The following is a 112456-nucleotide window of genomic DNA, read 5'->3' as shown; positions in this document are numbered from 1 at the left end:
CCCGGCCTGCTCGGCGCGTTTGGCGTGATGTTCGACGACATCTTCGCGGCCTTCTACACCCTGCTCGTGTTCGCGCTCTGGCGCTCGCTCTGAGCGGGCATCGCATCGTCTAATAAGGATTCGCCGATATGTCCGTCAGTCGCCTGCTTGACCAGCTCGCCATCCAGGCCGGTTCCGTCCTTGCGGAACATTCGCTGATGCTTGCCACGGCGGAATCGTGCACCGGCGGCCTCGTCGCGGCCGCGATCACCGATGTGGCCGGGTCGTCCGGCTGGTTCGAGCGCGGCTTCGTCACGTATTCCAACGAAGCCAAGTCCACGATGCTGGGGGTGCCGGCGAAGCTGATCCGCGATCATGGCGCGGTCAGCGAGGAAGTGGCCCACGCCATGGCCGAGGGCGCGCTGCTGAATAGCCGCGCGCAGGTGTCGCTGGCGATTACCGGCGTGGCCGGCCCGGGCGGCGGCACTGCCGACAAGCCAGTCGGCATGGTCTGCTTTGGCTGGAGCAACCGCGTCACCACGCTGACCGGGACGCAGCGGTTCAAGGGCGATCGCGCCCAGATCCGCCGCCAGGCCGCCGAGCACGCCATGCGCGGCCTGCTCGAACTGATCCGGAACGAGCAGTAAGCTGCCCGTTTCGGCCGCTCTCACGGTTTATCCGTGACGATAACGGTTGATGGTCTCGCGCGTCTGCAACGCCACATTTCGGGCGGCCTTGGCGAAGTCCTTGTCACGGCTCGCGTACAGGATGGCGCGCGAAGAATTGATCATCATGCCGGTGCCGTCGGCGGTACGGCCGGCCTTCACGGTCGCCTCGATGTCCCCGCCCTGCGCGCCGATGCCCGGAATCAGCAGCGGCATATCGCCCACGATCTGGCGCACCTTGGCGATCTCATTGGGGAACGTCGCCCCCACCACCAGCCCCATCTGCCCGTTGGTGTTCCAGCGTTCGCGCGCGGCTTCGGCCACGACCTGGTAGAGCGGCTTGCCATCGACCTGCAGGAACTGCACGTCCGAACCGCCCGGGTTCGAGGTCCGGCACAGCACGATCACCCCACGGCCCGGATAGGCAAGGTAGGGCGACATCGAATCGAACCCCATGTACGGGCTGACCGTGACCGCATCGGCGCGGTAGCGCTCGAACGCCTCCAGGGCGTAGTGCTCGGCCGTGGAGCCGATGTCGCCACGCTTGGCGTCCAGGATCACCGGAATCCCCGGGTGGGCATCGTGGATGTACTCGATCAGTTGCTCGAGCTGGTCCTCGGCGCGCTGCGAATGGAAATAGGCGATCTGCGGCTTGAAGGCGCAGACCAGGTCGGCCGTGGCGTCGACGATCTCGCGGCAGAACGAGAAGATCGCGCCGCCCGTGCTGGTCAGGGACAGCGGCAGCTTGGCCGGGTCCGGATCGAGTCCGACGCACAGCAGGGAATCGTTACGCTGCCATGCGGCGGACAGCTGCTCGGTGAAAGTCATGGGATGCTCGATATGGGTAAGGCCCCGGGGGCCGGACGTTATCCAAGGATAACGCGGCGGCGCGCCCGCTGGTTGTCGCAGGGCGCCGCCAGCGCGGTCCGGCGCACGATATATGGCGTTGGCGCAATTTTACCCGTTGCGTGCTATCGTTTTCGGGTTTTGCGCTTCCGCTTAATAAGAGCGACCCCCACCACGTCGCCAAATCCCGTCTCGCCTCCCATGTCCCTTGATCGCCGCGGTCTCGTCCTGCTCATCATCCTCACACTCGCCTGGGGCATCAACTGGCCCATCATGAAAGTGGGCGTGGCCCATTTCCCGGCCATGGGCTTCCGGCTGCTCTGCATGGCCGGCGGGCTGGTGGCGCTGGGGCTGGCGCTTAAGCTGCGCGGGGAGTCCCTCCACGTGCCGCGCGCCAGCTGGCCGATGGTGATCAAGCTGGCCATCCCGAACATGGTGATCTGGCACCTGTTCGCGATCTGCGCGGTCAAGATGCTGTCCTCGGGCCGCGCGGCCATCCTCGGCTACACCATGCCGATCTGGGCCGTGGTCTGGGGGCTGGTGCTGTTCCGGGACCGCATCGCCCTGTCCGCCTGGGTCGGCATTGCCTGCGCGCTGGCCGGCACGGTGCTGCTGCTCTCGGGCGAGATCGCCGCGCTCACCGGCAGCCCGGCCGGCACCCTGCTGATGCTGGTGGCGGCAGCCGGCTGGGGGCTGGGCACCCAGTTGATGAAGCGGACCCAGGTGGATATTCCCATCGGCGCACTCACCTTCTGGATGCTGGCCATCACCCTGCCCTTCCTTGGCCTCGGCACGCTGCTGCTCGAGTCGGGCTGGCGCATGCCCACCGCCGTGGAATGGGGCGCCATCGCCTACAACGCGGTGGTGGTCTTTGCCTACTGCCACCTGGTCTGGTTCGCGCTGGCGCGCAGCCTGCCGCCGGTGGTGTCCAGCCTGTCGATCATGTTCATCCCCGTGGTGGGCGTCTTCTCGGGCATGTGGCTGCTCGGCGAGACGCCGCACTGGCAGGACTACGCGGCCATCTTGCTGATGTTCGCGGCGCTGTCTTCGGTGATGCTGGCCCCGCTGCTGCGCCGCCGCCTCTGAGCCGGCCCATAAGCCAGGCTGTAAGCCAAACGTAGGCCGGCGTTCGCCGCGCGCAACGGGCGCCGCGCGGGATGAGATTTCGCTTAACAAGCCCCCCCGCGTTGGATTACACTCGCGGCCATCAGAATCCCGGAGAAAGTACGTGGGCAGTAGCATCGGGTGTTCGAGTTGCCGCGGTCGTGCCGCGACATCGTCGGATGCCATGTCACTGCGGGCTGCGTAACGACGATCCGCGGGGCCCTGCCCTTGCTTATCGCCGTCCTTGCCCGCAGACACCTGCGGGTGAGTGTCTTTCCGTTTCCCCCCGCGGCCGTCGCCCTGACTGCCGTGTCGCGCTTCGGAGCTTCCCTCTCCCGGCCAGCCAGCCAAACCCAGGCAAACGCCATCGCCTTGCCCGCGCGCCGCTTTGTTGCGGCCGCCCGCAGCGCGATCACGCTTGCCCGTGGCCGCGCCATGGTCACCCGGCTGGCTTGCCTTGCCTGCGCCTGTCTTCGATGCATCGACAACCGCGCCATCAGTAACAAGGAACCCAGGGATGATCAACCTGTTCGTCCTGCAGAAAGGCCGGCTTGCCCAGGAGCAGGTCGACGAGCGCAATGAGCTGCTGCAGCACAAGCCCATCTGGATCGACGTCGTCAGCCCCGACGACGAGGAACTGGCATGGATCAAGGAAGCCTATAACGTCGTCCTGCCCGAACTCGAGGACCTCGGTGACCTGGAGGCGTCCGCCCGGTATTTCGAGGGCGAGGACGAGAACATCCACATCCGCACCGATTTCCTGCTGGCCGAGGACGAGGCGTCGCGCAACGTGCGCGTGGCCTTTGTGCTCACGCGCGACGTGCTGTTTTCCATCCACGACGAGGATCTGCCGGTGTTCCGGCTGGTGCGCCTGCGCGCGCGCATGCGGCCGGGTTCGGTGCGCAACGCCAAGGACGTGCTGATGGACCTGTACGCCACCGACGCCGAGTACTCCGCCGACTCGATCGAGGAAATCTACGAGCGGCTGGAGGAAGCCAGCCGGCGGGTGCTGGCCGAGAACGTGACCGATGCCGCCGCCGCCGACGTGCTGGAAACCATCGCCCGCGAGGAAGACTTGAACGGCCGCATCCGCCGCAACGTCATGGATACGCGCCGCGCGGTGTCGTTCCTGATGCGCAGCCAGCTGCTGTCCGCCGAGCAGCAGGACGAAGCCCGCCAGATCCTGCGCGACATCGATTCCATCGAGAACCACACCGCGTTCCTGTTCGACAAGATCAACTTCCTGATGGACGCGACGGTCGGTTTCATCAACATCAACCAGAACAAGATCATCAAGCTGTTCTCGGTGGTGTCGGTGGCGCTGATGCCACCGACGCTGATCGCGAGCATCTACGGCATGAACTTCAAGCTGATGCCGGAGCTGGACTGGGCTGCCGGCTACCCGTGGGCCATCGCGCTGATGGCCGTGTCGGCGGCGATTCCGCTGATCTACTTCCGCCGCAAGGGCTGGCTGAGCTGAGGGCGGCACCAGCGCCCATTGCCGGACAGCCTAGTCCGGCAGCGTGGCCGCGCCCATGCGGCGGGCGATGATCGACGCCTTGACGCGGAAATTGACGTGCACGTTGGCGCAGTATGTCTTCTTGTCGAAGCATTTCGGCGCCGGCAGCGCCGCCGCGAGCCGGGCGGCCTGCCCCACGCCGAGCTTGGCCGCCGAGGTGTGGAAGTAGTGCTGCGCGGCGGCTTCGGCCCCGAAGACGCCCTCGCCCCACTCCACCGAATTCAGATAAATCTCAAAGATCCGCTGCTTGTCGAGCCAGAACTCGAGCATCCACGTGATGGCCAGCTCCTGGCCCTTGCGCAGGTAGTGCTGCTCGGGCGCCAGGAACAGGTTCTTGGCCAGCTGCTGCGTGATGGTCGACCCGCCGCGCACGATGCGCCCGCGCTGCTTGTTGCGCTCCCAGGCGGTCAGCATCGCGTCGAGGTCGTAGCCGGGATGATTGACGAAATCCGCGTCCTCGCTGGCGATGACCGCACGCTTCAGGTGCCGCGAGATGTCGTCGTAGCGCACCCACTCGCGCTCGACCCCGCAACTCCAGAAATTCACGCCGCAGAGACGCCAGCGCTCGGCGCGCAGGAAGGTCGTGGACGACGGGTTCACGACCTGCCACGCGGCAATCTGGAGGAAGAAGTACAGCTGCATCGCCAGCACGCCCGCCACCAGGCAGCCGGCCAGATAGCCGAGCCAGCGCAGCGGATTGGCCGCGCTGCCGGCGCGCGCCGGCGATCGGGAGGAGGTCCGCTGGCGCGCCAAGCCGGGTGGCCTCAGCGGGCGGCTTCGGCCTGGAGCCCGGCTCGCAATTCAGCGAAAACAGGGACGGTGTTGGGCCGCACGCCGCGCCAGTTGTAGAACGCCTCGGCGGCCTGCTCCACGAGCATGCCCAGGCCGTCGCTGGTGCGCGCGCCGCACTGGGCGGCGTAGGCCAGGAACACAGTCGGCCGGGCGCCGTACATCATGTCGTAGGCCAGCACGCCCTCGCCCAGCAGGTATTCGGGCACGGGCGGCACTTCGCCCTGGAGGCTGCTCGACGAAGCGTTGATCACCACGTCGCAGCGCTCCTCCTCGCTCAGGGCGGACAGCGCGTCGAGCCCGCCGCCCCACAGTTCCACGTTGTACTGGTCGGCGGCCTCGACGAATTCCTCGAGCATGTCGCTCGCCCGGGAAGCGGTGCGATTGGCCACCACGATCCGCGCCGGACGACACTCGATCAGCGGCAGCATCGCCCCCATGGCCGCGCCACCGGCGCCGAGCAGCAAGATGCGCTTGTCTTCCAGCAGCACGTCCAGGTTGTCCTGGATGTCACGGACCAGACCCACGCCGTCGGTGTTGTCGCCATGGATCAGGCCGTCCTCGATCCACATCGTGTTGACCGCGCCCGCGGCCTCGGCGCGCGGGGTCAGGCGGTCCGCCAGGTCGTACGCTTCCAGCTTGAACGGGGTGGTCACGTTGAAGCCGTGGCCACCTTCGGCCAGGAAACGGCGCACCGTGTCGGCGAAGGCGCCGAGCGGCGCTTCGAGGCGGTCGTACTGCACGGCCTCGCCGGTCTGGCGTGCGAAGGCGGCGTGGATGGCCGGCGAGCGGCTGTGCGAAACAGGGTTGCCCACCACCACGTAGCGGTCTGGCTGCACGGGCGGGTTAGGCTGGGAAGTCGGGTCTGTGGTCATCAACGGGGTTGCAGGCGGACGTCGAGCCCGCTCCGCGTGAACTTGAACGTGGAAATGACTTCCAGGATGTCCTGGCGCTGTTGCATTTCCGGGGTAAAGGCGCCGAACGGCGCGGCGGCGCGCACGATGGCCACGGCCTGGCGGTCCAGCGCGGGGTCGCCCGAACTCTTGGCCACGTCGATGGCCTCGACGTTGTAGCCGTCGCGGTTATAGCCGAGCTTGCCGAGCCGGTTGACGTTGATCACCAGGATCAGCTGGCCGTACAGCGGCTTGCCGTTGCGCTGGGGGAAATCGCTCGTGCCGCGCGTCTCGATCTTGCGGCGCAGGCGGTCGTAATACTGGGCGTAGTCCACGCCCTGGGCGCTGGTCGCGGTCAGCTGCATGCGCTTGGGGCGCTTGGCGTACTGCTCCAGGTTGCGGCCGATCTCGGCCTCCAGTCGCGCCATCTCGGTCACGGAGGTGCGGTCGTCCTGGCCGCGCGTGGGGGCCGGCTGCTGCTGTTCGCCCGGCTTCACGGGCTGGCTGCGCACGCTCGGCGCGGCCTCGCGCGATTGCGTCATCAGCCGGCGCTGCTCTTCTTCCAGTTGCTCGATGCGGCGCTGCGTCAGCCGCATCAAATCGCCATCCTTGGACTCGGTCTGCGCCGGCAGCGGCGTGGTGGCGCGCTGGGCGTCGTGGTCGCCGCCGCCGTCCAGGTTCGCCTGGGCCAGCACCGTCGGGTCGCGCGGCCGCTCGGCGGACTTGGAATTGACCAGCACCACGTCAAGCTGCGGGTCGGCCCGCTTGATCTCGAAGACCTCGGGCGCGGCAATCCGCACCATCAGGAGCAGCGCGTGAATGACCACCGACACGGCCAGCGCCTTGGCCAGCGTGCCGCTGGAATGCCACCACTGCAGGGGATGGCGGGGAGCAACAAGAACGGCGTTCACGATGGCAGCGGGCGGGAGCGTCCGGAAAGGGCAGACAGTGAAGACGAAGGGCGGCCACCCCACCGCAGGCGGGGTTGGCCGGATCAGACTTCGATTGTAAGGGAGCGGATTGCTTTTCCGAAGGGGTCAGGCCGCCGGGCCGGCCCCGGTGTCGCGTGGCGCCGACGCCTCGTCGTCCGCAGCGGGCGCTTCGCCCTCCCCGGCCGGGGCTTCCTGGCCATCCGGGTCAGCCCCCGGCGCACCCTCGGCAGCCGCTTGCGCCGCATCCTCCGCCGCCGCCTCGGCAGCGGCCTCGGCCGACACCTCCGCCGCTTCCTCGTCGGTCTCCAGTTCCTCCTCGGGAACCTCGCCCTCGCCGGCAAAGACCTCAAGCACGCGGCACGACACTTCCAGCGAAATCTCGTCCGTCGAGGCCACTTCCAGCAGCACCTGGGTACCCCGGGCCGCCTGCGCCAGTTCCGGCACGCGCGTCACCAGCGGAATCTCGGTAAAGCGCACCGCGCCTTCCTTGAGCACGGTCGCCATCAGCTTCTCGCGGCCTTCCTGGGCCAGCCAGCGCAGGCACCAGTAGCGTTCCATGGTGGACTGGTGCTCGGCATACGCCGCATAGGTGCCTTCGAAGTCCGCCACGGCGGCCAGCAGGTCGGCATCCTTGGGCTTGAACGGCGCCACCAGCTTGGCCGTGACGCCATGCTGCGCCACCGCCAGGATCTGCCACTGGTTCACCAGATCGACGTAGCGGCGCAGCGGCGAGGTGCTCCACGCGTACTGCGCCACGCCCAGCCCCTCGTGCGGCGCCGGGTAGGTCTGCATCCGCGTGCGGTGCATGCCCCACGCCTTCTGGGTGCGATAGATGCCCGGCACGCCGTGGTCGGCCAGCAGCTTGCCCCACGTGCTGTTGGCCAGAATCATCAGCTCGGCCACGATCTTGTCCAGCGGGGAGCCCCGGCGGCGCTGCTCGATGCGCACGCGCTCGGCGCCGCCTTCGAGTTGATCGATATAGAAGTTGTAGTCGGCCCGGTTGTGCGACTCCGGCCGCAACCCGCTGGCGAGGCGCGCGCGCTGGCGCTCGTCGTGCAGATGGTTGGCCAGGTGGAACAGGTGCGTCAGCGCGGCGCGGAACGGGTAGTCGCCGGTGCCGTTGGCCAGCGCGGCCTCGGTCACCACGTCCTCGAGCAGGTTGTGGCGCAGGTTGGCGGCAATCGGCACGCGCTCGGCGCGGGTCTCGCTGGCGGTGATGGCGATGCCGTCCGGCGTGTTAGGGTCCACCGTCACATACAGCGACAGCGCCGGGCAGGTGCGCCCTTCCTGGAGCGTGTAGCGCTCCACGATGGGGTCCGGCAGCATGGTGATCTTGTCGCCCGGGAAGTACACCGTGGACAGGCGCTGGCGCGCGATGGCGTCGAGCGCATCGCCACGCTTGATGCCCAGCGCCGGCGCGGCGATGTGGATGCCCACGCGCAGCTTGCCGCCGTCGAGTTCGGTGACGGACAGCGCATCGTCGATCTCGGTGGTCGTCACATCGTCGATCGAGAACGCCTGCACGTCGGCCAGCGGCAGGTCGCCGCCCGGCTCGGGCACGTCCACGTCCGGGAAGCCGGTGCCCTTCGGGAAGCATTCGGAGAGGAACTTGGCCTCGTGCAGCGCGCGCGGGCTGGACACGCCGCCCACGGCCACCATCAGCCGCATCGGCGTCATGCCGAGCGCCGTGCAGGCGGCGTCCATCGCCTTGAATTCGAGGCTGTTCTTGTCCGGCTTGAACAGCAGTTGCAGCACCTTGCCCCGGAACGCGTCCGGCAGCGTCAGCGCCTTGAGCTGATCTTCATAGCCGGCCTGCACCAGCGCCTGCTGCTTCTTGCGTTCGACGGCGGCCAGCGCGGCCTGCAGCTGGTCTTCCGGCGCGCGCAGGTAGCGGCCACGGCCCTTGCGGCGGAAATAGACCGGGTTGCCATGCAGCGCCATGGCCAGCGCGGCCTGCTGCACCGGGCCGGCATCTGCGCCGTAGTATTCGGCGGCCAACTCGGCAAAGCCGAATTCCTCGGCCGGCGCGCATTCCCAGAGGAAGTCGAGGTCGATGTCGGCGGTCAGGTCGCCGGTCTGCCGCACCATTTCGATTGCCGACGGCTGGGCAAACTGCAGCAGCACGTCGCGCGCCTTCACCTTGGTGCGCTTGCCTGCGGGCAATTCCACCTGGTAGGCCTCGCCCTGCTGGGCGAGCACGGTGCCGGCGCGAATTTCGCCGCCTTCTTCAAACAGCAACTGCATGGATCGGTACTTTCAGAAATGCCGGGCGCCGTCGCAGCGTGAGCGTGGGAGCGGGTTTCCGGGCAGAGTCGACGGACCGCCCGTGATGGATGGGCGCCGTGGGCCGCCATAAGGCAATGGTTCCGGCAGATGTGGCCGGTCGGACTCGGGATGATACCGCACCGCCGCCGGCGCGGGCCGTTGCAGCAGGTCCGGCAGGAAGACCTCGGTCACCAGCATGGCACCGCCGCCGCGCCGGAACACCGAGCGCCGCGCGGGCAGCATCGGCACATCCTGCATGGCCGGCACCACGCGGGCCAGGGCCTGCCGCAGCGGATGGTCCGGACGCAGCCGCGCGAACTGGAACGGCTCGCGCCGCACGCGCGGATCGACGAACAGCGCCCCGCCCAGCGGGCGCTCCCCCAGCCCGCGCAGGAACGGCCAGTCGCGCGGGGCATGATGCGGATCGACGATGGTATGAGCGAAGATAGCTGGCACATCGTCGCAGATGAGCAGCACTTCGCGCGTGATAGCCGGCACCGGGCGGATCAGGCCGATGGTCTGCCATTCATCGGCAAACGGCCGTTGGAGCGACTGGGCCAGCCGCTTCACTCGGAACTGCGCGGAAGCGGCCATCAGCCGGGCGGTGAGCGAGCCCTCGCCAATCACCCAGCGACGCAGGCTGAAGGGGATGTCGGCGTCGAACGGCAAATGCGCCCGCCACGCGCCGGTGCGCGGCGTCCGGTACAGCGCATCGCTCATGCCGGGTCCGGCCGGGAGGCAGAGGCAGGCAGCTTGCCGCCGGGGCCATAGCCGCAGAAGGCGAGCACGTCGTCCACGTAGTCTTCGAACTCGCTGATGCCGTGGTCGCTGCCTTCGATGATGCGGATATTGGCGCCCGGGCAGGCCTCGACCATCTCGCGGTAGTCGAGCACCTCGTCGCCCGTGGCAGCCAGCAGGTAGTAGCGCGCCGGTTTAGTGATCTGTTCGACACGCAGGTCGAGCAATTCCTGAAGGTGGCTACGCTCCACCACCACCGACCCGCCGCCGTGATAAAGCGGCTGCTCGCCCAGGTACTTCTCCAGATCGGTCCACGGATGGATCGCCGGATTGAGCAGCACCGCGCGGCAGCCATGGCGCTCGGCCAGCCAGCGCGCGTAGAAACCGCCCAGCGACGAACCGATGATGGCGATGTCCGTCTCGCCCCCGGCGCGGGCGCCCCGGATGGCGGCCTCGGCCTGGGCAATGGCCTGGGCCGGCGAGACATTGAGCGTGGGGCAGGCAAAGTACTTCTCCACGCCCCAGGCGCGCATCCGCTCCTGCACAAGCCGCGACTTGAACGATTGCGGCGAGGAGCGGAAACCGTGCAGATACAGCAGCATCGTCGGACCCTTGTCGATTCTTGATCAGGCGGCGAGCGCGTCGAGCAGCTTCTGATGCACGCCGCCGAATCCGCCATTGCTCATCACGAGCACATGGTCGCCGGGGCGGGCGGCGGCCGTGACAGCCGTGACCAGCTCGCCCAGGTCCTGATAAGCGGCGCCCTTGTCACCAAGTGGCGCCAACGCCTCACCGAGGTTCCAGCCCAGCGCGTCCTTGCCCGACGGCGCGCCGTAGCCGAACACGAGATCGGCGCCTTCCAGGCTGGCCGGCAATTGCGCGGCCATGACGCCGAGCTTCATCGTATTGGAGCGCGGCTCGAGCACCGCCAGGATGCGGGCGTTGCCCACCCGGCGGCGCAGGCCTTCGAGCGTGGTCTGGATGGCCGTGGGATGGTGGGCGAAGTCGTCATAGACCGTGATGCCGTTGGCCACGCCGCGCACTTCCATGCGGCGCTTGACGTTGGCGAAGCGGCCCAGCGACTCGATCGCCTGCGCCGGCGGCACACCCACGTGGCGGGCGGCGGCGATGGCGGCAATCGCGTTCACGCGGTTGTGGGTGCCTTGCAAGTCCCATACGACCGTGCCCTGCACCGCATCGCCGAACCAGACATCGAAGGCATCCTTGCCCGCCGGGGCCGGTGCCTGCGCGTCGCTCTCTTTCCAGTCGCCCACGCCAAACTGCTCCACCTCGCTCCAGCAGCCGCGCTCCAGCACACGTGCCAGCGCCGGCTCCACGCCGTTCACGAGAATGCGGCCCTGACCCGGCACGGTGCGCACCAGATGATGGAATTGCGTCTCGATGGCGGCAAGATCCGGGAAGATGTCGGCGTGATCGAACTCAAGGTTGTTCAGGATGGCCGTGCGGGGGCGGTAGTGGACGAACTTGCTGCGCTTGTCGAAGAAGGCGGTGTCGTATTCGTCTGCTTCGATGACGAAGTAGTCAGATGGCGTCAGTCGCGCGGAGATACCGAAATTCTGCGGCACGCCGCCGACCAGGAAGCCCGGGTTGTAGCCGGCGTCCTCGAGAATCCAGGACAACATCGACGTGGTGGTCGTCTTGCCGTGCGTACCGGCCACGGCCAGCACCCACTTGCCGTTGAGCACGTGCTCGCCCAGCCATTGCGGGCCGGAGACGTACGGCAGGTTGCGATCGAGAATGGCCTCCATCAACGGATTGCCGCGCGAGACCACGTTGCCGATCACGAACAGGTCCGGCTCCAGCGAGAGCTGCGACGGGTCGAAGCCTTCGATCAGGTCGATGCCCTGGGCTTCCAGTTGGGTGCTCATGGGCGGGTAGACGTTGGCGTCGCAGCCGGTCACGCGGTGACCCGCCTGCCGGGCGAGGACCGCAAGGCCGCCCATGAAAGTACCGCAGATGCCGAGGATGTGAATATGCATGGGATGCGTCGGGGGGGAGATGGCTTGCGCCCGGGCGCCGGGCGGGATAGCGGTCGATTGTACCCGAGCCCTCTGCCCTCACTGCGCACCTCGCCCGGCACCACGACCAAGCAAGCGGCGTATCATCGCGGCATGTCCAGACGCAACATCCCCGACCCGACCCGCGTACGCGAGGAAATCGCCCAGGCCGCGGCCCGCATGATCGCCGAGGACGGCGCCGACTACGCCACCGCCAAGCGCAAGGCCGCCAGGCAGTTGCTCGGCGACGTGCGCGTTGCCGGAGAATGGCTGCCTGATAACGACATGATCGAGGAGGAAGTCCGCGCGTACCAGGCACTATTCCACGCAGACAGCCAGCCACGCATCCTCGCGCTGCTGCGCCGGCTGGCCGTGCTGGCAATGGAGGATCTGGCCAGTTTCCGGCCCTATCTGGTCGGTGCGGTGCTCAACGGCACGGCCACCGAGCATTCCGATGTCTATCTGCAATGCTTCTGTGACAGTCCCAAGGATGTCGCCTTGCATCTGCTGAACGCCGGCGTGGACTTCGACACCAGCGAAAGCCGGCACTTCGCCGGCCGGGGTGACGTGGAGACGCTGAGCTTCCTGTGGCGCGGCCAATGGCCGGCGGCGCGCGAATGCCGCACGCTGGCTGGCGAGGTCCGCGCGGAACTCGGCGCGCCGGTCGGCATTCATATTGCGCTGTACGACGCCATTGACGAGCGCGGGGCCGTGCGGGCGGATGCCAGCGGGCGCGTCGCGCGTGCCGACCTGGCCGCCGTGCGCGCCCTGAGCACCGCCGAGCCCGCCGAACCGCCCGCGCCCTGATCCTCCAATCCCTCTATATATAGATACCGCCCGAGATGACCGCTTCCGCACCCGGCTCCACCCCCATCCGCCGCTCCCGCCTCGGCCTGTGGCTCGTCGTTGCCATCGTGGCTGCCGCTGGCGGCGCCATCGTCGGTCATTTCGCGCTATCTCCCAAGCCGGTGGCCGACCAGGCCGTCGAGACCTTCTTCCAGACCAGGCTGCCGGATCCCGCCGGGGCCGAGCTGGACCTGTCCAAACTGCGCGGCAAGACCCTGGTGGTGAACTTCTGGGCGCCGTGGTGCGGCCCGTGCGTGGAAGAAATGCCCGAACTGACAGCCTTGCATGGCGAATATGCCCAGCGCAACGTGGAATTCGTGGGCATCGGCATCGATTCGGCCAGCAACATCCAGCAGTTCCTCAAGAAGGTGCCCGTGGCCTATCCGCTGGCCGTGGCCGGCTTCGCAGGCACCGAGTTGTCGCGCAGTTTCGGCAACGCGCAGGGTGGCCTGCCCTATACGGTGGTCATCAATCCCGACGGATCGGTGAAATATCGCAAGATGGGCCGCGTGCACGCCGAGGAACTGCGCAAGGTGCTACCCGGCGCGTGAAATCGGGCTTCTGGGCCGAAACACGGCCCAACTGCCCGGGATCTCCGGCCAATGGGGTGATTTCCACCCCGATCTGACCGCCGGACCACCAAAATCCGTGAGAACACTCTGAAAAGCGTCCGCAACGCCACGTGGCCTTGTATCGCACGCTAGACAAATCCCTCTAAGCTACGGTAATCTCCGCGCAATTTCGTTGATCTGGTCGAGCTACCGTGTCTTCAACTCCCGCCGAAAACGGCGCCGCGCGCTACCGGAAGGTGCTGGTCCTGCATGGACCGAACCTCAATCTGCTGGGCACGCGCGAGCCGCAGACGTACGGGCACACGACGCTCGCCGACATCAACGATGCGCTGGCAAAACGCGCCGCCACGGCTGGCCTGGATCTTGATACGTTCCAGTCCAACCATGAAGGGGCGCTGGTGGATCGTATCCAGGCGGCACGCGGCGAGGGGGTGGACTTCATCCTCATCAACCCGGCGGCCTATACGCACACCAGCGTGGCGCTGCGCGATGCCCTGGCCGCCGTGGCGATCCCGTTCGTGGAAATACATCTGTCGAACGTGCATCGCCGCGAACCGTTCCGTCATCACTCGTATTTCTCGGATCAGGCCGTGGGCGTGATCTGCGGCCTGGGCTGGCAGGGTTACCTGCTGGCGCTGGAATACGTGCTGGGACAGACGGCGGCCCCGGGCAGTTGAAGGCTGCCCGCGCGCCGGCACAGCATCAGGAATGCCCGGACCCTGCCACGCGGCCAGCGCGGCAGACCAATCAATGACTCACCGCCGCCGTCTCCTTCCCGCGGGAGGAGACCGGACAACCCGATTCTGGAGGATAAGAAGATGGACCTGCGCAAGCTGAAGACGCTGATCGACCTGGTGGCCGAATCCGGCATCTCGGAACTGGAAGTCACCGAAGGTGACGGCAAGGTACGCATCGTCAAGGCGCCGCCCCAGGTGATCGCCGCCCCGATGGCCATGCCCCAGATGCAGGCCCTGCCGGGCGCTGCCCCCGTCGCCCCGATGGCGCCGGCCGCTGCCGCGCCGGAAGCCGCCCAGGTGCCGTCGGGCCACGTGGTGACCTCGCCGATGGTCGGCACGTTCTACCGGGCGCCGTCGCCGGGCGCCGCTCCGTTCGTGAACGTGGGCGACACCGTCAAGGAAGGCCAGACCGTCTGCATCATCGAGGCGATGAAGCTGCTCAACGAAATCGAGTGCGACAAGGCCGGCGTAATCAAGGAAATCCTGGTCGAGAACGGCCAGGCCGTGGAATACGGCCAACCGCTGTTCGTGATCGGCTGATGCCAGCCTGCCCGCCGCGCCCCCGTCGCCCGCGCCCCAGCGGCCCCGGCACGGGGACCGGGTCGGGCCTGCATCGCCCCTGCTCCCCCATGCTTGGCATGCTTCAGGCCGCCGCGTGGCGCCCTGCTTTGCAACACCGGCCCAGCGCCGGAGCCCGACTTGCCGGGCTGGCACCCGTTCTCGCAGAGAGAGACCATGTTTGAAAAAATTCTGATCGCGAACCGGGGCGAAATCGCCCTTCGCATCCAGCGCGCCTGCCGCGAGCTGGGTATCAAGACCGTGGTGGTGTACTCGGAAGCCGACAAGGAGGCCAAGTACGTCAAGCTGGCCGACGAGGCCGTCTGTATCGGCCCGGCGCCGTCCCCGCTGTCGTACCTGAACATGCCGGCCATCATCTCGGCCGCCGAAGTCACCGACGCCCAGGCCATCCACCCGGGCTACGGCTTCCTGTCCGAGAACGCCGACTTCGCCGAGCGCGTGGAGAAGTCGGGCTTCGTCTTCATCGGCCCGACCTCGGACAGCATCCGACTGATGGGCGACAAGGTGTCCGCCAAGCAGGCCATGATCAAGTCCGGCGTGCCGTGCGTGCCGGGCTCCGAAGGCGCCCTGCCCGACGACCCCAAGGAAATCCTGGCCACCGCGCGCCGTGTGGGCTATCCGGTCATCATCAAGGCCGCCGGCGGCGGCGGTGGCCGTGGCATGCGCGTGGTGCACACCGAGGCCGCGCTGATCAACGCCGTCAACATGACGCGCGAGGAAGCCGGCCGTGCCTTCGGCAACCCCGAGGTCTACATGGAGAAGTTCCTGGAGAATCCGCGCCACGTGGAAATCCAGATCCTGGCAGACCAGCATCGGCAAGCCATCTGGCTGGGCGAGCGCGACTGCTCGATGCAGCGCCGCCACCAAAAGGTGATCGAAGAGGCACCGGCCCCGCACATCCCGCGCCGCCTGATCGAGCGCATCGGCGACCGCTGCGCCGATGCCTGCAAGAAAATCGGCTACCGGGGCGCCGGCACGTTCGAGTTCCTGTACGAGAACAACGAGTTCTATTTCATCGAGATGAACACGCGCGTGCAGGTGGAGCACCCGGTCACCGAGATGATCACGGGCATCGACATCGTGCAGGAACAGATCCGCATCGCCTACGGCGAGAAGCTGCGCTTCCGCCAGAAGGACGTGCAGATCCAGGGCCACGCCATCGAATGCCGGATCAACGCCGAGGACCCGTTCAAGTTCACGCCGTCGCCGGGCCGCATCACCGCCTGGCACATGCCGGGTGGCCCCGGCGTGCGGGTAGACTCGCACGCGTATGATGGCTACTTCGTGCCGCCGAACTACGATTCGATGATCGGCAAGATCATCACGTACGGCGCCACGCGTGACCAGGCCATCGCCCGCATGCGCATCGCGCTGTCGGAGATGGTGGTGGACGGCATCCTGACCAATGTGCCGCTGCACCGCGAACTGATGCTCGATGCCAACTTCGTCGAAGGCGGCACCAGCATCCATTATCTTGAACACCGCCTGGCCCAGAAGGCCGTGGCCAAGGGCGAGAAGGCCTGAGGCCCCGCCTCGGCCGGCATCGTCGCAGCAAGGAATCACGTGGCTTTCCAGGAATGTGTGATCGAAATTGCGCAGGAGCAGGCCGAGGCCTGGTCCGACGCATTGTTCGACCTCGGCGCGCTGTCGGTTTCGGTGGAAGACGCCGATGCCGACACGCCCGATGAGCAGCCGCTGTTCGGCGAGCCCGGGCTCGAGCCGACGCGGCTGGCCTGGAACCGCTCGCGCGTGGTGGCCCTGTTCGACGACGAGACCGACCCGGCGCTCGTGGTGGCTGCGGCCGCCAACGCGCTGAACGTCGATCCGGTGCCGGACTACGTGCTGCGCGCGGTGGAAGACCAGGACTGGGTGCGCCTGACGCAATCGCAGTTCGCGCCGATCCGCATCGGCGAACGGATCTGGGTGGTGCCGTCCTGGCACGACGCCCCGGAGCCGGACGCCGTGGTGCTGGAGCTGGACCCCGGCCTGGCCTTCGGCACGGGCAGCCATCCGACCACGCGGCTGTGCATGCAGTGGCTCGAGCAGAACGTGCGGGCCGGCGAGACCGTGCTCGACTACGGCTGCGGCTCGGGCATCCTGGCCATCGTCGCCAAGAAGCTCGGTGCGGGCGATACGCTCGGCATCGACATCGATCCGAATGCCGTGGAGGCGTCGCGCTACAACGCCGAACGCAACCAGGTGGCGGCCACCTTCTCGCTGCCGGATTCCGTATCAGACGCCACCTACGATCTCGTGGTGGCCAATATCCTCTCCAATCCGCTCAAGCTGATGGCGGCCATGCTCAGTGCGCGCGTGCGCCCGGGCGGCCGGCTGATCCTCTCGGGCGTGCTGGAACGGCAGGCGGACGAAGTGGCCGCCGCCTACGCGCCCTGGCTGGCCATGTCGGTCTGGCGCAGCGAGGAAGGCTGGGTCTGCCTGCATGGCACCCGCGCCGAAGTCGCCAGCTCCCCCGCCAACCCTTCCTGATTCGGACACCATGGCTGCCGCCAAGCTTGTCACGCGTTGTCCGGCCTGCCGCACCGCGTTCCGGCTTGTGGCGGACCAGTTGCGTCTGCGCCAGGGCCTGGTCCGCTGCGGACAGTGCGATACCGTCTTCGACGCGCGCGAACACCTGATCGAAGTGCCGGTGCCGGCCACGGCGCCCACCTCGGCTGCCACGCCGACGCCTGCGTCGGTGCCCACGCCGGTGTCGCAGCCGGTACCATCCGCGGCCGGCCCGAGCGTGGCCGCCGCGCTGGCCCATGCCGAGCAGGCCCAGGCCAGCGCACGTGCCCATGCGCAACAAGCGCCGTTCGATCCGGGCTTCGATCCCGGCTATGACGTGCCGGCGCTGGATTCGCCGACGATGATGATGCCGGAGGCGGAGCAGGCGCCGGTACGGGAAGCGCCAGTGCCCGAGACGCCGCCGGCGCCGCAGCCGGAAGTGGAACTGGGACTGGCCCCGGAACCTGAGCGGGAAGCCGAGCCGGAACCGGAGGTTGCGCCGGAACCCAGACCCGAACCCGAACACGTGGCGGAAGTTGCGCCGGAGCCGGAGCCGGAGCCGGAGCCGGAGCCGGAGCCGGAACCCGAACCCGAACCCATGGAGGAAGCGGCAGCGCCCGCACCCTCGGCACCCTGGCCGACCCTCGATCATTCCGCCTTCGGCGATCCTGTGCCGGCGCCGTCGGCATCCGCCCCGGCCGTGCCGGCGCACTCGTCACTGGACCCCGCTGCGGCATTCGCTGCCGCTTCGGCCAGCCCGCCGCCGTCCGGCGCGTACAGCGCCAAGGCCGCGTGGCCCCCGGTAACGCCCTCAAGTCCACCCGCCAGCGCGCCCGCCAGTCCCACACTCGTGGCAGACGAGTCGCTGCCGCCGGCCAACCCCTTCCCGCATACCGAGCCGGTACGCAGCGCGAGCGAATACCTGCGCGCCGCCGACCCCACCGTGGCGCCGGCCGAGGAATTCGCGCGCGATAACGACGACGTTGCCGCATGGGCCAGTGCCGATGCGCTCGATACGTCGCGTGAAGGCACGCCGGATGCCATCGCACGCGAATCCACCACGCGCCACTGGATCCGCCGCGAAGTGCCGCCGGGCCCCGTCTTCGCCCCTGATTTCCTGCGCCACGCGCGCGACCGCGAACGTGCGCGCGCACCGCGCGCCAAGGTGGTCGTGCCGGTCAGCAGGCGCGTCTGGGTACGCATCGCCGTGGTGCTGCTGGCCATCGGCGCGCTGCTGCAGGGTGCCTATCTCGGCCGCAGCCAGCTGGCTGGCCGCGTGCCGGTGCTGCGCCCGCTGCTCGAGGCTGCCTGCGCGCCACTTGGCTGCGAGGTGCCGCCCTGGCGCGACCTCGAAGCACTGCGCATCGACAGCTCCCAGCTTCAGAAACAAGACGAAGCGACCGATGTTTACCAACTCGCCGTCACCATGCGTAACCAGGGCCGCGCCACCACCGCGCTGCCCGCGATCGAACTGGTGATGACCGACCTGCAAGACCAGCTGCTGCTGCGCCGCGTGCTGCAACCGGCCGAATACCTCGAGCCCGCGCAGCGCGCCTTCGCCACGCTGGGCCTGCGCGCGGGCAGCGAGCTGCCGGTTCGGGTACGATTCCGGACAGACCAGACAGCGGCCAACTACCGCGTGCTGATCTTCTACCCCTGATATCCAGCGCCCCGCCGCGCCGGCCCGGTCCGCACCGGGCGGCGCGGACGAACATCCCATCCCAGTACAGGAGTGACCATGAGCAATGTGACCCTCGGCGGCAACGCCATCGAAGTTGGCGGCAAGTTTCCCCAGGCAGGCGACAAGGCCCCCGACTTTTCCCTCGTGGGCAAGGACCTGAAGGATGTGAAGCTGGCCGACTTCGCCGGCAAGCGCAAGGTGCTGAACATCGTGCCGAGCCTGGATACGCCGGTGTGCCAGGCATCCGCGCGCAAGTTCAATGAAGCCGCCAGCACGCTGGACAACACCGTGGTGCTGACCATCTCGGCCGACCTGCCGTTCGCCATGGGCCGCTTCTGCACGGCCGAGGGCCTGGCCAACGTGGTGACGCTCTCGACCATGCGCGGCGCCGAGTTCAAGAACGCCTATGGCGTGGACATCAAGACCGGCCCGCTGGCCGGCGTGACCGCGCGTGCCGTGGTCGTGCTCGATGAAAACAACGCCGTGAAGTACAGCGAACTCGTGCCCGAGATCAAGCAGGAACCGAACTACGACGCCGCCCTGGCCGCGTTGAAGTAAGCTGCCGGAGGCATTCGGCATCACCGGTATCTGACAAGTACGAACGCCGCCCGTCTCTGCACGGGCGGCGTCTTTTTCAACCGTATCAACCGTATTCGATTGCGAGGAAGAATGGCCAGCCTGATCTGTGGCTCCGTTGCCTACGACACCATCATGACGTTCGACGGGCGCTTCCGCGAACACATCCTGCCGGACCAGATCCACATGCTGAACGTGTCGTTCCTGGTGCCGGGCATGCGGCGCGAGTTCGGCGGCTGCGCCGGCAACATCGCCTATACGCTCAAGATGCTCGGCGGCGAGCCGCTGGTCATGGGCACCGTGGGCGAGGACGCCGGCCCGTACCTGGATTACCTGCGCAACCTCGGCATCGTCACGGATCACATCCGCACGCTGCCGGAGACGTTCACCGCGCAGGCGATGATCACCACCGATCTCGACAACAACCAGATCACCGCCTTCCACCCGGGCGCGATGAGCCAGTCGCAGCTGAACAGCGTGCAGGACGCGCTGACGGGCGGCCGCCAGCCCGCCCTGGGTATCGTGGCGCCGGACAGCCGCGAGGGCATGCTGCACCACGCGCAGCAGTTCGCCGACGCCGGCATTCCGTTCATCTTTGATCTGGGTCAGGCCATGCCGCTGTTCAACGGCGAGGACCTGCGCCAGTTCATTGAACTCGCCAGCTACGTGACGGTCAATGACTACGAAGCGCAGGTCCTGCTGTCCCGCACGGCCTGGACCAGCGCCGAGGTTGCCGCCAAGGTCCGCGCGTTCATCGTGACGCACGGCGAGCGCGGCGCCAGCATCTTTGCCGATGGCCAGCAGTACGCCATTCCGGCCGTGCCCGCCGAACAGGTCGTCGACCCTACCGGCTGTGGCGACGCCTTCCGCGGCGGCCTGCTCTTCGGCATCGAAAACGGGTTGGACTGGGAAACCACCGGCCGCCTCGCCTCGCTCATGGGCTCGCTCAAGATCGCCCGCCAGGGGCCGCAGAACCACTGGCTCTCGCGCGAGGACATCGGCAACCGGTTCCAGTCCGCATTCGGGTACCGCTACGCGTAACCCGGACGCTGCCCGGCGCCGCGCCCACAAGGCGACGGCGTCCGGCCGGCCTCCGCGGACATCGCGGAGCGCGGGTCTTTACGGGAAGGAAGTCAATCATGAGAAACATCGTGCCGAACATCGTCCGCACCGGCGGCGTGGCCGTCCTGGTGGCGGCAAGCCTGGTCTCCGGCTGCGCCAGTTGGTCGAACTCCAACAGCGTCTACACCTCGGGCCAGGCCCAGCGTGAGCAGACCGTGCGCTACGGCGTGGTGGAGGGCGTGCGCGAGGTGCTGATCCAGGGCGGGCAGACCGGCGCAGGCACGCTGGCCGGCGGCGCCATCGGCGGCATCGCGGCGGGCAGCACCATCGGCGGCGGCAACGGCGCGATTGCGGCGGGCCTGCTAGGCGCGGTGATTGGAGGCCTGGCCGGCAGCGCGGCGGAGAACAAGATCCAGCAGCGTCGCGGCCTGGAGATCACCGTCCGGCTGGACAATGGCGAGATGCGCGCCATCACCCAGGAAGCCGACGAGGCGTTCCGACCCGGCGAGCGCGTGCGCCTGCTGTCCTCGGGCGGCGTGACGCGCGTGACCCACTGATCGCACCACGCACCCGGACCGGGCACACCGTGCCCGACCCCAACGCCGCGCGCCTCCGGGCCGCGGCGTTTTTCTTTGGGCGATAAAAAACCCGCCGGGCGAATGCCATCGGCGGGTCGGCAAGACAGCTGTCTTGCGGACCGGATACGGCGTATCCGGTCAGTGCGGCACGCGATGCGTGCCCTGGCGCTTCCCAGTTGTGATCGATCGCACGAGGCGAATCGATTACGGACGGGTACCCGTCGGGAACGGCCAGGCCGCAGCCGGGTTCAGCGCGGTCTTTGCAGCAGCAGCGGGTGCAACGGCAGGTGCCGCGGCAGGCTTGGCAGCAGGCGCCTTCTTGGCAGCCGGCTTCTTCGCAGCAGCCTTCTTGGCGGCCGGCTTCTTGGCAGCGGTCTTCTTGACAGCAGCCTTCTTGGCCGGTGCAGCCTTCTTGGCCGGAGCGGCCTTCTTGGCTACAGCCTTCTTGGCGGCCGGCTTCTTGGCGGCAACGGCCTTCTTGGCCGGGGCCTTCTTGGCGGCTACCTTCTTGACCGCGGCCTTCTTGGCCGGTGCTGCCTTCTTGGCAACTACCTTCTTGGCGGCAACCTTCTTGGTCGCGACCTTCTTGGCGGCTACCTTCTTCACAGCGGCCTTCTTTGCCGGTGCCTTCTTGGCGGCTACCTTCTTGGCAGCAACCTTCTTGGTTGCGACCTTCTTGGCAGCAGCCTTCTTGGCGGCCGGAGCAGCCTTCTTGGCGGCGACCTTCTTCACGACGGCCTTCTTGGCGGCCGGCTTGGCGGCTTTCTTAGCCGCCGGCTTTTTCTTTGCAGCAGTTGCCATGGATAACTCCTTCACTAGCGTGAAATATCGAATGACCTAGGATGGCGACCCGACCGACCCGAAGCGCGATACCGCGTGACTCCAGTCGAGCGAGCGATTCATCGGCGCACGGCACAGCTTCGGTCGCACGCTAATGAATTCGGTGGCAGGGATGCCGCGACACGCGGCGTTCAAGCGGCAGAGCAACGGACCCCCGCGGGCGGCAAAGCCAGCCTGCAGGCGGGTGTCCGGGGCGTGCCGCGCCCTGGAATATTCGATTGGCCCGCGCCGCCCGTTACGTCGGCGCACGACCAGGAAAGAGGAGATATCGGTCAGCAGGCCTGCGGTGCGGGCATGGCCTCGCGCACGGCAGACGGCAATCATTCGGGGGTAGCTCGCCCATCCCGTCACTGGGCTACAGGAGACTGCACGCGTTTTGAGAAGCCACATCGGCTTGGTCTGCGTCAAAGTTCTGGTGCTCCTCGGCCACCCGCATTCACTGCATCGAGTCATCGCCATCATCGTTGCTTCTGCTTGTTGCTTGTCGCTGCGATACGTCGATGCAATGAACTGAGACTCTTGTCAAGGCGAATCATAATTCGTTTGTTCGATGATGTTAAGAAAAAAGTGCAAAAAAACTTGCGTGCGCGAGCGAGTCGATCTACTTCGCTCGCGCATCGCGATGACAGCATCATCGACACGCTTGTTGATCTCGACTTCCACACGCCATCCGAAGTTCCTCCGCGAGGTCGATGCGCGTCGATTCGATGGCGCCGCGCGCTGTGTCGCAAGCCCTCGCGTGACACCTCGGCGCCCCCGCTCGCATGCCGTCGAAGCGTGCCGTGCACGCCGTCATCGCGCGCCGCCGCGCACCGCACGATCCACCGGAAAGCCGCATGCATGCTGGCTTTCGCGGCGAACGCATCGACCACGCGCGGTCTCTCGCCATGGCATGCCGGCAGCGCACGCGCACGTCGTGATGACCTCGCGCGGCAACGCGCCGGCGCTCGCTCGACACGCGTCGCGCGCATCGATGCGCGAGGTTCCAATGCCATCGCGTCGGACATGCGCCGACACCGGTGTGCGTCGATCCGACAGTTGCGCGAGTACGACGAAAGAGTGATGCGTCAGCGCAACGGTTTGTCACCGCGCGCGATGCGATGACGAGGTTTCGACACGCTTCGACACGTCATCGACACGCGCCGGCATCGTTCCCACATCGCGCCGGCAGCGCCTGACACCACCTCGCGACACACCCGATACAGCGTCGCGCCGCGCGCCTGCGGGGCAGCGCTGCGTGGTCAGAGAACGCAGCGGGCCGAGACGGGTATGCAAGGGGTGTCGATGGAATGTCAGGCCGCGGCCCGCACACCGCTGGACGCCCCCGGCGCTCCCCTTAGAGGAATGCTTCCACCCCGCCGTGCGGCGCCGCATGCTGCACGGCATAATCCCGCCAACCCCCGTACGGCGGTCGATTGCGGGCAACGGCGGCGTGCCGCTGGTGCGTACGCAAACGCGCAGCGGTGATTGCGGCGCGGCGCGTGCGCCAGTAGATTGGCGTCGCGACACCTTCGCACGATCCCGACACACTGAACCAGGAGACCCCCATGCGCATTTCCCTCCCACGCACGCTGCGGCACGCCACCGTGTTCGCGGCCGCCTTCGCCGCCAGCGCCGTCGCGCTCGCGCAGGCCACGCCAACTGGCACGTGGAAGACCATCGACGACGCCACCGGCAAGCCGCGCGGCGTGATCGAGATCAGCGAGAAGGACGGCATCTACAGCGGGCGCCTCGTGAAAAGCCTCGTCGAGACCGCCGAGAGCAAGCCCAAGGTCTGCGACAAGTGCACCGACGCCCGCAAGGACCAGCCGATCATCGGCATGACGCTGCTGACCGGCCTGCGTAAGACCGGCGACAACGAGTACACCGGCGGCGAGATCCTCGACCCCGAGACCGGCAAGCTCTACAAGTGCAAGATGGCGCTGGCGGACGACGGCAAGAAACTCAACGTGCGCGGCTTCATCGGCATCAGCCTGATCGGCCGCACGCAGACCTGGGAACGCGATCATTGACCGGTCATCGGTTCCTGCACACCGTCCTCGCCATCCTCGCCGTCACACTGTGCACGGCATGAATAGCGCCGCCGCCCACCCCGGGCGCCGGCCGCCCCGCCTCCCGCTGCGCTGACCCACCGTCAGGCGATTCACCGTCAGGCAATTGACAGCCACCTTCGGTACCATCGACGTTGGTACCCACCACAACAGATACCGGAGACAAGCATGCGTATCCCCATCCATGGCGGGGCGATGGCCCTCGCCCTTGCCACCGCCGCGCTGTGCGGCACCGCCCCGGCCCATGCCGCCGACGCCTGGCCCAACCACGTGATCAAGTTCGTCGTGCCATTCACGGCAGGCGGCGCCAACGACCTCGTCGCGCGGGCGGGCGCCGAAGCGGTAAGCAAGCGGATCGGCCAGCCCGTAGTGATCGAGAACCGGCCGGGCGCCGGCGGCGTGGTTGGCGCCGATTACGTGGCCAAGAGCAAGCCCGACGGCTACACCTTTTTGGTGGGCGCCGTGGGCACGGTCACCAACAGCCTGATTCGCACGAAGATGCCGTATGCGCCCGATGACCTCGTGCCGGTTGGGCTGATCGCCGTCAGCCCATCGGTCATCGTCGCGTCGCCGTCGCTGCCGGTGAACAACCTCAAGGATCTGATCGAGTACTCGAAGAAGCAGGGTGGCGCGCCGTTCGCCACCGCCGGCAGCGGCAGCACGCCCCACTTCGTCGAGGAGATGCTCAAGGAGAAAGGCGCGCAGTTGACCGTGGTGCCCTACAAGAGCGGCTCGGAGAGCATCACGGCGGTGATCGGCGGCCAGGTGGCGGCGACCTCGGAGGCCAGCGTGGTGGTATTGCCACAGATCAAGGCCGGCAAGCTCAAGGCGCTGGGCGCAACCTGGGACAAGCGCATGGCCGCCGCGCCCAACATCCCCACCACGGCCGAACAGGGCCTGCCCGAGGTACGGATCGGCCATTGGGCCGGCATCTTCGCACCGAAGGGCACGGATCCGGCGATCATCAAGCGGCTGAATGCGGAGTTGAGCGCTGGTATGCAGACGCAGGAAATCCGCGAGCGGCTGCTGCCGAACGGCATCGAGCCGGCGGGTGGCTCGGTGGAGAGCTTCGTCGCCTTCATCCAGTCCGAGCGCGATCGGCTTGGTCGCCTGGCGAAGAACGCGCACATGACCGCCGAGTAATGATTACAACGCTGTGATGACGCTGTGACGAGATAACGGCCCGCATCGACGGGCCGTTTTTCGTTTTTCTGCTATGCCAGCGAGGCCGGCACGGCTTACATCCGGTACCGCAGCGTGGCCACCACGCTGCGCGGCGCGCCGGGCATGTTCAGGTTCGGGCTCGAGCCATGCGCGGAGACGATGTAACCCTGGTTGAAGATGTTATACACATTCAACTGGGCTTCGAACGGCCCCCGACGGTACCAGGCCATCATGTCGGCCGTGACATAGCCGGGCAGCGTGACCGTGTTGGCCGGATCGGCCATGCGCGCGCCAACCAGGTTCAGGCCGCCGCCCACGCCAAAACCGTGCCCGAGCGACTTGGTCAGCCAGAGGTTGCCCGAGTGGCGCGGCGTCAGCGTGGCGCGCTTGCCCTCCAGCGCGGCGGTCGATTTCGTGACCGTGGCGTCCAGGTAGGCATAGCCGGCCAGCACCTTCCAGCCCTGCCCCAGTTCAGCGGCGCCGCTCAGTTCCACGCCGTCGGTGCGCTGCTCGCCAATCGGCATCAGGGCCGTGCCGGTGGCATTGGCCACCTTGATGTTGCTGCGCTCGAGCCGGAACACCGACACCGTGGTAGTGGCCTTGCCATCCAGGAAGTCGTACTTGGCGCCCACCTCGGTATTGTTGGTGGTCTCCGGCGCCAGCTCGGCGTTGTTGGCGGCCAGCGAGAAGTTCTCGCCCGACGGCTGGAACGACTTGCTCCACGACAGGTAGTACGACTGCACCTTCGAGGGCTGCCACACCAGGCCCGCGCGCGGGCTCCAGTTGTTGTCGGTACGCGCCAGGTTGGGCTGGCCCGGCCGGCGCTCGATGGTTTCCTGCTCGAAGCGGTCATAGCGCACGCCGACCAGCGCCTTCCAGTGCTCGGTCAGCGTCATCATGTCCTGCGTGTACAGGCCCAGCGTCTTGAAGATGCCGAGGTTGTTGGCCGATGGCGTACCGCCCACCCGCAGCGGCAGCACGGGCAGCACCGGGTTGAACAGGTTCACCGTGGCCACGTTGTTGCGCGAGTAGTTGACCAGGTCCTTGTTCTGCTGCCCGACTTCCACCCCGTAGAGCAACTCGTGCTGCATCCCGAAGAGCGTCGCCTTCTGCGTCAGGTCAGTCTGGTTGAACCAGCCGTGTTCTTCGCGATACACATTGGAACGGTTGAACGACACGGTCTGGGCCACCTCGTTGACCGTGCCGGACAGCGTGTTGTTGCGGTCGAGCGAGTAATGGTAGTAGCGCGTGGCGTTGCGGATCGACCAGTTTTCATTGAAGCGATGGTTGATCGTGGCCGTGCCCGAATACACGCGCGACTCCGAGGTATCCACATCGCGCGCATTGGCCGCGCCGTAGTAGGTGGAGGCCGGCACGTTCACCGGGCGGCCCCGGTACGCCGGGATGCCGAAGTCGGTGACGCGCTTGTCCTCGAGGTAATCGGCCTGCAGCAACACCGTGGTCTGCGGCGCGAGGCGCAATTCCAGCGATGGCGCGATCGCCGAGCGGCGCAGGAATTGCTGCGAGCGGTAGCTGTCGGCATCCTCCAGCGCGCCGGTCAGGCGGAACGCCGCCGCGCCGTTGCCGAACACCTTGCCGACGTCGAGTTCGGCCCGCTTGTCGGCCCAAGAGCCGTAGCTGAAGCTGAAGTCGGCCACGTCGATACCAGGCTTCTTGGTCACGCGGTTGATCAGGCCGCCCGACGAGCCCCGACCATACAGCACGGCGGCCGGGCCCTTGATGACTTCCACGCGGTCGACGTTGGAGAGGTCGCGGAAGTACAGCGCGTCGTCACGGATGCCGTCCACGAACTGGTCGGCGATGGCCGAGAAGCCACGGATCGACACCTGGTCGCGCTGGCCGTCGCCGGTGGAAAAGCTCACGCCCGGCACGTTCTTGAGCACGTCCTGCATTGAATTCGCACGCTGGTCCTGCATGACTTCGCTGGTGACCACGTTGACGGTCTGCGGAATGTCGCGCAGTGGCGCCTCGGTGCGCGTGGCGCTGACCGCGTTGGGCGGGTTGTAGCCGGCGCCCAGCTCCCGGCTCACGTCCGCCTTGACGGTGACCGCAGGCAGCTCCTGCGGCGCAGGCGCGGGGGTTTCCGACTGTGCGTGGGCGATGCCGCCGGGCAAGGCGTGGGCAGCGAACAGTGCGAGGACGGCAGTCCGCACGGCGTGTGGCGTTTGACTCATATTTCCCTGTAATGCGTTGTAATATTTTTACAAAATGCGACGCATTATCATTTACAGGGCAATGCGGGGTCAACGCATCACGCGAAGAATGTGCAAAGTCAGACATATTTGCGTCGCTTGCGACGCATTTGTACCGAATAGCAATGGCCCTCAGCCGAGTTGTTCGCTCAGCGCGAGGCGCGCTTCGCCGATGAATTCGCTCTCGCCGCGCCGCGCGGGCAGCAGGTAGAACTCGGCATCGGGCAGTGCCGGCAGGCGCCAGCGCGAGACGGCGGCGGCATCGAGCGGCGTTACGCCCGGCCCGATGGCCGACGCATTGAGGCATGACACGCCGAGCCCCGCCGCCAGCGCGAGGTGCAGCCCCGCTACGCCAGACGCCGAGTGGGCGATGTCAAACCCGCGCTTCCGGCGCATCAGCAGCTGCACCACGAACTGGTGCATCGAGCAGGTATCGGGCAGCAGCACCAGCGGCAGCGTGGGCTGCGGCGACTCGGCGATCTCCGGCGCGGCCACCCAGGCCAGCCCTTCCCGCCGCAGCAGCGTGCCAGCACGGTCGGCGCGCGCTGCACGGTCGGCACGCGTGGCGCGAATCAGCCGCATGCTGAGGCCGATGTCGAAGGTGTCCAGGTCCGCGGCGGCCTCGATCGCGGCGCTCTTCATCACCGTGACGTGCAGTTTCAGATACGGATAGCGGTCGCGCAGCCGGCGCAGCATGCCGGCGATCTCGCCCGGCCGGAAGTAATCGGTCACGGCAAGCCGCAGTTCGCCATCCAGGGTGCGGCCGCGCAGCTCCTGCATTGCCATGTCGTTCAGCGACAGGATGCGGCGCGCGTACTCCAGCAGCCGCGCGCCGGCCGGCGTAACCGCCGCGCCCCTCTTGCCGCGTGTGAGCAGCGGCACGCCGGCGCGCTCCTCCAGCTTGCGCAACTGCTCGCTGACCGACGATTGCGACAGAAACAGGCGCGGCGCCGCCGCCGAGAGGCTGCCACTGTCGGCCACCGTCACGAATGTCTTCAGTTGATCGGTCTCGAATCCTCGCATCACGCCTGCTCCCGTCCCTGGTCACACCCCACTATCTCGCATTTTTACGATTCGGTGTTACCGATGGATGGTATCGCATATTCCTGCTTTTCCGATGTGATGGCGACCACTACGATAGGTTCCACGACACCGATTTCCGGTTCGCACCATCCAGAACAAGGAGCCAGCCATGCCCCACATCAACCTCCAGATCTCCGGCCAGCCCGACGCCGAACTGACCCGCCGTGCCGCCGCCACCGTGGCCGAGCTGACCCAGCGCATCCTGCGCAAGGAAGAAAACGTGATCGCCGTCACGGTGGGCTACCTGCCGCGCGAGCAATGGATCATCGGCGGCAAGGCGCTGTCCGAGCGCAGCGACGGCCGCAACGCCTTCCAGCTTGATATCAGCGTGACCGACGAGACCAACACCAAGGCCGAGAAGGCGCAGTACCTGAAGGAGACGTTCGCCGCGCTGTCCGAGGTGATTGGCGATGTAAACAAGGTGTCGTATATCCACGTCATCGACGCCCGCGCAGCCGCCTACGGCTATGGCGGGCTGAGCCAGGAATATCGGCACCAGCACGGTTGAGAGGTCCGGGGGACCCCGAGCGGCCCCCTGCCGGGCGCCCACCTTGTGCCGGCCGGTATTGTTAACTAGTGTGATGGAGCGCGGCGTGGCCGGCACGCCGCCCCATCACACCGGAGCCAATCGATGAAGACCGTCACGCTGCCCGGCGGCGAGCGCGTGCCCGCGCTGGGCATGGGTACCTGGAATATCGGCGATCACCGCGACACGCGCGCCGAGGAGATCGCCACGCTTCGGCTCGGCCTGGACCTCGGGCTGCGGCTGATCGATACCGCTGAAATGTATGGCGAGGGGCTGTCCGAATCGCTGATCGGCGAGGCCATCGCGGGTCGGCGCGACGAGGTGTTTCTCGTCAGCAAGGTCTACCCGCACAACGCCAGCCGCGAGGGCGTGGTGGCCGCGTGCGAGCGCAGCCTGCGCCGGCTGGGCACCGATCGGCTCGACCTCTACCTGCTGCACTGGCGCGGCGGCGTGCCGCTCGAGGAGACCATGGCGGCGTTTCTGGCGCTGCGCGAAACCGGCAAGATCCGGCATTTCGGCGTCAGCAACCTCGACCTGGGCGATATGGAAGAACTGTGGGAGGTGCCGGGCGGCGACGAGGTGGCGGCGAACCAGCTGCTCTACAACCTGAGCCGGCGCGGCATCGAATTCGAGTTGTTGCCATGGCAGCGCGCGCACGGCGTGCCGGTCATGGCCTATTCCCCGATCGAGCAGGCCCGGCTGCTGCGCCATGCGGGGCTCCAGCGCTTTGCCAAGGCCCACGGGATGACGCCGGCCCAGGCGGCGCTGGCCTGGCTGCTGGCTTCGGACGACATCATCGCCATTCCCAAGACCGGCAGCCGCGACCGCCTGCGCGAGAACCTCGGCGCGCTGGCGCACCCGCTGACAGCAGAACAGCTTGCCGAACTCGACAAGCTGTTTCCGCCGCCGCGCCGGGCCGAGCCGCTGGCGATGCTCTGACTATATATATAGAGGGCGCGTGAATCTGGCCCGATCCGGCCGATCAGCGCTGGCCGGCCTTGTAGCGCTCCACCTCCACGTAGCGCGTCAGGTAGGTGCGCGCCTTCTCGCGGGTGTCGGTGGTCACGCGGTCCGCAGCCTGCCGGGCGCTGGTCTGGCCGTGCGCCGAGCTCATCTGGGCCGAGAGATAGGACTGGAAGGCGTCGTGCATCACGCCCAGTTGCGCCTTGCAGGCGTCGATGGCGCCGGCGGCCACGTCCTTCGAGGTGCCCTTCCCTTTCGCGCCGTCGTCGGCCTTGTCCTGCACGCATTCCATGTACCTGGCGCGTTCGGCCTGCCAGCCTGAGTTCAGCGTGGCGACTTCCTGCTTCTGGCTCGGGGTTTCCACGGAGGCCGGGGAGGCGCACGCCGCCAGCAGCACCACGGGCACGATCGAGCCCAGGGAAATAAAGGGAGAGAGGGGGGCGAATGTCTTTTTCATGCTCGACAGACCGCCCACACGGGCGGGCGGTTCCTAAAGTGCGCTGGCGCATTTGCAAGAAAGTATGTCAGACCGCGTGTCAGAGTCTCTCCTGCCCAGTGTCAGACAAAATCGCATTTGCCAATGTGCGCTTGACGCCTATGCTTTAGAGGCGGTTGCAACACACCACCCTCCTGGAGGAAATAATGAAACGTCGAACCTTCCTGTCCGCTGGCGGTGCCGGTCTTGTCACGGTTTCCGGTCTGTCCCTTGGCGCGCTCTCGCTCGCCGGCTGTACTACCACGGGTCCGGGTGACACGGGCGACAAGACCGCCAAACGGCGCGAAATTGACGCCGGCGCCACGGACACGCTGAATCGGCTGTATTCCACGGTCAAGGGGTCGCAGGATCTTGGCAACAAGGCACGCGGCATCCTGGTTTTCCCGAAACTGCTGTCGGCAGGCTTCGTCGTGGGCGGCGAGTATGGCGATGGGGTGCTGCGCTCCGGCGGCGCCAATCGCGGCTACTACCGTGCCATCTCGGGCTCCATCGGCTGGCAGATCGGCGCCCAGTCCAAGGCCTTCGTGCTGATGTTCCTGACCCAGGATTCGTACGACAAGTTCGTGCGCAGCAACGGCTGGCAGGTCGGGGCCGATGCCACCGTGGCCCTGGCCACGATCGGCGCCAACGGCCAGCTGGACACCAACACGGCCCAGCATCCGATTGTCGGCTTCGCCATGACCAACGCGGGCCTGATGGCCGGCCTGAGCCTCGAAGGCACCAAGATCTCGAAACTCGATATTTGAGATTGCAGCATGGCGCGCACTGACGCGGAGGGGCTGACCTTCGCGCCGTGCGCGCCTTTTTCTTGACCTCCCTGTTCGCGTCCCCATTCGCGTCCCCATTCGCGTCCCCATTCGCGTCCCATTTCCCGCCATTTCTCGGCACCGCCCGCTCAACCAGATAGAATTCGACCCTTTCCGTTCTCGTGGCCGAATTCTCATGTGGTTTAAGAATCTCCAGATTCATCGCTTCACCGCCCCGTGGACCCTCAGCGCCGAAGACGTAGAGGCCAGCCTGGCGAAACACGCCTTCTTCCCGGGCACCAGCCTGGAGCCGCAGACCCAGGGCTGGGCATCCCCACGCGACAACGGCCAGCTTGTGCACTGCGTCAACAAGCAGATGCTGCTGGTGCTCCGTACCGAAAAGAAGCTGCTGCCGGCCACCGTGGTGAATCAGGTGACCAAGGCGCGCGCCACCGAGCTGGAGGAGCAACAGGGCTTCAAGCCGGGCCGCAAGCAGCTCAAGGAACTGAAGGAACAGATCACCGAGGAACTGCTGCCGCGCGCCTTCAGCATCCGCCGCGATACCCGGGTCTGGATCGACCCCGTGAATGGCTGGCTGGCCATCGATGCCGCCGCCACGGCCAAGGCCGACGAAGTGCGCGGCATGCTGTTCAAGGCCATCGATCCGCTGCCGGTGACGGGCCTGCACGTGAACCAGTCGCCGGTGGCGGCCATGACCGAATGGCTGTCCACGGACACCGCGCCCGCCGGCTTCACCGTGGACCAGGAAATCGAGCTGCAATCGAGCGCCGAGTCCAAGGCCACGGTGCGTTACGTGCGCCATCCGCTCGACCCCGAGGATCTGCGCCGCCATATCGCCGCCGGCAAGCGCTGCACGCGGCTGGCCATGACCTGGAACGACCGCGTCTCCTTCGTGCTGACCGAGAACCTGGCGGTCAAGCGCGTGGCGCCGCTGGACGTGATCAAGGAGCAGGCCGACGGCACCCTGCATGACGAAGCCGAGCGCTTCGACGCCGATTTCGCGCTGATGGCGGGCGAGCTGGCCGGCCTGCTGGGCGACCTGACCGACGCGCTCGGCGGTGAGCGCAAGGCCGACGGCGGCGCCAACCAGCCCGAGGTGCGCAAGGCCGCCTGAAGGCCCATAAGACAGCCTGAAGCCAGCCTGGCGGGGTCTGGGGGCGGCCCGCCTGCCCCGGGCAGCGCTGGCCCTCACCCTCACGCCTCGCGCTCGTCCAGCGTCAGCACGATACGCCGCTCCTGCCGCCCCGCCCGCTCCCATGCCTCGGCCACCTCGGCCATCGGCATGGTTTCCAGGTCGAGGCGCAGGTCGCCATCCAGTGCGTACATGAGAATGTCCTCGACGTAGGCTTTCACGTAGTCCTCCGGTGGATAGCTGGCCGGCCCGTAGCCCATCAGCCTGAGTCGCGAGTCGCGCAGCGACTGGGCGGGCAGGACGATGTCGCCCCCGGGCCGCTCGGACACCGAGACCAGCCGCACGCCGCGGTCGTCGGGAGACGGCATGGTGTGGTCCGAGCGGGCCAGCGCAGCCGCCAGCAACTCCACCGGCTCCCCCCAGATATAGTCCAGAATCACGTCGATCCCCTCCTCCGCATAGGCCGAGAACGTGTGTTCGAGCGCGTTGCGCGGCATGCGCAGCTCGATCGTGGCATCCGCCTCCAGCGTGGCCAGTGCCTCCTGGCGGTGCCCGGCGGCGATGATCCGCTTGGCGCCGAGCAGCCGCGCCGCCTGGACCGCCATGCGCCCCGCCGCCGTGGTGGCGCCGAGCACCATCACCGTCTCGCCGGGCTCCAGTTCGGCGCGGTGCGCCAGCGGCAGCCACGCCAGCAGCGCCGGCCGCACCAGCGCCGCCGCGAACTCGCCCGGCAGGCCCTCGGGCAGCGGCACGACCCAGTCCGCCGGCGCGAACTCGGCCATGGCGCCGAACGGCCGCCGCGTGGTGCTGAAATAGACGCGCTCGCCACCGGCCGTATGGCCGACGCCATCCACCCCGCAGACCACCGGCAGCGTGAGCGGGCTGCTGGCATGCCTCCCGGCGGCCGCCTGCCGGTCGATTGCATGGATGGCGGCGGCGGCGACCCCCACCAGCCGCTCGCAGTGCGTGGTGTCGGGGTCGGGGAAGGACTCGAAGCGCGGAATATCGCCCAGGCGGTGCAGAACCACGGCTTGCATCGGAAAACTCCTAGTTGGAACGTCCATCGGACAGGGAAAGCGAACCTTTCTGTCGACGATGGTAGGGAGCATTCCGGCCCGGGTATGTGAGCCGATTCTGAAAAACGCGGCGGGCGGCCGCAAAACAAAACAGGCGACGCCCAATCGCGTCGCCTGCCTGTTTGTCTCGCCGGGATGTCAGCGCAGCTTCACCTCAATCCCAGGACAGCGCCCCACCGGTCTGGTACTCGATCACGCGCGTCTCGAAGAAGTTGCGCTCCTTCTTCAGGTCGATCATCTCGCTCATCCACGGGAACGGGTTTTCCTCGTTCGGGAACAGCTGCTCCAGGCCGATCTGCTGGCAGCGGCGGTTGCAGATGAAGCGCAGGTACGACTTGAACATCGGCGCGTTCAGGCCCAGCACGCCGCGCGGCATGGTGTCTTCCGCGTAGCGGTATTCCAGGTCCACGGCCTGCTTGAACAGCTCCGTGATCTCGGCCTTGAAGTCGGCCGTCCACAGGTGCGGGTTCTCGAGCTTGATCTGGTTGATCAGGTCGATGCCGAAGTTGCAGTGCAGCGACTCGTCGCGCAGGATGTACTGGTACTGCTCGGCGGCGCCGGTCATCTTGTTCTGGCGGCCCATCGCCAGGATCTGCGTGAAGCCCACGTAGAAGAACAGGCCTTCCATGATGCAGGCGAACACGATCAGGCTCTTGAGCAGCTTCTGGTCGTTCTCGGGCGTGCCGGTCTTGAACGACGGATCGGTCAGCGTGTCGATGAACGGGATCAGGAACTCGTCCTTGTCGCGGATCGACTTCACCTCGTGGTACGCGTTGAAGATCTCGGCCTCGTTCAGGCCCAGCGACTCCACGATGTACTGGTAGGCGTGCGTGTGGATGGCCTCCTCGAAGGCCTGGCGCAGCAGATACTGGCGGCATTCCGGCGCCGTGATCTGGCGGTAGGTGCCCAGCACGATGTTGTTCGCGGCCAGCGAGTCGGCCGTGACGAAGAAGCCCAGGTTGCGCTTGATGACGCGGCGCTCGTCCTCGGTCAGGCCGTTGGGGTCCTTCCACAGGGCGATGTCGCGCGACATGTTGATTTCCTGCGGCATCCAGTGGTTGGCGCAGCCGGCCAGGTACTTCTCCCACGCCCACTTGTACTTGAACGGCACCAGCTGGTTCACGTCGGTGGAGCCGTTGATCACGCGCTTGTCGGCGGCGTTCACGCGGCGCTCGCTCTGTACGGCGGCGGCGTTCGGGTTGTTGCCCAGGATGCCCGGCTGCGTGGCGGCCGGCGGCAGCGCGCCCTGCTCGTCAGCGGCGGCCAGGGTGGCAGGTTGCAGCGCGGGCTGCGGGGCAGCCTGCGGCTTGGCTTGAACGTCGTCGTCCCAGCTCAGCATGTTATTTCTCCGTTATTCGTGGATGGCTGGCGGTGGCCAGCACTGGCGCCCGCGTCATGGGGGCGCCGGCCCTCTCCCCCGGCCCCTCTCCCGCAAGCGGGCGAGGGGTGTAAACCGTTGGGGGGCTTGTTACGTCTTGCTTACTGGCAGGCTTCGCACTCGTCGAAGCCGGGGTCGCCCGGGCGCATGGTGCAGACCGCGCCTTCGGCTTCCGGCATGGCCGGGGCCGAGGCGGCGGCGGCTTCCAGCGCCGACACGCCACCGTCGCTGCCCGACGACACCGCGTTCAGCGAGCCGCGCGACACCGTGGACTTCTCCACGTGCGTGGCCGCCATCGTGCGCAGGTAGTACGTGGTCTTCAGGCCGCGCAGCCAGGCTTGCTTGTAGGTATCGTCCAGCTTCTTGCCCGACGCGCCAGCCATGTAGATGTTCAGCGACTGGGCCTGGTCGATCCACTTCTGGCGGCGGCTTGCGGCCTCCACCAGCCAGCTCGGCTCCACCTCGAAGGCCGTGGCGTAGATGTCGCGCAGGTCTTGCGGAATGCGGTCGATGCGGGCCAGCGAACCGTCGAAGTACTTCAGGTCCGCCACCATCACTTCGTCCCACAGGCCGCGCGCCTTGAGGTCGCGCACCAGGTAGTCGTTGACCACCGTGAATTCGCCCGAGAGGTTCGACTTCACGTACAGGTTCTGGAAGGTCGGTTCGATGCAGGCCGACACGCCGATGATGTTCGAAATGGTCGCGGTCGGGGCGATCGCGATGCAGTTCGAGTTACGCATGCCATGCTGCTTGATGCGGGCGCGCAGGCTGTCCCAGTCCATCGAGGAGGACATGTCCACCTCGAGGTAGCCGCCGCGCTCTTCGGCCAGCAGCTTGAGCGAGTCCTGCGGCAGGATGCCACGGTCCCACAGCGAACCCTCGTAGGTGCTGTAGCGGCCACGTTCCTGCGCCAGCTCGTTTGATGCCTCGTAGGCGTAGTAGCAGACCGCTTCCATCGACGTATCGGCGAACTTCACCGCGGCGTCGCTGGCGTACGGCGTGCGCAGCACGTGCAGGCAGTCCTGGAAGCCCATGATGCCCATGCCCACCGGGCGGTGGCGCAGGTTCGAATTGCGCGCCTTCTCCACCGCGTAGTAGTTGATGTCGATCACGTTGTCGAGCATGCGCATCGCGGTGCGGATGGTCTTCTGGAGCTTGGCGTGGTCGAGCACGTGGGTGCCGTCGGCCTGCTGCTTCAGGTGGGCCACCAGGTTCACCGAACCCAGGTTGCACACGGCGATTTCGCTCTCGTTCGTGTTCAGCGTGATTTCCGTGCACAGGTTGGAGCTGTGCACCACGCCCACGTGCTGCTGCGGGCTGCGGATGTTGCACGGGTCCTTGAACGTGATCCACGGATGGCCCGTCTCGAACAGCATGCCCAGCATCTTGCGCCAGAGCTGCACGGCCGGCACCTTCTTGAACAGCTTCAGTTCGCCGCTGGCGGCGCGGGCTTCATAGCCCAGGTAGGCCTGCTCGAACGCCTTGCCGACCTTGTCGTGCAGGTCCGGGCAGGTGGCGGGCGAGAACAGCGTCCATTCGGCGTTTTCCATCACGCGCTTCATGAACAGGTCCGGAATCCAGTTGGCCGTGTTCATGTCGTGGGTGCGGCGGCGGTCGTCGCCGGTGTTCTTGCGCAGCTCGAGGAATTCCTCGATGTCCAGGTGCCACGTCTCCAGGTAGGCGCAGACCGCGCCCTTGCGCTTGCCGCCCTGGTTCACGGCCACGGCCGTGTCGTTCACCACCTTCAGGAACGGCACCACGCCCTGGCTCTTGCCGTTGGTGCCCTTGATGTGGGAGCCCAACGCGCGCACGTTGGTCCAGTCGTTGCCCAGGCCGCCGGCGAACTTCGACAGCAGCGCGTTTTCCTTGAGGGCTTCGTAGATGCCTTCCAGGTCGTCCGACACCGTGGTCAGGTAGCACGACGAGAGCTGCGAGCGGCGCGTGCCCGAGTTGAACAGCGTGGGCGTGGACGACATGAAGTCGAACGACGACAGCAGCTGGTAGAACTCGATGGCGCGGGCTTCGCGGTCGCGCTCTTCCAGCGCCAGGCCCATGGCCACGCGCATAAAGAAGGCCTGCGGCATTTCGATGCGCTGCTCTTCGATATGCAGGAAGTAGCGGTCGTACAGCGTCTGCAGGCCGAGGTAGTTGAACTGGAAGTCGCGCGAGGCGTCCAGCGCGGCGCCCAGGCGGGCCAGGTCATACGTGGCCAGCTTCTCGTCCAGCAGCTCGGCGGCGATACCGCGTGCGATGAACTTCGGGAAGTACTCGGCGTAGCGCGAGGACATTTCGGCCTGCGTCACTTCGCCGCCGAGGATTTCCTTGCGGATCGTGTGCAGCAGGATGCGCGCGGTGACCTGGCTGTAGTCCGGGTCCTTCTCGATCAGGGTACGCGCGGCCAGGATGGCGGAGTCGTACACCTGCGTCAGCGGCACGCCGTCATACAGGTTCTTGAGCGTTTCCTTCAGGATCGGCTCGGCGCTCACGCCCTTGCCCAGGCCGCTGCAGGCGGTGTCGATCAGCTCGTGCAGCGCGGCCAGGTCCAGCACGCGGGTCACGCCGTTGTCGGTCACGTTGAACGCGACGCCCTGTTGCACGCGCGCCACGGTCTGCGCATTGGCCTGCGCGCGCTCCTGGGTGCGCTTCTCGCGATACAGCACGTAGGCGCGGGCCACTTCATGCTCGCCCGAGCGCATCAGCGCCAGTTCCACGTGGTCCTGCACGTCTTCGATATGGAAGGTGCCGCCGTTCGGGCGGCTGCGCAGCAGCGCGCGCACCACGTTCTGGGTGACCTGCTCCACCAGCTCGCGCACACGCGCGGAGGCAGCGCCCTGGCCGCCGTTGACGGCCAGGAAGGCCTTGGTCACGGCGACGGCAATCTTGTTCGGCTCGAACGCCACCACGGCCCCATTGCGGCGGATGAGCTTGTAGTCCTGATAGTTGGCGCTGGCAGCGGCGGGGGTCTGCTGCGACGTACCGGCGGCGCCGACAACGCCAGCCGATCCCGTGATTTGTTGTTCGTTCTGGGCCGTTTGCATGAGGTAACTCCTGTTTTAACCCTTGTAATGAAGTGACAAAGTCCCTAGCAAAATGCGCTTCAGAAGACACTCGACACCGGTTTTGCCGGGGCGAGAACCAAACTGCACAGGCGTTCATTCTGCTAGGGACTCTTGCGATACCGCCGGCCGCGTCACTACTGTGGCGCCGGCGTCGCAATCCGTTGCGGCGCTGGCTTCACACCTCGGCCGGTTCCCCGGTAGTACCACTAGATATAGTGGTCACTGCGAAAAACTGGGCTAAGTATAGTGAAACGAATCGGAAAGACCAGTCTTGACAAGTCCGCTGCCCCGCTGGGGACCGGGTGTGCGGCAGCGCCACATTCCCGCAAGCCGCGCTACGCCAAGGGATGGCGGCGGCCCGTGCGCCACCGCACAAATTTTCTAAAATTTTTTAATCGTGGCGAGTCGCCGATAGGCGGCCCAAGTGTGGGGATTTCACATCGCTGTCACGCCGGCGAATGCCTGAATATGAGGCATCGTGCACAAGGGGGTGGCGGTCAGGAACCCCGCCGATAAGGCAGCAGCGCTGGCGTCACATTGGCCAGTCTGGCGAAGCGGTCCCAGTCGAAATGGGGGCCGGGGTCGGTCTTGCGACCCGGGGCGATGTCGCTGTGGCCGGCGATGCCGGTGATCGGGTAGGTCGTGCGCAGGGCGGCGACGATGCGTGCGGCGGTCTCATACTGGCCCAGGGTGAAGGGCTGGTCGTCGGCGCCTTCGATCTCGATGCCGATGGAGAAGTCGTTACAGCGCTGGCGGCCGCAGTAGGCCGATTGGCCGGCGTGCCAGGCACGTCGCGTACACGCCACAAATTGCACCAGTTCGCCCTCGCGGGTGATCAGGAAATGGGCGGAGACGCGGACGTCGCGGATGGTCTCGAAGAACGGGTGGCGGGCGATGTCGAGCCGGTTCTGGAAGAAGGCCTCGATGTCGCCCGTGCCGAACTGGCCCGGCGGCAGGCTGATGTTGTGCAGCACCACCACGTCCACGGGCATGCCGTCGGGGCGGGCGTCGAAGTTGGGCGATGGCACGCGGCGCGCGGCCGGCACCCAGCCGTCAGCGCCGGGCAGCCAGTCTGCGGCCACGTCAGCCATCTCAGCCATTGCGGCCCTCGCCTTCCGCCATCGACTCGCTGTCGTCACGCCCTTCCCGGCCATCGCGCCCTTCGCGTTCGTCGCGGATCTCCAGTTGCTGGATGCGGTAGCGCAGCTGGCGGAAGTTCAAACCCAGTAGCGGCGCGGCCGTGGTGCGGTTGAAGCCGGTCTGGCGCAGCGCGCGCAGGATCAGCTCGCGCTCCAGGGCCTCGAGCCGGGCAGGCAGGTCGATCGGGAACGTGACGTCGCGCAGCGCATCGACCATCGGATCGATGGATGGCTGGGGCTGGGGCTGCGGCGGCGCTTCCGCTGTGGCACCACCCGCCGCTTCCGGCGCCGTCAGGCTGGCTGCCGACCATGCCGGGCTGCCCCAGGTCTCATAGCCGGTTGGCGCGGTCTCCGCCACAGGCGCGGGCGCGCCTTGCAGCGGGCTCGCGCGATCCACGCCGGCTTCGAGCGGACCGAGGTCCGCTACCTCGATCTCGTCCGATTCGGCGAAGGCGTAAGCGCGTTCCAGCAGGTTTTCGAGTTCCCGCACGTTGCCGGGGAAGCGGTATGCCGCCAGCCGCGCCAGCGCCGGGCCGGACAGGCGGCGCGGCCGCGCATCGCCATAGCGCACGGCCAGGTGTTCGAGGATGACCTGCGCCAGCACCGGAATGTCCTCGCCACGCTCGCGCAGCGTCGGCATGCGCAGCTCCAGCACGTTCAGCCGGTAGTACAGGTCCTGGCGGAACGAGCCGGCGGCGACCATCGCGGCCAGATCCTTGTGGCTCGCGCACATCACGCGCACGTCCACGGTGTCTTCCCGACTGGCGCCGATCTTGCGCACACGCCGCTCCTGCAACGCGCGCAGCAGCTTCACCTGCATGGTCAGCGGCAGGTCGGCCACCTCGTCCAGCAGCAGCGTGCCGCCGTGCGCGGCGTGGAAGAAACCGCCGCGCTCGGCATCGGCGCCCGTGAACGCGCCCTTCACGTAGCCGAAGAATTCCGACTCCATCAGCGTCTCGGGAATCGCCCCGCAGTTCACGGCCACGAACGGGTGCGCGGCGCGCGCGCTCACGGCATGGATGGCACGCGCCGCGCGCTCCTTGCCGCTGCCCGACTCACCGCTGATCACCACCGGCGCCATGCTGCGCGCCAGCCGCGACAGCGAGCGGCGCACCTCCTGCATGGCCGGGGACAGCCCCGGCAGCAGTCCGGCGGCGCGGTCGGCGGCTTCCGCCGCCTCGACAGCCTCGGCGCTGCGCGCGCCGCCCTCGGCGGGGTTACGCTGCTGGCGGCCCAGCGCGTTCAGGATCAGGGTGCGCAGCTGGTCGAGCGAGACCGGCTTGGCGATGTAGTCGAACGCGCCGGCCTTGAGCGCATCGACGGCATTGTCGGCGCTGCCGTAGGCGGTGATCACGGCCACCGGCGTGCGCTCGGGCGAAGCCGACAGCTGCCGCACGATCTCGATGCCCAGCCCGTCGCCCAGCCGCATGTCGGTCAGCACCAGGCTGTAGCGGCGCTCCGCCAGCCGCAGCCGCGCCTCGGCCAGCGAGCCGGCCATCACCACGTCGTGCCCCATGCGGCGCAGCGAGATGTCCAGCAGCTCGCGCAGGTCGGCCTCGTCGTCGATGACGAGTATCGGATCGGGAACGGGCGGTCTGGCGGACATGGCGTGGGGGTTGGGTTGCGGGGGCGGCGGATCAGGCCTGGGCGGCCTGGGCGGCCGGTACGACATCGGGCGTCTCGATCCGCATCGTCAGCACAAATGCCTTGGCCGGCAGTGTATCGCGAGCGCCGGGCCCGAGCAGCCCTGTGCGTTCCAGCAACGGTTCCAGCGCGATGGTGCCGTAGCGCACCTGGGCGTCATTGGCGCCGCACAGCTCGCGCGCCATGAACAGGCCCAGCCCGGTGCCCTGCGCGTTGCTGGTGAAGAACGGCTCGAACAAGCTGCGCTGCTGCTCGCGCGTGACCTCGGCGCCGTCGTTCCAGACGATGAGTTCGGCGTGGTGCTGGTCCAGCGCATGGGCCAGCAGGCGGATGGCGCCGGGCAGCCGGCTGCAATAGCGCCAGGCATTGTCGAGCAGGTTGCCGAGCACCTGCTGCAACTGCGCGGCATCGAAGATCACCGGGCGTTGCAGGTCTACGGCGAGGCGGATCGCATTGACGTTGATGTCGGCACGCGGGCCGCCGCGCGAGCGCATCTCCAGCCGCCAGCGCTCCACGATCTCGGGCAGCGCCTGGCCCAGCTCCACCGCGCTGTGGCCGGTGCGGGGGCGGCGCGAGAGCTGGAGCACATCGGACACCACCTGATCGAGCCGGCGCACGTTGTCGCTGATGATGCGCAGCAGCCGGGCGTCGATATTGCCCTCGCCCGCCCCGGAATCGGCCAGCAGTTCGTTGGCCTGGCTGATGGCCGCGAGCGGGTTGCGGATCTGGTGCGCCACGCTGGCCACCAGTCGGCCCATGCCGGCAAGTTTCTCCTGCTGCACCTGCTCGGCAATCCGTTCCCAGCTTTCGATGTGGACCAGCACCGTGTCGCGCATCTCGCTGCGCAGCAGCGTCTCGTCCTCGGGGCTCCAGGCCATGGCCTCGTTCTGGGCGATGGCCAGGCGCAGCCGGGCCGCGCCTTCGGGCGACATGTCGTTCCAGCCGACGGTATCGAGCGCGCTGGGCGTGGTCAGGGCCCCGCCCAGCGTGGACCGCAGCCCGGCCAGCCCCGGCAGCACGAAGCGCAGCCGCAGGCGGGTATGCAGCATCGGCCCGCCCAGCGCCGAGGGGCGCGACGGCAGCGGCAGCAGTTGCAGGATGCGCGGCACATCGTCATTGGTCTGGATCCAGTCGCGCAGCATTTCCATCAGCGGCTGCAGGCGCGGAATGCGGCGCAGGTCGAACAGCACCTTGTCGCGCTCGCCGGCGCGCACCTGCCCTTCCCGGATCCGCTCGTGCGGCTGCACGCCCAGCAGCACCACGGCGGCGGGGTTGGCAGCCACCACCACGCCGTTGGCGCGCACCAGCATCACGCCATCCTGCATATCGTTGACCATGAGCCGGTTCACCAGCTGCTGCAGGCGCAGTTCCCGCTCGCGCGCCAGCGCAATCTGCTCCTGGGCGATCTGCCGGTTGGCGAGCATGTACATCACCAGCGCGGCGATCATGAACACCAGGCCGAACAGGCCGGAGCCGAGCAGGTTGGCATCGGCCTGGCGCGCCAGCAGCGTCTGCACGAACGGCTGGCCCATCACTACCAGCGCCGACACCGCCGCGGTGAACAGCGCGAACATCAGGCTGGTCAACGCCCCGGCCTCGAGCGCCGGCAGCAGGAAGATCATGGCGAGCCCTTCGCTGTGGCTGCCCAGCCGGCCCACCACCGCGAAGATCCCGGCCAGCAGCGCCAGGTCGACCATCACCTGCACGCGCACCCGCACATGGAAATGGCGACGCCACAGCGTGCCCACCAGCGTGACCATGGCGATGCAGAGGTACGGCACCACCACCGGCAGCGCAGCGGCCATGCGCGGATTGGCGGCCAGGGTGGCCGCGGCGCCGGCGGCCACGCCGACATCCGGCGCGGCGCGCTCCAGCGGCAGCCACACGTAGCCCACCAGCAGCAGCGCCACGGCCGCGCGGGTCCAGCAGAAATAGCGCAGCAGGCGCCAGTGGAACTCAGGGGGCTCGGGCTGGCGCCAGAGCTCGACCAGCACGCGCCAGCCGTTCAGGCGGGACCAGGCCGAGCGGCGCGAGGTCATGGGCGCGCGTCGGTATCGCCGTGGCCGGACATCTCCGAGCCGTCGGGCAGATGGCTGCGCCGGCAGTAGTGCAGGCCGTTCCAGCCGATGGCCTCGCCGCGCGGCAGGTGCACGCCGCACTGGGCGCACTGGACCATCGGCTCGGACGCCGCCGCGCCATCGGCCTTGCGCTGCGCCGGGCCCGGGCGGGCGGGCGGCTCGTGCGCGTCGCGGGCGGCCGCGCGCTGGCGCAGCCACCAGATGATCGCCAGCACGACGGCCAGCAGGAGGAAGATTCTTGCCATGGGGCGATGACGATCAGGGGATCAGGGGGTCAGGAGAGGCGGTGCAGCACCACTTCGATCACGAAGCGGCTGCCCACGTAGGCCAGCAGCAGGATGCCGAACGAGGCGATGACCCAGCGCAGGGCGGTGCGCCCGCGCCAGCCCCGGAAATGGCGGCCCGCCAGGATGCCGCCGAACATTAGCCAGGACAGGATCGCGAACACGGTCTTGTGGTCCACGCGGAACGCCCGCGCGAACAGCTGCTCGGAGAACAGGAAGCCGGACAGGATGGTCAGCGTCAGCAGCACGAAGCCCGCCCCGATCAGCCGGAACAGCAGCTTTTCCAGCGTCAGCAGCGGCGGCAGCAGGTCCAGCCAGCGGCCCAGCCATTGCCCGGACGACGCATCGGCGCTGCTCGGCCGGTTGAAGCCATGGAGCCGGCGCTCCGCCAGCAGCATCAGGAAGGCGTGGAACGCCGCCAGCGTGAACAGCCCGTAGGCCACGTTGGCGATGACGAAATGCAGCTTGAACAGCGGCCGCGCGGCGTAACCGAGGATCTGCGCGCCCGGGAAGGCCAGCGGCATCAGGCCGGCCAGCATCGCCACCGGAAAGACGATCAGGCCGAGCCCGGCCAGCGAGAAGAAGAAGCTTTCGATCCAGTAGATGCCCACGCCCAGCCACAGCATGGCGGAGAGCGCGAAGGCGAAGCCGAACATCATGCGGTCCGCCGGGAAGATGGTCTCGTGCAGCAGGATGCCGTGGCTGACCAGCGCGCCGAGCACCACGGCGTGCCACCATGCGGGCTGGCCGTCGGCGCGGCCTTCGCCGGGCGGCGCCATCAGCACGGCCGTGGCGGCGCCGGGGCGCCCGCCGGGGCCGGGATGGCCGGGATGGCCCGGATGGCCGACAGCCCCCCCGCCGGCGGCCGCCAGGCGGGGGTTGCGCGTTGCCCAGCCGTGAAAGGCCAGGCCGCAATAGAGAAGTGCCGTCAAGGCATACAGTACAATGGCCATTTGCGCAGTTTACCCTAGGGCCTGTCCCTCGTGCCCTTGTCCGTGATGCCTCACGACAACGCCACGCGCGCGCCCCATCCACGCCGAATCACGAGCCGAACTCCTCCCCACTGCCATGCTGGATAACCTCACACAACGCCTGGCGCGGGTCGTCAAGACCATGCGCGGCGAGGCCCGACTGACCGAGGCCAACACCGCCGAGATGCTGCGCGAAGTGCGCCTTGCCATGCTCGAAGCCGACGTGGCACTGCCCGTGGTGCGCGAGTTCGTCGCCCGCGTCAAGGAAAAGGCGCTCGGCGAGGAAGTCGTCAGCAGCCTCACCCCGGGCCAGGCCCTTGTCGGCGTGGTCCAGCGCGAGCTGACCGCGGTCATCGGCGGCGACGAAGCCGTCGACCCCAAGCCGGGCGAGCAGAAATCGGGCGAACTGAACCTGAACGTCCAGCCGCCAGCAATCATCCTGATGGCCGGCCTGCAGGGCGCGGGCAAGACCACCACCTCCGGCAAGCTCGCCAAGTGGCTCAAGGAGAACAAGAAGAAGAAGGTGCTGACGGTGTCGTGCGACGTGTATCGCCCCGCCGCCATCGCCCAGCTGCGCACCGTGTCCGAGCAGGTTGGCGCCGACTTCTTCCCGTCCGAGCCTGACCAGAAGCCCGTGGACATCGCCCGCGCGGCGCTGGACTGGGCCCGCAAGCACTACCACGATGTGCTGATCGTCGATACGGCCGGGCGGCTTGGCATCGACGAGGCGATGATGCAGGAAATCGCCGCGCTGCACGCCGAACTGAAACCGGTGGAAACGCTGTTCGTGGTGGACGCCATGCTCGGCCAGGATGCCGTGAACACCGCCAAGGCGTTCAACGACGCGCTGCCGCTGACCGGCGTGGTGCTGACCAAGCTCGATGGCGACGCGCGCGGCGGTGCCGCGTTGTCTGTACGTCACATTACGGGCCGTCCGATCAAGTTCGTGGGCGTGGGCGAGAAGCTCGACGGCCTGGAGCCGTTCTACCCTGACCGCATGGCCCAGCGCATCCTGGGCATGGGCGACATCCTCGCGCTGGTGGAGGAAGCCCAGCGCGGCGTGGACATGGACGCCGCCGAGAAGCTCGCCAAGAAGATCAAGAAGACCGGCGGGTTCGATCTGGAGGATTTCAAGGCGCAGATCGGCCAGATGAAGAAGATGGGTGGCATCGGCAGCCTGGTGGACAAGCTGCCGGCCCAGTTCGCCCAGCAGGCGCAGGGCGCCAACATGGATCAGGCCGAGAAGTCGGTGCGCCGCATGGAGGGCATCATCAACAGCATGACTGCCGCCGAGCGCGCCAAGCCGGAACTGATCAAGGCCAGCCGCAAGCGCCGCATCGCGGCCGGCGCCGGCGTGCCGGTGCAGGAAGTGAACCGCCTGCTGAACCAGTTCGAGCAGATGCAGGGCATGATGAAGAAGCTCAAGGGCGGCGGCATGATGAAGATGATGCGCCAGATGGGCGCGATGAAGGGCGGCATGAAGGGCCTGTTCAACCGCTAAGCACCGGCCGGACTCCACAGATATAAAGGACAGAGACATCATGATGACCGCAGACCAGGCCCGCGAACTCTGGGCCAGCTCCGAGGAAATCGTCAGCGCCGCCGAAGTGCAGGAATCGCTGGACCGCATGGCCGACGACATCACCGCGCGCATGGGCGATGCCTTCCCGCTCGTGCTGTCGGTGATGGGCGGCGCGGTGGTCTTCACCGGCATGCTGCTGCCGAAGCTCCAGTTTCCGCTGGAATTCGACTACATCCACCTGTCGCGCTACAACAACAAGACGGTGGGCGGCGAGATGCAATGGCGCGTGGCGCCGCGCGAATCGGTCAAGGACCGGGTGGTGCTGGTGCTGGACGACATCCTCGACGAAGGCGAGACCATGGCGGCCATCCGCGAGCGCATCCTGGACATGGGCGCCAAGGAATTCCACGCCGCCGTGCTGTGCGAGAAGACCCTGGCCAAGGCCAAGCCGATGCATCCGGACTTCTGCGGCTTCAAGGTGCCGGACCGCTATGTCTTTGGCTGTGGCATGGATGTGAAGGGCTACTGGCGCAACCTCGGCGCCATCCGCGCGCTGGTCTGATTCCCGGACTGGCCTGATACGGCGCGCGGCCGTCCGTCGGACTCAGCTTCCGACCCGGTACGGCCGCTCGCGCAGCCACTTGGTGGCAATCCACTTCTCCCCCGACACCACCGGCATGCCGCCGTGCAGCGTGCGGTCGTCCAGCGTGCCGTCCGGCAGCCTGTAGCTGAAGAACACCGCATTGCCCTTGACCGGGGCCACATCCAGCCCGATACGCGGGAAGGTGGTGGCGCCGCCGGCGGGCGTGCTGTTCAGGTAGATCACCAGCGTGGCCACGCGCTGGCCGCCCACGGCCATCTGGCGTGCCTCGCCCGGATTCTTCGGATTGAAATAATCGTAGTGCGGCTGGTATTCGGCGCCGGGCTTGTAGTTGAGCACCTGGAAGCCCTCGCCGTGCTCCATCGGCACGCCGGTCACGGCGGCGATGCGCGCCTCCAGCACTTCGAGCAGCGGGTGCTCGCCGACCTGGAACATCGCGCCGGTACTGGTGCGGGCCTCGTGGACGTTCTCGTCGCCCGTGGCGGGATTGACCACGGACGAGCGCTGCATGCGGTCACGCGAGAGCGCCACCATGGCGTCGCACTCGGCCTCGCTGAGCAGGCCCTGGAGCAGCATCACGCGCGGCGCCTCGATGCGGAACAGCACCGGGATGTCCCGGCCCGCGTCACGGATGGCGTTGCCGGCGGGGTCCGGGCCCACCATGTCCGACTTCGGCCGTGCCCTGGCGGCGGGCGCCTTGGTGGCACCGGCGGCATCGGCGGCGGCCGGGTGCGGCTGGCCCAGCGCGTCAGCCACCATCGCCCGGGCGAAGGTGGCATCGTAGCCGGCGCGCTGCATCGACAGCACCAGCGCATCGGCGTTGAATCCCTGCTTGATATGGCGGGCCAGCCAGCGCTCCAGCTCCGGCGAGGAGGCGTGGTAGCCCTGTTTCCCGGCGGCCCCGGCATCGGCGCGGGAGTCGAATGTCATGACGGATTGGCCAGTCGCTGCGGCGAAAACGGGTTGCGCGCGGGAGACTCCGGCGGCAGGCGGCGCGAGGCGGCCGGGGCCGGCACGGTGGCCGCGCCCGGGTCGCCGGCGATCGTCACCGTCGATTCCGAGTACTGCCAGCGCTTCCACGCCCCCAGCACGGCGTTGGGGTACTCCGGGCGGCCACGGCTGCCGTTGTAGCGGCCGAGCGCCAGGAAGAGGTCGCCGTTCTCGCGGTCCAGGTAGTGGCGCAGGATGGTGCAGCCGTAGCGCAGGTTGCTCTGGAGGTGGAACAGCTTGCGCACGTCGCCATCGCCGATGGTGCGCACCCAGAACGGCATGACCTGCATCAGCCCGCGTGCATCGGCCGAGCTGATCGCATATTTCCGGAATCCGCTTTCCACCTGGACCAGCCCGAGCACCAGCGACGGCTCCAGCCCGGCCCGCTTGGCCTCGTAGTAGACCGTCTCGATCAGTTCCACGCGGATCTGCGGCTCGGGAATCCGGGATTCGAGCCGGCGCGACATCTCGCCCAGCCACTTCAGGTAGCCGAGCCGCTCGCCGCCCGAGGCGAACGCCGGCCGGACTGGCCGGCCATCGGCAATGGCTGCCGCCAGCGCGCCGCGCACGGAGTCGGCCAGCGCCTCCTCCTTCTGCGCCCCCGCATGGGCCGTGGCCGCCGCAACGGCCAGCAGCAGGCCGCCGGCCAGCGTGGACCAGCGGCGGGGGGTGGACAGGCGTGACGCGCGCATCGGCTTCCTTTTCCTTACATAAACAGCGGATTTCAGCTGGCCAGCTGGCTGCGCACATGGCCAACCACGTCGGCCACGGCCACCGGGGTGGCCTGGGCGTCGCGGCGGCCCTGGTATTCGACCTTGCCTTCCTTCAGGCCACGGTCGCCCACCACCACGCGGTGCGGCACGCCAATCAGTTCCCAGTCGGCAAACATCACGCCGGGGCGCTCGCCACGGTCGTCCAGAATCACATCGACACCGGCCGCCAGCAGTTCGGCATGGATGCGGTCGGCTTCCGCGCGCACGGCTTCGTTGCGGTCGTAGCCGACCGGGCAGACCACCACCGCAAACGGGGCGATGGCGGCCGGCCAGATGATGCCGCGCTCATCGTAGTTCTGTTCGATGGCAGCGCCAAGAATCCGCGTCACGCCAATGCCGTAGCAGCCCATCTGCATCGGCTGGGTCTTGCCGTTCTCGTCGAGGTAGGTGGCGCTCATCGACTCCGAATACCGGGTGCCGAGCATGAACACGTGGCCCACCTCGATGCCCCGGCAGATCTCCAGCGTGCCGCGTCCGTCCGGGGAGGCGTCGCCGGCCACCACGTTGCGCAGGTCCGCCACCATCGGCTCGGGCAGGTCGCGGCCCCAGTTCACGCCGGTGTAGTGGTAGTCGCGGTCATTGGCGCCACAGCAGAAATCGGCCATGTTGGCCACCGTGCGGTCCGCCACCAGCTTCACCGGCTTCTTCGTGCCGATCGGGCCGAGGTAGCCGGGGGGGCAGCCGAAGGTGTCGACGATCTCGTTTTCGGTCGCAAAGCGGAAATCGAGCAGGCCGGGCACCTTCGACGCCTTGACCTCGTTCAGTTCGTGGTCGCCACGCAACAGCAGCAGCCAGATCTCGGCGCCGGCGTTGGTGTCCTTGGCCAGGACGATCGACTTCACCGTGCGCGCCAGCGGCATGTTCAGGAATTCGGCCACATGCTCGCACTTGGCCTTGCCCGGCGTGTGGGTCTTGGTCATGGACTCGGCCGGCGCGGGGCGGGCGGCGGCCAGCGGCAGGGCCTCGGCAGCCTCCATGTTGGCGGCGTAGTCCGAGGTGGGACAGTAGACGATGGCGTCCTCGCCGGTATCGGCAATCACGTGGAATTCGTGCGAGCCCGAGCCGCCGATGGCGCCGTTATCGGCCGCCACGGCACGGAATTCCAGGCCGAAACGCTGGAAGATGCGCGTATAGGTGTCGTACATGTTGCGGTACGACGCCTTCAGGCCGTCCAGGTCGCGGTCGAAGGAATAGGCGTCCTTCATGGTGAACTCGCGGCCGCGCATGATGCCGAAGCGGGGCCGGCGCTCGTCGCGGAACTTGGTCTGAATCTGATAGAAGTTGACCGGGAGCTGCTTGTAGCTGCGGATGTCGCTGCGGGCGATGTCCGTGACCACTTCCTCGGAGGTAGGCTGCATGACGAAATCGCGCTCGTGGCGGTCTTTCAGGCGCAGCAGCTCGGGGCCCATCTTGTCCCAGCGGCCGGTCTCCTGCCAGAGTTCGGCCGGCTGGATCACGGGCATCGACAGTTCCAGGGCGCCGGCGCGGTTCATTTCCTCGCGGACGATGTTCTCCACCTTGCGGATCACGCGCAGCCCCACCGGCATGTAGCTGTAGATGCCGGCGCCGACCTTTTTGATCATGCCAGCCCGCATCATGAGTTTGTGCGACACGATTTCCGCGTCGGCGGGGGCTTCCTTGAGGGTGGAAATGAAGAATTGCGAGGCTTTCATCCGTTGCTTTCTCGTGAGTCGGGCAGTGCCCGGCAGCGCCGGCCTGGCCAGGCGCGGCATTTCATTTGGCGGGACGCGCCGGAAACTGCCCTTCCCGCTCGGGGAAAACCAGCATTCCCGGCGTCAGGCCGACCCGCGCGCTTCCTTTATAATCGACGTAATTCTAAAGGATTCGAGGTGCAGTCATGCTCGATCGTGAAGGCTTTCGCCCGAACGTCGGCATCATCCTCATCAACGCACGTAACGAGGTTTTCTGGGGCAAGCGAATCGGCGAACACTCCTGGCAGTTTCCGCAGGGCGGCATCAAGTACGGCGAGACGCCGGAACAGGCCATGTACCGCGAGCTGCAGGAAGAAGTCGGCCTGCTTCCGGAGCACGTCAGGATCGTCGGTCGCACGCGCGACTGGTTGCGTTATGAGGTGCCGGACAAGTTCATCCGCCGCGAAATCCGCGGCCACTATAAGGGCCAGAAGCAGATCTGGTTCCTGTTGCGCATGGTCTGCCGCGATTGCGACATCCACCTGCGTGCCACGGACCATCCCGAATTCGACGCCTGGCGCTGGAGCCAGTACTGGGTGCCGCTGGACGCGGTCATCGAATTCAAGCGCGATGTCTACCAGATGGCGCTGACCGAGTTGTCGCGCTTCCTGAACCGTGGCCGCGCGCCGCTGAGCCCCTACGGCACCCATGGCCACCATGGTTTCCACGGGAATCACGGCCACCCTGGCCACAACGGGCACCATGGCGGCGAAAGCCGGCATGGGGACGCGCCACGCCCGGAGCAGCCAGTGACCGTGTCCGGTGCCGTGCCTGAGACCGCCGCCACGGCGATCCAGGAAGCCGTGCCCGCTTCGCCGGCCAGCCCGGCACCTACCCAACGGAGTTCCGATGACTAGTTTCACCGGCCGGCGCGTACGCGCCGGTCTGTTGCTCGCCGCAGCCTGCCTGGCGCTGGCCGGCTGCAAGACCACCAGCAAGGGCCTGCCCGAGGAAGAGTCCGCCTTTGTCAATCCGTTCGAGGAAAGGGCCTTCAAGGAGTCCGAGATCGGCCTGCCGCCGCTGCCCAAGGAAGCGGACCTGATTCCGTTCTCGGTCAACGGCAGCGGGGATTTCCGCTTCGCGGTGGACAGCAAGTCCATCAGCGTGGGCCCGGACAGGGTGGTGCGCTTCACCGTGGTCATCACCAGCCCGGGCGGCGGCCGCAACGTGAACTACGAGGGCATGCGCTGCGACGCCTTCGAGCGCAAGCTTTACGCCACCCTGCCACAGGGCGCCACCGAGTGGATTCCGAACCGCGCTGACGACCGCGACACCTGGAGCCGGATGCAAACCCGCTCCCGCAACGCCTACTCGGCCACGCTGGCGACCGATTTCTTCTGCGAAGGCCGCACCGTGGCCGGCAGCCCGGAGAAGATGATCAAGGACCTGCGCGCCTACGCGCCCAGCCGCTAAGCCGCCAACCCGGCACCCCGGCAAGGCTGGAATGCAAAACGGCGAGGCCCCTGGGGCCTCGCCGTTTTGCTTGGTCTTGCCTTGTTTTGCTTCAGGCCTCGTTGAAATCAGACGAGTACGAGGTTGTCCCGGTGAATCAGCTCCGGCTCGTTCAGGTGGCCCAGCACCGATTCGATCTCGGACGACGGCTTGCGGGCAATCAGCCGCGCCTCGGCGCTCGAATAATTGGTGATGCCGCGCGCCACCTCATGGCCGGCCGGGCTCACGCAGGCGATGACCTCGCCACGCGCAAATTCGCCCTGCACTTCCACCACGCCAATCGGCAGCAGCGACTTGCCGCCGCTGGTCAGCTTCTCCACTGCGCCAGTGTCGATGACCACCCGGCCACGCAACTGCAAGTGATCTGCCATCCACTGCTTCCGCGCGGTCAGGCGGCCCGTCGGCGCCAGCAACTGGGTGCCGATGGCCTCGCCTTCGGCCAGCCGGCCCAGCACGTCGGCCTCGCGGCCCGAGGCGATGGTGGTGTGCGCGCCGGACTTCGCCGCGCGCTTGGCCGCCAGAATCTTGGTCAGCATGCCCCCCCGGCCGATTGACGACCCGGCGCCGCCCGCCATGGCTTCCAGCTCCGGCGTACCGGCCAGCGCCTCGTCCACGAAGGTGGCGTTCGGGTCCTTGCGCGGATCGGCGGAGTACAGCCCGCGCTGGTCGGTCAGGATGACCAGCGCATCGCCTTCGATCAGGTTGGTGACGAGCGCGCCCAGCGTGTCGTTGTCGCCGAACTTGATTTCGTCGGTCACGACCGTGTCGTTCTCGTTGATGATCGGCACCACGCCGAGCGAGAGCAGCGTCAGCAGCGTGGAGCGCGCGTTCAGGTAGCGCTCGCGATCGGCCAGGTCGGCGTGGGTCAGCAGCACCTGGGCGGTGCGGATGCCATAGCGCCCGAACTGACTCTCATAGACCTGGGCCAGCCCCATCTGCCCAACGGCGGCGGCGGCCTGCAATTCGTGGATTTCCTTGGGCCGGCGCACCCAGCCCAGGCGCTGCATGCCCTCGGCGATGGCGCCGGAGCTGACCAGCACCACCTCCTTGCCGGCGCCGCGCAGCTTGGCGATCTGGGCCGCCCAGCGCGCGATGGCGTCGTGGTCCAGCCCCTTCCCATCATTGGTGACCAGGCTCGAGCCTACCTTGACGACGATGCGTTTTGCCTGGGCGATAACCGATTGCATGGCGAGGATCCTGTCTCCGGGTGCCGGGGGTGTTCTGGTTATTTTGCGGTGCTGGCTGGCCCTCGCCGCAAGGCGTCAGGCCTGGTTGCCTTGATCGCCGGCGCCGGCATCGGGCGCCACGTTGTGCAGGCGGTCGTCCAGGCGGATGTCGGGCTCGGCCAGCGCGGCGGCCTCTTCGGCCTTGATCGCGGCCAGGTGGTCCTTGATCGCATAGATCAGCTCGCGGCATCCCTCGCCGGTCAGCGCCGAAATGTGGAATACCGGTCCCTTCCACTTGTAGCGCTTGACGAAGTCCTTCACGCGCGCAGCACGCTCTTCATCGGGCACCACGTCGAGCTTGTTCAGCACGAGCCAGCGCGGCTTCTCGTACAGCGTTTCGTCGTACTTCTTCAGTTCATTGACGATGGCGCGCGCCTCCGCCACCGGATCGACGTTCTCGTCGAACGGGGCGATGTCCACAATGTGAAGCAAGAGCCCTGTGCGCTGGAGGTGGCGCAGGAACTGGTGGCCCAGCCCGGCGCCTTCGGCGGCGCCTTCGATCAGGCCGGGGATGTCCGCCACCACGAACGACTGCTCGTGATCCACGCGGACCACGCCCAGGTTCGGATGCAGCGTCGTGAACGGATAGTCGGCCACCTTGGGCCGCGCGTTCGAGATATGCGAGATGAACGTCGACTTGCCCGCGTTCGGCATGCCGAGCAGGCCCACATCGGCCAGCACCTTGAGTTCGAGCCGCAGCATGCGGCGCTCGCCGGGCTTGCCGTCCACCTGCTGGCGCGGCGCACGGTTGGTACTCGACTTGAAGTGGAGGTTGCCCCAGCCGCCCATGCCGCCTTCGGCCAGGCACACGGTCTGGCCGTGCTCGGTCAGGTCGGCGATGACCTCGCCGGTGTCCATGTCCATGATCAGCGTGCCGACCGGCATGCGCAGCGTGACGTCCTCGCCGGCAGCGCCGTAGCAGTCCGAGCCACGGCCGTTCTCGCCGTTACGCGCCACGTGCTTCTTGGAATAGCGGTAGTCGATCAGGGTATTGATATTGCGGTCGGCCTGCGCGAACACGCTGCCGCCCCGCCCGCCGTCACCGCCATCGGGGCCACCGAAGGGCACAAACTTCTCGCGCCGGAACGACGCACTCCCGTTGCCGCCATTGCCGGCAATCGCCTCGATTCGGGCTTCGTCGATGAACTTCATATTGGTCTTCCCAGATGGATCGGGCCGGCTTTATTCATGCCAGAAATGAAAAGGCCCCGCAAGTGTTGCGGGGCCTTCGGGCTGCAAAGGCTGTTATCAGGCCGCCGGAACGACGCTGACTTGCTGCTTCTTGGCAGCGCCCTTGACGGCGAACTGCACGTGACCGTCCACCAGTGCGAACAGGGTGTGGTCCTTGCCGATACCCACGTTGTCACCAGCGTGCACGCGGGTGCCGCGTTGGCGAACGATGATGCCGCCGGCGTTGATGGCCTGGCCACCGTACACCTTCACGCCCAGACGCTTCGATTCCGAATCACGGCCGTTCCGCGTGGAACCGCCGCCTTTTTTCTGTGCCATGTCTTAACTCCTGTTTACCTGATTGCGTTGAATGCCTGATGTCCGAGCAATGCTCAGGCAACGATGGCTTCGATGCGCAGTTCGGTGTAATTCTGACGATGGCCCTGGCGCTTCTGGTAGTGCTTGCGACGGCGCATCTTGAAGATCTTCACCTTGTCGTGACGACCTTGGGAGATCACGGTAGCCTTGACGGAAGCCCCGCTCACCAGCGGCGTACCAAACTTGATTTGGTCGCCGGCGCCCACTGCGAGCACCTGGTCCAGCGTGATTTCTGCGCCAATGTCTGCCGGTATCTGTTCTACTTTAAGTTTTTCGCCAGCAGCAACCTTGTATTGCTTGCCGCCGGTTTTTACGACCGCGTACATTGTCGAACCTCTCGATGTGAATGAAACGTTGAATGCTGCCCCGGTATCTCACGGGACCGGCGCCGTTTCGTGCGCCGACTTGCTGCTTTGCCGTCCGGCGATTCACCCGTATACAGCGCAAACCAACCGAAGGAACCGGCGATTGTAGACCAGTTTTCCAGAAAGCGCAAAGGGCGTGCTACGGAAAGGTCAAAGAAAAGCCAACGGAAACAAATAGATAGCCCGCCGGAGCGTTGCGCAGCGGCGACTGGCGCACTTCGCGCCGGGGGTGCGGGTCAGGTCAGGTCGGCGAGCAGGAACCCGGCAAGGGCGGCAAACGCCACCCACCAGGCAGTGCGGCGGACCTGCCGACGGGAGGCAGGGACCTTGTTCATGCCGTCATTATAGAGAGGCGCCGCCCCTTCCGGGCCGCTCCGGCCGCATGCCAGCGGCCATGGCGACACCGCGATCGCATATAATCCTCCGGTTTTGCGAACCGGTGATTCCATCTTGTCCCAGTCTTCCGCCACTGCCTTGCTTGCCCCGGTCGCTGCCGACATGCGCGCCGTCGATGCCGTCATCCGGCGCCGCCTGTCCTCTGAAGTACCCCTGATCGAGCAGATCGGCGAATACATCATCGGTGCTGGCGGCAAACGGCTGCGTCCGGTCATCCTGCTGCTTTCGGCGCGCGCGTTCGGCTACGACGGCCATCGCCATCACGAACTTGCTGCGGTGGTGGAGTTCATCCACACCGCCACGCTGCTCCACGACGACGTGGTGGACGAATCCGAGTTGCGCCGTGGCCGCCAGACCGCCAACGCGGTGTTCGGCAACGCGGCCAGCGTGCTGGTGGGCGACTTCCTCTATTCGCGCGCCTTCCAGATGATGGTGGAAGCCGGCAGCATGCGCATCATGGAGATCCTCTCCAATGCAACCAACGTGATTGCCGAGGGCGAGGTCCTGCAACTGCTGAACATGCACGACCCGGACGTGACCGTGGAGCGCTACCTCCAGGTCATCCGCTACAAGACCGCCAAGCTGTTCGAAGCCTCCGCGGAACTGGGCGCGGTGCTGGCCGGCGCGGACCCCGCCATGGAAGCCGCAGCAGCCGAGTACGGCCGCCGCATCGGCACGGCATTCCAGCTGATCGACGACATGCTCGACTACACGGCCAGCGCCGAGCAGATGGGCAAGAACGCCGGCGACGACCTGCGCGAGGGCAAGCCCACGCTGCCGCTGCTGCACCTGCTCGAGCACGGCACGGCGGAACAGCGCGAACTCGCACGCGAGGCCATCGTCCAGGGCGGCACGGAACACTTTGATGCAGTCTTCTCGGCCATCCACGCCAGCGGCGCACTGGAGGTGACGTTCGCCGCCGCCCAGCGCGAAGCGGAAGCCGCGGAAAAGGCAGCAATGCAATTTCCCTCTTCCCAACTGAAGGAAACGCTGATACACTTGTGTGCTTTCTCGCTGCAACGTCAGTCGTAACAACGAACCGACAAGTCAGCGCGAAAAAACCCTAGCAGTACCAAGAAATCGGGGTGTAGCTTAGCCTGGTAGAGCGCTACGTTCGGGACGTAGAGGCCGGAGGTTCGAATCCTCTCACCCCGACCAGATTTCGATGTCATGCTTCGCGTGACGTCCACGAAAAAGCCGCACAGCAATGTGCGGCTTTTTTCGTTTCCCGCCCCCTTCTCCCTCCCCCGCGCAAGTAGGGTTGCGGACGTGTCGCGCAAACGCCAACGCGCCCGCCCCGTCGCTTTACAAAAAGTGACCCCGACGGCAAACTGCCCCGGTCCGGGACCCTTTGCACCCGATCCCGCCGCAGTCAAACGCGCCGCCGGCCGGCTTCATCCGATCGTGCGCTTATCGCTCGTATTTCGCCATGACACTAGGCCTTGCGCTCGCCCAGAGCCGACGGATCGCCCCCGCGCTACTCGCGCAGCTAGAGCAATCGGCCCGGGAGAAAAAGTCGCAGCTGATTGACGAGATCATCGGCAGCGGCACCATGTCTGCCCATGACGTGGCCATCTTCGCCGCCGACAAGTACCAGCTGCCGCTGCTGGACCTGGCCCAGTACAACCTCAACCGCGTGCCGCCCGCGCTGGCCGGCAACCGCGAATTCCACGCCCACCGCCTGCTGCCACTGGGCCGCCGTGAGAACCGGCTCATCGTGGCGCTGTCCGACCCGACCAACCAGGCCGGCGTGGACGCCATCAAGCAGAAGTTCAACCTGCCGGTGGAAACCGTGGTGGTGGAGCACGACAAGCTGATGAAGCACGTGCGCGCCGCCGGCGAGGCGCTCGGGACGATGAAGAACATCTCCCCCGTGACGCCCACCGCCACCAAGATGATCGAGTACGACCCGGTGGCCGCTGCGGCCGGCGCCCGCAAGGGCACGCCGGGCAACGAAATCGACGATGCCCCCGTGGTGCGCTTCCTCCAGAAGCTGCTGACCGAGGCATTCCAGCGCGGCGCATCGGACTTGCACTTCGAACCCTTCGAGTTCTTCTACCGCGTGCGATTCCGCGTGGACGGCGTGCTGCAGGAAGTGGCGCGTCCGCCGCTCGACATCCGCGACAAGATCGCCACCCGGATCAAGGTGCTGTCGCGCCTGGACATCTCGGAAAAGCGCGTGCCGCAGGACGGCCGCATGAAGCTGCTGCTCTCGCTGCCCAAGGACAAGGACGCCAAGGAAGTCATCGAGAAGGCGATCGACTTCCGTGTCTCCACGCTGCCTACGCTGTTCGGCGAGAAGATCGTGATGCGGATTCTGGAATCCTCGTCCGACAAGCTGGACATCGACCAGCTCGGCTACGAGCCGGCGCAGAAGGCGCTGCTGCTGGAGGTGATCAAGCGGCCGTACGGGATGGTGCTGGTCACCGGCCCCACCGGCAGCGGCAAGACGGTGTCGCTCTATACGTTCCTGAACATGCTGAACCAGGGCGACATCAATATCTCCACGGCCGAGGATCCGGCGGAAATCCAGCTGCCCGGCATCAACCAGGTGAACGTGAACGACAAGGCCGGCCTGACCTTCGCGGCGGCGCTGAAGTCGTTCCTGCGCCAGGATCCGGACATCATCATGGTCGGCGAAATCCGCGACCTGGAAACCGCCGATATCTCGATCAAGGCCGCCCAGACGGGCCACCTGGTGCTCTCCACGCTGCACACCAACGACGCCCCGACCACGCTCACGCGCCTGATGAACATGGGCGTGGCGCCGTTCAACATCGCGTCGTCGGTGCTGATGATCACGGCGCAGCGGCTGGCGCGCCGGCTCTGCACCTGCAAGCGTGCGGGCGACATTCCCAAGCCGGCCCTGCTCGACGCCGGCTTCACCGAGGCCGACACCGACGGCAGCTGGCAGCCCTACCACCCGGTGGGCTGCGAGCGCTGCAATGGCAGCGGCTACAAGGGCCGCTGCGGTATTTACCAGGTCATGCCGATTACGGAAGCCATGCAGCAGATCATTCTGTCGCACGGCACGGCGCTGCAAATCGCCGAGCAGGCGCGCCGGGACGGCGTGCTATCTTTGCGGGAATCTGGCCTGCTCAAGGTCAAACAGGGCGTCACGTCACTCGAAGAAGTGCTGGCGACCACCAATACGTAAAACAATAGTCAATAGACATTAGTCGGGGGTCAAATCATGGCGACGCGCGCACCAGCGGCGGGCGCCCGGACGGCAGCGCCGTCGCGGGCCAAATCAGGGCGGAAGGCGCCCACGCAATACATCTTCGAGTGGGAAGCCAAGGACCGCAAGGGCAAGGCCTTCAAGGGCGAGCAACGGGCCGAAAGCCAGGCGGAGGTCGTCGCCACGCTGCGCAAGCAGGGGCTGACCGTCGTCAAGATGAAGAAGCGCAAGGCGGCGCGCGGCAAGAAGATCACCGAGAAGGACATTGCGTACTTCACGCGCCAGCTCTCGACCATGCTCAAGGCCGGCATTCCGCTGCTGCAATCGATCGACATCATTGCGCGCGGCCACGCCAACCCCAATTTCACCCAACTGCTGTCCGACATCCGCTTCGACATCGAGGCCGGCAGCAGCATGGCCACGGCGTTCCGGCGCCAGCCGAAGTACTTCGACACGCTGTACTGCAACCTGATCGATGCCGGTGAGCAGGGCGGTATTCTCGATGCCCTGCTGGAGCGCCTTTCGCTCTACATGGAAAAGACCATCGCGCTGAAGAGCCAGATCAAGTCCGCGATGATCTATCCGATCTCGGTGCTCTGCGTGGCCTTCGCCGTGACCGTGGTGCTGATGCTGTTCGTGATTCCGGCGTTCAAGGGCGTGTTCTCGAGCTTCGGCGCCGCCCTGCCTGCGCCGACGATGGTCGTGATCAACATGTCCGACTTCTTCGTCACGTACTGGTATCTGGTGATCGGGATACCGATTGCCTCGATCATCTTCTACCTCCGGGCGCGCAAGACCTCCGAAAAGGTCCAGCGCTGGCACGACAAGGCGCTGCTGAAGCTGCCGATCTTCGGCAGCCTGTTCCGCAAGGCCGTGATCGCACGCTGGACCCGCACGCTGGCCACGATGTTCGCCGCCGGCACGCCGCTGGTGGAGTCGATGGAATCCGTGGCCGGCGCCGCCGGTAACTGGCTGTATTACGATGCCACGCGGGAAATCGAACAGGCCGTACGGATCGGTACCAGCCTGACCAACGCGATGCAGGCCACGCACGTGTTCGACAACATGGTGCTCCAGATGACGCAGATCGGCGAGGAGTCCGGCGCGCTGGACAACATGCTGCTCAAGGTGGCGGAATTCTACGAGCGCGAGGTCGATGACGCCGTGGCAGCCATCTCCAGCCTGATCGAGCCGCTGATCATCGTGATCCTGGGCGTGCTGATTGGCGGCATGGTGGTGGCGATGTACCTGCCGATCTTCAAGCTGGGCCAGGTGGTGTAACCGATGCAGGCTGTATCCGCGCTTGAAGCCGTGCCGCCGCTGTTGCTTGTCGTGGCGGCCGGCCTGCTGGGCCTGCTGGTGGGCAGTTTCCTCAACGTGGTGATCCATCGCCTGCCCCGGATGATGGAGCACGACGAGGCCAACTATCTGGCCGAACTCCGAGACGAACCGCTGCCCCACCCGGACCGCTACAACCTCATGGTGCCGCGCTCGGCCTGCCCGCACTGCGGACACCAGATCGCCGCGTGGGAAAACGTGCCGGTGATCAGTTACCTGTTCCTGCGCGGGAAATGCTCGGCCTGCAAGACGCCGATCAGCATCCGCTATCCGCTGGTGGAACTGGCCACGGCCGTGCTGAGCGCGCTGGCGATGTGGCATTTCGGCGCGACCGTGCAGGCGCTGGCCGCCATCGTCATGGTCTGGAGCCTGGTCACGCTGACCATGATCGACGCCGACACCCAGCTGCTGCCGGACCAGATCACGCTGCCCCTGCTCTGGCTGGGGCTGCTGCTGAACCTGAACGGCGCCTTCGCGCCACTGGCCGATGCCGTGATCGGCGCCGCCGCCGGCTACCTGCTGCTGTGGAGCATTTACTGGCTGTTCAAGCTCCTGCGCGGCAAGGAAGGCATGGGTTATGGCGACTTCAAGCTGATGGGCGCGCTGGGCGCCTGGTTCGGCTGGCAGGCGCTGCCGGCGCTGGTGCTGCTGTCGTCGGTGGTGGGCGCGATGTTCGGCATCGTGCTGCTGGTCGTGCGGCGCCAGGGCCGCGAGACGCCGTTCCCGTTCGGGCCGTTCATCGCCGGCGCAGGGCTGATCGTGCTGTTCTTCGGCGCCGACGTGCTGCCGCTTGGGCTAACCTTCAGCCGCTGACCGGAAAGCTGGTATCGTTGGCGCCATTCCTCCACGCTACCGACACGCTTCTCCATGCTGGAAATCGGACTCACGGGCGGCATCGGCTCCGGCAAGACCCGCGTTGCCGACATGTTTGCCGCACGCGGCGCCGCGCTGATCGACACCGACCTGCTCGCGCATGAAATCACCGCGCCCGGCGGCGCCGCCATCGGCCCGCTCGTGGCGGCGTTCGGCCCCGGCTGCCTGCGGCCGGACGGCGCCATGGACCGCGACGCCATGCGCGCCCTGGTCTTCTCGGACCCCACGGCCAAGACCACGCTCGAGGGCATCACCCATCCGCTGATCCGTTCGCTGACAGAGTCCCGCGCCGCCGCCGTCCGCGCGGGCGGCCAGCATCCGTATCTGATCTATGTGGTGCCGCTGCTGGTGGAATCCGGCACCTGGCGCGCCCGCGTGGGCCGCGTGCTGGTAGTCGATTGCCAGGAAGAGACCCAGATCGCCCGCGTGATGGCGCGCAACGGCTTCACGCGCGCGCAGGTGCTGGCGATCATGGCCCGGCAGGCCACGCGCGCCGCACGGCTGGCCGTGGCCGACGATGTGATCGACAACGATGGCCCGCCAGAAGCCCTCGCGCCCCAGGTGGCAAGGCTCGACGCCCAGTATCGTCAGTACGCCGGCTAGCGAGGCACGCCCCGAGTACGCCGCACGGGCAGATTGCATTTGTCCTCGGGGCGCGACTCGCATAGAATGCGCTGAACATGCCGGGAAAAGCGTGCTAACTGACGGATTTTCCGAAGTTCCGCCAGACCGCCGACCTCCGACACTCGATTGAAACTGCCCTTCGGCTTCCGGCCCCTCGGCGCGCAGCACGGATACCTCCCTTGATCCTGTACGAATATCCTTTCAACGAACGCATCAGGACGCTCCTGCGCCTGGAAGACCTGTTCGATCGGCTGGATTATTTCCTCGGGCAGGTTCACCCGCAGCAGCATCACGTGGCCATTACGACGATCTTCGAGATCATCGACGTGGCCGGCCGCGCCGACCTCAAGACCGACCTGATCAAGGAACTGGAGCGCCAGCGCCAGGCGCTCTCGCCGCTGCGCGCCAATCCGCAGATCGACCAGGACGCGCTGGCCAATGTCATCGCCGAGATCGAACAGGGCATTACCGCGCTGAACCAGACCGTGGGCAAGGCCGGCCAACTGCTGGCCGACAATGAGTGGCTTACGAGCATCCGCAGCCGCGCCATCATCCCGGGCGGCACCTGCGAGTTCGACCTGCCGGCCTACTTCGCGTGGCAGCACCGTCCCGCCGAGGACCGCCAGGCCGATATCCTCAAGTGGGCGCGCCCGCTCACGTCGCTGCGCATGGGCACGTCGATCGTGCTGCGGCTGCTGCGCGAGTCCGGCCAGAGCGGCAAGGTCATCGCCACGGGGGGCAGCTACCAGCAGATGCTGTCCGGCCGCAGCTACCAGCTGATGCAGGTCTACCTCGACGACTCGCTGCTGGCCTTCATCCCCGAGATGAGCGCCAACAAGTACATGCTCTGGGTCCGTTTCACCCAGCAGGACGGCGACATGCGACCGCGTTCGGTCGATGCCGACATCCCGTTCCTGCTCAAGCTCTGCAATTTCTGAAGTCTTCCCGATGCCAGCCGTCGTCAAATGTCCCACCTGCGGCAAGGATGTGCCGTGGGTGCAGGAAAACAAGTTCCGTCCCTTCTGTTCCGACCGCTGCAAGCAGATCGACCTGGGCGCCTGGGCGGCCGAGAAGTATGTGATCGGCGGCAAGCCCGGCGAGACGCCCTCGGCGGACCTGCCCGAGGACGAGGACGACTGAGCGGCGCCCCGCCGCCCGGCCTCTCCTGACTACCGCGCCGTCAGCACGCGCCGGCAAAACCCCACGCAGACCAGCACGAAGACCGCCAGCCCCAGCCACTCGGCCGTGGTGGCAAACCCTGCGTCGACCAGCGCCAGCGGCGCCTCCTTGCCGGACAGGCCGATGATGCCCGCCAGCGCCACGCCGACCAGGCTTTCCCCGACGATCAGCCCCGACGCCAGCAGCGTGCCGCGCCGCTCGGCGTGCGCCACCGCCAGCGTCACGTCATCGCCACGCGCCTCGGCGCGGCGGCGCTCGGCCCGCAGCAGCCACCACGACAGCACCGCGCCCACCACCAGCGCGGAGCTGATGGTCGGCGGCAGGTAGATGCCGATGCCCACCGCCAGCACGGGCAGGCGCGCCACGCCGCCCCGGCGGCGCAGCATCTCGTCGATGGCAATCAGCACCACGCCCAGCGCCACGCCGATCAGGATCATGGTCCAGTTCAGCTGGTGCGTGAAAATGCCCGTGGCGATGGCCGTCATCAGCGTGGCCTGCGGCGCTGCGAGTGCCTGGCCGGGGTCCATGTCGGCCCGGGGCAGCGCGCCGGCAAAGCCGTACGCGTTATAGAGCAGCTCCAGCACCGGCGGAATCACCGCCGCGCCCACGGCGCAGCCGATCAGCAACGCCACCTGCTGGCGCCACGGCGTAGCGCCGACCAGCCAGCCCGTCTTCAGATCCTGGAGGTTGTCGTTGGCGATCGACGCCACCGCCACTACCGCCGACGTGGTGAAGATGGCCAGCGCAATCGCGAACTTGCCGCCTTCCGGCGTGCCCATCAGCCCGTCGAGCGTGCCCACGCCGAGGATCAGCAGCGACACCAGGATCACGGCGATGATGCCGATGCCCGAGATCGGGCTGGCGGACGAGCCGACCAGCCCCGCCATATAGCCGCAGGCCGCCGCCACCAGGAAGCCGAACACGAAGGCAAACAGCACGGCGCAGGCCACCAGCCGCCACATCGCGCCGGCATCGAGCGGCGACGGGGCGAGGAAATGGCCAAACGTGACCGCCAGCACGGCCAGCAGCACCAGCGTGATGGCGCCGATCCAGACCGCCGGCAGGTCGCGCTGGGTCCGGGGCATCTCGCCGCCCTGCGCCGCGCCTGGCCCGCTACCGTTCCCGCGCAGCGCGCCCATCGACGCCCGCACGCCCTCGACCATCGGCTTGAACAGCGTGGCGAGCGTCCAGATCGCGGCAATCCCGATGGTGCCGGCACCGATAAAGCGTGCCTGCGTGCTCCAGACCGAGGTACCGAAGCTCGCCAGCGTGGCCCCGGCCGGCATCGGCGTGATCGCGGTCAGCCATGGCACGGCCACGCCCCAGGTAAGCACGAGGCCCAGCAGCATGGCCAGCCCGCCGACGATGCCGACCAGATACCCGGCGCCGACCAACGCCAGCGAGAACCCCATCGACAACCGCACCACCGATGCGCCCGCAGCCAGCCACGCATTGGCCCCTTCGGCCAGCACGCGCAGCCCGCCCGCCGCGAAGCTGAACAGGCCCGCCGCCACGCCGCCGGCTAGCAGATCGGCCAGTCCGGTGGCCTGCCGGGTCTCGCCGGGCGCCTGGCTGGCGCTGCCCACGCGCAGGATCTCGGCCGCCGCGACGCCTTCGGGATACGGCAGATCGCTCTTCACGACCATCGCGTGACGTAGCGGAATGCTGAAAATCACGCCGAGCATGCCGCCCGCCGCGCAAATCGACAGCGTCTGCCAGAACGGAAAGCCCTGCCAGTGCCCGAGCATGACCAGCCCTGGCAGGATGAAGATGATCGACGACAAGGTGCCCGCGGCGGACGCCTGCGTCTGCACCATGTTGTTCTCGAGGATATTGGCGCCTGGAAACAGCCGCAGCACGGCCATCGAGATCACGGCGGCTGGAATGGCGGAGGAGAAGGTCAGGCCGACTTTCAGGCCGAGGTAGATGTTGGACGCGGTGAACACCACGGTGATCAGCGCGCCCAGGATGATGCCGCGCAGCGTCAGCTCGGGCAGGGAGATGGCATCGTCGATGCGGTCGACACGTTGCATTAGGCCTCCAGTGTTCATGGTTCAGCTTCTGGTGACGGGGGCGACGGGACCGGCATGCGGCCACTCAGGGCGTGGGGCGCTCCTCCGCGAGCCATGCCACGACCGGGATCGTCGCCGGCAATAGCGGGCCGACATCGACCGGGGCGTACTGCCACGAGAACGCCTGGCCTTCGCGGCCGACCGGCTGGCCAACCCAGTCGGTGACCTTGCAGAAATAGAGCCGCACATAGGCGTGCGGGTAGTCATGTTCGAGCGTATGCCAGCGCTCGCTGCGCGTGACGTCGAGGCCGAGTTCCTCGTGCAGTTCGCGCGCCAGCGCGGCCTCGACGGTCTCGCCCGGCTCGAGCTTGCCGCCCGGGAATTCCCAGTAGCCCTCGTACGGCTTGCCCGCCGGGCGCTGCGCCAGCAGGAAGCGGCCATCGGGCCGCACCAGCACGCCGACGGCCACCTCGGTGACCGGACGCGCCTGGCCGTCCGCGGAGACCACCGTGCCAGCGCCGCTCATGCCTGGGGTTCCACGTCGGCCACGAACGGCTTGCCGTGCTTGCCGCCCCAGTCGCGCGCGAACTGCCACGCCACCCGGCCCGAGCGCGAACCGCGCTCCAGCGCCCAGACCAGCGCATCGCCACGCGCGGCGGCAATGTCCTCGGCGCTGCAGCCGAAGTGCCCCAGCCAATGGCCGACGATGGCCAGGTACTCGTCCTGCTTGGGCGGGTAAAACGACAGCCACAGACCAAAGCGCTCGGACAGCGAGATCTTCTCCTCGACCACCTCGCCCGGATGGATTTCGCCATCGGCCGTGTGCTGGTAGGTCTCGTTGTCCTTCATGTACTCGGGCAGCAGGTGGCGGCGGTTGGACGTGGCGTAGATCAGCACGTTGTCCGACTGGGCGGCCACCGAGCCGTCCAGCGCGGACTTCAGCGACTTGTAGCCCGACTCGCCGTCCTCGAACGACAGGTCATCGCAGAAGATCACGAAGCGCTCGGGCCGCTGGGCCAGCTGTTCGACGATATCGCCGAGGTCGCCCAGGTCGTCCTTGTCCACCTCCACCAGCCGCAGCCCTTCCTTCACATACGCGTTCAGGCAGGCCTTGATCAGCGACGACTTGCCGGTACCGCGCGCGCCGGTCAGCAGCACGTTGTTGGCCGGCAGCTTCTGCACGAACTGGCGCGTATTGGCGACGATGGCGTCCTTCTGGCGCTCGATGTTCTTGAGATCGTCCAGATGGATCGGCGGAAGCTGCTTGATCGCCTGCAGATAGCCGATGTTGCCGAACAGGCTCTGACGCTTGCGCCAGCGGAACGCTACCGCCTCCTGCCAGTCCGCGTCGCTCAGTTGCGGCGGCAGCCATTGTTCCAGTCGGGCGAGAAAGCTATCGAGGCGGGCAGCAAGGTCAGACATGGCAGGGGCGAATTCAGGAAATTACGAACGATAGTCGGCGTTGATGGACACGTAGTCGTGCGAGAGGTCGCAGGTCCACACGGTGGCTTCGGCGTTGCCGCGGCCCAGCGCGATGCGCACGGTGATCTCGGCCTGCTTCATCACGCGCTGGCCGTCTTCCTCGCGGTAGTCGGGGTTGCGGCCGCCGTCGCGGGCCACCCAGACGTCATCGAGCCACAGGTTCACGCGATCGACATCAAGGTCGTTCACGCCGGCGTAGCCCACGGCGGCCAGGATGCGGCCCAGGTTGGGGTCCGAGGCGTAGAACGCGGTCTTGACCAGCGGCGAGTGCGCCACCGCATAGGCGATCTGGCGGCATTCGGCCACGTTGTTGCCCCCTTCCACGCGAATCGTCATCAGCTTGGTGGCGCCCTCGCCGTCGCGCACGATCATCTGGGCCAGTTCCTGCGCCAGCGACGTCACGGCGTCGCGCAGCGCGGCGAAGGCCGGGCCGTCGGCGCGGTCGATGGATACCCCGGCCTTGCCCGTGGCAATCAGCACGAACGAGTCATTGGTGGACGTATCGCCATCGATCGTGATGCTGTTGAACGAGTGGTCGGCAGCGTGCGACACCAGCGCCTGGAGCACCGGCTGCGCCACGGCGGCGTCCAGCGCGATGAAGCCGAGCATGGTCGCCATGTTCGGGCGGATCATGCCGGCGCCCTTGCTGATGCCGGACATCGTGACCGTCTTGCCGTCGATCTGCACCGTGCGCGACGCGGCCTTGGGCTGCGTGTCGGTGGTCATGATCGACTCGGCGGCGGCCAGCCAGTTGTCGGCGCGCGCATTGGCGATGGCGGCGGGCAGCGCGGCGGTCAGGCGATCGACCGGCAGTTGCTCCAGGATCACGCCGGTCGAGAACGGCAGCACCTGGTTGGCGGCGATGCCAAGCTGGGCGGCCAGCGCGTCGCACGTGGCGCGCGCGGCCTTCAGGCCCGGCTCGCCGGTGCCGGCGTTGGCATTGCCGGTGTTGACCACCAGCGCGCGGATGCCCGGGCCCGTGGCCAGGTGCTCGCGGCAGACCTGCACCGGCGCGGCGCAGAAGCGGTTCTGCGTGAACACGCCGGCCACGGTGCTGCCCTCGGCCACGCGGACCACGAGCACATCCTTGCGATTGGCCTTGCGGATGCCCGCTTCGGCCCAACCCAGCTCCACGCCGGCAACGGATTTCAAATTCTCTGCCTGGGGCAGCGGCAGGTTCACGGGCATGTGCGGCTCCTTGGTTGCATCTGACAAATATGCCCGCTTGCGCGGGCATTGTGCGGTCTGTGACTTCCCTCTCCCGGACGATGTCGCGGGAGAGGGAGAGGGTCCCCGGCTCAGCTAAGCTTGCCGTGGCACTGCTTGAACTTCTTGCCCGAGCCGCACGGGCACGGATCGTTACGGCCCACCTTCGGCATGCCGGCCACCGCCACGTCCGCGCCCATCGCGGCCATGGCAGCCTGCGCGGTACCGCGGCGCGCCAGCGAGGCGTCTTCCACCGGCTCGGCGCGTTCGGCAAACTCGTCGTGCTTGTATTGCACGTTCTCCAGGTGCGCCAGCCCTTCCTCGATCTGCTCCGAAGCCTGCTCGAGCTGCTCCGGCGACTGGATCTGCACATTGAAGATCACGCGGGTGACTTCGCTCTTGATCACGTCCAGCAGGCGCGCGAACAGTTCGAACGACTCGCGCTTGTACTCCTGCTTCGGGTCCTTCTGCGCATAGCCGCGCAGGTGGATGCCCTGGCGCAGATGGTCCAGCGCGGCCAGATGCTCGCGCCAGTGCGTGTCGATGCTTTGCAGCATGACCGAGCGCTCGAAGCCCGCGAACGATTCCCGGCCCACCTGGTTGACCTTGGCGTCGTAGGTTTCGCGCGCCGTGGTCATCACCAGGTTCAGCAGTTCCTCGTCCTCGATGCTCTGGGCGCCCTCGATGGTCTTGGCCAGCGGCACGTCCAGGCCCCAATCGTCGCGCAGGCGCGCTTCCAGGCTGGCGATGTCCCACTGCTCTTCCATGGTCTCGGCCGGCACGTGGTCGCGGAACAGTTCCACCAGCACGCTCTCGCGCAGGTTGCCCACCATCTCGCCGACGTCGTTGGATTCCAGCACGTCGTTGCGGAGCTTGTAGATCTCCTTGCGCTGGTCGTTGGCCACGTCATCGTACTGGAGCAACTGCTTGCGGATGTCGAAGTTGCGGCCTTCCACCTTGCGCTGCGCCGATTCGATCGAGCGCGTGACGATGCCGGCCTCGATCGGCTCGCCTTCGGGCATCTTCAGCCGTTCCATGATCGCGCGCACGCGGTCGCCGGCAAAGATACGCAGCAGCTGGTCGTCCAGCGACAGGTAGAAGCGCGACGAACCTGGGTCGCCCTGGCGGCCGGCACGGCCACGCAGCTGGTTGTCGATCCGGCGCGACTCATGGCGCTCGGTGCCGACGATATGCAGGCCGCCGGCCGCCTTGACCTGGTCGTGCAGCGACTGCCATTCGTCCTTGAGCTGGGTGATGCGGGCGGCCTTGTCGGCATCCGACAGGCTTGCGTCGATCTCGATGAAGCCGGCCTGCTTCTCCACATTGCCGCCCAGCACGATGTCGGTACCGCGACCGGCCATGTTCGTGGCGATCGTGATCATCTTGGGGCGGCCCGCCTGGGCCACGATCTCGGCCTCGCGCTCGTGCTGCTTGGCGTTCAGCACCTGGTGGGGCAGCTTTTCCTTGTTCAGCAGGTCCGACAGGTACTCGGACGTCTCGATCGACGTCGTGCCCACCAGCACCGGCTGGCCACGCTCGTAGCAGTCGCGGATGTCGCGCACCACGGCGTCGTAGCGTTCCTTCGACGTCTTGTAGATCTGGTCCTGCAGGTCCTTGCGCTGGGCCTGGCGGTTGGTCGGGATCACCACGACCTCGAGGCCGTAGATTTCCTGGAATTCGTACGCTTCCGTGTCCGCCGTGCCGGTCATGCCGGCCAGCTTCTCGTACATGCGGAAGTAGTTCTGGAAGGTGATGGTCGCCAGCGTCTGGTTTTCCTGCTGGACCGTCACGCCTTCCTTGGCTTCCACGGCCTGATGCAGGCCGTCGGACCAGCGGCGGCCCGTCATCAGACGGCCCGTGAATTCATCGACGATCACCACTTCGTCGTTCTGCACCACGTAGTGCTGGTCGCGGTGGAACAGGCTGTGCGCGCGCAGGGCCGCGTACAGGTGGTGCATCAGCGTGATGTTCTGCGGCGCGTAGAGCGATTCGCCCTCGCCGATCAGGCCCTGCTGGGCCAGGATCTCTTCCGCCTTCTCGTGGCCGGCCTCGGTCAGGTAGACCTGATGGCCCTTCTCGTCCACGTAGTAGTCGCCCGGCGTCTCCACGCCGGTGCCGTCGGCCTTTTCCTCGCCGATCTGGCGCACGAGCAGCTTGGGAATGCCGTTCATGCGCTGGTAGAGGTCGGTCTGGTTCTCGGCCTGGCCCGAGATGATCAGCGGCGTACGCGCCTCATCGATCAGGATCGAGTCCACTTCGTCGACGATCGCGTAGTGCAGCGGGCGCTGCACGCGCTGCGACGGGTCGTAGACCATGTTGTCGCGCAGGTAGTCGAAGCCGAACTCGTTGTTCGTGCCGTAGGTGATGTCGGCGTTATAGGCACGCTGCTTCTCGTCATGGGGCATCTGCGAGAGGTTGACCCCCACCGACAGCCCGAGGAAGTTGTACAGGCGGCCCATCCACTCGGCATCGCGCTGGGCCAGGTAGTCGTTCACGGTCACCACGTGCACGCCCTTGCCGGTAATGGCATTGAGGTACACGGCCAGCGTGGCGGTCAGCGTCTTGCCCTCGCCGGTACGCATTTCGGCGATCTTGTTGTCGTTCAGGACCATGCCGCCGATCAGCTGCACGTCGAAGTGGCGCATCTTCATGACGCGCTTGCTGGCCTCGCGGCAGACAGCGAACGCCTCCGGCAGCAGCGCCTCGAGCGACTCCCCGCCCGCATGGCGCTGGCGGAAGGTCTCGGTCATGCCGCGCAGGTCGTCATCCGAAAGCTGTTCGAATTTCGGCTCGAGCGCGTTGATCTTCGCGACCATGCCGCGATATTGTTTGATCAGCCGTTCGTTGCGGCTGCCGAAGACTTTCTTGAGAAGGCCCGTGATCATCGAGTGCTTTCCCCTGCGCGCGCGGCCCGGATACGGCTTGGACGACGGCGAGGAATGGGTGGATTGGCGCAAAACGCCGAGTTTATCATGTGGCGGTGTCGTGGCCGGGGCCCAAACGGGCTCCTTCTGCGCTGGCGCAACAGCCGCCAGATCACCTTCGACAGGTTGGGACTATCCCGCCGCCTTCAATGTTCCGCGCCGTTAGCGGATGGCGGTGCGATCGGTCGGCGCGGGCGCCGTGGCAATCGCCGGTGCCGGGGCCGGGTTCGGCGCGGCGGCGGTCAGGAACCCGATCGGGTTACGCGGCACGCCGTTGACATGGACCTCGAAGTGCAGATGCGCGCCGGTGGACCGGCCCGTGCTGCCCACGCGCGCCACCTCCTGCCCGGCGCGGACCAGATCGCCCACCTTCACCAGTGATTTCGACGCATGCGCGTAGCGGGTCTTGAGCCCGTTGCCATGGTCGATGTCGATCATGTTGCCGTACTCGGGGTGCCACTCGGCCGCCACGACCACCCCGCCGGCCGCCGCGACGATCGGCGTGCCGGGTGGGGCGACGAAATCCACGCCGTCGTGCCGGGTGCGCCGGCCCAAGAACGGATCGATGCGGGTGCCGAAGCTCGAACCATCGTAGCCTACCGCCACCGGCATCACGCTCGGCGTGCGGCGCTCGCGCAGTTGGCGGTCGATGAGCGCCCCTTCGATCACATCAAAGAAATCCACGCGATGTTCGGCCTGCTTGCCAAGCCGCGCCAGTTCGTCGCGCAGGTCGGGCAGCGTCAGCGCGGTGGATCGCTCGGCGGCGGCGGGGCCGCCCCGGGCCGGGCGATGGCGGAAGTCGAAGTCCTGGGGGGCGATGCCGGCCAGCCCGGACACGCGCTCGCCGAGCGCATCGAGCCGGACCATCTGGGCCTGGAGCTCGCCGACGCGGGCGGCCAGCACGGCAAGGTTGGCGCGCAGGTAGGCGTTGTCGCGCGCCTGCCCGGAGGCCTCGCCGCCCGGCTGGGCACGGGCGACATACCAGGTGATCGCGGATGATGCGGCGGCCACGAGCAGGCACACCACGATGGCAAGCAGCCCGGCGCGCAGCGGCGTGAGCTGAAGACGGAACACCCGCGGCGCGCGCGGATGCAGCACGATGATTTGCATGACCTACCCCTTCGCCGACAAAAAGAGGCCGACCGGCCTCGTCGCGCATGCGGGCGTGGCATCCCGGCTCTCGGTGGCCAGGATTGCGCGCTAGAATGCGCGCATGCGCATGTTCACTCACCACGCTCTCCAGACGCCGGTTGCCAAGCCACTCAACGATTGGCTGACCAAATCCGGGCCGGTTTCGGCGCTGATGCAGACGGCGCGCGAACTGGCGTCACTGGAAGCGGAAGTCCTGTCGCTCCTGCCACGTGGCCTGCAGGACGGGATCGCCGTGGCCGGTGTCAAACATGACAACCGGGGCCCGCAGCCGGAAGCGACATTGCTGTTGCTGGCCGCGCATGGCGCGGCGGCCGCGCGGGTGCGGCAAGTGGTGCCGACCCTGCTTACCCGGCTGCAACAGCGGGGCTCGCAGGTTACCGCAATCCGGGTACGGGTACAACCTGAGGTCGGGCGCGGGGATTGGGACACTGGCCCGGTCACGCGGCAGCCGCGCACGGCCAACCTGCCGCCGTTGGGACTGACCAGCATGGATCAACTGGCGCAAAGCCTGGAATCCTCGCCGCTGAAGGAAGCGGTGGAGGCGCTGCTGGCGCGGCATCGCAACCGCTGACGCCGCCGTACTAAATAGAAACGGCCTCCCAAGGGAGGCCGTTGTCGTTTGCGCCGGTGGGCGGATGCTCAGGCAAACGCCGGCTGCACCTGCGGCAGGAAGGCGGTGGGCGCTTCCTCCAGCTTGTCGAAGGTCACGATTTCGTACGCTTCCTGGTCCGCCAGCAGCGCGCGCAGCAGCTGGTTGTTCAAGCCGTGGCCGGACTTGTTGGCCACGTAGGCGCCGATCAGCGGATGGCCGACCACGTACAGGTCGCCAATCGCATCGAGGATCTTGTGGCGCACGAACTCGTCGCCGTAGCGCAGTTCCTCGTTGTTCAGCATGCGGTGCTCGTCCAGCACGATGGCGTTGTCCAGGCTGCCGCCACGAGCCAGGCCCATCTCGCGCAGCGCTTCCACCTCGTGGGCGAAACCGAAGGTACGGGCCCGGGCGATCTCGCGCACGTAGCTCGTGTCTGCGAAATCGATCGAGAACACCTGGCCGGTCTTGTCGACGGCCGGATGACGGAAGTCGATCGTGAACGAGAGCTTGAAGCCGAAATACGGCTCCAGGCGGGCCAGCTTGTCGCCGTCACGCACTTCCACGGCGCGCTTCACGCGGATGAAACGCTTGGCCGCCGACTGCTCCTCGATCCCCGCCGACTGCAGCAGGAACACGAACGACGCTGCGCTGCCGTCCATGATCGGGATTTCCTCGGCATCCACGTCCACGTAGAGATTGTCGATACCCAGGCCAGCGCAGGCCGACATCAGGTGTTCCACGGTCGAGACGCGCGCGCCGTTTTTCTGGAGCACGGACGCCAGACGCGTGTCGCCAATGGCGCTGGCGGCCACGGGGATCTCCACCGGTTCCGGCAGATCGACACGGGTGAACACGATACCTGCGTCGACGGGGGCCGGTCGCAGGGTCAGCGTCACTTTGCGACCCGAGTGCAAACCGATGCCAACCGTCTTCACCAGGGATTTGATGGTGCGCTGTTTGAGCATGACAGCCTCAATCTCTTAGGTGGCCCACATTATAAAAAGCTATTGGGCGCAAATTTTAATAACGCGATACTACCACCGCTTGGTGTATTGCGCTGCACCACTTTGTGTCGGGGTGTTAACCGGTGTTACCAAAGTCGACCGAACATCACTCCGACTGGGCCAATCCGTGTCAGGCGCGCAACGCCTCAAGAACGGCTTCGGCGCTGCTGACCTTGAATTCGCCGGGGGCTTCCACGAACAGGTGGGTGACCACGCCGTCATCCAGCACCATCGCGTAGCGCTTGGCGCGCACGCCCAGGCCGCGCTGGCTCAGGTCCTGGTCCAGCCCGAGCGCGCGAGCCCATTGTGCAGCGCCGTCGGCCATCATGCGGACTTTGCCACCGGTCTGCTGCTCACGGCCCCAGGCGCCCATCACAAAGGCGTCATTGACCGCGTGGCACCAGATCTCGTCCACACCGGCTGCCTGGAACTGGTCGGCCAGTTGCACGAAACCGGGCACGTGCTTGGCGGAGCATGTTGGCGTGAAGGCGCCGGGCAGGCCGAACACGACGATGCGGCGGCCCTTGACCAACTCGGCCACCGGGAAGGCATTGGGACCGAGCGCGCAACTGCCGGTCTCGGCTTCGAAGAATTCGTACAGGGTGGCGTCGGGGACGCGCTGGCCAACACTGATCATGGGGGCGATTTCCTAAAGACCGAACAGACGAAAGTCGGGGCTGGTAAAAACCCTGACTGCAATCATAGGCCACAAAAAACGACTACGCGGCGCACCGGTTCGGCACGCCGCGCGGACGACGAGGCATCCCGCCGCGGGAAGGCGGGTAACAGTCCGGGGAGGCGGCCGATGGCACGCCTGTCCCGGCAACGGGATGCGGGCGGAGACAGTGCCGACGCGGGCGCGGCGCAGCCGGGCGCGCTGACGGGTTACGTCAGTCCTGGCGAATGCCGAGCGGATAGGGAGCGCTCAGGCTTCGCGGATCAGACCACGTGCAACCCGCCAGGCGCACGGCCGCAGCCGCCGCCCTGCCGGTAGCCAACTCAGTCCGCCTGCTTGCGCAGGAAGGCCGGGATGTCGTACGTGTCCACACCCTTTTCCTGCAGCGCCGCCACGTGAGCCGATGCCGACTCACGCGAGCTGCGCCACACGGCTGGCGTATCCAGGCCGCTGTAGTCCGGCGAGGCATGCGCCGGGGCAGCGGTCATGCCGCCCATCATCTGCATCGGGATGTTGTCCGTGCCGGTCTTCAGCAGCGTCATCGGCTGCTGCTTCTTGGCCGAACGGCCCAGGCCCGTTGCCACCACGGTCACGCGCAGCGCGTCGCCCATCGAGTCGTCGTACACCGTGCCGAAAATCACCGTGGCATCTTCCGCGGCGTAGCTGCGGATGGTGTTCATGACTTCCTTGGTTTCCGACAGCTTCAGCGAGCGGCTGGCCGTGATGTTGACCAGCACGCCACGCGCGCCGGACAGGTCCACGCCTTCCAGCAGCGGGCTGGCGACGGCCTGCTCGGCAGCCAGGCGGGCGCGGTCCACGCCGGACACGGTAGCCGTGCCCATCATGGCCTTGCCCTGCTCGCCCATCACCGTCTTCACGTCTTCGAAGTCGACGTTCACAAGGCCGTCAACGTTGATGATCTCGGCAATGCCGGCCACCGCGTTGTGCAGCACGTCGTCGGCGCACTGGAAGCACTTGTCCATCTCGGCGTCGTCGCCCATCACCTCGAACAGCTTCTCGTTGAGCACCACGATCAGCGAGTCCACCGACGATTCCAGCTCGCCCGAGCCATGTTCGGCCACCTTGGCGCGACGTGCGCCTTCGAAGTCGAACGGCTTGCTGACCACGCCCACGGTCAGGATGCCCATTTCCTTGGCCACCTGCGCCACGATCGGGGCGGCGCCGGTACCGGTGCCGCCGCCCATGCCGGCAGTGATGAAGACCATGTGCGCACCGCGCAGGGAATCGGCGATCTGCTCGCGTGCCTGTTCGGCGCAGTTGCGACCCACCTCCGGCTTGGCGCCGGCGCCCAGACCCGTGTTACCGAGTTGCAGCACGCGCGATGCCGTGGAGCGCTTGAGCGCCTGGGCATCGGTGTTCATGCAGATAAATTCCACGCCCTGCACGCCACGGCTGATCATGTGCTGCACGGCGTTGCCGCCCGCACCACCCACGCCCACCACCTTGATGATGGTGCCGTCCTGCATCTCCGATTCGATCATGTCAAAGTCCATCACTGCCTCCGTGAAAAATCAGTCCCCAAACGCTGCAGCCTCCCCGCCGCAACCCTTGGTTTCTGAACAAGAAACCAAAATAGAAGAAGAAACCTGCTCAACGTGCCATCGTGCGATTCGCTGACCGCGACGCATGGCTGACTCGTAAAACGCCTGAAAAAATCCCTAAAACAACCTGACCACATCCGGCGTCAGAAGTTGCCGACAAACCATTCCTTCATGCGCGTCCACACCTGCTTCACCGAACCGCTCTGCACGGCCACCTTGCGGCCACGCATGCGCTGCACCCGGCCTTCCAGCAGCAGGCCCATCACGGTGGAATAGCGCGGGCTCTTCACCACCTCGTGCAGATTGCCGCGATACTCGGGCACGCCCACGCGCACCGGCTTCAGGAAGATGTCCTCGCCCAGTTCCACCATGCCCGGCATCATCGCCGTGCCACCGGTGATCACCACGCCGGACGACAGCAGTTCCTCGTAGCCGGACTCGCGCACCACCTGGTGCACCAGCGAATACAGTTCCTCGATGCGCGGCTCGATCACGGCCGCCAGCGCCTGGCGGCTCAGCGTGCGCGTGCCACGGTCACCCACGCCCGGCACCTCGATCATGTCGTCCGGGTCGGCAATCGCCTGCTTGGCAATGCCGTACTGGATCTTGATGTCCTCGGCGTCCGGCGTCGGCGTACGCAGGGCCATCGCAATATCGTTGGTAATCTGGTCTCCGGCGATCGGGATCACGGCCGTATGCCGGATCGCGCCCTCGCTGAAGATGGCGATATCCGTGGTGCCGCCGCCAATGTCGACCAGCACCACGCCCAGTTCCTTCTCATCCTCCGTCAGCACGGCCAGGCTAGACGCCAGCGGCTGCAGGATCAGGTCATGCACTTCCAGCCCGCAGCGGCGCACGCACTTGACGATGTTCTGCGCCGCGCTGACCGCGCCGGTGACGATATGGACCTTGACCTCCAGGCGGATGCCGCTCATGCCGATGGGCTCGCGCACGTCCTCCTGGCCGTCGATGATGAATTCCTGCGTGAGGATGTGCAGGATCTGCTGGTCGGTCGGGATGTTGACCGCCTTGGCGGTCTCGATCACCCGGGCCACGTCCGTCTGCGTGACCTCCTTGTCCTTGATGGCCACCATCCCGCTCGAGTTGAAGCTGCGGATATGGCTGCCGGCAATGCCGGTGAAGACCTCGGCGATCTTGCAGTCGGCCATCAGCTCGGCCTCCTCCAGCGCCCGCTGGATCGACTGCACGGTGGCCTCGATATTGACCACGACCCCCTTCTTCAGACCCTTGGACTCGGACTGGCCCATCCCGATCACTTCGTAGCTGCCGTCGGGGCGCAGTTCCGCGACCACCGCCGCCACCTTCGAGGTGCCGATGTCGAGACCGACCAGTAAGTCCTTGTATTCCTTGCTCATCGGGTTTTCTCCGCGTTCTTGCTCTTGAGTCGCGTCGGATTGTTATTGGGATTGCCTGCCGGCACCGTTGCCGGGGCCGGTCCTGCGGAGGCCTTGGCCGCTGCCTTGGCTGCCGCGGCAGCCTGGGCGTCGGTCAGGAACCTGACGTTGGCCGCGCGGATCGCGAAGCCGTTGGGATAGCGCAGGTCGGCGTACTCCACCTGCTTGCCCACCTGCTCGGTCACCTGCGGCCAGGCGGCCACGAAGCGCTTGACCCGCGCCTCCATGGCTGCCCGATCCTCATCGGTCTGCTCGCGGCCCAGCTCGATCACCATGCCGTTCGACAGCCGCGTGCGCCACGCATAGCGCGACGACAACGCCACCGACAGCGGCTCGGCCTTCAGCGGCTTGAACCATTGCCGCATGACTTCCAGCTTCTCGACCACATCAGCCTCACTGTCCGGCGGCCCGTCGAGCGCCAGCAGCTGGGCATCTTCCTCGGCCTCGGCGGTATTGGCCACGAACACCTCGCCATAGGTATTGAGGAGCCGGCCGCTGTCCGGGCTGCCCCAGGTACCCAGCGCCTCGTGCTCCTCCACCTCCACCGCCAGCCCGTTCGGCCATTCGCGGCGCACGCTCGCGTGCCGCACCCACGGCACCGACTCGAACGCCTGACGCGCCGCGTTCAGGTCCAACGTAAAGAAATTGCCAGACAGCTTGCCCAGCGCGTTGGCGCGCACGCTCGGCCCGTTCACGTGGCGCAGCGCCTGTCCGTCCATGGCGTGCAGTTCCACATGGGTGATGGCGAACACCGGCCGTTGGGCCAGCCACAGCAGGCCCGCCCCGAGCGCCATCAGCGCCACCAGTGCGTAGAGCACGGAGGCGATCAGGTTGAGGAGGCGCGCGTTATGCCACATGGGTCGGGTTCAGGAGCTGTGCTTGCGTCGAATTACGGTTATCAGGGCTTCCAGTGCTCGTTCGGATGCAGGTCCAGCGTGGCCTGCGCCACCACCTGGATCACGAAGTCCTCATAGCTGATGCCCACCGCGCGCGCCGCCATCGGCACCAGCGAGTGGCCGGTCATGCCGGGGGACGTATTCATTTCCAGCAGGTAAGGCTTGCCGTCGCGGGTCAGCATCACGTCGGCGCGGGCCCAGCCACGGCAGCCGAGCACTCGGAACGCTTCCACGGCCAGGGCGCGCACCTCGTTCTCGAGCGCCTCAGGCAAGGTCGAGGGGCACAGATATTGGGTAACGTCAGTAAAGTACTTATTTTGATAGTCGTAGTTCGACTCGGGCGCGACAATCTTGATGACCGGCAGCGCCTCGGCGGTCGCGCCCTCGCCCACGATGGGGCAAGTCAGCTCCGCGCCGTCGATAAAACTCTCGGCCAGCACGTCGTCATCCAGCACCGCCGCGCGCTCGAAGGCCTCGCGCATCTGGGCGGCGTCCGTGACCTTGGTCAGACCGATCGACGACCCTTCCCGGGCCGGCTTGACGATCAGCGGCAGGCCGAGATCCGCCACCACGGCGTTGAAATCGGTATCGGGGCGCAGCACCGCGAAGCGCGGCGTGGGCAGGCCGTGGGACATCCAGAGCCGCTTGGTGGCGGGCTTGTCCATGGCCAGCGCGGACGCCAGCACGCCACTGCCGGTGTACGGAATGCCCAGCATCTCGAGCATGCCCTGAATCGTGCCGTCCTCGCCGTAGCGGCCATGCAGCGCGATGAAGACGCGGTCGAAGCCGGCTGCGGCCAGTTCGGCCACCGGTTGCAGGGCCGGGTCGAACGGGTGGGCATCCACGCCGCGCGCGCGCAGCGCCGCCAGCACGCCGTTGCCGGACATCAGCGACACCTCGCGTTCGGCCGAACGGCCGCCCAGCAGCACGCCGACCTTGCCCAGCGATTTCGGGTCGATATTGGGATGGGCGACGAAGCTCATGCCTGGCCTCCTGCCGGATTTGCCTGGGTTGTCTGTTGCGATACAAGCTGGCCGGGCACCGCGCCGATCGTGCCGGCGCCCATGGTCACGACCACGTCGCCGGGCCGGACGGCGGTGAGGATGGCCTGCGGCATGTCCTCGATCTGCTCGACGAAGACCGGCTCCACCTTGTTGGCCACGCGCAGCGCGCGGGTCATCGCCCGGCCGTCGGCGGCCACGATGGGCGCCTCGCCGGCGGCGTAGACCTCAGCCAGCAGCAGCGCGTCCACGGTGCCAAGCACCTTCACGAAATCTTCAAAACAGTCGCGCGTCCGCGTGAAGCGGTGGGGCTGGAAGGCCAGCACCAGGCGGCGGCCCGGGAAGGCACCGCGCGCGGCGGCCAGCGTGGCGGCCATTTCCACCGGGTGATGGCCGTAGTCGTCCACCAGCGTGAAGGTGCCCTGGCCGTCGGCCGTGGAGACCTCGCCGTAGCGCTGGAAGCGGCGGCCCACGCCGTGGAACTCGCGCAGCGCCTTGACGATGGCGGCGTCCGGCACCTCCAGCTCGGTGGCAATGGCGATAGCGGCCAGCGCGTTCTGCACGTTATGCAGGCCGGGCAGGTTCAGCACCACGTCGAGCGGCGGCTCGGCATGGCCGTTCAGCTGGCGATGGACGGTGAAATGCATCTGGCCGTCCACCGGGCGCGCGTTGACCGCGCGGATCTGGGCGTCCTCGGCAAAGCCGTAGCGCACCACCGGCTTCGAGACGAACGGCAGGATCTCGCGCACATTCGGGTCATCGACGCACAGCACCGCAATGCCGTAGAACGGCAGCCGCTGGGTGAACTCCACGAACGCCTGCTTGAGCCGGGCGAAATCATGCCCGTAGGTGTCCATGTGGTCCGCGTCGATGTTGGTAATGACTTCCATCACCGGGAACAGGTTCAGGAACGAGGCGTCCGACTCGTCCGCCTCGGCCACGATGAAATCGCCCGTGCCCAGCCGCGCGTTGGCGCCGGCCGAGTTCAGCCGCCCGCCGATCACGAAGGTCGGGTCGAGCCCGCCCTCGGCCAGTACCGACGCCACCAGGCTCGTGGTAGTGGTCTTGCCGTGCGTGCCGGCAATGGCGATGCCCTGCTTCAGGCGCATCAGTTCGGCCAGCATGATCGCGCGCGGCACCACGGGGATGCGGCGCGCCCGGGCGGCCAGCACCTCGGGGTTGTCATTGGTGACCGCCGTGGAGACCACGACGGCGTTGGCACCTTCCACATGGCCGGCGTCGTGGCCATGGAAGACGCGCGCGCCCAGCGTGGCCAGCCGCCGCGTGGCGGCGTTGCTGCCCACGTCCGAGCCCGAGACCTTGTAGCCCAGGTTCAGCAGGACCTCGGCGATGCCGCTCATGCCGGCCCCGCCAATGCCTACGAAGTGGATGTTCTTGACGATGTGCTTCATTGATTCATATATGTCAGTGGCCCGCCATCTCGCGGCAAATCTCGGCGACACGCCGGGTTGCCTCAGGTTTGGCCAGGCCGCGCGCCAGGCGCGCCATGTCTTTCAGTTGTGACCGCGACAGGCTGGCCAGCGTCTGCGCCAGCCCCTCCGCGGTCAATGCGTTCTGTTGCACCAGCAACGCGGCGCCCTGCTTCGACAGGAACTTCGCGTTGGTGGTCTGGTGGTCGTCCACCGCGTGCGGAAACGGCACGAACAGGGCCGCCACACCGGCGGCCGCCACTTCGGAAACCGTCATCGCGCCTGCGCGGCAGATGACCAGGTCGGCGTCGGCATAGGCCGCCGCCATGTCGTCGATGAACGGCACGGTGTCACCCGCCACGCCGGCTGCGGCGTAGTTGGCGCGCAGCGTGTCGATCTGCTTGGCACCGGCCTGATGCCGCACCACCGGGCGCTGGCCTTCGGGCAGCAGCGCGATGGCCTTCGGCACCACGTCATTCAGCGCCGCCGCACCCAGGCTGCCGCCCACCACCAGCACGCGCAGCGGGCCGGTGCGATGGTCGTAGCGCGCCTCGGGCGCCGGCAGGCTCGCCAGTTCCTCGCGCACCGGGTTGCCGGTCCATTCGCTGTTCGGCAGCGCGTCCGGGAAGGCGCACAGCACGCGGTCGGCCACCTTGGCCAGCACCTTGTTGGTCAGGCCAGCAATCGAGTTCTGCTCGTGCAGCACCAGCGGGCGGCCCAGCAGCGACGCCATCATCCCGGCCGGGAAGGTGATGTATCCGCCCATGCCCAGCACCACGTCCGGGCGTACCCGGCGCAGCGCGCCAATGCTCTGCCAGAAGGCGCGCAGCAGGTTCAGCGGCAGCAGCAGCTTGGTGACCAGCCCCTTGCCGCGCAGCCCGCCGAACTGGATGAATTCCATCGGGATGTCGTGCTTCGGCACCAGCGTGGCTTCCATGCCGGTCCGGTTGCCGAGCCAGACCACGCGCCAGCCGGCATCGCGCAGCGCGTGCGCGACCGCCAGCCCCGGGAACACGTGGCCCCCGGTGCCGCCAGCCATCACGAGCAGCGTGCGCGGAGCGCTCATACCTTCCCTCCACGCATCAACACTCGATTTTCGTAGTCAATCCGCAGCACAATCGCCAGCCCGATGCAGTTCATCAGGATGCCCGAGCCGCCATAGCTGACCAGCGGCAGCGTCAGCCCCTTGGTCGGCAGCAGGCCCAGGTTCACGCCCATGTTGATGAAGGTCTGCCAGCCAATCCACACGCCGATGCCCTTGGCGACCAGCCCGGCGAAGGTGCGGTCGAGCTGGAGCGCCGTGCGGCCGATGTCGAAGGCGCGGCGCACGAGCCAGTAGAACAGCACGATCATCACCAGCACGCCGACGAAGCCGAATTCCTCGCCGATCACGGCCAGGATGAAGTCGGTGTGCGCTTCGGGCAGGTAGTGCAGCTTCTCGATGCTGCCGCCCAGGCCCACGCCGGTCCACTCGCCCCGGCCGAACGCGATCAGCGAGTGCGTGAGCTGGTACGCCTTGCCCAGCGCGTTGCTCTCTTCCCACGGGCTCAGGTAGGCAAAAATCCGCTCGCGGCGCCATGGCGAGGCCGTGATCAGCAGCGCGAACGCGCCGATGGCCACGCCGACCAGCCCGGCGAACAGCTTGCCGTTGATGCCGCCGAGGAACAGGATGCCCATCGCCACGGCCGCGATCACCAGGAACGCGCCCATGTCCGGCTCGAGCAGCAGCAGCATGCCCACCAGGACCACGGCCACGCCCATCGGCAGGAAGCCCTTGGACACGGTCTGCATCCATTCCTGCTTGCGCACGGTGTAGTTGGCCGCGTACAGCACCACGGCCAGCTTCATCAGTTCCGACGGCTGGAAGTTCATCACGCCGAGCGGAATCCAGCGCCGCGCGCCGTTCACGCCCTTGCCGACGAACGGCACCAGCACGATCACCAGCAGCAGCAGCGCCACGATGAACAGCTTGGGCGCGTATTTATCCCAGACCTTGACCGGAATCTGGAAGGCCACCAGCCCCGCCGACAGCCCGATGAACAGCGCGAACGCGTGGCGCACCAGGAAGTGGCTCTCGCGGTAGTTGGCGTAGCGCGGCGAGTCAGGCAGCGCGATGGATGCCGAATAGACCATCACCAGGCCGAGCGTCAGCAGCACGATGGCCACCCAGAGCAGCGGCTGGTCGTACTCCATCATCCGGGAGCGCGTGGGCTTGACGCCGGACACGGCGTCGCGCAGCCCGCCCCAGGCGTTGCCGATGGTGGCGCCGATGAAACCGCTGCGCTTGACCTGCGTATCGCTCATGGCAGGATCCCCCGGGACAGGGCCAGTTCTTCCACCGCGCCACGGAACACTTCGGCGCGGTGGACGTAGTTGCGGAACATGTCGAGGCTGGCGCACGCGGGCGAGAGCAGCACCACGTCGCCGGTCTCGGCCAGATGGCACGATTTCTCGACCGCTTCCTCGAGCGTGGCGGCGTCCACCAGCTGCGTGCCGGTGTCAGCCAGCGCGGCGCGCAGCTCGGCGGCGTCCTTGCCGATCAGCACCACGGCACGCGCGTACTGCGCCACCGGCGCCGCCAGCGGCGAGAAGTCCTGACCCTTGCCTTCGCCGCCGGCGATCAGGACCACGCGCTTGTCCAGCCCGGACAGCGCGGCCACCGTGGCGCCCACGTTGGTGCCCTTGCTGTCGTCGAAATACTCGACCTCGTCGATCGTCGCCACCCATTCCACGCGGTGCGGCTCGCCGCGATACTCGCGCAGGCCGTGCAGCAGCGCGTTCATCGGCAGGTCGATGGCGCGGCACAGGGCCAGCGCCGCCATGGCATTGGTGGCGTTGTGCATGCCGCGGATGTGCAGCGCGTCGGCCGGCATCAGGCGCTTGTGGCGCACCGGCACGGCTTCCTCGGCGACCTGCGCGCCCTTGCGGCGGCGCGGCTTCGGCTCGGCATCCGCCTCGGTGTCCGGCTCGGCCAGCACCAGCCAGGGCATGCCGCCTTCGCGCAGCACGCCATAGCTGCCGGCCGTCTCGGGCAGATCGGTGCCAAAGGTGATGAGCGGCGCACCCTCGCGCACCATCGCCATCGTCGCAGCGTCATTGCGGTTCAGCACCTGCACGCACGCCTTGTCGGCCGGCCCGAAGATGCGCGCCTTGGCGGCAGCGTAGGCTTGCATGCTGCCGTGCCAGTCGAGGTGGTCCTGCGTGACATTGAGCACGGTGGCCGCGTGCGGCGCCAGCGTGTGGGTGGTTTCCAGCTGGAAGCTCGACAGTTCGAGCACCCAGACGTCCGGCAGCGTGGCGCTGGCGATGCAGGCCGACAGCTTGTCCAGCGCGGACGGGCTGATATTGCCGGCCACGGCCACGGTCTTGCCGGCACGCTCGACCAGCCGCCCGGTCAGCGCCGTGGTGGTGGTCTTGCCGTTCGTCCCGGTGATGGCCAGCACGCGCGGCGCGTAGCCGGACGTGCTTTCCAGATAGCCAAGCGCCTGGGCGAACAGTTCGATCTCGCCCCAGACCGGGATGCCGCGCGCGGCGGCAGCGTCGAGCACGGCCTTCGTGCCCGCTTCCAGCGGCGACAGGCCCGGACTGATCGCCACCAGGCCGATGCCGTCGAGCAAGGACTCGGAAAATGGCCCGCCCACGAACTCGGCCGTGGTCAGTTCCGCCTGCAGGAAGGCGAGATTGGCGGGCGCCTCGCGGGTGTCGGCCACGCGCACGCGGCAGCCGTTCAGGCCGCACCAGCGTGACATGGCCAGCCCCGACTCGCCGAGGCCCAGTACCAGCACATGAGGTTTCTGCAACACGCCAAACACTTCGATTTCCCGCCTTTACTAATTAGAGAGTGGATCCGGTCAACGCAGCTTCAGCGTCGACAGCCCGATCAGCACCAGCAGCATCGTGATGATCCAGAACCGCACGGTGACCTGCGTTTCCTTCCAGCCGCTCAGCTCGAAATGGTGGTGCAGCGGCGCCATGCGGAACAGCCGCCGGCCCTCGCCGTAGCGGCGCTTGGTGAACTTGAACCAGGTCACCTGGAGCATCACCGACACCGTTTCCACCACGAAGATGCCGCCCATCACGAACAGCACGATTTCCTGCCGCACGATCACGGCGATGGTGCCGAGCGCGCCGCCCAGCGCCAGCGCGCCCACGTCGCCCATGAACACCTTGGCCGGATGCGCGTTGAACCAGAGGAACGCCAGCCCCGCCCCGGCCATCGCCGAGCAGAAGATCAGCAGCTCGCCCGCGCCCGGGATGTGCGGGAACAGCAGGTACTTGCTGTAGACCGTGTTACCCATCACATAGGCAAACACGCCCAGGCCGCCGCCTACCAGCACCACCGGCATGATCACCAGGCCGTCCAGGCCATCGGTCAGGTTCACGGCGTTGCTCGAGCCGACGATCACGAGGTAGGTCAGCACGATGAAGCCCATCACGCCCAGCGGGTAGCTGACTTCTTTGAAGAAGGGCACGATCAGGTTGGTCTTGTACGGCACGTCGGCCCACATGCCGCCCTCGATCCAGCTCAGGAACAGGCTCCATACGCGCACGTTGCTGGCCTCGGATACCGAGAACGCCAGGTAGACCGCCGCCACCAGCCCGATCAGCGTCTGCCAGAAGAACTTCTCGCGGCTCGACATGCCACGCGGATCGCGATACACCACCTTGCGGTAGTCATCCACCCAGCCGATGGCGCCGTAGCCCACCGTCACCAGCAGCACTACCCAGATGAAGCGGTTGCCCCAGTCGCACCAGAGCAGCGTGGAAATGCCGATGGAGAGCAGCACCAGCACCCCGCCCATGGTCGGCGTGCCCGACTTCACGAGGTGGGTCTGCGGGCCGATCGTGCGCACGGCCTGGCCGATCTTCAGTTCGGTCAGGCGACGGATCACCCACGGCCCGAAGCCGAGGCCGATCACCAGCGCGGTGAGGTTGGCCGCCACCGCGCGGAAGGTCAGGTAGTTGACGACCCGCAGGAAGCTGTAATCGTTTTGCAGCCACTGGGCCAGAGCCAATAACATCGTGTGTCTTCAGTTAGTGAGCGGAAAGTGTTGCGACCAGCGCATCGACCATCCGTTCCATGCGCATGAAGCGCGATCCCTTCACCAGCACGGCCGATGCCCCGGCTACCGTGCCCTCCTTGTCTTCGCGCAGCGCCTGCGCCAGGTCTTCCGCCTTGTCGAACTGGCGGCCCGCCGGCCCGTAGGCCTGCACCGCGTGCGGCGCCAGCTGGCCCGTGGCCCAGAGCGCCTCGATGCCGCGCGTACGTGCGTAGTCGCCAATCTCGGCGTGGAAGGCCGGGCCCTGGTTGCCGACCTCGCCCATGTCGCCCAGCACCAGCAGGCGCGGCGCGGCAAACCCGGCCAGCACGTCGATGGCGGCGCGCATGGAATCCGGGTTGGCGTTGTAGGTATCGTCGATCAGGACCGTGCCGGCCGCCGTGTGCTTGACCTGCAAGCGCCCCTTCACGGCCGTGAAGCCGACGATGCCGGCCTGGATGGCGGCCACGTCCACGCCCGCCGCCAGCGCGCAGGCCGTGGCGGCCAGCGCGTTGCGCACGTTGTGGGCGCCCAGCAGTTGCAGGCGCAGGTCGAAAGTCTGGCCGGGCGCGGTCACATGGAGCACCTGCACGCCGTCATCGAGCGACACCGTGGCGCGCACGTCGGCCGACGGATCGGTCCCGAAAGCCATCACCCGCCGTCCGGCCGCTGCCTGGCGCCAGATCTGTGCATGCGCGCCGCCGCTCTCGGCATCCACCGGGAACACCGCCACGCCATCGGCCGGCAGCGCGGCCAGCGCGCTGGCGTGCTCGTGCGCCACCGCCTCCACGCTGACCATGAATTCCTGGTGCTCGCGCTGGGCGTTGGTGATCACGGCCACGGTCGGCTGGGCGATGCCGGCCAGGTAGACCGTCTCGCCCGGATGGTTCATGCCGAGTTCCAGCACCGCCAGCTTGTGGTGCGCGCGCAGGCGCAGCACCGTCAGCGGCAGGCCGATATCGTTGTTCAGGTTGCCCCCCGTGGCCAGCCGGTCCGACTCGCCCACGGCGGCGGCGAAGATCGCCGCGATCATTTCCTTGACCGTGGTCTTGCCGTTGCTGCCGGTCACGGCCACGGTGGGCAGCGTGAACTGGCGGCGCCAGCCTGCGCCGAGTTCGCCCAGGCCGATGCGCGTGTCCGGGACGACGATGGCCGGCACATCGAGGCCGGTCTCGCGGCTCACCAGCACGGCGGTCGCACCGCGCGCGATCACATCGGCCAGGAAATCATGGGCGTCGAAGCGTTCGCCCTGGAGCGCGACAAACAGGTCGCCGGGCTCGACGGTACGGCTGTCGGTGTGTACGCGCGTGAACGTGCGCGAGGCATCACCCACCACACGGGCGCCGGCCATCCAGCCGGCGGCTTGCTGCAAATTGGTCATCGTGGTCTGGTTCATGCCGACACCCCCCGGGTGCCCAGCGTCAGGCGCACGTGCTCGCGGTCGGAGAATGGGCGCTTCTTGCCCTGGATCTCCTGCGTGGCCTCGTGGCCCTTGCCGGCCACCAGCACCACGTCGGCCGTGGCCGCGTGCTTGATGGCATAGAGGATGGCGGCGGCGCGATCCTCGACCAGCCGGGCGCGGGCACGGTCCTGCATGCCGTCGGCGATGGCCTCGAGGATGTCGCGCGGATCTTCGCTGCGCGGGTTGTCGCTGGTCAGGATGATGTCGTCGGCAAGGCGCTCGGCCACGCCGCCCATCAGCGGGCGCTTGGTGGCGTCGCGGTCGCCACCGCAGCCGAACACGCACCAGAGCCGGCCCTGACGGGCCTCGGCCACCGGGCGCAGCGCGGCCAGCGTCTGCGCGAGCGCGTCTGGCGTGTGGGCATAGTCAACCACGGCCAGCGGGGCATCCTGCCCGCCGAACAGTTCCATGCGGCCGTCCACCGGCGTCAGGGTGCGCAGCGCGGCGAGCGCAGCATCCCACGCCACGCCCTGCGCCAGCGCGGCGCCGAGCACGGCCAGCAGGTTGCTGACGTTGAATTTGCCGATCATCGGCGTGGTGACGTCGGCGCTGCCGAAGCTCCCGTCGACGTGGAAGGCGGTGCCGGTGGCCGTGGCGCGCACCCCGGAGGCGCGCAGCCACTGGCCGCGGGCGGCGGAGGCACCGGCGGCGCCGTCGATCCCATATTCGATCACCTGCGGCGCGGTCACGGCGGCGGCGTTGCCGGCCAGCAGACGGCGGCCCATGGCGTCATCGCGGTTGATCACGGCGGCGCGCAGGCCATCCCACTGGAACAGGCGCGCCTTGGCCGCCTCGTACTCGGCCATCGTGCCGTGGTAGTCCAGGTGGTCCTGCGTCAGGTTGGTCAGCACGGCCACGGCAAACCCGGTGCCGGCCACGCGGCCCTGTTCCAGGCCGTGCGACGACACTTCCATGGCGATGGCGCGCGCGCCGGCATCGTGGAGGTCGGCCAGGCTGGCCTGAAGCTGGACGGCGTCCGGCGTGGTGAAGCCGGTGGCCTGCAGGGCATCGGGGAAGCCGGTGCCGAGCGTACCGATGGTGGCGCAGCGCGTGCCGGTGGCCTGGAGCAGGCGAGCCAGCCATTGCGCGCACGAGGTCTTGCCGTTGGTCCCGGTGATGCCGGTCACGGTCAGGCCGCGCGCGGGCACGCCATGCCAGCCGGCGGCAATCGGGCCGGCCAGTTCGTGCAACTGGGAAATCGCCAGGTGCGGCACGGTATCGCCATGCGTCCAAGCGTAGTCATCGGCTTCATGGACGATGGCCGAGGCGCCAGCGGCGATGGCCTTGTCGATATGCGGCCGGCCGTCCGTGGCCAGCCGGTCGTTGCCGAGCACGTAGGCGAAGAACACATCGCCGGGCTGCAGGCGGCGCGTATCGCCGGTGAGCCGGGCCGCAGCGGGTGCGTGCGTACGCAGCCAGGCCAGCGCGTTGCTGGCCTGGGCGGAGACTTCGAGGGGGAGCAGCGGCTTGGCCGTCATGGCGTCGCGGCCCATGGTTCGCTCTCCTGCACCTTGTCCGTCACCATTAGCTGGCGGATCGGCGAATCGGGCTGCACGTTCAGCGCTCGCAGCGCCCCGCCGGTGATCGCCGCGAAGACCGGGCCGGCCACTGCGCCGCCGTAGTGGCTGCCGACGGTCGGCTCGTCCACGCTGACCGCCACGATCACGCGCGGGTTGGACATCGGCGCCAGGCCGATGAACGATGCCCGGTACTTGCTGCGGTCGTAGCCGCGTCCCACGTGTTTGTACGCCGTACCGGTCTTGCCGCCCACGCGGTAGCCCATCACCTGGGCCTCTGGCGCGGTGCCGCCCGGCGCGGTCACGGTTTCCAGCATGCCGCGCACATCGCGCGCCACCTGTGGCTTGAGGATGCGCTCGCCGGTGGCCGGGCCGTTGGTCTTGAAGATCGACACCGGAATCAGCTCGCCGTCATGGGCGAAGATCGTGTAGGCGTGCGCCACCTGGAACAGCGACACCGACAGGCCATAGCCGTACGACATCGTCGCCTGTTCGATCGGGCGCCAGCTCTTCCAGGGCCGCACGCGGCCGGCCACGGCGCCTGGGAAGCCGATCTTCGGCGCCTGCCCCAGGCCAACGCTGGTATACATATCCCACATTTCCTGCGGCTTCATCAGCATCGCGATCTTGGTCGTGCCGATGTTGCTCGACTTCTGGATCACGCCGGACACCGTCAGCGCGCCGTAGTTGTGGGTGTCGCTGATCGTGGCGCCCTCGAACTGGTACTTGCCCGTGGTGGCCACCACCGTGGACGGCGTGACGCGGCCCAGTTGCAGCGCCAGCCCGATCGAGATCGGCTTCATCATCGAGCCGGGCTCGAAGGTATCGGTCAGCACCCGGTTGCGCAGCTGCTCGCCGGAGAGGCGCGTACGGTCGTTCGGGTTGTAGGTGGGCCAGTTGGCCAGCGCCAGCACCTCGCCGGTCTGGGCGTCTAGCACCACCGCGCTGGCCGCCTTGGCCTTACTGCGCTCGGCCACGGCCTTGACCTCGTTGTAGGCCAGGTACTGGATCTTGGCGTCGATGGACAGCTGCATGTCCTCGCCGTCGCGCGGGGTCTTGAGGATGCCGACGTCTTCCACCACCCGGCCGAGCCGGTCCTTGATGACCTGGCGTGCGCCCGAGCGGCCGGCCAGCACGCCTTCGCGCGCCAGTTCCACGCCTTCCTGGCCCTTGTCCTCGACGTTGGTGAAGCCGACGATGTGCGCCATCGCCTCGCCTTCCGGGTAGAACCGCTTGTATTCGCGCGTCTGGTGCACGCCCTCGATCTTGAGCGCGGCGATCTTGTCGGCGGCGTCAGGCAGCACCTGCCGCTTCAGGTAGACGAAGCTCTTGTCTTCGGAGAGCTTGGCCTTGAGTTCCTTCTCGGACATTTCCAGCAGCTTCGCCAGTTGGCGGATGCGCTGCGGCTCGATGTCGCTCGACACGTCCTCGGGCACGGCCCAGATCGCTTTGACTGGCAGGCTGGTGGCCAGCACCAGCCCGTTGCGGTCCAGGATCTTGCCGCGCGTGGCAGGCAGCTCGAGCGTGCGCTGGAAGCGCTTCTTGCCCTCGGCCTCATAGAACTGGTTGCCGGGGCCCTGGATCCACAGCGCGCGGGCGGCCAGCGCCAGGAACGCGGCGAACATCAGGAACACCACCAGCTTGGAGCGCCACATCGGCAGGCGCAGTCCCAGCACCGGGCTGGCGGAGAACTGGCCGGTGCGCGGGCGCGCGGCGCCCCCAGCTGCCTGGCGGCCAGTGCGGGCGCGGTTCAGCGAGGGGCGGGCCATGCTCATTTGGCGGCTCCCCCGGCGGCGGGTCTTTCGGCCGGCTTTTCCGCATCAGGCGGCGTGTTGGGCAGCACCACGCCCTGCAGGTACTGGGTACGGCCGGCCAGCGCCGGCGCCATCTTGAGCTGGGTGCGCGCGGCATCGGCAATGCGCGCGCTCTTGCCGAGCGCGCTCTGCTGGTACTGCAGGCGCGACCAGTCGATATCGAGCTGCTTCTCCTCGGACTGCGCGCGCTCCAGCGCCACGAACAGCGTGCGCGCCTGGTGCTGCGCGCTGACCAGGGACAGCGCGCAGAGCAGGAGGGCGGCAAGGAGGAAGAAGGTCAGGCGATTCATGCCGGGCGGGCCTCCGGCAGCTTTTCGGCCACGCGCATCACGGCGGAGCGGGCGCGCGGGTTGTCGGCCACCTCATCGGCGCCGGGCTTGAAGCGGCCCAGCAGCTTGAGCGTGGGCTGCGGCAGGTCGGCGGCGCGCAGGGGCGCGCGGCGCAGCGCGGGGTCAGCGTCCTGCTGCGGGCGCGCGTGCGCCTGCATGAACCGCTTGACGATGCGGTCCTCCAGCGAATGGAAACTGATCACCACGAGGCGGCCCCCCACCTGCAACAGCTCGTAAGCCGCCTTCAGCCCGGCCTCGAGGTCCGCAAGCTCTTGATTGATGTGAATCCGTAGAGCTTGAAAGGTGCGGGTCGCAGGGTCCTGACCCTTCTCGCGTGTTTTGACGGCTTTCGCCACGAGCGCGGCAAGGTCTGAAGTAGTGACGAGTGCTCCGCCATCGCCGGGTTCGCTCCGGCGAGCAACAATCGCCTTTGCAATCTGTACAGCAAACCGTTCTTCCCCATAGTCTCGTATCACCCTGGCAATGTCTTGCTCGTCCGCCTGTGCAAGCCACTCGGCGGCAGTCATGCCGCGCGTGGTGTCCATGCGCATGTCCAGCGGGCCCTCGAAACGAAAGGAAAACCCCCTCGCCGCCTCGTCGATCTGGGGCGAGCTGATTCCCAGGTCGAGCAGCACGCCCGCCAGCGGACCACGGCCGGCCAGCCGCCCGGCCATGTCGCCAAAGCTTGCGTGCTCAATGGAGAAGCGGGCATCCCCGATGGTGCCCGCTTCTGCGATTGCTGCCGGATCCTTGTCGAATGCGACGAGGGTGCCGGCTGGCCCCAACCGGGCCAGGATCGCCCGGCTGTGCCCGCCCCTGCCGAACGTGCCGTCCACGTAGGCGCCGTCGGGCCGCCAGACGAGCGCCTCGACGGCCTCGTCCAGCAACACGGTGCGATGGCGCAGGGTGGTGGACCCCGGCGTTCCGGTAGGGCTCATGACCTCTTCAGAAAGAGAAATTCTTCAATGCGTCCGGCATGCCTTGTGCCATCGCCTGCTGTTCCTTGGCGGCGTAGGTGGCGGCGTCCCAGACTTCGAAATGGCTGCCCATACCGAGCAGCATGACTTCCTTGTCGAGCATGGCGGCACTGCGCAGCTCCGGTGCAATCAGCACACGGCCCGCGCCATCCATTTCCACGTCGGCGGCGTTGCCCAGGAAGATCCGCTTCCACCAGTGCGCATCCATCGGCAGTGCCGCGATACGGCTACGGAAGGTCTCCCACTCGGGGCGGGGAAAGAGCAACAGGCATCCATCCGGGTGCTTGGTCAGCGTCACCCGGCCTTCGGCCTGCTGTTGCAGCGCTTCGCGGTGCCTGGCCGGAATCGACATCCGACCCTTGGCATCGAGCGACAGCGCAGATGCTCCCTGAAACAAGCTATGCCCCCCGATTGCCGCCGGCTTACGCGCCGTGCGGCAGGTCGAACCATCCTGTCCGGTCTGTTCGAATCATCGCAGACGCGGGCCGCTTTATCACACAAAAATACACTTCCTCACACTATTTCCCACTTTAGAGGAAGCGGTATAGCGGGTCAAGGCTCGCCATCGGGCGAAAAACGGGGTTTTTTGAATCAGAACAAAGACTTAGCGCGTTGACTTCACGCACCACGAAAGGGAATCCTTAATGAAATGAAGATCTTAGGGAGCAAAGCAGAGAAACCACCTGAGAACTGCCGAGGGAGGGACTGCCGACAACGCTGGGCGAATTCCGTTCCGCGTTGTCGCGAAGGATACAACGTTTTGCCGCGAGCCCCGATTGCACAAGGGCTCACGGGACTTTTCCACAGGCCGGGCGGGCAGCCGGTCAGGTCGGCCGCCGGAATTCAGATGCGATAGGCGGTGGTGGTCATCACGCGCGAGGCGGCACGCATCAGCGCACGCACCGGGGCGGGCAGCGGCAGGCCGCCGGCATCGCGCGCGGCATCGCCGTGGCGGATTTCGTCGTCGCGCATCTGTTCGAGAATGGCGCGGCTGCGGCCATCGGCGGTCGGCAGTTGGTCGAGGTGGCCGGTCAGGTGATGCTCGACCTGTCGCTCGGTCTCGGCGACGAAGCCCAGGCTCACGCGGTCACCGGCGCGGCCGGCCAGAAAGCCGATGGCGAACGCGCCGGCGTACCAGACCGGGTTCAGCAGGCTCGGGCGCGAGCCAAGTTCACGCAGGCGCTCGGCACACCAGGCGAGGTGGTCTTCCTCCTCGCGCGCGGCGGCATCCATCTGCGCCCTTACCGGCGCGGTGCGCGCCGTGATCTTCTGCGCCTGGTACAGGGCCTGCGCGCAGACCTCGCCGACATGGTTGATACGCATCAGCCCGGCCACATGCCGGCGCGCATCCGCGCTCAGTTCGTCCGTGTCCGGCGCGAGGCGGTCAGCCGGGTTCGGCCGGCCGGCCCGGGTCGCGCCCGCGATGGCGCGCAGCGCCACGTCGAATTCTTGGATCAGCGTATCCATGTCTGCGATGTCTATCGATTCGGTCAATCAGTGATGCGTCAAGCTTCAAGCACCCGTTTGAGCCACATTCCAAGCCGCCGATCCGATCCCCCACCAACGGGGGAGGCCGGGGCCGGCCGCGCCTCGGGATTTCCCCGCATTGTACCCGGCGCCTGTCCGCACGCCCCCGGCGGCAAGCCGCGAGCAGCCCGCAACGCTACGCCTGGACTGGATTTCCGTACCCAGAAACCCTGAGTTGTGAAAACAAGACAAGACGTTTACCTCAGGGTCAACAAAATGCGCGCTTTTGCTAGAGTGACCGACAGCTTCCATGGAAGTTAAGCGCAGAAGAGTGGAGAGAGGGCTCAGGAGGTTCTTCGGCGCTTCATCTAATAATTCTTAAGTGGAGATAACCCAGCATGAAAAAGTCGCTAATCGCGCTTGCCGCGATGGGCGCGTTTGCCAGCGCGGCAAACGCCCAGACGAGCGTGACGCTGTACGGCGTCGTGGACGTGCCGATCGAATATAACAACCACCTGGCACCGGGCTTCAACACCAATCCGGCGACGTGGGGCCCGAATGGCCGCCCGCCTTCGCTGGCCGGTGGCGGCAGCCGCGTCGGCCTGCAGACCGGCGGCGGCCTGTCCGGCTCGCGTTGGGGCCTGCGCGGTACCGAAGACCTCGGTGGCGGCCTGAAGGCGCTGTTCGTGCTGGAATCCGGTTTTGGCCTCGACGATGGCCGCTCGCAGCAAGGCGGCCGCCTGTTCGGTCGTCAGGCCTACGTGGGCATGCAGAGCGACAAGCTCGGCCGCCTGACCTTCGGCCGCCAGTACACGACGATGTTCGATATGTTCGCGAACTTCTCGCCGACCGGCTACGCCACGATCTACGAACCGGTGGTGGCCCAGCTGGGTACCAACTTCCGTTCGGACAACACGGTCAAATACACCGCCGTGCTCGGCCCGGTCACGGCCGAGGCGCACTGGAGCTTCGGCACCGGCGTGGGCGCCATCGGCCCCGTGCCGCTGGCCAACGCGGGCGCTGGCGAAGCCGCCGGCAACTTCAACAACAATGCGGGCGGCGGCGCCGGCCTGCTGTACCTCTCCGGCCCGTTCGGCCTGACGGTGGCCTATGACGAATGGCGTCCGACCACCACGATCGGCTCGCCGGGCAAGTCGCGCAAAGTCGGCGGCGCCGGCAGCTACACATTCGGTCCGTTCAAGGCGATGCTGGGCTACCGCTACGGCATGATCGAGGACAACGGCGGCAACACGCTCCAGCGCGACAACTATTACTGGGCCGGCCTGAACTACCAGGTCACCGCGCCGCTGGGCCTGACGCTGGCGTACTACTATGACGACCTGAAGACGCTGCGCGCTTCCAACGCCTTCGTCGCTGACAACCCGGCCAACCCGTGGCAGGTCAGCTTCATCGCCGACTACAACTTCTCGAAGCGCACCGACGTCTACCTGACGGCCGGCTACGCCAAGAACTCGGGCCTGAATTTCGACACCTCGGCCGTGAGCTTCGCCAACGGCTACTTCATGCAACAGGGCAAGAACAGCCAGATCGGCGTGGCACTCGGTATCCGCCACAAGTTCTGACCTGAGGCAGGTTGGGGAGGAAAGGCGCCTGCGGGCGCCTTTTTTCGTTTCGGTGTCATGACCGTGGCATGACCGTGGCATGACCGTGGCATGACTGTGGCATGGCCGGTAAGGGCTTCACCTCATCCGCGAAGTGGCGCTGGCGAGACTAGAATGGCCCCGAGACCGGAAGACCAGACAGCCGGCCGCCAACAGGAGACCCTCATGCACCACCCCCGCCGGCACGCCCTTGCGCTGCTGCTGTCCGCCGCCCTGGCTTCCCTCGCCCTGCCCGCGTCCACCGCGTTTGCCGCCGATCCGTACCCGAACAAGCCGATCCGCCTCGTGGTGCCCTTCCCGGCCGGCGGCACCACCGACATCCTCGCGCGGGCCGTGGCCGCCGAGCTGTCCAAGCTGCCCGGCTGGAACGTGGTGGTCGACAACAAACCCGGCGCGGGCGGCAATATCGGCACGGACATCGTCGCCAAGTCCGCCCCGGACGGCTACACCCTGCTGATGGGCACCGTCGGCACGCACGGCATCAACCAGTCGCTCTACGCCAAGCTCCCGTTCGATCCGATCAAGGATTTCGTGCCGATCACCGAGGTGGCGTCGGTGCCGAACGTGCTGGTGGTGAACCCGGCCTTCGCGCAGCAGAACAAGATCAACAGCGTGAATGACCTGATCGCCTACGCGCGCGCCAATCCGGGCAAGCTGAACATGGCGTCCAGCGGCAACGGCACGTCCATCCACCTGGCCGGTGAGCTGTTCAAGACCCAGACCAAGACCTTCATGGTCCACTTCCCGTACCGTGGCAGCGGCCCGGCGCTGACCGACCTGTCCGGCGGCACCATGCAGCTGATGTTCGACAACCTGCCCTCGTCGATGCAGCTCATCAAGAGCGGCAAGCTCAAGGCACTGGCGGTGACCAGCGCCAAGCCGTCGCCGGCCCTGCCCGACCTGCCGACCGTGGCGGCGGCGGCCAAGCTGCCGAACTTCGAGGCCAGCTCGTGGTTCGGCCTGCTGGCGCCGGCTGGCACGCCAGGCGACATCGTCCACCGCATCCAGCAGGAAGTGGCCAAGAGCCTGGCCACGCCGGCCGTGCGGGAGCGCATGCTGGCCCAGGGCGCCGATCCGGTCGGCAACACGCCCGAGCAGTTCGCCGCGTTCATCCGGGCCGAAACGACCAAATGGGCCAAGGTGGTGAAGGACTCGGGCGCCAAGGTCGATTAAGTACGTCGATTAAGTACGTCGATTAAGGACGCCGACAGAGGACGTCGACAAAGGGCGTCGATCTCCGGGGCATTGCACCGGGCCAGCGCATATACTTGAGGCGTCAAACGTTTTGCCTGTCCTGGTATCGCAATGCCCACTTCGCCCACAGCCCACGCAGCGCCCCCGAGCGCCGACCTTGCGCCGGTAGACCTCGAGACCCGCGTCGGCGAGACCAGCCACGAGGCCTTGCGCCTCTGGCTGCGCCTGTTGACCTGCACCAACCTCGTGGAGGGCGACATCCGCTCGCGGCTGCGCCAGGAGTTCGCGGTCACGCTGCCGCGCTTCGACCTGATGTCCCAGCTCGACCGCCACCCCGAGGGCCTCAAGATGGGCGAGTTGTCCCGCCGGATGATGGTGACCGGCGGCAACGTCACCGGCATCACCGACCAGCTCCAGCAGGAGGGCCTGGTCACGCGCGAGGCGCTGCCCACGGACCGCCGCGCCTACCTGATCCGCCTGACCCCTGCCGGCCGCGAGGCGTTCTCGCGCATGGCCCGCGCGCACGAGGCCTGGGTGGAACAACTGTTTTCCGGACTGGCCGAGACGGACCGCCGCGCGCTGTTCCGCCTGCTGGGCCGGCTCAAAACCAGCCTTACCGGCTGAGATGCCATGAAAACCCTGTTCCGCCCGATCCTGACCCTTGCCACGGCCGCCGTGGCGGCAGCCTTGTCCGGCTGCGCCCCGACGTCACCAGCCGCCCCGCAGGTGGCGCCGCAGGTGACGCCGATAAATGCCACGATCAAGCTGGGCCGCGTGATCGAGAGAACGTACCTGACCCGTGTGGAGGTGCCCGATGGGGGCGGCTACCCCGGCTATGGCGTGGGTGTGGGAGCCGCCGGTGTCGGCGGCGGAGGCGGGCATGGCGGCGGCGCCGTGGGACTGGGATTTTCGATCGACCTGACGCAGCTGTTCAACCGCCGGCCGCCGCAGCAGATCGACCTGTTCCTGTACAAGGTGCAGGCCGCGGACGGTACCGTGGTGAACGTCAACGCGCCGGCGCTGGCCGGCCTGGAGCCTGGCGCCTGCGCCCGGGTGATCTATCCGGACGGCGCGCCCCAGCCGCTGATCGCGCCCTCGAGCGAGTGCTGAGGGCGCCCGGCTGATCGAAGCGGATTACGCCGCCTTGCGGCTGTCGCGCAGTTCGCGGCGCAGGATCTTGCCGACGTTGGTCTTGGGCAGCTCGGTGCGGAACTCGACGTACTTCGGCCGCTTGTAGCCGGTGAGCCGTTCCTTGCAGAACGCGATGACATCGGCCTCGGACAGCGCCGGGTCCTTCTTCACCACGAACAGCTTCACCACCTCGCCCGAATGCTGGTCCGGCACCCCGACAGCAGCCACTTCCAGCACGCCCGGGCACTCCGCGACCACGCCTTCCACCTCGTTCGGATACACGTTGAAGCCCGACACCAGGATCATGTCCTTCTTGCGATCGACGATCTTGGTGTAGCCGCGCTCGTCCATGATGCCGATGTCGCCGGTCTTGAAGAAGCCGTCCGGCGTCATGACCTTGGCCGTCTCGTCCGGGCGATTCCAGTAGCCGGCCATCACCTGCGGACCGCGCAGGCAGATCTCGCCCGGCTGGCCGAGCGGCAGTTCGTTGCCGTCGTCGTCGCGGATCGACACCTCGGTGGAAGGCAGCGGCAGGCCGATGGTGCCCGAGAAGGTGTCCGTGTCCGTGGGGTTGCAGGTGGCCGACGGCGAGGTCTCGGACAGCCCGTAGCCCTCGATGACCGGGCAGCCGGTCCTGGCCAGCCAGTTCTTGGCCACCGCCTCCTGCACCGCCATGCCGCCACCGTTGGCCACGCGCAGGCCCGAGAAATCGACCTTGCCGATGTCCGGATGGTTCAGCAGCGCGTTGTAGAGCGTGTTCACCGCCGGGAACATGTTGAACTTGTACTTCTGGAGTTCCTTGACGAAGCCCGGGATGTCGCGCGGGTTCGGAATCAGGATGCTCAGCCCGCCGCTGCGCATGCCCAGCAGGCAGCAGACCGTCAGCGCGAAGATGTGATACAGCGGCAGCGCGGTGATCGTGATGACCTGGTCGATCGGCGCACCCTTGGCCAGCGCCGGCTGCATCCAGGCTTCGGATTGCAACACGTTCGACACAATGTTCCGGTGCAGCAGCGTGGCGCCCTTCGAGATCCCCGTGGTGCCGCCCGTGTATTGCAGGAAGGCGATGTCGTCCGGGCCGGTGTCCACCGGCTTCAGCGTCATCCTGGCGCCTTCGGCCAGCACGTCGTTGAAGCGCACGCAGTGCGGCAGCTCCCAGGCCGGCACCATCTTCTTGACGTTGCGCACGACGAAATTGACCACGGCGCCCTTCACGGTGCCGAGCATGTCGCCCATGCTCGCCACCACCACGTGCTTCACCGGCGTGGCCGGCAGCACGGCCTGGAGCGTGGCGGCAAAGTTCTCGAGGATGACGATGGCCTCGGCGCCGCTGTCCTTCAACTGGTGCTCCAGTTCACGCGGCGTGTAGAGCGGGTTGACGTTGACCACCACGTAGCCGGCGCGCAGCACGGCGGCCAGCACCACCGGGTACTGGAGCACGTTCGGCATCATGATGGCCACGCGTGCGCCGGGGCGCAGGCCGCGCGACTGGAGCCAGGCCGCGAAATGCCTGGACAGCTGGTCCAGCTCGCCATAGGTAATGGCGCGGTCCATGCAGATGAAGGCGCGACGGTCGGCGTAGGTACGGAACGATTCCTCGAGCAACTGGGCCAGCGAACGGAACTGACTGGCGTCGATCTCTGCCGGTACGCCCGCCGGATAATGTTTCAGCCACAGCTTTTCCATACCGTCTCCTGAATTTCTGAATGGTCGTTCGATTTTTTGGGAATGCTAAACGTGCACGCCCCGCCAGACAACACGTTAGACGAAGTCCTCCACCCACCGGAATCGTGAAATCGTGAATTATGCGCCACTCGGCGCGAGTCGCGAGGGAATACCCCTAGCGCCCTGAAACCCAGCGACGCTGCTGGCTTCGGCTCGCCCTCAGCTCGGCTGTACCAGCTTCATCATGTTGGACGCCAGCTCCTGGGCGAGGGTTTCCTCGTCCATGCGCCCGGGCTCGTGCCAGGTGTACATGAAGCCGATCACGCCGCCCATGGAATGCGCGGTCACGCGGGCATCCCCGAACGCGAACACGCCGGTGGCGCGCCCTTCCTCGAGCAGGCCGTAGAGGTCGCGGTAGAAATCGCGCGCCATGGTGTTGAGCCACGCCACGGTGTCCGGCCTCAGGTACTGGTTGTCGCGGAAACTCAGCGCCGCCGCCACGTGGCAGCGCACGCAGCGCCGTGCCATCTCCAGCAGGCAGGCGTGCAGGCGCTCGCGCACGGGCAGTGCCGGGTCGGCTGTCTCGCGGATCACCGGCAGGCAGGTCTGGGCCGACTCGCGGCACAGGATGTCGAAGATCTCGTACTTGTCAGCGAAGTAGTAATAGACCGCCGGCTTGGTCACCCCGAGCGCCCGGCACAGGTCGTTCATGGTCATGCCGGGGTAGCCCTTGGTGTAGAAGAGCTGGGCGGCGGCATCCAGGATCTGGCGGCGGCGCGCTTCCTGCCGCTCGGCAACGTGCGAGCGCGCCGGACCGTCGTCGGCCAGCGTGGCGGCTTCATCGGCGCGCGGCACGGCGCCGGTTTTCCTGGAGGGGGGTGGCATAGGGCAATTTTCTCATGCGGCGCGCGCTCCACCATCGGGAAACACGCGGCTTGACGGATTGGGCGGGAAGGCGGCGGGTTCTACCGCCCGGTATCGCCCTTGTCTGGGGATTGTGCCGACAGGGGCTTGGGCGGCGGAGGCTGCGGCGGCGACGGTGGCGTGACCTCGGTGGCCGGCGGCGCCAGCCGGCGCAGCGCGGCGTCGCGCTCGGCCGGCGGGAGGTCGCCCAGGCGGCGCGCCTCGGCGTAGAAACGGGTCCAGTCGCCGTCCGACCTGGCCAGCAGCGCGGTGAAGGCGGGCACCCATTGCTGGTAGGTGGCCACGGCGGCCAGGTGGGCATTGGTCAGCGGCTGGTCGAACCAGCGGTCGTAGCCGCTGTAGTTGCCCCACGCGGCGCGCTTCTGCGCGTAGTCTTCGCGCAGTTCGGTGAAGATCCGCGCCTTGCCCTGGCGTTTGGCCTCCTCGTCCAGCGGGGCGCGGTACAGCGCCACGAGCTTGTCGCGCGTGTGCAGCAGCATGGCGCGGAAGTCGCGCCGGCGGCTGTCGTAGATCTGGTAGCTGGCGCGGGCGTCCGCCGAGGCGGCCTGCGCCAGCCATTGCTCCACCCCGGCCGTCTCCACGGCGGTGGCGAACGACTCGTTGAACGCGGTGTCGTTGCGCACGTAGACCACCTGATGGGCCAGTTCGTGGAAGATCAGCCGGGCCAGTTCGCCCTCGGGCTGGTAGACGAAGGTGTTGAGTAGCGGATCGTCGAAATAACCGAGCGTCGAATAGGCCGGGATGCCGGCCACGTAGGTCTCGAAGCCCTCCCGGCGCAGATCCTTCGCGTAGTGCTCGGCGTCCTGGGGATCGTAATAACCGCGATACGCGATGCAGCCGACGATCGGGAAGCACCACTTGCGCAGCTCCATCGACAGTTCCGGCGTGGCGAACACGCTCCACACCACATAGGGCCGATGCAGGTTGGCGTAGCGGCGATAACTGCCGTTGTCCGGCAGCTTCAGCTCGCGCGAGGCGTAGTCGCGCATCTGCCGTGCCAGCGTGAGCCGCTGGGCCAGCCGGGTGTCGTTGGCGTTGCGGGCGGCGTCGATGGCGTCGTCGAGCGACTCGGCGCGGGCCATTACGCCGAGATGGCCGCCGACCGACTGATAGTAATAGCCGAGCGTGTCGCAGCCGGCCGCCAGCGCCGCGACGGCCAGCACCACCAGGGTGCCCGCCACGCGCCAGCGGGCCGGCCAGCGCGTCATGACGCCACGGCCTCCTCGGCCGGCGCGGGCGCCACCTCGACCAGGCAGTCGTAGAACACCGGCGCGCGGCCCAGGTCGGTCAGGCGCTGGCTGGTCAGTTCGTTGGCGTTCTTGCCATCGGAGGCCAGCTTCTTCCACCAGATCGACAAACCCACCACCAGGCCCTGCCGCGCGCGGTCCGTCACGCGGGCACGGGCGAGCATGCTGCCGCGGTCGTTGAAGGCGCGGACCATGGTGCCGTGGACGATGCCGCGCGCGGCGGCGTCCAGCGGATGGATGTCCAGGTGCGGCTCGCCCTCCGTGGCGCGCAGGCTGTCCACGTTGACGAAGGAGCTATTGAGGAAATTGCGAGCCGGCGGCGAGATCATCGCCAGCGGATAGCGGGCGGCCAGCTCGGGCGCCGAAGCCGGCGCCTCGTAAGGCGGGACATAGGCCGGCACCGGATCGAGACCGTCGCGGGCCATCGCCTCGGAGTAAAACTCGCATTTGCCCGATGCGGTGGGGAAGCCGCCCTCGGCGAACGGCGCCGCCGGCAGGTTCAGCTTCTGCCAGCCCTGCTCGCGCAGCGAATCCCAGCTGATGCCCTCGGCCCGCTTGTCCTGGCGCAGGATGGCCTGCGCGGCGATGGCCTCGTCGCTGTCGGCAAAACACGGCTCGGTAAAGCCCATGCGCGCGGCCAGCCGGCGGAATATCTCGGTATTCGGCAGCGCCTGGCCCATCGGCTCCACGGCCTGGTTGTTGGCCAGGAAGTAGGTGTGGCCGTAGGCCTTGTGGACGTCCACATGCTCGAGCTGGGTCGTGGCCGGCAGCACGATATCGGCGTAGTCCGCCGTATCGGTGCGGAAGTGCTCCAGCACCACGGTAAACAGATCCTCGCGCGCGAAGCCGGCGGCTACCTTGGCCGACTCCGGCGCCACGGCCACCGGGTTGCTGTTGTAAACCACCACGGCTTCGATCTTCGGGCCCTGGTCGCCGGTGCCGTGGTCGAGCAGCGCATCGCCGATCGTGCTCATGTTCACGGTGCGCGGCACCTGCGGCCAGTTCGGCAGCAGGTCTGGCCGCTGGAGCGCGGCGTTGTCGATCGGGAAGAAGCCCGAGGTCGACAGCTGCAAGCCGCCCGCCGGGTGGCGCCAGGCGCCGACCAGCGACGGCAGGCTCGCCACCGCGCGCACGGCCTGGCCGCCGCCGTGGGCGCGCTGCATGCCGTAGTTCAGGCGGATGGCCACCGGCTGGCGCTCACGCACCGCCAGCTGGCCGTAGAGGCCGGCAATCCATTCGATGTCTTCCACCGGCACGCCGCAGATCTCGGCGGCACGGGCCGGCGGGAATTCCATCGCCCGCTCGCGCAGCGCGGCGAAGCCGACCGTGTGCCGTTCGATGTAGTCGTGGTCGAGCAGGTCGTCGCGGATCAGCACGTGCATGATCGCCAGCGCCAGCGCGCCGTCGGTGCCGGGCATCGGCGCGATGTGGCGGTGGCACTTCTCGGCCGTCAGCGAGCGGTACGGGTCGATGGCGACCAGCGTCGCGCCGCGGCGCTTGGCTTCCTGGGCGCGGGTCCAGAAATGGAGGTTCGAGGCGATCGGGTTGCCGCCCCAGATGATGACCAGCTTGGCATCGGCCACATATTCCATGTCCATGCCCACGCTGGCGCCATAGGTATAGCGCAGCGCCGTGGCGCCCGCGCTGGCGCAGATCGTCCGGTCCAGCAGCGAGGCCCCGAGCTTGTGGAAAAAGCGCGCGGCCATGCTTTCGCCCTGCACCAGCCCCATGGTGCCGGCGTAGCTGTACGGGATGATGGCCTGTGGGTCGCGCGCGGCGATGGCGCCGAGGCGGCGGGCCACCTCGTCGAGCGCCTCGTCCCAGGAAATCGGCTCAAACTTGCCCTCCCCCTTCTTGCCGACGCGGCGCAGCGGCGTCAGCAGCCGGTCAGGGTGGTAGGTGCGTTCCGTATAGCGGGACACCTTGGTGCACAGCACGCCCTGGGTGGCCGGGTGGTCGGGGTCACCGGCCACCTTGATGGCGCGGCCGTCCTCGACGGTGACGAGCAGCGCACAGGTGTCGGGGCAATCGTGGGGGCAGGCGGCGCGGACGATTCGGGTGGCCATGGTGATGTCGGGACGTGGGGCGGCTGGGTGGCCTTGGGGCCTGGGGCAAAGGATTCTGCCGGCGGCGCGGGCCTGGCGGCCGTCATGTCTGCGGGCATGACTGTGGCGCAAGCGCCTCGCCGGAAGGTCCCGAACCGGGAGAAATTGTTTGGCTCCGATTGTATTCGATTATGATGTTCCGGCGCTGCCGGGCAAACCCGCCCGACCGTCCGGCCCCCGTGCCGGAACCCCCTCACCGGCAACAGACCGGGCGGGGGCCGCGGGGTACAGAAGCACAAGAACACTTTGGATTTTTTGACGGGGATTCACATGGTTTTGCATTCTGGGGTCACGCGCCGGCGCTTTGCCGGCCTGCTGGCGGCGTGCGCCGTCGTTGCATCCGGCGCGGCTGGCGCGGCCAACACCACGGCCGGCGAGACCGGCGTCACGGCCGACACCATCCTGCTCGGCCAGTCCGCCGCGCTGACCGGCTCCACGGCGGTGCTCGGCAAGCAGATGAACTCGGGCGCACGGCTCTACTTCGACTACATCAACCAGCAAGGCGGCGTGTTCGGCCGCAAGATCGAACTCAAGGCGCTGGACGATGCCTACGAGCCCGACGAGGCCGTCAAGAACACCAGGAAGCTGATCGAGGAAGACCGTGTCTTCGCGCTGTTCGGCTACGTGGGCACGCCGACCAGCCAGGCCGCCGTGCCGCTGGCCAACCAGGCGCGCGTGCCGTTCTTCGCCCCGTTCACGGGTGCGCAGTCGCTGCGCGACCCGCGCAGCCGCTACGTCTTCCACGTGCGCGCCGGCTACGACGAGGAAACCGCCGCCATCGTGCGCCAGATCCGCACCACGGGCCTGAAGCGCGTGGCCGTGGTCTACAACGACGACGCCTACGGCAAGGCCGGCATCGCCGGGGTGGAGCAGGCGATCAAGTCGCTCCCTGCCGACAGCGGCGTGAAGCTGGTTGCCCAGGAGTCGGTGATCCGCAACACGGTGGAGATCGGCGACGCGATGCAGGGCGCCATGAAGGCCAGCCCGGATGCCATCGTGCTGATCAGCGCCTACCGCACCGTGGGTGCGTTCGTGAAGGAAGCGCTGCGGCGCGGCTACAGCGGCCAGTTCTACAACGTGTCCTTTGTCGGCACCCAGGCGCTGGCCAAGGAAGTGGGCGCGCAGGGCAGCGGCGTGATCATCTCGCAGGTGATGCCGCACCCGGGCAACGCCACGCTGCCGGTGGTGCGCGAATACCTGCGCCTGCTGCAGGCGTCCGGCAAGCAGAACGAGTTCGACTACGCCAGTATCGAAGGCTTCATCGCCGCCAAGGCATTCGTGGAAGGGCTGCGCCGCACCGGGCGCGATGTCACGCGCGAGAAGTTCGTCACTGCCGTGGAAAGCATGCGCAATGTGGATCTGGGCGGCTTCATCGTCCAGTACTCGCCCGACAACCACGTGGGATCGAAATTCGTTGAAATGACGATCATCAATTCGCGCGGGGTGGTGATTCGCTGAAGCGCGGGGGGGCGCCCCTCCCCGGTCGGGAGGCCCCCCCGCCCTTTCAAGCCATATCGTTCAGATGGCACGCCGAGAAGCGTAGCGGCGCAATCTCCTTCAGCATCGGCTGTTCCTCCCGGCAACGCGGCATTGCGTGCGGGCAGCGCGGGTGGAAGTGGCAGCCCAGCGGCGGGTTCAGCGGCGACGGGATCTCGCCCCGGATCGCCACATAGGTCTTCTTGCCCACCTCCAGCTTGGGCGCCTCGGCCAGCAGCGCCTGCGTGTACGGGTGGTTCGGCGCCGCGAACACGTCTTCGGTGGGGGCCGACTCCACCACCCTCCCCAGATACATGATCACCACGCGGTCGCTGATGTGCTTGACCACGCCCAGGTCATGGCTGATGAACAGGTAGGTCAGGTTCAGCTCTTCCCGCAGGCGCATGAACAGGTTCAGGACCTGGGCCTGGATCGAGACATCGAGTGCCGCCACCGATTCGTCGCAGACCAGGAATTCCGGCTTCACGGCCAGCGCCCGGGCGATGCCGATGCGCGCCCGCTGCCCGCCCGAGAACTGGTGGGGAAAGCGGCGCAGCACGGTCGGGTCCATGCCCACGCGCACGAGCATGTCTTCCACGTAGGTCTTCTGGGCGCCCTTCTCGACCATGCCGTGCACCACGGGTGCCTCGCCGACGATATCGAGCACGCGCAGCCGGGGGTTCAGGGACGCGTACGGGTCCTGGAAAATCATCTGGATGGCGAGCTGCTTCTCGCGGCGCTTGTCCGGCGGCAGGCGGTCCAGATCCACGCCGCGCCAGAATCGCTCCCCCTCGGTCAGCGTATGGAGCCCCACCGCCATGCGGCCCAGCGTGGACTTGCCGCAGCCGGACTCGCCCACCAGCCCGACCACCTCGCCCGCGCGGATCGCCAGGTCCACGCGATCCACCGCATGCACCACCTCGACGCGCTGCTTTGCGCCAAAGAGATTGGCGATCTTGGCCGCCACGTCGAGCGTCTTGACGAAGCGCTTGGACACCGCGCGCAGCTCCAGCAGCGGCGCGGGGGGCGTGGCGGGCTCGGGCTGCGTGATGTTGGAGGCACTCACCGGGGTATCGATCACGGACTGGCTCATGCGGCCTCCTGCTGGGCAAGTACCGGGTGGAAGCAGCGCAGTTCCCGGCCGTCTGGCGAGGTGCCGAGCGGCGGTTCGGTCTTGCAGATATCGGTCGCGTAGGGGCAGCGCTCGCGGAACGAGCATCCGGCCGGCAGGTTCAGCAGCGACGGCGTCATGCCCGGAATCTGCCGCAGCGGCGTGCCGCGCGGGTTGCGTGACGGCGCCGAACCGATCAGCCCGTGCGTGTACGGGTGCTCGGGATGCTCCAGCACCTGGCGCACATCGCCCGATTCCACGATCTTGCCGGCGTACATCACGCAGACCTTGTCCGCGAGCCCGGCCACCACGGACAGGTCGTGCGTGATCCAGATCAGCGCGGTGCCCGATTCGCGGCACAGCGTCTGCATCTCATAGAGGATCTGGCCCTGGATGGTCACGTCCAGCGCCGTGGTCGGCTCGTCGGCAATGATCAGGTCCGGCTTGTTGAGCAGCGCGATGGCAATGGCCACGCGCTGGCGCATGCCGCCCGAGAACTGGTGCGGGTAGGCGGTCAGGCGCTCGTCCGGCGAGGGAATGCCGACGCGGGCCAGCGCATTGCGCGCCCGCTCGCGGGCGACCGGCTTGCTGACGTTGTCGTGCGCGCGCACGGCCTCGATCATCTGCGTGTCGATGCGCAGGACCGGGTTCAGCGTCATCATCGGGTCCTGGAAAATCATCGCGATGCGGTTGCCGCGCACGTCGCGCTGCTGGGCGGGGGTGAGCGCGCGGAGGTCGCGCGTCACACCGTCGCGGCTGGTCAGCGCGATCCGGCCGTCGACCACTTTGCCGGGCGCATCGATCAGGCCCATGATCGAGTAGCCGGTCATCGACTTGCCCGAGCCGGACTCCCCGACCAGGCCCATGATCTCGCCGCGGTTGACCGAGAACGACACGTCGTCCACGGCCTTGGCCACGCCGGCGCGCGTGAAGAACTGCGTTTTCAGGTGTTCGACCACCAGGGTGGGTTGGCTCATGCGCGCTCCTGGGGGGTCATTGCGTTTGCAGGCGCGGGTTCAGCACGTCGCGCAACTGGTCGGCCACGAGGTTCATCGACACGATGGTCACTACCAGCGCGATGCCCGGGAAAAAGCTGATCCAGTACTTGCCGGACAGCATGTATTGCTGGCCATTCGAGATCAGCGAGCCAAGCGACGGCTCCGTGACCGGCACGCCAAGCCCCAGGAACGACAGTGTGGCCTCCAGCGTGATGGCCGACGCCACCTGCAGCGCGGCGATCACGATCAGCGGCGGCAGGCAGTTCGGCAGCAGGTGGCGGAACATGATGCGCCCCGGCGGCAGGCCCAGGCAGGTGGCGGCCTCGATGTACTCCTTGCGCCGCTCCACCAGCGCCGCGCTGCGGGTGGTACGTGCGTAGTAGGCCCATTGCACCGCCACCAGCGCGATGACGATGTTGCCGAGGCCCGGCCGCAGGAAGGCCAGCAGGATCAGCGCCAGCAAGATCGGCGGAAACGACAGCTGGAGATCGGCCACGCGCATGATGAACGCCTCGGTGCGGCCGCCCAGGAAGCCGGCCAGCAAGCCGAGCGTGGCCCCCAGCAGCAGCGCGATCACCGTGCTGAGCACGCCCACGCCGATGCTGATGCGCAGGCCGTACATCACGGCGGAGAGGATGTCGCGCCCCTGCTCGTCCGAGCCCAGCAGGAAGGTCATGCCACTGCCGGCCTGCTCGCCTGGGGCCATGCGCGCGTCGAGCACGTCCAGCGTGGCCAGGTCGTACGGGTTCTGGGGCGCCAGCCATGGCGCGAAGATCGCAATCAGGATGATGAGGCCGAGCGTCACCAGCCCCACCACGGCCAGCTTGCTCTCCAGGAACTGCCGGGCGAAGCGGCGGAACGGCGTCTGCTCCTTCGCCGGCACGGCCGGGCTGGCCGTTTCCTTGGTTTGGGTCGGTACAGTGCTCGCGCTCATGGCTCAGCCCTTGTTGTCAGCAATGCGCACGCGCGGATCGAGCATGCTGTAGACGATGTCCACCACGAGGTTGATCAGGATGAACAGCGTCACAATCACCATCAGGTAGGCCACGATCACCGGGCGGTCCAGCAGCTGGATCGAGTCGATGATGAGCTTGCCCATGCCGGGCCAGGCGAAAATCGACTCGGTCACGATGGCGAACGCGATGATCGAGCCGAACTGGAGCGCGATCACGGTCACGATCGGGATCAGAATATTCTTAAGAACGTGCACCCCGACGATGCGGGAGTTCGACAAGCCCTTGGCCCGCGCGAACTTCACGTAGTCCTGCAGCATGGCCTCCTGCGTGCCGGCGCGCGTGAGCCGGATCACCATGGCGATGTTCAGCAGCGAAAGCGTGACCGCCGGCAGGATCAGGTGGCGGATGCCATCCACGGTCAGGAAACTGAGCGGAATGCCAAGCACCCGCACGGTCTCGCCCCGGCCATTCGACGGCAGCCAGCCCAACTGCACCGCGAACACCATGATCAGCATCAGGCCGACCCAGAACGTGGGTAACGAGAAGCCCAGGATCGATATCGTCATGATCGACTTGCCAGCCACGCCGGTGGGCCGGAGCCCGGCCCAGAGACCTAGCGGAATGCCGAGAACGATGGCCAGCAGGATGGCCGTAATGGCCAGTTCCATGGTCGCCGGCATGCGTTCGAAGATCAGCTTCAGCGCCGGCGTGCCATGCGCGAACGACGTGCCGAGGTTGCCGTGCAAGGCGTTCTGCAGAAAGATCCAGTACTGTTCCCAGAGCGGCTTGTCGAGCCCGAGCGCGGCGATGGTGCGCTTGATGTCCTCCTGGTCCGCCTGCGGACTGATGAGGATGTCGACCGGGTTGCCGATCGCAAAAACGCCAAGAAAGACGAGCAGCGACATGACGAGGAGCACAACCACGCTCTGCATCAGGCGCCGGATGATGAAGACCAGCATGTTGGAGACACTATCCTTTCGCCGGCAACGGTCCCCAGGTCAGGGACCGTTGCGCGACGGCATCCGCTGCTAGCTTAGTGCAGCCGATTGACCCCAGCCGACTTATTGCGGCTTGAAGTTGTGCGCATAAGTGCGCTCGTCGGTACGCGGCACGTAGGTGATGCCCTTCTGCGTGGCCCACGTGGTCACTTGCTGGTGGATCGGGATGATGCCGCCGTCGTTGATGGCAATGGCGGTAGCCTCCTGCAGCAGCTTGGATCGCTCGGTGTCATCCACCGTGGCCAGCGCCTTCTCCAGGATGACGTCCATTTTCGGATTGCAGTACTCGCCCCAGTTGGTCGTGCCGAAGCCCTTCTTGGAGTCCTCGCAGGCAAGCAGCGCACGCAGCGGCGAGCTGACCTCACCGGTCTGGGCGCCCCAGCCCAGCAGGCCGAACGACCACTCGTGCTTGATGCCCTTCGACGAATAAGTGGCCATCGGCATGCCTTCCACCTTGGTGGCAATGCCAATCCGCGTCAGGTTCTGGGCGATGGTCTGGGCAATCTTCTCATCGTTGACGTAACGGTTGTTCGGCGTGTGCAGCGTGACGCCAAAGCCGTTCGGGTAGCCCGCCTCCGCGAGCAGCTTCTTGGCGCCCTCGGGATCGTATTTCACCGTCTTCAGGGCCGGGTTGTAGCCAAACAGCGTCGGCGGCACGAGGTTGTTGGTCGGCTCGGACAGCCCTTCCATCAGCCGGTCCTTGATGCCCTGCCGGTTGATGGCCATGCTGATGGCGTTCCGCACGCGCGCATCCTTGAGCGGATTCTTATCCATCGGCTGGCCGTCCTTGGTGGTGACGTACGGCGACTTGTCGCGCTTGGCATCGAAATACAGGTAGATCACGCGGTGCGAGATCTTGCTGAAGAACGACAGCTTCGGGTCCTGGCGCACCTTGGGCAGGTCCGGGGTGGGCACGTTCTCGATGGCCTGGACGTCCCCGGACAGCAGCGCGGCGAGGCGCGTGGCCGGGTTCGGGATGAAGCGCAGCGTGACCTTGTCCCAGGCCGGCTTCGGGCCCCAGTAGTCCGGGTTCTTGACCAGTTCGACGCGGTCGTCGCGGGCGTAGCTCACGAACTTGAACGGCCCGGTGCCGACCATGCCCTTGCCCTGCGCGAAGTCGTCGGACGTCAGGCCCTGCGTGGCCTTCTTCTGCACCATGAAGATCGACGTCAGGTCGTTCAGCATCAACGGATACGGCTGGTTGGTGGTCAGCTGGATCGTGTACTTGTCGATCACCTTCTTGTTGATGATCGCCTTGGTATAGACGTCGAACTTGCCCGGGCTGTTCAGGATCGTGGCGGGGCGGTCGAGCGACCAGACCACGTCCTCGGTGGTCAGTTCGGTGCCGTCGTGCCACTTCACGCCCTTGCGGATCTTGAATTCCCACGTGAGGTTGTTCACGAGCTTCCAGGACTCGGCCAGCCCCGGAATGATGCGGCTGTCCGGGTCGAGCTTCACCAGCGAGTCGAACACGTGTTCGGACACGTTGATGTTCGAGAACAGGTTATAGAAATGCGGATCCATCGAGGTCGGCGGCGAACTCATGGCGATCTTCAGGTCGGCCGCCTGGGCGGGCGCGGCCAGGCCAAGGCCGAGGGCGCTCGCCAGCAGCACGGCGGCGGCGGCGTTGCTGACCGTCTTGCCCATGGCGATCTTGACCTTGTTGACAGTGCGAAGGGACATCGCGCGTTTCTCCCTGTGGGAAGTCTGAAATGACAATAAGGAGCAGTCGTCGCCGGCGCAATAAGAAATCGCCGCATTTTGGTGCGGTCCATTCTGCATCGCGGACCCGGCGCGACCGGCCAGGCACTTCAAGCATGAACTGTTCCAGCAGTGGAACGGCTGCGCCATGCGGGGAAACCCACCCGGCGGGGGGTGCGGGGCGACGGGAGATGCCGTGCTGCACTGCGCCAAGTCGGGGCGCCGAGGGGCGTCTTTGGCGCTTTGCGGGCGGACAGGTATGATCGGGGTATCCCACTGCCCGGTACGGCACCATGAAGCTCATCCCAGAAATCCTCCAGGCGCAAGCCGAAATCCGCACCCTCCGCCGCGACATCCACGCCCATCCCGAACTCTGCTTCGAAGAACAGCGCACCGCCGATCTGGTCGCAAGAAGCTTGGAATCGTGGGGCATCGAGGTCCATCGCGGGCTTGGCACGACGGGGCTCGTCGGCGTGATCCGCAACGGCAGCAGCGGCCGCTCGATCGGCCTGCGCGCCGACATGGACGCGCTGCCGCTGCAGGAAGCCAATACCTTCGGCCATCGCTCGCAACACGACGGCAAGATGCACGCCTGCGGCCATGACGGCCACACGGCGATGCTGCTAGGCGCGGCGCGTTACCTGGCCGAGCACCGCAATTTCGACGGCACCGTGAACCTGATCTTCCAGCCGGCCGAGGAAGGCGGCGGCGGCGCGCGCGAGATGATCAAGGATGGCCTGTTCAAGCGTTTTCCGTGCGACGCCGTGTTCGGCATGCACAACTGGCCGGGCATGCCGGTGGGCTCGTTCGGCACCACGGCCGGCCCGCTGATGGCATCGAGCAATGAATTCCGCATCGTCGTGAAGGGCAAGGGCGCGCACGCGGCCATGCCGCACAACGGTTTCGACCCGGTCTTTGCGGGCTCGCAGATCGTCTCGGCGCTGCAGGGCATCATCACGCGCAACAAGCGGCCGATCGACACCGCGGTGATCTCGGTGACCCAGTTCCACGCCGGCGACGCCACGAACATCGTGCCGGACCAGGCATGGATCGGCGGCACCGTGCGGACGTTCACGGTGCCGGTGCTGGACCTGATCGAGCGGCGCATGGAGGAGGTATCGCGTGCGGTGGCGTCTGCGTTCGACTGCACCATCGAGTTCGAATTCCGCCGCAACTACCCGCCGACGATCAATAGCGCCGCCGAGGCGGAGTTCGCGGTCGGCGTGGCCAGCGAGGTGGTGGGCGCGGATCATGTGGACGGGAACGTCGAGCCGACCATGGGCGCCGAGGACTTCTCGTTCATGCTCCTGGAAAGGCCGGGCTGCTACCTGTTCATCGGCAATGGCGAGGGCACGCACCGCGAGGCCGGCCACGGCATGGGACCGTGCATGCTGCACAACCCCAGCTACGACTTCAACGACGAACTGCTGCCTGTGGGCTCGACGTTCTTCGTGAAACTCGTGGAGAAGTGGCTCGCTGCCGCCTGAGGCCGGCAGCTTTTCAGAATCCGATCATAGGAAAGACCGGCGATGACGCATACGCTGTTGGACGACAACACGGCGGAAGGCTTCGCCCGGGTGGCGCTGGATAACATCGTCCGTCCCTATCCGTACAAGCTCGACCACCTGATGACACGCGCCGGCGATCTCGCCGAGCCGGCGGTGGCGCATCCGGTCTTCTATGGCAGCTACGACTGGCATTCGTCGGTGCACATGCATTGGCTGCTGGTGCGACTGCTGGCGACGCGCCCGGGCCTGCCGATCGCGCCGCAAATCCGGCAGACGCTCGACGCGCAACTGCGGCCCGAGGCGTTGGCGACGGAACTGGCTTACTTCGAACGTCCAGGTTCGCGGACGTTCGAGCGCCCATATGGCTGGGCGTGGGTGCTAAGGCTCCAGTCCGAACTGACGCTGCTGGGCGCCGGCGACCCACAGGCGGCGCGATGGGCCGCGGCTTGCGCGCCGCTGGCCGATCACCTTGCGCTGCGCCTCATCGATACCATCGAAATCGCCGATTTCCCGGTACGGACCGGCACCCATTTCAACAGCGCGTTCGCACTGGTGATGGCATTGCATTTTGCGCGAAGCACGCAGCATCTGGCGCTGCGCAAGGCGATCGTCCGACGCGCACATCGCTGGTTCGGACACGACCAGCGGTATCCCGCCCGCTACGAACCGGGCGGCGACGAGTTCCTGTCGGGTGGATTGATCGAAGCGGTTCTGATGCAGCAGGTGACCGACGACGACTGCTCGTTCGCCGACTGGTGGGAGATATTCTCGCCGGGGCAGGCCGAGCTGGCGACCTGGCTGACGCCGGTGACGGTGGCGGATCGTACGGACCCGAAGATGTCGCACCTGGACGGCCTGAACCTGTCCCGTGCATGGTGTTGGCGGCTGCTGGGCCCCGCCCTGCCCCCGACGCTCCAGCCGCTGGCGGTGCGGGCGTGGTCCGATCACCTGGAAGCGTCGCTCCCGCAGGCGGTGGGCGGCCACTATGTCGCCACCCATTGGCTGGCGACGTTCGCCTTGCTCGCGCTCGAGGACACGGCGCCAAGCCAGGCCGCCGCGTGTTCACTCGACCAGAACTAGTCCCGGGTCAATCGAGGACAATATCGCCGTACCAGGACTCGGCGCGGCTCTTGGTATTGTCCGTATCAGTCATCAGCCCTACGGCGATAACCTTGCCAGGATCGGTCCCAAACGCCTTGCGGTAGTCGGCGCGCAGATCCCGCTCATGGCAACGCCAGCTGTTGGCATGGCGCGTGCCGGAATCGACCACGATCATGCGGACGCGATCGGTATGGGGGTTGTTCAACACGGCGCCCGCGGGACGTCGACCGCCCCAGATGTACATCAGCGTGGCGTACGGCATCTCACGGCCGGTAGTGATGCGGGCCATCTCGTACATGAGTTGGTCCCGCAGTGGCAGTTTGGCCATGTCGCCATCGAAGGCGACGAAGATGCGCAGCGGCGCGTCTTCCCGCTGGCCCATCGCGTTGTCGGCGCTACGGATGACGTCCCGGGTCTTCCACATCCAGCGGAGCATGCCAGGGTCGCGCTGTGTCAGCGGCACGTAGAGTCCGGATGCGGAGCTGTCGGCCTGAGCATGTAGCACCAGACGCTGATCCATTTCGGTCAGCGTATAACGCGTGGGAGTCTTGTTGCGGTTGATGGTCCAGGGCTGCCAGCCCGCAGGAAGATTCGCGAGCGACGCGGACGCTGAAAATGGGGGAAGCTCAGGTAGCGCCACAGGTGCGGCAGTACTGGTTTCGCCCTCCACTTCGGGGTCGCCGCCGGCCTCAGCATCGGCATTCCGCTGCGTGGTCAGTACGGATGCGATATTCGCCGCCTCCAGTGCATCGACGTGAACAGCCGACTTCATGCCGGCTTTCGCCGCGAACGTCTTGCAATCCACTTCGGCCACTGGGACCATTTTCGTCGGTTCGATGGGAGGACTTCCCCCGCTCGATGCACATCCCGCCAACAACAACACGCCTGCCATGCTGGCAAGCGCGGGCCATAACTTCGTGGCCGCCATGTAACCCCCTAAACCCAATTTCTCGTCGCTGCATCGCGCCTAGACCCGGCGCTTGTAGGGAACATATCAGATCGAAATCCGCGGAGGAATACTCCGGTACCCTGAAAACAACAGCGATACGATGCGGAAATGACGAGGACTTGGCGGCGTGAACAAAATCGTCGCCGCAAAAGCAAAACCCCCAGCCTTTTGGGGCTGGGGGTTTTGGGTATAAGAGCCTGGCGATGACCTACTTTCACACGGGTAGTCCGCACTATCATCGGCGCAAAGTCGTTTCACGGTCCTGTTCGGGATGGGAAGGGGTGGTTC

General features: G+C 67.0%; 100 protein-coding genes, 1 tRNA gene, 1 rRNA gene and 1 pseudogene (1 of these 103 cut by a window edge). 41 read left to right on the top strand and 62 right to left on the bottom strand.

Annotated elements, in window-relative coordinates; all coding sequences use genetic code 11:
* A protein-coding gene (locus AB4120_RS22400) for a phosphatidylglycerophosphatase A family protein (RefSeq protein ID WP_144201390.1) crosses the window boundary here: on the top strand, nucleotides 1-93 show its final stretch. The gene continues 480 nt to the left of window position 1, outside the view; 93 of the gene's 573 nt are visible here — the last part of the coding sequence; its start codon lies beyond the left edge, outside the window; the stop codon is at nucleotides 91-93.
* A gap of 35 nt (nucleotides 94-128) precedes the next feature.
* Nucleotides 129-626, top strand: a complete 498-nt coding sequence (locus AB4120_RS22395; protein ID WP_144201388.1) for a CinA family protein — start codon at nucleotides 129-131, stop codon at nucleotides 624-626.
* Nucleotides 627-653: 27 nt separating this feature from the next.
* Here the strand turns inward: AB4120_RS22395 and pyrF are convergent, their stop codons facing one another.
* Nucleotides 654-1472 (bottom strand): orotidine-5'-phosphate decarboxylase, encoded by an 819-nt coding sequence (gene pyrF, locus AB4120_RS22390; protein ID WP_144201386.1) that lies wholly within the window; start codon nucleotides 1470-1472, stop codon nucleotides 654-656.
* 219 nt (nucleotides 1473-1691) lie between these two features.
* On the opposite strand from pyrF, the gene AB4120_RS22385 reads away from it, so the two are divergent.
* Both AB4120_RS22385 and corA read left to right on the top strand, forming a co-directional pair.
* On the top strand, nucleotides 1692-2576 hold the full coding sequence (locus tag AB4120_RS22385; RefSeq protein WP_144201384.1) for a DMT family transporter: 885 nt from the start codon (nucleotides 1692-1694) through the stop codon (nucleotides 2574-2576).
* A gap of 535 nt (nucleotides 2577-3111) precedes the next feature.
* Complete coding sequence (gene corA / locus AB4120_RS22380; protein WP_092298717.1) at nucleotides 3112-4074, top strand: magnesium/cobalt transporter CorA; 963 nt, start codon at nucleotides 3112-3114, stop codon at nucleotides 4072-4074.
* A gap of 30 nt (nucleotides 4075-4104) precedes the next feature.
* On the opposite strand, the gene mtgA is transcribed toward corA, so the two are convergent.
* The 7 genes and pseudogenes from mtgA to mpl all read right to left on the bottom strand — a co-directional run bounded on the left by mtgA (nucleotide 4105) and on the right by mpl (nucleotide 11730).
* The gene (gene mtgA / locus AB4120_RS22375; protein ID WP_144201470.1) at nucleotides 4105-4806 is read right to left on the bottom strand and encodes a monofunctional biosynthetic peptidoglycan transglycosylase; all 702 of its coding nucleotides are present in this window, start codon (nucleotides 4804-4806) and stop codon (nucleotides 4105-4107) included.
* A gap of 71 nt (nucleotides 4807-4877) precedes the next feature.
* Nucleotides 4878-5777 carry a shikimate dehydrogenase gene (gene aroE, locus AB4120_RS22370; protein ID WP_441642845.1) on the bottom strand — a complete coding sequence of 300 codons (900 nt, stop codon included), beginning with the start codon at nucleotides 5775-5777 and terminating at the stop codon, nucleotides 4878-4880.
* Nucleotides 5777-6706, bottom strand: coding sequence for an energy transducer TonB family protein (locus AB4120_RS22365; RefSeq protein ID WP_149137405.1), 930 nt, complete (start codon nucleotides 6704-6706; stop codon nucleotides 5777-5779). Before AB4120_RS22365 ends, aroE begins: the two co-directional genes overlap by 1 nt.
* 126 nt (nucleotides 6707-6832) lie before the next feature.
* Nucleotides 6833-8971, bottom strand: coding sequence for a ribonuclease catalytic domain-containing protein (locus AB4120_RS22360; protein ID WP_149137404.1), 2139 nt, complete (start codon nucleotides 8969-8971; stop codon nucleotides 6833-6835).
* Nucleotides 8972-9139: 168 nt separating this feature from the next.
* Nucleotides 9140-9712, bottom strand: a pseudogene (locus AB4120_RS22355) (chorismate--pyruvate lyase family protein); the annotation flags it as partial.
* Nucleotides 9709-10332: a YqiA/YcfP family alpha/beta fold hydrolase gene (locus AB4120_RS22350; RefSeq protein WP_149137402.1), complete on the bottom strand. Its 624-nt coding sequence runs from the start codon at nucleotides 10330-10332 to the stop codon at nucleotides 9709-9711. The gene AB4120_RS22350 and the pseudogene AB4120_RS22355, both read right to left, overlap by 4 nt.
* 24 nt (nucleotides 10333-10356) lie before the next feature.
* Nucleotides 10357-11730, bottom strand: coding sequence for a UDP-N-acetylmuramate:L-alanyl-gamma-D-glutamyl-meso-diaminopimelate ligase (mpl, locus tag AB4120_RS22345; RefSeq protein ID WP_441642844.1), 1374 nt, complete (start codon nucleotides 11728-11730; stop codon nucleotides 10357-10359).
* Nucleotides 11731-11862: 132 nt separating this feature from the next.
* On the opposite strand from mpl, the gene AB4120_RS22340 reads away from it, so the two are divergent.
* From AB4120_RS22340 to AB4120_RS22295, 10 genes are all read left to right on the top strand, one after another.
* Nucleotides 11863-12555 (top strand): UDP-N-acetylmuramate--alanine ligase, encoded by a 693-nt coding sequence (locus AB4120_RS22340; protein WP_441642843.1) that lies wholly within the window; start codon nucleotides 11863-11865, stop codon nucleotides 12553-12555.
* 35 nt (nucleotides 12556-12590) lie between these two features.
* The gene (locus AB4120_RS22335) at nucleotides 12591-13145 is read left to right on the top strand and encodes a TlpA family protein disulfide reductase (RefSeq protein WP_144201367.1); all 555 of its coding nucleotides are present in this window, start codon (nucleotides 12591-12593) and stop codon (nucleotides 13143-13145) included.
* A 212-nt stretch (nucleotides 13146-13357) separates the two neighbouring features.
* The gene (aroQ, locus tag AB4120_RS22330; protein WP_149137400.1) at nucleotides 13358-13843 is read left to right on the top strand and encodes a type II 3-dehydroquinate dehydratase; all 486 of its coding nucleotides are present in this window, start codon (nucleotides 13358-13360) and stop codon (nucleotides 13841-13843) included.
* A 141-nt stretch (nucleotides 13844-13984) separates the two neighbouring features.
* Nucleotides 13985-14443: an acetyl-CoA carboxylase biotin carboxyl carrier protein gene (gene accB, locus AB4120_RS22325; RefSeq protein ID WP_149137399.1), complete on the top strand. Its 459-nt coding sequence runs from the start codon at nucleotides 13985-13987 to the stop codon at nucleotides 14441-14443.
* A 195-nt stretch (nucleotides 14444-14638) separates the two neighbouring features.
* Complete coding sequence (gene accC, locus AB4120_RS22320; RefSeq protein ID WP_149137398.1) at nucleotides 14639-16006, top strand: acetyl-CoA carboxylase biotin carboxylase subunit; 1368 nt, start codon at nucleotides 14639-14641, stop codon at nucleotides 16004-16006.
* Between the two features lie 39 nt (nucleotides 16007-16045).
* On the top strand, nucleotides 16046-16969 hold the full coding sequence (gene prmA / locus AB4120_RS22315; RefSeq protein WP_149137397.1) for a 50S ribosomal protein L11 methyltransferase: 924 nt from the start codon (nucleotides 16046-16048) through the stop codon (nucleotides 16967-16969).
* A gap of 10 nt (nucleotides 16970-16979) precedes the next feature.
* The gene (locus tag AB4120_RS22310; RefSeq protein ID WP_441642842.1) at nucleotides 16980-18647 is read left to right on the top strand and encodes a DUF3426 domain-containing protein; all 1668 of its coding nucleotides are present in this window, start codon (nucleotides 16980-16982) and stop codon (nucleotides 18645-18647) included.
* 78 nt (nucleotides 18648-18725) lie between these two features.
* Entirely contained in the window at nucleotides 18726-19226 is a 501-nt protein-coding gene (tpx, locus tag AB4120_RS22305; protein ID WP_144201355.1) for a thiol peroxidase, read from the top strand.
* A 111-nt stretch (nucleotides 19227-19337) separates the two neighbouring features.
* Nucleotides 19338-20285 (top strand): carbohydrate kinase family protein, encoded by a 948-nt coding sequence (locus tag AB4120_RS22300; protein ID WP_149137395.1) that lies wholly within the window; start codon nucleotides 19338-19340, stop codon nucleotides 20283-20285.
* Between the two features lie 98 nt (nucleotides 20286-20383).
* Nucleotides 20384-20863 carry a hypothetical protein gene (locus tag AB4120_RS22295; protein WP_377731995.1) on the top strand — a complete coding sequence of 160 codons (480 nt, stop codon included), beginning with the start codon at nucleotides 20384-20386 and terminating at the stop codon, nucleotides 20861-20863.
* A 225-nt stretch (nucleotides 20864-21088) separates the two neighbouring features.
* Here AB4120_RS22295 and AB4120_RS22290 read toward each other — a convergent pair whose 3' ends face one another.
* Nucleotides 21089-21685 (bottom strand): histone H1-like DNA-binding protein, encoded by a 597-nt coding sequence (locus AB4120_RS22290; protein WP_144201350.1) that lies wholly within the window; start codon nucleotides 21683-21685, stop codon nucleotides 21089-21091.
* Nucleotides 21686-22564: 879 nt separating this feature from the next.
* On the opposite strand from AB4120_RS22290, the gene AB4120_RS22285 reads away from it, so the two are divergent.
* The 3 genes from AB4120_RS22285 (at nucleotide 22565) to AB4120_RS22275 (ending at nucleotide 24918) form a co-directional block, all read left to right on the top strand.
* Nucleotides 22565-22828 (top strand): hypothetical protein, encoded by a 264-nt coding sequence (locus AB4120_RS22285; RefSeq protein ID WP_149137393.1) that lies wholly within the window; start codon nucleotides 22565-22567, stop codon nucleotides 22826-22828.
* A 443-nt stretch (nucleotides 22829-23271) separates the two neighbouring features.
* Complete coding sequence (locus tag AB4120_RS22280) at nucleotides 23272-23736, top strand: DUF2147 domain-containing protein (RefSeq protein ID WP_149137392.1); 465 nt, start codon at nucleotides 23272-23274, stop codon at nucleotides 23734-23736.
* 207 nt (nucleotides 23737-23943) lie between these two features.
* Nucleotides 23944-24918, top strand: coding sequence for a Bug family tripartite tricarboxylate transporter substrate binding protein (locus tag AB4120_RS22275; protein ID WP_149137391.1), 975 nt, complete (start codon nucleotides 23944-23946; stop codon nucleotides 24916-24918).
* Between the two features lie 95 nt (nucleotides 24919-25013).
* Here the strand turns inward: AB4120_RS22275 and AB4120_RS22270 are convergent, their stop codons facing one another.
* Both AB4120_RS22270 and AB4120_RS22265 read right to left on the bottom strand, forming a co-directional pair.
* Nucleotides 25014-27134, bottom strand: a complete 2121-nt coding sequence (locus AB4120_RS22270; protein WP_149137390.1) for a TonB-dependent receptor — start codon at nucleotides 27132-27134, stop codon at nucleotides 25014-25016.
* Nucleotides 27135-27284: 150 nt separating this feature from the next.
* Nucleotides 27285-28175: a LysR family transcriptional regulator gene (locus AB4120_RS22265; RefSeq protein ID WP_441642851.1), complete on the bottom strand. Its 891-nt coding sequence runs from the start codon at nucleotides 28173-28175 to the stop codon at nucleotides 27285-27287.
* 169 nt (nucleotides 28176-28344) lie between these two features.
* On the opposite strand from AB4120_RS22265, the gene AB4120_RS22260 reads away from it, so the two are divergent.
* Together AB4120_RS22260 and AB4120_RS22255 are read left to right on the top strand one after the other, a co-directional pair.
* The gene (locus AB4120_RS22260; RefSeq protein ID WP_441642841.1) at nucleotides 28345-28743 is read left to right on the top strand and encodes a tautomerase family protein; all 399 of its coding nucleotides are present in this window, start codon (nucleotides 28345-28347) and stop codon (nucleotides 28741-28743) included.
* A gap of 123 nt (nucleotides 28744-28866) precedes the next feature.
* Nucleotides 28867-29700, top strand: a complete 834-nt coding sequence (locus AB4120_RS22255; RefSeq protein ID WP_149137388.1) for an aldo/keto reductase — start codon at nucleotides 28867-28869, stop codon at nucleotides 29698-29700.
* 43 nt (nucleotides 29701-29743) lie between these two features.
* Here the strand turns inward: AB4120_RS22255 and AB4120_RS22250 are convergent, their stop codons facing one another.
* Nucleotides 29744-30181, bottom strand: a complete 438-nt coding sequence (locus AB4120_RS22250; protein ID WP_441642840.1) for a hypothetical protein — start codon at nucleotides 30179-30181, stop codon at nucleotides 29744-29746.
* A gap of 185 nt (nucleotides 30182-30366) precedes the next feature.
* On the opposite strand from AB4120_RS22250, the gene AB4120_RS22245 reads away from it, so the two are divergent.
* Nucleotides 30367-30966, top strand: coding sequence for a BPSL1445 family SYLF domain-containing lipoprotein (locus AB4120_RS22245; RefSeq protein ID WP_144201334.1), 600 nt, complete (start codon nucleotides 30367-30369; stop codon nucleotides 30964-30966).
* Between the two features lie 196 nt (nucleotides 30967-31162).
* Nucleotides 31163-32101, top strand: coding sequence for a recombination-associated protein RdgC (locus tag AB4120_RS22240; protein WP_441642839.1), 939 nt, complete (start codon nucleotides 31163-31165; stop codon nucleotides 32099-32101).
* 80 nt (nucleotides 32102-32181) lie between these two features.
* On the opposite strand, the gene AB4120_RS22235 is transcribed toward AB4120_RS22240, so the two are convergent.
* From AB4120_RS22235 to AB4120_RS22200, 8 genes are all read right to left on the bottom strand, one after another.
* A complete protein-coding gene (locus tag AB4120_RS22235; RefSeq protein ID WP_441642838.1) occupies nucleotides 32182-33156 on the bottom strand; it encodes a quinone oxidoreductase family protein in 975 nt (324 codons plus the stop codon).
* Between the two features lie 193 nt (nucleotides 33157-33349).
* Nucleotides 33350-34534: a ribonucleotide-diphosphate reductase subunit beta gene (locus AB4120_RS22230; protein WP_144201326.1), complete on the bottom strand. Its 1185-nt coding sequence runs from the start codon at nucleotides 34532-34534 to the stop codon at nucleotides 33350-33352.
* Between the two features lie 140 nt (nucleotides 34535-34674).
* Nucleotides 34675-37611, bottom strand: a complete 2937-nt coding sequence (locus tag AB4120_RS22225; protein WP_441642837.1) for a ribonucleoside-diphosphate reductase subunit alpha — start codon at nucleotides 37609-37611, stop codon at nucleotides 34675-34677.
* 518 nt (nucleotides 37612-38129) lie between these two features.
* On the bottom strand, nucleotides 38130-38732 hold the full coding sequence (gene ampD / locus AB4120_RS22220; RefSeq protein WP_149137383.1) for a 1,6-anhydro-N-acetylmuramyl-L-alanine amidase AmpD: 603 nt from the start codon (nucleotides 38730-38732) through the stop codon (nucleotides 38130-38132).
* The gene (locus AB4120_RS22215) at nucleotides 38725-40377 is read right to left on the bottom strand and encodes a sigma-54-dependent transcriptional regulator (RefSeq protein WP_149137382.1); all 1653 of its coding nucleotides are present in this window, start codon (nucleotides 40375-40377) and stop codon (nucleotides 38725-38727) included. The genes ampD and AB4120_RS22215 overlap by 8 nt, the downstream gene beginning before the upstream one ends.
* A gap of 31 nt (nucleotides 40378-40408) precedes the next feature.
* Complete coding sequence (locus AB4120_RS22210; RefSeq protein ID WP_149137381.1) at nucleotides 40409-42454, bottom strand: sensor histidine kinase; 2046 nt, start codon at nucleotides 42452-42454, stop codon at nucleotides 40409-40411.
* A complete protein-coding gene (locus AB4120_RS22205) occupies nucleotides 42451-42738 on the bottom strand; it encodes a PP0621 family protein (RefSeq protein ID WP_149137380.1) in 288 nt (95 codons plus the stop codon). Before AB4120_RS22205 ends, AB4120_RS22210 begins: the two co-directional genes overlap by 4 nt.
* A 29-nt stretch (nucleotides 42739-42767) precedes the next feature.
* Entirely contained in the window at nucleotides 42768-43730 is a 963-nt protein-coding gene (locus tag AB4120_RS22200; protein ID WP_441642836.1) for a cytochrome C assembly family protein, read from the bottom strand.
* A 115-nt stretch (nucleotides 43731-43845) separates the two neighbouring features.
* Here AB4120_RS22200 and ffh point away from each other — a divergent pair, with 115 nt between their 5' ends.
* Together ffh and AB4120_RS22190 are read left to right on the top strand one after the other, a co-directional pair.
* Nucleotides 43846-45249, top strand: coding sequence for a signal recognition particle protein (gene ffh, locus AB4120_RS22195; RefSeq protein WP_144201312.1), 1404 nt, complete (start codon nucleotides 43846-43848; stop codon nucleotides 45247-45249).
* 40 nt (nucleotides 45250-45289) lie between these two features.
* Complete coding sequence (locus AB4120_RS22190) at nucleotides 45290-45832, top strand: hypoxanthine-guanine phosphoribosyltransferase (protein WP_149137379.1); 543 nt, start codon at nucleotides 45290-45292, stop codon at nucleotides 45830-45832.
* A gap of 42 nt (nucleotides 45833-45874) precedes the next feature.
* Here AB4120_RS22190 and AB4120_RS22185 read toward each other — a convergent pair whose 3' ends face one another.
* The 3 genes from AB4120_RS22185 to AB4120_RS22175 are packed head-to-tail and all read right to left on the bottom strand — an operon-like array spanning nucleotide 45875 to nucleotide 49307.
* A complete protein-coding gene (locus AB4120_RS22185; RefSeq protein ID WP_441642835.1) occupies nucleotides 45875-46801 on the bottom strand; it encodes a 2OG-Fe(II) oxygenase in 927 nt (308 codons plus the stop codon).
* On the bottom strand, nucleotides 46798-47553 hold the full coding sequence (locus AB4120_RS22180) for a lytic transglycosylase domain-containing protein (RefSeq protein ID WP_441642834.1): 756 nt from the start codon (nucleotides 47551-47553) through the stop codon (nucleotides 46798-46800). Before AB4120_RS22180 ends, AB4120_RS22185 begins: the two co-directional genes overlap by 4 nt.
* A gap of 32 nt (nucleotides 47554-47585) precedes the next feature.
* Nucleotides 47586-49307 (bottom strand): proline--tRNA ligase, encoded by a 1722-nt coding sequence (locus AB4120_RS22175; protein WP_441642833.1) that lies wholly within the window; start codon nucleotides 49305-49307, stop codon nucleotides 47586-47588.
* A gap of 185 nt (nucleotides 49308-49492) precedes the next feature.
* On the opposite strand from AB4120_RS22175, the gene AB4120_RS22170 reads away from it, so the two are divergent.
* Both AB4120_RS22170 and AB4120_RS22165 read left to right on the top strand, forming a co-directional pair.
* Nucleotides 49493-50203, top strand: a complete 711-nt coding sequence (locus tag AB4120_RS22170; RefSeq protein ID WP_441642832.1) for an RNA pyrophosphohydrolase — start codon at nucleotides 49493-49495, stop codon at nucleotides 50201-50203.
* The gene (locus AB4120_RS22165) at nucleotides 50196-50759 is read left to right on the top strand and encodes a CNP1-like family protein (protein ID WP_149137374.1); all 564 of its coding nucleotides are present in this window, start codon (nucleotides 50196-50198) and stop codon (nucleotides 50757-50759) included. The genes AB4120_RS22170 and AB4120_RS22165 overlap by 8 nt, the downstream gene beginning before the upstream one ends.
* A 107-nt stretch (nucleotides 50760-50866) precedes the next feature.
* On the opposite strand, the gene proB is transcribed toward AB4120_RS22165, so the two are convergent.
* From proB to rplU, 4 genes are all read right to left on the bottom strand, one after another.
* Nucleotides 50867-51985, bottom strand: coding sequence for a glutamate 5-kinase (gene proB, locus AB4120_RS22160; protein WP_441642831.1), 1119 nt, complete (start codon nucleotides 51983-51985; stop codon nucleotides 50867-50869).
* A 75-nt stretch (nucleotides 51986-52060) separates the two neighbouring features.
* On the bottom strand, nucleotides 52061-53176 hold the full coding sequence (cgtA, locus tag AB4120_RS22155) for an Obg family GTPase CgtA (RefSeq protein WP_149137372.1): 1116 nt from the start codon (nucleotides 53174-53176) through the stop codon (nucleotides 52061-52063).
* A 96-nt stretch (nucleotides 53177-53272) separates the two neighbouring features.
* Nucleotides 53273-53533, bottom strand: coding sequence for a 50S ribosomal protein L27 (rpmA, locus tag AB4120_RS22150; protein ID WP_061955320.1), 261 nt, complete (start codon nucleotides 53531-53533; stop codon nucleotides 53273-53275).
* Nucleotides 53534-53586: 53 nt separating this feature from the next.
* Complete coding sequence (gene rplU / locus AB4120_RS22145; protein WP_006576525.1) at nucleotides 53587-53898, bottom strand: 50S ribosomal protein L21; 312 nt, start codon at nucleotides 53896-53898, stop codon at nucleotides 53587-53589.
* Between the two features lie 537 nt (nucleotides 53899-54435).
* Here rplU and ispB point away from each other — a divergent pair.
* The 8 genes from ispB (at nucleotide 54436) to AB4120_RS22105 (ending at nucleotide 61486) form a co-directional block, all read left to right on the top strand.
* On the top strand, nucleotides 54436-55365 hold the full coding sequence (ispB, locus tag AB4120_RS22140; protein WP_149137370.1) for an octaprenyl diphosphate synthase: 930 nt from the start codon (nucleotides 54436-54438) through the stop codon (nucleotides 55363-55365).
* A 49-nt stretch (nucleotides 55366-55414) separates the two neighbouring features.
* Nucleotides 55415-55491, top strand: a tRNA-Pro gene (locus AB4120_RS22135).
* 271 nt (nucleotides 55492-55762) lie between these two features.
* On the top strand, nucleotides 55763-57490 hold the full coding sequence (pilB, locus tag AB4120_RS22130) for a type IV-A pilus assembly ATPase PilB (RefSeq protein ID WP_144201289.1): 1728 nt from the start codon (nucleotides 55763-55765) through the stop codon (nucleotides 57488-57490).
* Between the two features lie 36 nt (nucleotides 57491-57526).
* Nucleotides 57527-58792, top strand: a complete 1266-nt coding sequence (locus AB4120_RS22125; protein WP_149137368.1) for a type II secretion system F family protein — start codon at nucleotides 57527-57529, stop codon at nucleotides 58790-58792.
* 3 nt (nucleotides 58793-58795) lie between these two features.
* On the top strand, nucleotides 58796-59662 hold the full coding sequence (locus tag AB4120_RS22120; protein ID WP_149137367.1) for a prepilin peptidase: 867 nt from the start codon (nucleotides 58796-58798) through the stop codon (nucleotides 59660-59662).
* 54 nt (nucleotides 59663-59716) lie between these two features.
* The gene (gene coaE, locus AB4120_RS22115) at nucleotides 59717-60325 is read left to right on the top strand and encodes a dephospho-CoA kinase (protein ID WP_441642830.1); all 609 of its coding nucleotides are present in this window, start codon (nucleotides 59717-59719) and stop codon (nucleotides 60323-60325) included.
* A gap of 200 nt (nucleotides 60326-60525) precedes the next feature.
* Nucleotides 60526-61284 (top strand): cell division protein ZapD, encoded by a 759-nt coding sequence (gene zapD / locus AB4120_RS22110; protein WP_144201281.1) that lies wholly within the window; start codon nucleotides 60526-60528, stop codon nucleotides 61282-61284.
* Between the two features lie 10 nt (nucleotides 61285-61294).
* Nucleotides 61295-61486, top strand: coding sequence for a DNA gyrase inhibitor YacG (locus AB4120_RS22105; RefSeq protein WP_144201279.1), 192 nt, complete (start codon nucleotides 61295-61297; stop codon nucleotides 61484-61486).
* A 29-nt stretch (nucleotides 61487-61515) separates the two neighbouring features.
* On the opposite strand, the gene AB4120_RS22100 is transcribed toward AB4120_RS22105, so the two are convergent.
* The 6 genes from AB4120_RS22100 to AB4120_RS22075 form a co-directional block, all read right to left on the bottom strand.
* Nucleotides 61516-63558 (bottom strand): OPT family oligopeptide transporter, encoded by a 2043-nt coding sequence (locus tag AB4120_RS22100; RefSeq protein ID WP_149137365.1) that lies wholly within the window; start codon nucleotides 63556-63558, stop codon nucleotides 61516-61518.
* Between the two features lie 64 nt (nucleotides 63559-63622).
* Nucleotides 63623-64063: an NUDIX domain-containing protein gene (locus AB4120_RS22095; protein WP_149137364.1), complete on the bottom strand. Its 441-nt coding sequence runs from the start codon at nucleotides 64061-64063 to the stop codon at nucleotides 63623-63625.
* Nucleotides 64060-64959: an ATP-binding protein gene (locus AB4120_RS22090; protein WP_144201273.1), complete on the bottom strand. Its 900-nt coding sequence runs from the start codon at nucleotides 64957-64959 to the stop codon at nucleotides 64060-64062. Before AB4120_RS22090 ends, AB4120_RS22095 begins: the two co-directional genes overlap by 4 nt.
* A 21-nt stretch (nucleotides 64960-64980) precedes the next feature.
* Complete coding sequence (argJ, locus tag AB4120_RS22085; protein ID WP_441642829.1) at nucleotides 64981-66207, bottom strand: bifunctional glutamate N-acetyltransferase/amino-acid acetyltransferase ArgJ; 1227 nt, start codon at nucleotides 66205-66207, stop codon at nucleotides 64981-64983.
* 110 nt (nucleotides 66208-66317) lie between these two features.
* Nucleotides 66318-69110, bottom strand: coding sequence for a preprotein translocase subunit SecA (gene secA / locus AB4120_RS22080; protein WP_149137363.1), 2793 nt, complete (start codon nucleotides 69108-69110; stop codon nucleotides 66318-66320).
* A 201-nt stretch (nucleotides 69111-69311) separates the two neighbouring features.
* Complete coding sequence (locus AB4120_RS22075; RefSeq protein WP_149137362.1) at nucleotides 69312-70259, bottom strand: M23 family metallopeptidase; 948 nt, start codon at nucleotides 70257-70259, stop codon at nucleotides 69312-69314.
* 103 nt (nucleotides 70260-70362) lie between these two features.
* On the opposite strand from AB4120_RS22075, the gene AB4120_RS22070 reads away from it, so the two are divergent.
* On the top strand, nucleotides 70363-70872 hold the full coding sequence (locus tag AB4120_RS22070; protein WP_149137361.1) for a DciA family protein: 510 nt from the start codon (nucleotides 70363-70365) through the stop codon (nucleotides 70870-70872).
* 68 nt (nucleotides 70873-70940) lie between these two features.
* Here the strand turns inward: AB4120_RS22070 and lpxC are convergent, their stop codons facing one another.
* The 18 genes from lpxC to coq7 all read right to left on the bottom strand — a co-directional run bounded on the left by lpxC (nucleotide 70941) and on the right by coq7 (nucleotide 91482).
* A complete protein-coding gene (gene lpxC / locus AB4120_RS22065) occupies nucleotides 70941-71858 on the bottom strand; it encodes a UDP-3-O-acyl-N-acetylglucosamine deacetylase (protein ID WP_441642828.1) in 918 nt (305 codons plus the stop codon).
* 169 nt (nucleotides 71859-72027) lie between these two features.
* The gene (locus tag AB4120_RS22060; RefSeq protein WP_441642827.1) at nucleotides 72028-72534 is read right to left on the bottom strand and encodes a peroxiredoxin; all 507 of its coding nucleotides are present in this window, start codon (nucleotides 72532-72534) and stop codon (nucleotides 72028-72030) included.
* 362 nt (nucleotides 72535-72896) lie between these two features.
* Complete coding sequence (ftsZ, locus tag AB4120_RS22055; RefSeq protein ID WP_092298568.1) at nucleotides 72897-74087, bottom strand: cell division protein FtsZ; 1191 nt, start codon at nucleotides 74085-74087, stop codon at nucleotides 72897-72899.
* A gap of 191 nt (nucleotides 74088-74278) precedes the next feature.
* Complete coding sequence (gene ftsA / locus AB4120_RS22050) at nucleotides 74279-75511, bottom strand: cell division protein FtsA (protein WP_092298565.1); 1233 nt, start codon at nucleotides 75509-75511, stop codon at nucleotides 74279-74281.
* Nucleotides 75508-76407, bottom strand: coding sequence for a cell division protein FtsQ/DivIB (locus AB4120_RS22045; RefSeq protein WP_149137359.1), 900 nt, complete (start codon nucleotides 76405-76407; stop codon nucleotides 75508-75510). The genes ftsA and AB4120_RS22045 overlap by 4 nt, the downstream gene beginning before the upstream one ends.
* Nucleotides 76408-76448: 41 nt before the next feature.
* Nucleotides 76449-77429, bottom strand: coding sequence for a D-alanine--D-alanine ligase (locus AB4120_RS22040; protein WP_149137358.1), 981 nt, complete (start codon nucleotides 77427-77429; stop codon nucleotides 76449-76451).
* Nucleotides 77426-78859: a UDP-N-acetylmuramate--L-alanine ligase gene (gene murC / locus AB4120_RS22035; protein WP_149137357.1), complete on the bottom strand. Its 1434-nt coding sequence runs from the start codon at nucleotides 78857-78859 to the stop codon at nucleotides 77426-77428. Before murC ends, AB4120_RS22040 begins: the two co-directional genes overlap by 4 nt.
* Nucleotides 78860-78872: 13 nt before the next feature.
* Nucleotides 78873-79943, bottom strand: coding sequence for an undecaprenyldiphospho-muramoylpentapeptide beta-N-acetylglucosaminyltransferase (gene murG / locus AB4120_RS22030; protein WP_149137356.1), 1071 nt, complete (start codon nucleotides 79941-79943; stop codon nucleotides 78873-78875).
* The gene (gene ftsW / locus AB4120_RS22025; RefSeq protein ID WP_149137355.1) at nucleotides 79940-81181 is read right to left on the bottom strand and encodes a putative lipid II flippase FtsW; all 1242 of its coding nucleotides are present in this window, start codon (nucleotides 81179-81181) and stop codon (nucleotides 79940-79942) included. Before ftsW ends, murG begins: the two co-directional genes overlap by 4 nt.
* Nucleotides 81178-82689, bottom strand: coding sequence for a UDP-N-acetylmuramoyl-L-alanine--D-glutamate ligase (gene murD, locus AB4120_RS22020; protein WP_149137354.1), 1512 nt, complete (start codon nucleotides 82687-82689; stop codon nucleotides 81178-81180). Before murD ends, ftsW begins: the two co-directional genes overlap by 4 nt.
* Nucleotides 82690-82728: 39 nt before the next feature.
* Entirely contained in the window at nucleotides 82729-83898 is a 1170-nt protein-coding gene (mraY, locus tag AB4120_RS22015) for a phospho-N-acetylmuramoyl-pentapeptide-transferase (protein WP_092298544.1), read from the bottom strand.
* Nucleotides 83899-83911: 13 nt separating this feature from the next.
* Nucleotides 83912-85312 carry a UDP-N-acetylmuramoyl-tripeptide--D-alanyl-D-alanine ligase gene (locus AB4120_RS22010; protein WP_441642826.1) on the bottom strand — a complete coding sequence of 467 codons (1401 nt, stop codon included), beginning with the start codon at nucleotides 85310-85312 and terminating at the stop codon, nucleotides 83912-83914.
* Complete coding sequence (locus AB4120_RS22005) at nucleotides 85309-86856, bottom strand: UDP-N-acetylmuramoyl-L-alanyl-D-glutamate--2,6-diaminopimelate ligase (RefSeq protein ID WP_149137654.1); 1548 nt, start codon at nucleotides 86854-86856, stop codon at nucleotides 85309-85311. Before AB4120_RS22005 ends, AB4120_RS22010 begins: the two co-directional genes overlap by 4 nt.
* Nucleotides 86853-88670 carry a peptidoglycan D,D-transpeptidase FtsI family protein gene (locus AB4120_RS22000; RefSeq protein ID WP_149137352.1) on the bottom strand — a complete coding sequence of 606 codons (1818 nt, stop codon included), beginning with the start codon at nucleotides 88668-88670 and terminating at the stop codon, nucleotides 86853-86855. Before AB4120_RS22000 ends, AB4120_RS22005 begins: the two co-directional genes overlap by 4 nt.
* Nucleotides 88667-88999 (bottom strand): cell division protein FtsL, encoded by a 333-nt coding sequence (gene ftsL, locus AB4120_RS21995; RefSeq protein WP_149137351.1) that lies wholly within the window; start codon nucleotides 88997-88999, stop codon nucleotides 88667-88669. Before ftsL ends, AB4120_RS22000 begins: the two co-directional genes overlap by 4 nt.
* Nucleotides 88996-89976: a 16S rRNA (cytosine(1402)-N(4))-methyltransferase RsmH gene (gene rsmH, locus AB4120_RS21990; RefSeq protein WP_441642825.1), complete on the bottom strand. Its 981-nt coding sequence runs from the start codon at nucleotides 89974-89976 to the stop codon at nucleotides 88996-88998. Before rsmH ends, ftsL begins: the two co-directional genes overlap by 4 nt.
* A 7-nt stretch (nucleotides 89977-89983) precedes the next feature.
* A complete protein-coding gene (gene mraZ, locus AB4120_RS21985; RefSeq protein WP_144201239.1) occupies nucleotides 89984-90412 on the bottom strand; it encodes a division/cell wall cluster transcriptional repressor MraZ in 429 nt (142 codons plus the stop codon).
* A 446-nt stretch (nucleotides 90413-90858) separates the two neighbouring features.
* A complete protein-coding gene (gene coq7, locus AB4120_RS21980; protein ID WP_149137350.1) occupies nucleotides 90859-91482 on the bottom strand; it encodes a 2-polyprenyl-3-methyl-6-methoxy-1,4-benzoquinone monooxygenase in 624 nt (207 codons plus the stop codon).
* A gap of 398 nt (nucleotides 91483-91880) precedes the next feature.
* Here coq7 and AB4120_RS21975 point away from each other — a divergent pair, with 398 nt between their 5' ends.
* The 4 genes from AB4120_RS21975 to AB4120_RS21960 all read left to right on the top strand — a co-directional run bounded on the left by AB4120_RS21975 (nucleotide 91881) and on the right by AB4120_RS21960 (nucleotide 95408).
* Entirely contained in the window at nucleotides 91881-93065 is a 1185-nt protein-coding gene (locus tag AB4120_RS21975; protein WP_149137349.1) for a porin, read from the top strand.
* A 204-nt stretch (nucleotides 93066-93269) separates the two neighbouring features.
* Nucleotides 93270-94277, top strand: a complete 1008-nt coding sequence (locus AB4120_RS21970) for a tripartite tricarboxylate transporter substrate binding protein (RefSeq protein ID WP_441642824.1) — start codon at nucleotides 93270-93272, stop codon at nucleotides 94275-94277.
* Between the two features lie 132 nt (nucleotides 94278-94409).
* Nucleotides 94410-94922, top strand: coding sequence for a MarR family winged helix-turn-helix transcriptional regulator (locus AB4120_RS21965; RefSeq protein WP_144201233.1), 513 nt, complete (start codon nucleotides 94410-94412; stop codon nucleotides 94920-94922).
* A 6-nt stretch (nucleotides 94923-94928) separates the two neighbouring features.
* Entirely contained in the window at nucleotides 94929-95408 is a 480-nt protein-coding gene (locus tag AB4120_RS21960) for a hypothetical protein (RefSeq protein WP_441642823.1), read from the top strand.
* A gap of 24 nt (nucleotides 95409-95432) precedes the next feature.
* Here AB4120_RS21960 and AB4120_RS21955 read toward each other — a convergent pair whose 3' ends face one another.
* From AB4120_RS21955 to AB4120_RS21940, 4 genes are all read right to left on the bottom strand, one after another.
* Complete coding sequence (locus AB4120_RS21955) at nucleotides 95433-97115, bottom strand: long-chain fatty acid--CoA ligase (protein ID WP_149137347.1); 1683 nt, start codon at nucleotides 97113-97115, stop codon at nucleotides 95433-95435.
* 198 nt (nucleotides 97116-97313) lie between these two features.
* Nucleotides 97314-97979 carry a TetR/AcrR family transcriptional regulator gene (locus AB4120_RS21950; protein ID WP_149137346.1) on the bottom strand — a complete coding sequence of 222 codons (666 nt, stop codon included), beginning with the start codon at nucleotides 97977-97979 and terminating at the stop codon, nucleotides 97314-97316.
* A gap of 80 nt (nucleotides 97980-98059) precedes the next feature.
* Nucleotides 98060-99226, bottom strand: a complete 1167-nt coding sequence (locus AB4120_RS21945; protein ID WP_149137345.1) for an aminopeptidase — start codon at nucleotides 99224-99226, stop codon at nucleotides 98060-98062.
* A complete protein-coding gene (locus AB4120_RS21940; RefSeq protein WP_149137344.1) occupies nucleotides 99223-101331 on the bottom strand; it encodes a molybdopterin-containing oxidoreductase family protein in 2109 nt (702 codons plus the stop codon). The genes AB4120_RS21945 and AB4120_RS21940 overlap by 4 nt, the downstream gene beginning before the upstream one ends.
* 309 nt (nucleotides 101332-101640) lie before the next feature.
* Between AB4120_RS21940 and AB4120_RS21935 the strand changes: the two genes are divergently transcribed.
* Nucleotides 101641-102828, top strand: a complete 1188-nt coding sequence (locus tag AB4120_RS21935; protein ID WP_149137343.1) for an ABC transporter substrate-binding protein — start codon at nucleotides 101641-101643, stop codon at nucleotides 102826-102828.
* 46 nt (nucleotides 102829-102874) lie between these two features.
* Here the strand turns inward: AB4120_RS21935 and AB4120_RS21930 are convergent, their stop codons facing one another.
* The 5 genes from AB4120_RS21930 to AB4120_RS21910 form a co-directional block, all read right to left on the bottom strand.
* Nucleotides 102875-103939: an ABC transporter ATP-binding protein gene (locus AB4120_RS21930; RefSeq protein ID WP_149137342.1), complete on the bottom strand. Its 1065-nt coding sequence runs from the start codon at nucleotides 103937-103939 to the stop codon at nucleotides 102875-102877.
* A complete protein-coding gene (locus AB4120_RS21925; protein WP_144201217.1) occupies nucleotides 103936-104934 on the bottom strand; it encodes an ABC transporter ATP-binding protein in 999 nt (332 codons plus the stop codon). The genes AB4120_RS21930 and AB4120_RS21925 overlap by 4 nt, the downstream gene beginning before the upstream one ends.
* 16 nt (nucleotides 104935-104950) lie before the next feature.
* Nucleotides 104951-105889, bottom strand: coding sequence for an ABC transporter permease (locus AB4120_RS21920; RefSeq protein ID WP_149137341.1), 939 nt, complete (start codon nucleotides 105887-105889; stop codon nucleotides 104951-104953).
* A 3-nt stretch (nucleotides 105890-105892) separates the two neighbouring features.
* Nucleotides 105893-106870 (bottom strand): ABC transporter permease, encoded by a 978-nt coding sequence (locus AB4120_RS21915; protein ID WP_144201213.1) that lies wholly within the window; start codon nucleotides 106868-106870, stop codon nucleotides 105893-105895.
* 102 nt (nucleotides 106871-106972) lie between these two features.
* Nucleotides 106973-108592: an ABC transporter substrate-binding protein gene (locus AB4120_RS21910; RefSeq protein ID WP_392388479.1), complete on the bottom strand. Its 1620-nt coding sequence runs from the start codon at nucleotides 108590-108592 to the stop codon at nucleotides 106973-106975.
* Between the two features lie 311 nt (nucleotides 108593-108903).
* On the opposite strand from AB4120_RS21910, the gene AB4120_RS21905 reads away from it, so the two are divergent.
* Complete coding sequence (locus AB4120_RS21905; protein ID WP_149137340.1) at nucleotides 108904-110097, top strand: M20 aminoacylase family protein; 1194 nt, start codon at nucleotides 108904-108906, stop codon at nucleotides 110095-110097.
* A 42-nt stretch (nucleotides 110098-110139) separates the two neighbouring features.
* Complete coding sequence (locus AB4120_RS21900) at nucleotides 110140-111198, top strand: DUF2891 domain-containing protein (RefSeq protein ID WP_149137339.1); 1059 nt, start codon at nucleotides 110140-110142, stop codon at nucleotides 111196-111198.
* Between the two features lie 7 nt (nucleotides 111199-111205).
* Here AB4120_RS21900 and AB4120_RS21895 read toward each other — a convergent pair whose 3' ends face one another.
* Both AB4120_RS21895 and rrf read right to left on the bottom strand, forming a co-directional pair.
* Complete coding sequence (locus AB4120_RS21895) at nucleotides 111206-112147, bottom strand: DUF3047 domain-containing protein (protein ID WP_392388478.1); 942 nt, start codon at nucleotides 112145-112147, stop codon at nucleotides 111206-111208.
* A gap of 216 nt (nucleotides 112148-112363) precedes the next feature.
* A 5S ribosomal RNA gene (gene rrf / locus AB4120_RS21890) occupies nucleotides 112364-112456 on the bottom strand; the annotation flags it as partial.

This window comes from Cupriavidus sp. 2KB_3 (assembly GCF_052115685.1).
GTDB lineage: Bacteria > Pseudomonadota > Gammaproteobacteria > Burkholderiales > Burkholderiaceae > Cupriavidus > Cupriavidus campinensis.
Note: the sequence above shows the minus strand (reverse complement) of the source record. Positions and strands in the feature narration are given on the sequence as shown.

What these genes read in the sequence shown, in the direction of transcription:
- pyrF (WP_144201386.1), bottom strand. Translation starts at nt 1,472, where the DNA reads ATGACTTTCACCGAGCAGCTGTCCGCCGCATGGCAGCGTAACGATTCC.
- AB4120_RS22190 (WP_149137379.1), top strand. Translation starts at nt 45,290, where the DNA reads ATGATGACCGCAGACCAGGCCCGCGAACTCTGGGCCAGCTCCGAGGAA.
- AB4120_RS22100 (WP_149137365.1), bottom strand. Translation starts at nt 63,558, where the DNA reads ATGCAACGTGTCGACCGCATCGACGATGCCATCTCCCTGCCCGAGCTG.
- AB4120_RS22120 (WP_149137367.1), top strand. Translation starts at nt 58,796, where the DNA reads ATGCAGGCTGTATCCGCGCTTGAAGCCGTGCCGCCGCTGTTGCTTGTC.
- AB4120_RS22180 (WP_441642834.1), bottom strand. Translation starts at nt 47,553, where the DNA reads ATGCGCGCGTCACGCCTGTCCACCCCCCGCCGCTGGTCCACGCTGGCC.
- lpxC (WP_441642828.1), bottom strand. Translation starts at nt 71,858, where the DNA reads ATGCTCAAACAGCGCACCATCAAATCCCTGGTGAAGACGGTTGGCATC.
- AB4120_RS21960 (WP_441642823.1), top strand. Translation starts at nt 94,929, where the DNA reads ATGAAAACCCTGTTCCGCCCGATCCTGACCCTTGCCACGGCCGCCGTG.
- murG (WP_149137356.1), bottom strand. Translation starts at nt 79,943, where the DNA reads ATGAGCGCTCCGCGCACGCTGCTCGTGATGGCTGGCGGCACCGGGGGC.
- AB4120_RS21970 (WP_441642824.1), top strand. Translation starts at nt 93,270, where the DNA reads ATGCACCACCCCCGCCGGCACGCCCTTGCGCTGCTGCTGTCCGCCGCC.
- AB4120_RS22245 (WP_144201334.1), top strand. Translation starts at nt 30,367, where the DNA reads ATGAAACGTCGAACCTTCCTGTCCGCTGGCGGTGCCGGTCTTGTCACG.
- AB4120_RS22225 (WP_441642837.1), bottom strand. Translation starts at nt 37,611, where the DNA reads ATGCAAACGGCCCAGAACGAACAACAAATCACGGGATCGGCTGGCGTT.
- AB4120_RS22385 (WP_144201384.1), top strand. Translation starts at nt 1,692, where the DNA reads ATGTCCCTTGATCGCCGCGGTCTCGTCCTGCTCATCATCCTCACACTC.
- AB4120_RS21905 (WP_149137340.1), top strand. Translation starts at nt 108,904, where the DNA reads ATGAAGCTCATCCCAGAAATCCTCCAGGCGCAAGCCGAAATCCGCACC.
- AB4120_RS21900 (WP_149137339.1), top strand. Translation starts at nt 110,140, where the DNA reads ATGACGCATACGCTGTTGGACGACAACACGGCGGAAGGCTTCGCCCGG.
- AB4120_RS22275 (WP_149137391.1), top strand. Translation starts at nt 23,944, where the DNA reads ATGCGTATCCCCATCCATGGCGGGGCGATGGCCCTCGCCCTTGCCACC.
- pilB (WP_144201289.1), top strand. Translation starts at nt 55,763, where the DNA reads ATGACACTAGGCCTTGCGCTCGCCCAGAGCCGACGGATCGCCCCCGCG.
- AB4120_RS22175 (WP_441642833.1), bottom strand. Translation starts at nt 49,307, where the DNA reads ATGAAAGCCTCGCAATTCTTCATTTCCACCCTCAAGGAAGCCCCCGCC.
- coaE (WP_441642830.1), top strand. Translation starts at nt 59,717, where the DNA reads ATGCTGGAAATCGGACTCACGGGCGGCATCGGCTCCGGCAAGACCCGC.
- argJ (WP_441642829.1), bottom strand. Translation starts at nt 66,207, where the DNA reads ATGCCCGTGAACCTGCCGCTGCCCCAGGCAGAGAATTTGAAATCCGTT.
- AB4120_RS21935 (WP_149137343.1), top strand. Translation starts at nt 101,641, where the DNA reads ATGGTTTTGCATTCTGGGGTCACGCGCCGGCGCTTTGCCGGCCTGCTG.
- AB4120_RS22105 (WP_144201279.1), top strand. Translation starts at nt 61,295, where the DNA reads ATGCCAGCCGTCGTCAAATGTCCCACCTGCGGCAAGGATGTGCCGTGG.
- AB4120_RS21955 (WP_149137347.1), bottom strand. Translation starts at nt 97,115, where the DNA reads ATGGAAAAGCTGTGGCTGAAACATTATCCGGCGGGCGTACCGGCAGAG.
- tpx (WP_144201355.1), top strand. Translation starts at nt 18,726, where the DNA reads ATGAGCAATGTGACCCTCGGCGGCAACGCCATCGAAGTTGGCGGCAAG.
- AB4120_RS21940 (WP_149137344.1), bottom strand. Translation starts at nt 101,331, where the DNA reads ATGGCCACCCGAATCGTCCGCGCCGCCTGCCCCCACGATTGCCCCGAC.
- ampD (WP_149137383.1), bottom strand. Translation starts at nt 38,732, where the DNA reads ATGGCTGAGATGGCTGACGTGGCCGCAGACTGGCTGCCCGGCGCTGAC.
- ftsL (WP_149137351.1), bottom strand. Translation starts at nt 88,999, where the DNA reads ATGAATCGCCTGACCTTCTTCCTCCTTGCCGCCCTCCTGCTCTGCGCG.
- AB4120_RS22125 (WP_149137368.1), top strand. Translation starts at nt 57,527, where the DNA reads ATGGCGACGCGCGCACCAGCGGCGGGCGCCCGGACGGCAGCGCCGTCG.
- corA (WP_092298717.1), top strand. Translation starts at nt 3,112, where the DNA reads ATGATCAACCTGTTCGTCCTGCAGAAAGGCCGGCTTGCCCAGGAGCAG.
- mraY (WP_092298544.1), bottom strand. Translation starts at nt 83,898, where the DNA reads ATGTTATTGGCTCTGGCCCAGTGGCTGCAAAACGATTACAGCTTCCTG.
- AB4120_RS22250 (WP_441642840.1), bottom strand. Translation starts at nt 30,181, where the DNA reads ATGAAAAAGACATTCGCCCCCCTCTCTCCCTTTATTTCCCTGGGCTCG.
- AB4120_RS22395 (WP_144201388.1), top strand. Translation starts at nt 129, where the DNA reads ATGTCCGTCAGTCGCCTGCTTGACCAGCTCGCCATCCAGGCCGGTTCC.
- AB4120_RS22335 (WP_144201367.1), top strand. Translation starts at nt 12,591, where the DNA reads ATGACCGCTTCCGCACCCGGCTCCACCCCCATCCGCCGCTCCCGCCTC.
- ftsZ (WP_092298568.1), bottom strand. Translation starts at nt 74,087, where the DNA reads ATGGACTTTGACATGATCGAATCGGAGATGCAGGACGGCACCATCATC.
- accC (WP_149137398.1), top strand. Translation starts at nt 14,639, where the DNA reads ATGTTTGAAAAAATTCTGATCGCGAACCGGGGCGAAATCGCCCTTCGC.
- rplU (WP_006576525.1), bottom strand. Translation starts at nt 53,898, where the DNA reads ATGTACGCGGTCGTAAAAACCGGCGGCAAGCAATACAAGGTTGCTGCT.
- AB4120_RS22270 (WP_149137390.1), bottom strand. Translation starts at nt 27,134, where the DNA reads ATGAGTCAAACGCCACACGCCGTGCGGACTGCCGTCCTCGCACTGTTC.
- ispB (WP_149137370.1), top strand. Translation starts at nt 54,436, where the DNA reads ATGCGCGCCGTCGATGCCGTCATCCGGCGCCGCCTGTCCTCTGAAGTA.
- AB4120_RS22090 (WP_144201273.1), bottom strand. Translation starts at nt 64,959, where the DNA reads ATGTCTGACCTTGCTGCCCGCCTCGATAGCTTTCTCGCCCGACTGGAA.
- AB4120_RS22290 (WP_144201350.1), bottom strand. Translation starts at nt 21,685, where the DNA reads ATGGCAACTGCTGCAAAGAAAAAGCCGGCGGCTAAGAAAGCCGCCAAG.
- AB4120_RS22300 (WP_149137395.1), top strand. Translation starts at nt 19,338, where the DNA reads ATGGCCAGCCTGATCTGTGGCTCCGTTGCCTACGACACCATCATGACG.
- AB4120_RS21925 (WP_144201217.1), bottom strand. Translation starts at nt 104,934, where the DNA reads ATGAGCCAACCCACCCTGGTGGTCGAACACCTGAAAACGCAGTTCTTC.
- ftsA (WP_092298565.1), bottom strand. Translation starts at nt 75,511, where the DNA reads ATGAGCAAGGAATACAAGGACTTACTGGTCGGTCTCGACATCGGCACC.
- AB4120_RS21895 (WP_392388478.1), bottom strand. Translation starts at nt 112,147, where the DNA reads ATGGCGGCCACGAAGTTATGGCCCGCGCTTGCCAGCATGGCAGGCGTG.
- accB (WP_149137399.1), top strand. Translation starts at nt 13,985, where the DNA reads ATGGACCTGCGCAAGCTGAAGACGCTGATCGACCTGGTGGCCGAATCC.
- AB4120_RS22185 (WP_441642835.1), bottom strand. Translation starts at nt 46,801, where the DNA reads ATGACATTCGACTCCCGCGCCGATGCCGGGGCCGCCGGGAAACAGGGC.
- mpl (WP_441642844.1), bottom strand. Translation starts at nt 11,730, where the DNA reads ATGCATATTCACATCCTCGGCATCTGCGGTACTTTCATGGGCGGCCTT.
- AB4120_RS21945 (WP_149137345.1), bottom strand. Translation starts at nt 99,226, where the DNA reads ATGACGCGCTGGCCGGCCCGCTGGCGCGTGGCGGGCACCCTGGTGGTG.
- AB4120_RS22000 (WP_149137352.1), bottom strand. Translation starts at nt 88,670, where the DNA reads ATGAGCATGGCCCGCCCCTCGCTGAACCGCGCCCGCACTGGCCGCCAG.
- AB4120_RS21930 (WP_149137342.1), bottom strand. Translation starts at nt 103,939, where the DNA reads ATGAGCCAGTCCGTGATCGATACCCCGGTGAGTGCCTCCAACATCACG.
- AB4120_RS22295 (WP_377731995.1), top strand. Translation starts at nt 20,384, where the DNA reads ATGAGAAACATCGTGCCGAACATCGTCCGCACCGGCGGCGTGGCCGTC.
- AB4120_RS22010 (WP_441642826.1), bottom strand. Translation starts at nt 85,312, where the DNA reads ATGAACCAGACCACGATGACCAATTTGCAGCAAGCCGCCGGCTGGATG.
- aroE (WP_441642845.1), bottom strand. Translation starts at nt 5,777, where the DNA reads ATGACCACAGACCCGACTTCCCAGCCTAACCCGCCCGTGCAGCCAGAC.
- AB4120_RS21950 (WP_149137346.1), bottom strand. Translation starts at nt 97,979, where the DNA reads ATGCCACCCCCCTCCAGGAAAACCGGCGCCGTGCCGCGCGCCGATGAA.
- AB4120_RS22060 (WP_441642827.1), bottom strand. Translation starts at nt 72,534, where the DNA reads ATGATCAGTGTTGGCCAGCGCGTCCCCGACGCCACCCTGTACGAATTC.
- AB4120_RS21920 (WP_149137341.1), bottom strand. Translation starts at nt 105,889, where the DNA reads ATGAGCGCGAGCACTGTACCGACCCAAACCAAGGAAACGGCCAGCCCG.
- AB4120_RS21975 (WP_149137349.1), top strand. Translation starts at nt 91,881, where the DNA reads ATGAAAAAGTCGCTAATCGCGCTTGCCGCGATGGGCGCGTTTGCCAGC.
- AB4120_RS22205 (WP_149137380.1), bottom strand. Translation starts at nt 42,738, where the DNA reads ATGGCAAGAATCTTCCTCCTGCTGGCCGTCGTGCTGGCGATCATCTGG.
- AB4120_RS22045 (WP_149137359.1), bottom strand. Translation starts at nt 76,407, where the DNA reads ATGTGGCATAACGCGCGCCTCCTCAACCTGATCGCCTCCGTGCTCTAC.
- AB4120_RS22200 (WP_441642836.1), bottom strand. Translation starts at nt 43,730, where the DNA reads ATGGCCATTGTACTGTATGCCTTGACGGCACTTCTCTATTGCGGCCTG.
- AB4120_RS21915 (WP_144201213.1), bottom strand. Translation starts at nt 106,870, where the DNA reads ATGCTGGTCTTCATCATCCGGCGCCTGATGCAGAGCGTGGTTGTGCTC.
- ffh (WP_144201312.1), top strand. Translation starts at nt 43,846, where the DNA reads ATGCTGGATAACCTCACACAACGCCTGGCGCGGGTCGTCAAGACCATG.
- murC (WP_149137357.1), bottom strand. Translation starts at nt 78,859, where the DNA reads ATGAAGCACATCGTCAAGAACATCCACTTCGTAGGCATTGGCGGGGCC.
- AB4120_RS22260 (WP_441642841.1), top strand. Translation starts at nt 28,345, where the DNA reads ATGCCCCACATCAACCTCCAGATCTCCGGCCAGCCCGACGCCGAACTG.
- AB4120_RS22075 (WP_149137362.1), bottom strand. Translation starts at nt 70,259, where the DNA reads ATGCAAATCATCGTGCTGCATCCGCGCGCGCCGCGGGTGTTCCGTCTT.
- cgtA (WP_149137372.1), bottom strand. Translation starts at nt 53,176, where the DNA reads ATGAAGTTCATCGACGAAGCCCGAATCGAGGCGATTGCCGGCAATGGC.
- AB4120_RS22310 (WP_441642842.1), top strand. Translation starts at nt 16,980, where the DNA reads ATGGCTGCCGCCAAGCTTGTCACGCGTTGTCCGGCCTGCCGCACCGCG.
- AB4120_RS22215 (WP_149137382.1), bottom strand. Translation starts at nt 40,377, where the DNA reads ATGTCCGCCAGACCGCCCGTTCCCGATCCGATACTCGTCATCGACGAC.
- AB4120_RS22005 (WP_149137654.1), bottom strand. Translation starts at nt 86,856, where the DNA reads ATGACGGCCAAGCCGCTGCTCCCCCTCGAAGTCTCCGCCCAGGCCAGC.
- AB4120_RS22210 (WP_149137381.1), bottom strand. Translation starts at nt 42,454, where the DNA reads ATGACCTCGCGCCGCTCGGCCTGGTCCCGCCTGAACGGCTGGCGCGTG.
- AB4120_RS21965 (WP_144201233.1), top strand. Translation starts at nt 94,410, where the DNA reads ATGCCCACTTCGCCCACAGCCCACGCAGCGCCCCCGAGCGCCGACCTT.
- secA (WP_149137363.1), bottom strand. Translation starts at nt 69,110, where the DNA reads ATGATCACGGGCCTTCTCAAGAAAGTCTTCGGCAGCCGCAACGAACGG.
- proB (WP_441642831.1), bottom strand. Translation starts at nt 51,985, where the DNA reads ATGCAATCGGTTATCGCCCAGGCAAAACGCATCGTCGTCAAGGTAGGC.
- AB4120_RS21910 (WP_392388479.1), bottom strand. Translation starts at nt 108,592, where the DNA reads ATGTCCCTTCGCACTGTCAACAAGGTCAAGATCGCCATGGGCAAGACG.
- AB4120_RS22255 (WP_149137388.1), top strand. Translation starts at nt 28,867, where the DNA reads ATGAAGACCGTCACGCTGCCCGGCGGCGAGCGCGTGCCCGCGCTGGGC.
- AB4120_RS22280 (WP_149137392.1), top strand. Translation starts at nt 23,272, where the DNA reads ATGCGCATTTCCCTCCCACGCACGCTGCGGCACGCCACCGTGTTCGCG.
- AB4120_RS22265 (WP_441642851.1), bottom strand. Translation starts at nt 28,175, where the DNA reads ATGCGAGGATTCGAGACCGATCAACTGAAGACATTCGTGACGGTGGCC.
- AB4120_RS22285 (WP_149137393.1), top strand. Translation starts at nt 22,565, where the DNA reads ATGCTGGCTTTCGCGGCGAACGCATCGACCACGCGCGGTCTCTCGCCA.
- AB4120_RS22360 (WP_149137404.1), bottom strand. Translation starts at nt 8,971, where the DNA reads ATGCAGTTGCTGTTTGAAGAAGGCGGCGAAATTCGCGCCGGCACCGTG.
- ftsW (WP_149137355.1), bottom strand. Translation starts at nt 81,181, where the DNA reads ATGAGCGATACGCAGGTCAAGCGCAGCGGTTTCATCGGCGCCACCATC.
- AB4120_RS22170 (WP_441642832.1), top strand. Translation starts at nt 49,493, where the DNA reads ATGCTCGATCGTGAAGGCTTTCGCCCGAACGTCGGCATCATCCTCATC.
- AB4120_RS22235 (WP_441642838.1), bottom strand. Translation starts at nt 33,156, where the DNA reads ATGCAAGCCGTGGTTCTGCACCGCCTGGGCGATATTCCGCGCTTCGAG.
- AB4120_RS22240 (WP_441642839.1), top strand. Translation starts at nt 31,163, where the DNA reads ATGTGGTTTAAGAATCTCCAGATTCATCGCTTCACCGCCCCGTGGACC.
- AB4120_RS22070 (WP_149137361.1), top strand. Translation starts at nt 70,363, where the DNA reads ATGCGCATGTTCACTCACCACGCTCTCCAGACGCCGGTTGCCAAGCCA.
- AB4120_RS22095 (WP_149137364.1), bottom strand. Translation starts at nt 64,063, where the DNA reads ATGAGCGGCGCTGGCACGGTGGTCTCCGCGGACGGCCAGGCGCGTCCG.
- AB4120_RS22340 (WP_441642843.1), top strand. Translation starts at nt 11,863, where the DNA reads ATGTCCAGACGCAACATCCCCGACCCGACCCGCGTACGCGAGGAAATC.
- rsmH (WP_441642825.1), bottom strand. Translation starts at nt 89,976, where the DNA reads ATGAGCCCTACCGGAACGCCGGGGTCCACCACCCTGCGCCATCGCACC.
- AB4120_RS22350 (WP_149137402.1), bottom strand. Translation starts at nt 10,332, where the DNA reads ATGCTGCTGTATCTGCACGGTTTCCGCTCCTCGCCGCAATCGTTCAAG.
- rpmA (WP_061955320.1), bottom strand. Translation starts at nt 53,533, where the DNA reads ATGGCACAGAAAAAAGGCGGCGGTTCCACGCGGAACGGCCGTGATTCG.
- AB4120_RS22165 (WP_149137374.1), top strand. Translation starts at nt 50,196, where the DNA reads ATGACTAGTTTCACCGGCCGGCGCGTACGCGCCGGTCTGTTGCTCGCC.
- AB4120_RS22230 (WP_144201326.1), bottom strand. Translation starts at nt 34,534, where the DNA reads ATGCTGAGCTGGGACGACGACGTTCAAGCCAAGCCGCAGGCTGCCCCG.
- AB4120_RS22040 (WP_149137358.1), bottom strand. Translation starts at nt 77,429, where the DNA reads ATGAGCTTCGTCGCCCATCCCAATATCGACCCGAAATCGCTGGGCAAG.
- coq7 (WP_149137350.1), bottom strand. Translation starts at nt 91,482, where the DNA reads ATGGATACGCTGATCCAAGAATTCGACGTGGCGCTGCGCGCCATCGCG.